This is a genomic window from Variovorax sp. PBL-E5 (assembly GCF_901827185.1).
In the GTDB taxonomy this organism is placed as follows: Bacteria; Pseudomonadota; Gammaproteobacteria; order Burkholderiales; family Burkholderiaceae_C; genus Variovorax.
Genome location: NZ_LR594671.1, coordinates 3,906,313 through 4,017,540, shown reverse-complemented (window position 1 = coordinate 4,017,540; position 111,228 = coordinate 3,906,313). Strand labels below are relative to the sequence as shown.

Sequence of the window (111,228 nt, the reverse complement as noted above, 5' to 3'; positions counted from 1 at the left end):
GCCTTTGACAGCGCCGCCAGCAGTTGCGTGCCGAGGCCCTGGCCCCGCGCGCCTTCGGCCAGGTAGATCGAGTCCTCGGCCGAGAATCGATAGGCCGGGCGTGGCTTGAACCAGTTGCAGTAGGCGAAGCCGAGCAGCTCGCCCTCGCTTTCGGCGACGAGGTACGGCAGGTTCTTCGACAGCACATCGGCGCGGCGGGCTGCCATGTCGGCCTCGGTGGGGGGCTCGGTCTCGAAGGTGCCCGTGCCGTGCAGCACATGGTGGGCATAGATGGTCGTGATGGCCGCGACGTCTTCGTCGCGGCTGGGGCGGATGGTGGTCATTCGGGGGCGCTTGGCGCTGCCAGGGTGGTTGAAAAAGTGGAGCGGGCTATAATCGTGGGCTTTTCAGCGTGTCGCTGGCCGGGTGGCCATGTCGCGTGTCTCGACGCTGGAAGAACACCGTGGGCGAACCTTCTCGGTTTGCTGCACCACCCGAAGGATAAATCATGGTCGTCATTCGACTCTCCCGCGGCGGCTCCAAAGGCCGTCCGTTCTTCAACATCGTTGTGTCGGACAAGCGTGTTCGCCGCGATGGCCGCTTCATCGAACGCCTGGGTTTCTACAACCCGACGGCCAAGGAAAACGAAGAAAGCATCCGCATCGCGCAGGATCGCCTGACCTACTGGAAGAGCGTCGGTGCGCAAGCCTCGCCGACCGTCCACCGTCTGATCAAGCAAGCCGCCGACGCGGCGCCCAAGGCGGCAGCCTAAGCCGCCGGCCCGGCGATGCTGCCCACCCTCGAAGCCGCCGAATTGCCGGCGGACGCGATCGAAGTGGCGCGCATCGCCGACGCCTGGGGCATCAAGGGCTGGTTCAAGGTCCTGCCCCACAGCGCCAGTCCCGAGGCGCTTTTTTCCTCCAAGCGCTGGTTTCTGCAGCCGCCGGGCGCCAAGACGGCCAGCGCATTCCGGCTCGCGATCCGCGAGGCCAAGGAACACTCCGATTGCATCGTCGCCTCGTCGGAAGACGTGGCGGACCGCAACGCGGCCGAAGCGCTGCGCGGCGCGCGGGTGTTCGTGCCGCGTTCGAGCTTTCCCACGGCAGCCGAGGACGAGTACTACTGGGTCGACCTCATCGGGCTTTCGGTCGTGAACCGCGAAGGCATCGTGCTTGGCACCGTGCGCGAACTGCTCGCCACCGGCCCGCAGACCACGCTGGTGCTGGCAGCCCAGGAGGACGGCAAGCCCGTCGAGCGCATGGTGCCCTTCGTCTCGGCCTTCGTCGACAAGGTCGATCTGTCCGGCCGGCTGATCACGGTCGACTGGCAGCCGGACTATTGAGCGGGCAGGGGCGGCGCCATGCGCTTCGACGTCATCACCCTGTTTCCCGAACTCTTCACGCCCTTTCTGGCGAGCGGTGTCACGCGCCGCGCCTTTGAATCGAAGCAGGTCGAGGTCGTGCTCTGGAATCCGCGCGACTTCGCCGAAGGCAACTACCGGCGCGTCGACGACCGGCCTTTCGGTGGTGGTCCCGGCATGGTGATGATGGCCGAGCCGCTGTCGGCCTGTCTCGATGCCGCGCTGGCAGCGCGTGCGGCCCCGGCGCCCGTGGTGCTGTTCTCGCCAATCGGCGAAAGCCTGCGCCACGAGGCTGTCGAGCGATGGTCGGCAAGCGAGGGCGCCGTTCTGGTCTGCGGCCGCTACGAGGGCATCGACCAGCGCTTCATCGACGCGCGCGTCACGCACCAGATCAGCCTGGGCGATTTCGTGCTGTCGGGCGGCGAGGTTGCTGCCATGGCGCTGCTGGACGCGGTCGCCCGGCTGCAGCCGGGCGTGCTCGGCGACGAAGCCAGTCATGTCCAGGACAGCTTCAATCCCGCGCTCGATGGCTTGCTGGATTGCCCCCATTACACCCGGCCGGAGCAATGGAACGGCGAGGGCGTGCCGGCGGTGCTGCTGTCCGGCCATCACGTGCAGATCGAGCGCTGGCGGCGTGACCAGCGGCTGGCAATCACCCGGCAAAAGCGACCCGATCTGATCGACGCGGCGCGCGCTGCGGGCCGGCTCAGCCAACTCGATGAGAAGGCACTCCGGAAAAAGCTATAATCTTTGGTTCCCCGATCCTCTGCCCGGCCGCGTCGACTCTTTCGAAGGCGCCTTTTGTGTAGCGCGAGCACGATCGAATCCAGGAAATCATGAACCTCATCCAGACCCTCGAGCAGGAAGAAATCGCCCGGCTCGGCAAGAAGATCCCCGATTTCATGCCCGGCGATACCGTCATCGTCAGCGTGAGCGTCGTCGAAGGCACCCGCAAGCGCGTGCAGGCCTACGAAGGCGTGGTGATCGCCAAGCGCAACCGCGGCCTCAACAGCGGCTTCACGGTGCGCAAGATCTCCAGCGGCGAAGGCGTGGAACGCACCTTCCAGACCTACAGCCCGCTGATCGCCGGCATCGAAGTCAAGCGCCGCGGCGATGTGCGCCGCGCCAAGCTGTACTACCTGCGCGAGCGCAGCGGCCGTTCGGCTCGCATCAAGGAAAAGCTGCCCGGCAAGTCGTCGGCAGCCTCGGCCGCTCAATAAGCAGTGCCTGCCTGCCTCGCAAAAAGCCGCCGTTCGAGGCGGCTTTTTGCATTGGCCCCGTGCCGCAGCGAGGCAAGCGTGATTTATGTTGTGGTGCTGCGTGTCGCGCCGGCGCCGTTTCTGCGTTTTACTTGACCCGTTTTCTTTCTTGACCGATCCATCGCCCGCCATGCGCGCTTCCTCCGTCGAAACCATCAACGCCATCCTGCCGTCGGCACTGAGATCGTTCGACCCGCGCCAGGCTCCGGTGATCGGCATCGATTCGGCGTTGCCGGCGGTTCCGCCCGCAAGGCTCACCGCACGTGCCCTGCGAGCGCGCTTTGCCACGCCTCCCGTCTGGGCGCCCGAACTGCGGCGTGAACCCCAACTGACGGACCGCATGCCGGCACAAGCCGCCGTGCTCGTGCCGATCGTGATGAGGGACGAGCCGACGATCCTGCTCACCGAGCGGACGACCCATTTGTCCACGCACTCGGGCCAGGTCGCTTTCCCTGGTGGACGGGTCGACCCCGAAGATGCCAATATCGCCGCCGCCGCGCTGCGTGAAGCGTGGGAGGAGGTCGGCCTCTCGGCTGACCACATCGAGGTGCTGGGCAGCCTGCCGACCTACACCACGGTGACCGCCTTCGTCGTGACGCCGGTAGTCGCCCTCGTGCGTCCGGATTTCGAGCTGACCCTCAATCCCCATGAAGTCGCCGACGCTTTCGAGGTGCCTTTCGCTTATCTGATGAATCCCGCGAACCATCGGCGCCATGTGCGGATCGATCCCGATCTCGGCTCGCGTGAATGGTTGTCCATGCCCTACCAGGATGGCACTCGTGAGCGCTTCGTCTGGGGCGCGACGGCCGGCATGCTGCGCAATCTCTACCGCTTTCTTTCGGCATAGATCCGTCCATGGGCGGCGCGCGGAGGGCTCACCCTAGAATCCACGGATGAGCTTCTTTGCGATCCTGTGCGCGTTGCTGATCGAGCAGGTGCGGCCGCTCGCGTACCACAACCCCGTCTACGGCGGCGTGCTCGCATGGACGCGCTGGACCAGCCGCAATTTCGACGCGGGCAAGCCGCACCATGGCTGGGTGGCCTGGTGCCTGGCGGTGCTCATGCCGACGCTGATCGTGCTCGGTGTGCACTGGTTGCTCGTTCTGACCCTGGGCCTGCCGTTCGCGGTGCTCTGGAGCATTGCGGTGCTGTACGTCACGCTCGGCTTCCGGCAGTTCAGCCATCACTTCACCGGTATTCGCGACGCGCTCGACGAGGGTGACGAGCCTCTCGCCCGCTCGTTGCTCGCGCACTGGCAGCATGTCGATGCGGCCGATCTGCCGCGCAGCGAAATCGTGCGGCATGTGATCGAGCATTCGGTCATCGCGGCGCACCGGCATGTGTTCGGCGTGCTCGCCTGGTTCTCGGTCCTGGCCGCGATCGGTCTCGGGCCGGCCGGCGCGGTGTTCTACCGCATGAGCGAATTCGTTTCTCGCTACTGGATCCACAAGAACGGTGCTTCGATGCAGCCCTCCAGCATCTGGGTCCAGCAGGCTGCAAGGCGCGCCTGGACCTTGATCGACTGGCTGCCCGCGCGCATCACGGCGCTCGGCTTCGCCGTCGTCGGCAGTTTCGAGGAGGCGATCGACTGTTGGCGCAACGATGCGCGGCGCTTTCCCAACGAGAACGATGGCGTGATCCTCGCCGCGACCTCGGGCGCGGTGAACGTGAGGCTCGGCGGCGGCACGCTGAGCGCGGCGCCGGTGCTCGCCGATCCGTTGTCGCGTGCGCAGGCCGGCGATTCCTTCGCCGGCGGCCGCGGCCCCGACAGCGGCAGCACGCCGGGACGCGAGCCCGAGCCGGCGCATCTGCGCAGCGTCGTCGGGCTGGTCTGGCGTTCGGTCGTGATGTGGATGGTGCTGCTCGCGCTGCTCACCCTGGCGCGATTGCTGGGGTGAGCGAAGCCGTGTCGGCCTCGCGTGGCGTCCCCGGTTTCTGGAGTCCGCGCATCGGCGCGCTGGAGCCTTATGTTCCCGGCGAGCAGCCGCGCATCGCGAAGCTCGTCAAGCTGAACACCAACGAGAACCCCTATCCGCCGTCGCCGCGCGTGATCGATGCCGTTCAGGCCGCGGCCGCCAACGGACTCGAGCGCTATCCCGATCCCGAATCGGTCGCGCTGCGCGAGGCGATTGCGGCGCGCTACGGTCTCGCGTCCGCGCAGGTGTTCGCCGGCAACGGCTCCGACGAAGTACTGGCCCATGCCTTCTTCGCCTTCTTCCAGCAGGCCGAGCCCTTGCTGATGCCTGACATCAGCTACAGCTTCTATCGCGTCTACGCGCAGCTCTACGGCATCGACTGCGAGCTGCAGCCGGTCGATCAGGGTCTGCGCATCGATGCCGATGCGCTGGCTGCGCGTGCTGCAGCCGGTTGCGCGGGCATCGTGCTGGCAAATCCCAATGCACCGACCGGCATCGGGATGCCGCTCGCGCGCATCGAAAAGCTGCTCGATGCGTGTCCCCGTCGCGTGGTGCTGGTGGACGAGGCCTATGTGGATTTCGGCGGAGAAAGCGCGATGCCATTGATCGCCCGGTATCCGAACCTGCTGATCGTTCAGACGCTGTCCAAATCGCGTTCGCTTGCAGGGCTGCGTGTCGGCTTCGCTTGCGGCCAGGCGCATCTGGTCGAAGGTCTTCAGCGCGTCAAGAACAGCTTCAATTCCTATCCGCTCGACCGTCTTGCGACCGCGGGCGCGATCGCGGCCTTCGAGGACGAAGCGTGGTTCATCAAGACGCGCGACGCGGTGATCGACACGCGGGAAGGATTGATCTTGCAGCTGGAAGACCTCGGCTTCGATGTGCTGCCTTCGCAAGCCAATTTCGTGTTCGTCCGGCATGCTGCGCACGATGCGGCCCGTCTCGCGGCCTCGCTGCGCGAACGCGCGGTGCTGGTCAGGCATTTCAACCAGCCGCGCATCGCGCAGTACCTGCGCATCAGCATCGGCACGCGCGACCAGTGCGCGGCGCTCGTCGATGCGCTCGGCGACATCCTCGGCGCGGCTCAGTAGCGCGTGCGGCTCAGTTCCGCGAACAGCTCGCCGTAGATCCGGTAGCGCGAGGCGCTGATCGTTCCGGAGCGACCGGGCGACTCCACCTGCGCGATCACGCCGCATCCCGGCTCGTGCAGGTGCGTGCAGTTGTAGAACTTGCAGCCCGACGCATGCTCGGCGATGTCGGGCATCAGGTGCGCGAGCTGCATCGCCTCGATGTGATGCAGGCCGAATTCCTGGAAGCCGGGCGAGTCGATCAGCGCGGTGGTGCGCGCAGCGTCCACCCAGTACCACGTCGTGCTGGTCGTGGTGTGCTTGCCCGAGTTGAGCGCTTGCGAGATCTCGCCGGTCAGCGCCAGCGCGCCGGGCACCAGCAGATTGATCAGCGTGCTCTTGCCCGCGCCGGAGGGGCCCAGCACGAGCGTGGTCCTGTCCGCGAGCAGCGTGGTCAGCGTGGCGAGGTCGGCTTCGCCTTGCGCAGTCAATGCCAGCGCAAGCACGTCGTACTTCATGCGGCGGTAGGGCGCCAACCTGGCCCAGGCCCGTTCGAAAGGCTTGACCAGGTCGCTCTTGTTGAGCGCGATGACCGGCACGATGCGTTCGGCTGCGGCGGCGATCAGTGCGCGTGCGAGCTGGGTTTCGGAGAACTCGGGCTCGGCTGCGATGAGGATCAGCACCTGGTCGAGATTGGCCGCGAAGGACTTGGTCCGGATCTCGTCCTGGCGATAGAACAGGTTCTTGCGCGGCCTGACCTGCTCGATGGTGCCTTCGTCCTCGCTGGCCTGCCAGAGCACGCGGTCGCCGACGACGGCCTGGCTCTTCTTGCCGCGTGGATGGCAGATCAGGCGATCGCCCTGCGGTGTTTCGACGAGGCAGTGGCGGCCATGGCTCGCGATGACCAGCCCTGCGCGCAATGCCGCAGCGCTTGCGGCGCCGCGCTGCTTAGCCAACGGCGGCTTCCATGCGCTCAGGCGGCCAGCAGGGCATCCGCCTGCGCCGCGCAATCGAAGTCGGTGGCGGAGATGCCGCCGACATCATGCGTGTTGAAGCGCACGACACAGCGGCTGTAGTGCACCGACAGGTCCGGATGGTGGTCCTGCCTGTGCGCGACCAGCGCCAGGGCATTCACGAAAGCGATGGTCTCGAAGTAGTTCGCGAAAGTGAAGGTCTTCTCGATCGCGACATCGGCGCCATCGCCGGTGAGCTTCCAGCCTTCGAGCCGGGCCAGGCCGGCCACGATCTCGGTGGCGCTCAGCGCGCGGCGGTGAGTCGTCTTCCAGTCCTTGGGCTTCAGCATGCTGCTCATGATGGGCCTTCCTTCAGTCAGGCCGCAGCCATGCGCGCCAGGCGCTCGGATGCAGGCGGATGCGAGTAGTAGAACTTGACGAACACCGGGTCGGGCGTCAGCGTCGAGGCGTTGTCCTGGTAGAGCTTGAGCAGCGCTGCGGAAAGGTCGGCGCCGCTGGTCTGCGCGATCGCGTAGGCGTCGGCCTCGAACTCGTGCTTGCGCGAGATGCGCACCGGCAGCGGAGCGACGAAGAAGCCGAACACCGGCACCGCGAGCATGAACAGCAGGATCGCCAGCGCATCGTTGGGTGCCGCCATGTTGGGCTGCACGCCGAGGCCGGCATAGAACCACGCGTGGCCCGAGAGCCAGCCCAGCAGCGCGAACCCGGCCAGGCTGAGCGCGAACATCGCAGCCATGCGCTTGACGACGTGACGGTGTTTGTAATGGCCCAGCTCGTGGGCCAACACGGCCTCGACCTCGTCGGCACTGAGCTGGCGCAGCAGCGTGTCGTAGAAGACCACGCGCTTGCTGGCGCCGAAGCCGGTGAAATAGGCATTGGCATGCGCGCTGCGCGTGCTGCCATCCATCACGAACAGGCCCTTGGCCGCGAAGCCGCAGCGCTGCATCAGCGCATTGACGCGCAGCTTGAGCGCGGCGTCGTCCAACGGCTTGAACTTGTTGAAGATCGGTGCGATGAAGCTCGGATAGATCAGCATCAGCAGCAGGTTGAACGCCATCCAGGCGCCCCACGCCCACAGCCACCACAGCCTGCCGGCGGCGCCCATGAGCCACAGGATGAGTGCCGCGATCGGCAGACCGATCAGCACGCCCAGCAGCAGACCCTTGGCCGCATCGGCGAGCCAGAGCCGCCAGGTCATCTTGTTGAAGCCGAAGCGCTCCTCGAGCCTGAAGGTTTGCCACAGCGTGAACGGCAGCTCGAGCAGTCCGCCGATCAGCGCGAAGGCCGCCAGCAGCACCAGCTGCTGCAGCATGCCGCCGCCGAGCCAGGCCAGCAACAGCTTGTTGAGCATGTCGAGGCCGCCCAGCAGGGTCCAGCCGAGCAGCACGGTCGCGCTCCATGCCATTTCGAGCAGGCCGAAGCGGGTCTTCGCCACCGTGTAGTCGGCGGCTTTCTGATGGGCTGCGAGCGTGATGGCCTGCGCGAAGGCAGCCGGCACGGCATCGCGATGGCGTGCCACATGGCGCACCTGCCGCGTGGCGAGCCAGAACTTGACGGCCAGCCCAGCGGTCAGCGCGAAGGCGAACGCGAGCGTCAGAACGAGGGAGGCGGAAAGAGAGCTGGACATGACCCGTGGAGTTTAGCCCGCGCGTTTCCCATTCGTGAGTGGGGCCATCGACGACAATCGCCCGATGCCCGAATCCCTGGACCCGACTGCGCCCGTGCCCGCCACCACGCTCAAGAAGAGCGATCAGAACCTCGTCTGGCTCGATTGCGAGATGAGTGGCCTCGATCCCGAAAAGGAACGCCTGCTCGAGATCGCCGTGGTCGTGACCGGCCCCGATCTCGAGCCGCGCATCGATGGCCCCGTGCTCGTCATCCATCAGAGCGACGAGGTCCTTGACGGCATGGATGCCTGGAACAAGGGCACGCACGGCCGCAGCGGGCTGATCGAGAAGGTCAAGGCCTCCGCACTGGACGAAGCGGTAGCGGAGAAGCAACTGATCGACTTCATCTCCCGCTACATCCCGAAGCACGGCTCACCGATGTGCGGCAACACCATCGGGCAGGACCGGCGCTTCCTGGTGAAATACATGCCGAAGCTGGAGGCGTACTTCCATTACCGCAATCTCGACGTCAGCACCTTGAAGGAACTTGCCAAGCGCTGGAAGCCGGCTGCCTATGCCGCGTTCAAGAAGCAGCAGGCCCACACCGCATTGGCGGACGTGCACGAGTCGATCGAGGAACTCGCGCACTACCGGCAGACCTTTCTGCGGCTGCAGGATTAGGTAAAAACCCGGGGCCGTGCGATAATCACGGGCTTCGCTGCAGCGCAATAGGTTGCGGCAGCGTTTCTTGCATCTCCCTATCTTGCACATCGCGCCCCTTTGATCGGGCCGCAGCAAAGACGAAAGTCCTTGCTGAACGTCGTTGGATGGTTGATGTTTTTCACCACCGACGGAGCGTCGCCCACGGCAACGCTCGCGCATGAGAATTTTTGAATGACCGACGCTTTTGAAGCGCAGGGCGACTTCGCGCCTGTGCAATCCGATGATTTCGCCGCCGAGCGCGAATCCTTTTCCACCAGTGAAGCCCCCGCTGTTTTCGATGCGGTCGATGCGGTCGAGCCGCCGAAGCTGCCCAATGGCTTCATCAAGCTGGGTCTGGCCCCCGAGCTGATCGCCGCGGTCGAAGACCTCGGCTTCACCCAGCCCACCACGGTGCAGGAACAGGTGATTCCTCGCGCCATGACGGCCAGCGGCAGCGCCGGCGGCGCCACGCGTTTCGTCGACCTGATGGTGTCGAGCCAGACCGGCAGCGGCAAGACGGCGGCTTTCCTGCTGCCCGTGCTGCACACGCTGCTGCAGCGCCAGGCCGAAGCCGAGGCCGCGGCCAAGGCCGAATTCCAGCGTCTTGCAGCCGAAGCCGCCGCACGCGGCGAAGCGCCGCCGAAGAAGCCCAAGCGCAAGGATCCGACCAACGCGCGCCACTTCAAGGCGGCCACACCCGGCGCCCTGATCCTTTGCCCCACGCGCGAACTCGCACAGCAAGTCGCGCACGATGCCATCGACCTGGTCAAGCACTGCCGTGGGCTGCGCATCGCCAGCGTGGTCGGCGGCATGCCTTACCAGTTGCAGATCGCCAAACTGCAGAACGCCGACCTCGTGGTCGCCACGCCGGGCCGCCTGCTCGACCTTCAGCGCTCGATGCAGATCAAGCTCGACCAGGTCAAGTTCCTGGTCGTCGACGAGGCCGACCGCATGCTCGACCTCGGCTTCTCGGACGACCTCGCCGAAGTCAACCAGCTCACCATCGAGCGCCAGCAGACCATGATGTTCAGCGCGACCTTCGCGCCCCGCATCCAGCAGCTGGCGCAGCGCGTGATGCGCGAGCCGCAGCGCGTGACCATCGACAGCCCGCAGGAAAAGCACGTCAACATCAAGCAGGTGCTGTTCTGGGCCGACAGCATGCAGCACAAGCGCAAGCTGCTCGACCACTGGCTGCGCGATACCACCCTCAACCAGGCCATCGTGTTCGCGAGCACGCAAGTCGAATGCGACGGTCTCGCCAACGATCTGCAGCAGGATGGCTTCAGCGCCGTGGCGCTGCACGGCGCGCTGAGCCAGGGCTTGCGCAATCGCCGGCTGATGGCGCTGCGCCAGGGCCAGGTCCAGATCCTCGTCGCCACCGACGTGGCCGCGCGCGGCATCGACGTGCCGACCATCACGCACGTCTTCAACTTCGGCCTGCCGATGAAGGCCGAGGACTACACCCACCGCATCGGCCGCACGGGTCGGGCCGGGCGCGACGGTCTGGCCGTGACCTTCGCCGAGTTCCGCGATCGCCGCAAGATCTTCGACATCGAGGCCTACAGCCGGCAGCAGTTCAAGGCCGAAGTCATTCCCGGCCTCGAGCCGCAGCAGCGCTCGCCGCAAGCGCGTCCGCAGGGCGACTTCGGCGGCCGAGGCCGCGACAGCCGCGACAACCATTCGCGTGACCGCAAGTTCGGCGGCGGTGGTGGTGGTCACCGCAGTGGCGGCGGCTATGCGGGCGCCAGCGGTTTCAATGACCGTGGTTCGCGTGGCCCCGCCGCACCGGCACCGCGCGGCTTCCAGGACCGGGGCCATGCAGGCTTCGGCGCGGGGCGCGACGAAGGTGGCTACGGCCGCAAGCCAGGCTTTGGCGACAGCGCGCCGCGCGGCCCAGGCGCGCATGGCGGCGGTGGCGGAGGCAAGGTCTTCGTGCCCCGCGACGCGCAGAAGCGTTCTTTCAAGCCTACGCGCTGATCCCGCGCAGCCCTTGTGGCTGCTGCGCCAATTCAAGAGCCCGTGCTTCTCCGAAGCGCGGGCTTTTTGCTTTTGGCGACTGGTGAAATTTAATAAGTATATTTATAATCACATCTCTTATGAAGAGAGACTTCACCCAGCGCTTCGGATTCCTGGTCAACGACGTCGCGAAGCTCTATGGCCAGCAGTTCGACCGGCTGGCGCGCAAGCGCATCGGTCTTTCGCGTGCGCAGTGCCGGGTGCTCGGCGCGCTGGCCATGCGAGGTGACGAGCAACCGCTTTCGCAAGTGGAGCTCGCGCAGCGCCTGGACCTGAGCGCGATGGCGGTCGGCGGTCTTTGCGATCGCCTGGAGGCCGCGGGCTGGCTGCGGCGCGAGCCGAGCAGCAGCGACCGCCGCGTCAATCGCGTTCATCTGGCGCCGAGTGCGGAAAAAGCGCTCGATGCCGCCCTCACGATCAGTGATTCGCTGCACGCCCGGGCGCTTGCTGCGTTCACGTCCGCCGAGCGCGCGCAACTGCTGGCGCTGCTGGGCAAGGCGCGCCAGGGGTTGATGGCACTGGATCTCGAGGACGCGGAGCAGGCTCGATGAGCGCCATTGCGCTGCGGGCCGGCTCCGCACCTGCGTCGCTGCAGCCCGGCACCGGCGTAGCGCATCGCGGGATGATCACCATCTCGATCATGTTGGCGACCATCATGCAGGCGCTCGACACCACGATCGCCAACGTGGCGCTGCCGCACATGCAAGGCAGCCTGCAGGCCTCGCAGGATCAGATCACCTGGGTGCTCACCTCGTACATCGTGGCCGCCGCCATCGCGCTGCCGCTGACGGGGTGGCTTTGCGGCCAATGGGGCCGGCGCAAGGTGTTCCTGATTTCGGTGATCGGCTTCACCGTCGCGTCGGCGCTGTGCGGGTTGGCGACTTCACTCCTGGGTATCGTCGCGGCGCGGCTGCTGCAAGGTATTTTCGGTGCGTCGCTGGTGCCGCTGTCGCAGGCAGTGCTGCTGGACATCAATCCGCGCGAGAAGGTCGGCCAGGCGATGGCGATCTGGGGCGCGGGCATCATGGTGGGGCCCATCCTCGGCCCGATGCTGGGCGGCTGGCTGACCGAGAATTTCGACTGGCGGTGGGTGTTCTTCATCAACCTGCCGGTCGGGCTGATCGCCCTGTGGGGCATCGGACGCTACCTGCCCGAAAGCCGGCCGAAGGGCGAGCGACTGGACATCTTCGGCTTCGTCACGCTGAGCCTGGCCATCGGGATGCTGCAGCTTTTCCTCGATCGGGGCGAGCAGCTCGACTGGTTCGATTCGTGGGAGATCAAGCTCGAAGCGGTCGCCGCGCTGATCGCCTTCGCTTTCTTCGTCATCCATACCTGGACGGTGGAGGGCGTCTCGTTCTTCGATCGCGATCTGCTCAAGGACCGCAACTTCGTGACCGGCCTGCTGTTCGCATTCATTGTCGGCATGATCCTGTACGCGACGATGGCATTGCTGCCGAATTTCCTGCAGGGGCTGATGGGCTATCCGGTGGTCTACACCGGCCTGGTGACGGCGCCGCGCGGCGTCGGCACCATGATCGCGATGATCGCCGTCGGGCGACTGGTGCAGCGCGTGGACGTGCGCGCGATCATGGCGATCGGCTTTGGTCTGACGGCATTCTCGCTCTGGCAGATGACGGGCATGACGCTGCAGATGGACAGCACGCTGATCATCACCTCGGGCTTCATTCAGGGTCTGGGCATCGGATTCACCTTCGTGCCGCTGTCGACCGCGACCTTCGCGACGCTGGCGCCTCGACTGCGCCACCAGGGCACGCCGGTCTTCAGCCTGCTGCGCAACATCGGCAGCAGCGTGGGCATCTCGATCGTGCAGGCCTTGTTGACCGAGGGTTCCAGCAGGGCGCATGCCGAAATCGCCGCCACGGTGGCGCCCGGCAACCAGGGCCTGATCAACCTGCCCGCGCTGCTGAATCCCGACACGATGCCGGGGCTCGCCGTGCTGAATGCCGAGGTCACTCGGCAAGGCGCGTTGATCGGCTATCTCGACGATTTCGCGATCATGATGATGATCACGCTCACGGCTATTCCGCTGCTGCTGCTGATTCGCAGCCCACGTCGCACCCGGGCCGATGCGGGCGAGCCGGTCGAGGTACCGCATTAGGATGAGGCTCTCCCCCAAGCGTCATGCGGCGCGCGTGGCCGCTGACCGAGCTAGCGTCTGTGCAGTGCCTGTTCGACCAGAGCGAGCCTTGCGAAGCTCTGCAACTCGTCGTCGGTCGGGCCAGGGCCTTCGTCGTCCAGCTGACGCCGGAACGTATCGACGATTCGTTGCTGGGCCATTTCACGCATGCGAGTCGCTGCGTGCGCCGCATCCGCGGATGCAGCGCTTGCTTCGAACGGCGTGTCCATGTCTTCTTCTCTGTTCATGTATTCGAAAGTGTCGCGAAGACCGAAATTCTGTCGGTCCGTCGTTCCTTCCGTGTAGGCGTACGCCGCGCTTTCAACGCAGTCGCCTTCGATACCAGCGTCCGTCGCATGCCGGCGGACGCCGATGTCAGGCCGATTCCGGCCCGAGTTCGGGCGCGTTGCCGACCATCATTCGACTCAGCAGCTGGGCCAGGATTTCGCGCTGCTCGGGCTCGAACATCCGCAGCAGATGCAATTCGGCGGCGGCGTGTCGGGGCATCGCGTCGTCGGCCATGCGCATGCCCTTGGCGGTCAGCTTGACGACGACACCACGTCCGTCTTTGGGATCCGTCGATCTGCGCACGAAGCCTTCGAGCTCCAGCCGCTTCAGCAGGTTCGACAGGCCGCCGGAGGTGAACAGCAAGGTCGCCTGAAGCCGCGACGGAGACAGGCGATAGGGCGGACCCGCGACGCGCAGCGTCGCCAGAACCGCATATTCCTGGTATTTCAGACCCAAGGGTTGCAGCACGGCATTGATCGTGCGCAGCACGACCTCTTCCAGGCGCAGCAGGCGCCCGACGACCGCCTTGCCGCTGCTGTCGAGATCGGGCCGCTCGTTGCGCCATTGCCGGATGCCACGGCCGACCAGGTCCTCCTGGATCTGCTGGCCGACCATCGTGACAGGCGCCGAGGCCGCGGCTGCGTGGCGCTTCGTTTTCGCTTGGCCTCGGGGTGCCCGGCCGCGCGCTGCGCCAGTCTCGTGCTTCATTTGCAGGGTCTCCATGGTGTTCGTCGCGGCATCGATGTCTCGGTCCGGCGCGTGGCCTGTGGTGCGCGAGGTCGTATCTTAAATGTCATCTATTTATCTTTCTCAAAAGATAAGAAATGCATCTTCGATACGCATGGTGCTAGCCCAGCGGAACCGTTGCTTCCTTGAGCACGCGCAGCACGAAGTGCGATTGGCTGTGCCGGATGCCGGGAATCTTGTAGAGCTTCTCGCGCAGCAGCCGTTCATAGTCGCGCGTGTCGCGCACGGCAATGCGGATGTAGTAGTCGTAGTCGCCGGAAACCAGATAGGCCTCCTGGATCTCGGGAATGGTCGCCAGCACGCGGCCGAATTCATAGAGCGTCTCGTCGTTGTGACTCTCGAGCGTGAGCTGCACGATGACCGAGTCGCGATAGCCGAGCTTGGCGGCGTCGAGGTCGACCGTGTAGCCCTTGATCACGCCCTGGGCCTCGAGTTTCTTGATGCGGTTCCAGCAACTCGTCGGCGACAGGCCCACTTCGGTGCCGATCTCCTGCAGGGTCTTGCGCGAGTCGCCCAGCAGCACACGCAGGATCGCGAGATCGAGCTTGTCGAACAGTTCTTCGTGGATATCTTGATTTTGGCGACTGATTTTCATGAAAACTCGCGATACAGACAAAAGAATGAAGCAAATTCTGCATCAATTTAGGAAGAATCGACGCATGCAAACCGTTACCCATTCGTTGTCTCGCCCCGTGTTGGATGCAGCCACTCTCGAAGCGCGTGCGCGCAACGGCGCCGAGGCGCTGCTGCATACGTTGATCGAATGCGGCGTCGACACGATCTTCGGCTACCCCGGCGGCGCTGCCCTGCCGCTCTATGACGCCTTGCACGGCGAGCCTCGGCTGCGCCACGTGCTTGTGCGTCATGAGCAGGCCGCCGTTCATGCGGCCGAAGGCTACGCGCGTACCACCGGGCGCGTGGGCGTGGTGCTCGTGACTTCGGGGCCCGGCGTCGGCAACACCATCACGGGGCTGCTCGATGCCATCAGCGACTCGGTGCCGCTGCTGTGCATCAGCGGACAGGTCGCCACTGCCGTGATCGGCACCAATGCGTTCCAGGAAAGCGATGCGCTCGGGATGTCTCGGCCGGTGACCAAGTGGAACCACCAGACACGGGTGGCCGACGACATTCCGGCCGTGGTGCGGCGCGCGCTGGACATCGCGGCGTCGGGACGGCCGGGACCGGTGCTGCTCGATGTACCGAAGGACGTCCAGCTCACGCCGCTGGGCCGCGGATCGACGTCGCCACCGGCGCGCTCCCTCCGTGAAGGCGCGGCGTCTCAGCCACCGCGCGGAAGTCTGCAACGCGCGGCGGATCTGCTGTCCACCGCGCGCCGGCCGATCGTGTATGGCGGAGGCGGTCTCATCAACGCCGGCCCCTCGGCTTGCGAGGCCTTCACGCGCCTTGTGCATCGTCTCGGCGCGCCGTGCACGCTGACGCTGATGGGCCTTGGCGCATTCCCGGCTTCCGATCCAGGTTTCGTCGGCATGCTGGGCATGCATGGCACGCTGGAGGCCAACCTGGCAATGCATGAAGCCGATCTCGTGGTTTGCGTCGGCGCGCGCTTCGATGACCGCGTGACGGGCAAGCTCGACGAGTTCTGTCCGCACGCACGCAAGATTCATATCGACATCGACCCCAGCAGCATCAACAAGGTGGTCCAGGTCGACGTGCCGATGGTGGGCGACTGCGGTGTGGTGCTCGATGCGTTGCTCGCGATGCCCGAACTCGGCGGTCTGGCGCCCGAGCGGCTGGCGCCCTGGTGGCAGCGCATCGAACATTGGCGTGCGCAGCGTTGCCTGGCTTTCGTGCCGAACGAGGAAGTCATCCTGCCGCAGCAATTGATGACGTCGCTGCAGCAAGCGATTTCAGGCCGTGATGCGATCGTCTCCACCGACGTCGGCCAGCACCAGATGTGGGCTGCGCAGTACATGCGCTTCGAGCGTCCGCGCCGCTGGCTCACTTCGGGCGGTGCAGGGACCATGGGCTACGGCCTGCCCGCAGCGATCGGCGCGCAGATCGCGCATCCGGACGCGCTGGTGGTGTGCGTGAGCGGCGATGCGTCGGTGCTGATGAACATCCAGGAGCTGTCGACCGCCATGCAGCATCGTGTGCCGGTCAAGCTGGTGCTCTCGAACAACGGCTACATGGGCATGGTGCGCCAGTGGCAGGAGCTGAACCATGGCAATCGTCTGAGTCACAGCTGGAATGAGGCGCTGCCCGATTTCGTCGCGCTGGCCAAGGCTTTCGGTTGGGGCGCACGCCGTGTGTCAGATCCGGCCGAGCTCGACGCTGCGCTGGCCGAATGTCTGGCCTACGAGGGCCCGTTCTTTCTCGACGTGCAGGTGGCCGCGCAGGAGAACTGCTTTCCGATGATGCCGTCGGGACAGGGACATCATCGTGTGATGCTGGGCAAGGACCGCTGGTACGAAGGCGATTGACGCGCCGCGGAACTGACCGCGTCCTCCTCTGCGCCGCGGATGCATAGCGCGCCCGAGATCTCCATTTCTTCCGTTGCATTGCCGCCGGCTGCGGCCGCGGCGAGGCGCCTGCGCATGGCTTGATGGAATACCTGCCCTTGTATTCGCCCGCGCAGCGTCGGCGCCACGAACTGCGTCCGGGCATCACCGGTTGGGCCCAGGTCCATGGCCGCAACGCCCTGGCGTGGAAGGACAGGTTCGAGCTCGACGTCTGGTACGTGGATCACCGTTCGATCGGGCTCGATCTCCGGATCCTGTGGCTCACCGTTCGAAAGGTGTGCGCGCGGGATGGCATCCATGCGGCTGGCGAGGCAACGATGACGAAATTCACGGGCGATCAGGCCTGAGGGGTGGGCGCTGTTTCCGCGTTGCCATCCGTCCTGGTGCGACACGGATCACCTCCATGCCAGCGCAGCGTAGAAATAGAGTTCCGCGTCCAATGCCCATTGGATGTGGATGGCCTGCCTGAACCCGTGCTGTTCTCCGGCGAAGAGCAGGTACAGCGCGGAGATGCCTCGCCGGCGCAGGGCCGCGACCATCTCCTCGGTCTGGCTGGGCGGCACGATCCTGTCTTCCGTGCCTTGAAAGAAGGCGACCGGCGCGCCGATCCTGCCGGCGTTGCGAACCGGCGAGCGGTCGATGTACGTCTGACGACCGGCGTCCGAATACGGTGCGATCAACCAATCCATGTACCTGGACTCGAACTTGTGCGTGTCGCGCGTCAGCGCCTCGGGGTCGCTCACGCCATAGTGGCTTGCGCCGGCGCGAAAAAGCCCTCGAAGCGCCGGGTCTGCATGCGTGAGGCAGCTCAGCGCGGTGAAGCCGCCGGCACTGCCGCCGGTGATCACCATGCGCGCCGCATCCACCAGCCCGTTCGCGGCGAGATACGACGCGGCCGCGCCGCAGTCCCGTGCATCGACGATGCCCCACATGCGATGAAGCCGGTCGCGGTAGGCGCGCCCGTAGCCCGTGCTGCCGCCATAGTCCACGTCGACGACGGCGATGCCGCGGCTGGTCCAGAACTGCGTGCGCAGGTCGAGGCTCCTGGAGGCGGACGAGGTGGGGCCGCCGTGGCACTTGACCAGCAAGGGCGGCAGCGATCCCGGCGGGCCGTGGCAGTCGGCGTTGGCCGGCGGATAGAACAGCGCGAAGGCGGTTTCGCCCGGCGATGTGGGGAACTCGATCAACCGGGGCGTCGAGATGTATTCGCGCAGGGTCGGGTCGTCGGCCATGGCCGCGGTGTTCCGGACGATCGCAGCATGCCCCGACGCCGCATCCAGAACGACGACCGCGCCCGCCACGGTGGGGCTGCCCGCCTTGAACGCGATCCGGCCGGCACTCGCCCTCACCGAGGAAAACTCCGTGAACGGCAGATCGAACGGCGTCAGCGCCCCGCCTTGCAGGTTCAGCAGTGCGAGCTTGCCGGTGCCGTCCTCGGTGTACGTGCACACCAGTTGGTCCGCCGACACGAACGCATACGTCGACATGCCGAAACCCCATTGAGCCCGGCCGAACTCCGCGGTCCTGGGACACAGGTTGACGGCGGCGCCGCTCGCTTCGCGCCGATAGATGTTCCACCAGCCCGAACGGTCCGAGACATAGTGGAGCAGGCCATCGGGCGACCACTCCGGCTGGAACACCGATTCGCCTGGGCCGCCCGCCACCATGACCGCATTCGTGACCGCCGCGCCGTCGAACTCGCCGACCCACAGTCGCGTGGCGGTCCATGGCATGTCGGGATGGTCCCAGGCCAGCCATGCAAGCAGCCGACCATCCGGGCTCAGCCGAGGGGAGGCATAGAAGTCGCTCCCTTGCACGAGCACCGATTCGCCGCCGGCCGGACCCAGGCCCAGCGCGACGAGGGTGTTGGCGGCCTCGGCGCCAGGCGTCCGATGGTCCTCGCGGATGCCGATCCAGAGATGGCGCGTGGCGTCGATCTGCCCATCGGCGTAGCGCAGCACGGCATCGTTCGACGCCGGCGCCAGGGTCAGTGGTGTCGGCACGCCCGAGCCGTCGAGCCGGTAAAGACGTTGATCGGCGAAGTTCGAAAAGTACGCCGCACCGGCCGCCAGCGCGACGGCCCCGCCGCCGTATTCGTGCACCCGCGTGCGGGCGGAAAAAGGCTGCGGCGTGACATCGACGCCCGCGCCGTCGTCACCCAGGCGAACCAGCACATGGCGGCCGGCCTCCAGCGGCCTGCCTTCGATCCAGTAGACGACGCCCTCGTGGAGGAGCACGTCGATCAGCGTGGTCTGGGCCGTCGCCACCCGCTCGGACGTGATGGGCGATGGCCAGGCGCCGAAAGGGACGGTGATCGAAAGGGGCATGGGTGAGAGCTCGCGGGGTAGGGATCGCCCGCCGATTGTCACTGTGGCGAGATGCCACGGTCGCCGCCGCGCCTGCTGTTCAACCTTGTAGCAGTCCAACGGGAAAACCCGCACGCCATGGCGCGACACATGCCCGCTATTGCCACAACGCGGTCGCCGGCAGCGGCTTCGGCGCGTGGCACGGACATTGCCCCTCTGCATGGTGATGGGCGTGCTCACAGGGGCGCGTCCGAACCGCGATATCCATCCACGAGGAGACACCATGCAATTGAAGCTCTTGACCGCTCTTATTTCCATCGCCCTGGCCGCGGCTGCGGCCGACGCACAGGTCACGGACAAGATGATCCAGTCCGAGGCCACGGCCAGCGGCAACATCCTGACCTGGGGCGTCAATACCCAGGGGCAGCGCTATTCGCCGCTGAAGCAGGTCAACACCGCCACGGTCGCCAGGCTGGCGCCGGTGTGGGCCTTCTCGTTCGGCGGCGAGAAGCAGCGCGGGCAGGAGTCGCAGCCCGTCATCAGCAACGGCAAGATGTTCGTCACCGCGTCGTACTCGCGCATCTTCGCGCTCGATGCCACCACCGGCAAGAAGCTGTGGAAGTACGAGCATCGTCTGCCCGAAGGCATCATGCCGTGCTGCGACGTGGTCAACCGCGGCGCGGCGCTGTACGACAACCTGGTGATCTTCGCCACGCTCGACGCCCAGCTCGTGGCGCTCGACCAGAACACCGGCGACGTGGTCTGGAAGGAAAAGATCGACGACTACGCGGCAGGCTACTCGGCCACGGCCGCGCCGATCATCGCCAACGGCGTGATGCTGACCGGCGTGTCCGGCGGCGAGTTCGGCGTGGTCGGCCGCGTCGAGGCACGCGACCCCAAGACGGGCAAGCTGCTGTGGACACGGCCCACGGTCGAAGGCCACATGGGCTACACCTACGACAAGGACGGCAACAAGAAGGAGAACGGCATCTCGGGCACCGCCAACAAGAGCTGGCCCGGCGATCTCTGGAAGACGGGCGGAGCGGCCACCTGGCTCGGCGGCACCTTCGATCCGAAGACCGGCCTGGCCTACTTCGGCACCGGCAATCCGGCGCCGTGGAACAGCCACCTGCGCCAGGGCGACAACCTCTATTCGTGCTCCACCGTGGCGATCGACGTGAAGACGGGCCAGATCAAGTGGCACTACCAGGGCACGCCCAACGACAGCTGGGACTTCGACGGCGTCAACGAGTTCGTCACCTTCGACATGGACGGCAAGCGCGTCGGCGGCAAGGCGGATCGCAACGGCTTCTTCTACGTGAACGATGCGACCACGGGCCAGCTGCTCAATGCGTTTCCCTTCGTCAAGAAAATCACCTGGGCCAGCGGCATCGACCTGAAGACCGGCCGCCCCAACTTCATCGCGGACAACCGGCCCGGCGATCCGACCGCCGGTGCCGACGGCAAGAAGGGCAGCGCCGTCTTCGCCGCGCCGGGCTTCCTCGGCGGCAAGAACCAGATGCCGATGGCCTACAGCCCCGACACCAAGATGTTCTACGTGCCCGCCAACGAATGGGGCATGGACATCTGGAACGAGCCGGTCGCCTACAAGAAGGGCGCGGCCTACCTGGGTGCCGGCTTCACGATCAAGCCGCTCAACGACGACTACATCGGCGCGCTGCGCGCGATCGATCCGAAGACCGGCAAGATCGCCTGGGAAGTGAAGAACGGCGCGCCGCTGTGGGGCGGTGTGCTGACCACCGGCGGCAACCTGGTGTTCTGGGGCACGCCCGAAGGCTACCTGAAGGCCGCCGACGCGAAGACGGGCAAGGTGGTGTGGGAGTTCCAGACCGGCTCCGGCGTCGTGGCGCCGCCCATCACCTGGCAGCAGGGCGGCGAGCAGTACGTGGGCGTGGTGTCGGGCTGGGGCGGCGCGGTGCCGCTGTGGGGCGGCGAGGTGGCCAAGAAGGTCAACCTCCTGGAGCAGGGCGGCATGGTGTGGGTCTTCAAGATCCCCTCCAGCGGCAATGCGCCGCGCACGGCCAAGGCCGCGGACGCCAAGGTCGCATCCAACTGAGCGGGGCAGGCGCCATGGAAAAGGGCAAGGAAGGCGTGGCCGTCGAGGCCACGAGGAGAGCGCTTGTCGGCCGGATGGTCGGCGGCATGTGCCTGCTGGCCGTGACGCCGGTCGGTGCCCTGGCCGCGCCGCCCCACGTCGAGGAGGCCGACGAAACGGCGGTGCAGCTGGGCTACAGGCACGACACCAGGAACGTCGATGCGAAGAAGTACCCCAGGCACGCGGCCACCCAGCGGTGCGTGAATTGCGCGATGTGGCAGGGCGCCGCCGCAGACCCGTGGGCCGGCTGCGCGATGTTCGGCCGCAAACACGTCGCCGCCGAAGGCTGGTGCACGGCATGGGCGCCGAAGCCAGCCTGAGGGCGGCGGGCAGACGCTGGGCAGCGGGCCGCCCGCGCCGTGCGGTGCCGGCGCCCGAGCCCTTGTGGTTCGAATGGCTCGCGCTGGCCGGCGCCTTCGCCTTCGCCACCTGGCTGCTGGGCGCGCGTGGCGTGTGGGCGCTGTTGCTGCGCTCCGATCCGACCGGCATCACGCTGGCCATCGTGATCGTGTTTGCCGCCGCGACCCTGTGGTGCGGCGCACGCGCGCGCGTGCTGCAGGCACAGCGCGTCGCGCTCGACGATGCGCGCGCACGCGGCGCGGCAGCCGCGTGCTGGGCCGCCGACTACTGGCGCGTGCTGTCGCATGACAAGACCGATGCCGACACCGCACTCGACCTGCTGATGGAGCGCACGCACGGCGCCCATGCCACGGCATGGTGGGTGAACGGCGCGCAGCTCAAGCTGGGCCTGCTCGGCAAGGTGATCGGCTTTTCGATCCTGGCGCTGGACATCGGCAACACGCGAAGCTTCGACCCGGCGCAATCGCAGGACCTGTTGCGCAGCCTCACGGCAGGCCTCGGCGTGGCGCTGCTCACCACGATGGTCGGGCTGGTCGGCAACATCCTGCTCGGCTTGCAGCTCACGCGGCTCGATCGCTATGCCGACCAGCTGGTCGCCGACATCCAGCGCATCGGACTGGCAGGGCAGGCCATCCCCGGAGCCTGACGTGCGCCGCCGTCACGTCCGTCGCGAAGCCGAGGTCGATCCCTTCTACGACATGCTCTTCAACATGCTGATCGCCTTCGTCTTCTGCTTCATCGTGGCGCTGCTGGCGATGAACCCGAAGGCGCTCAAGGCCGGGGACATTCCGTCGAAGGCCGAATACCTCATCACCGTCGACTGGCCCGATCGCAATCCGAACGACATCGACACCTGGGTGCAGGATCCGGCCGGCAACCTGGTGTGGTTCCGGCAGCGCGAGGCCGGCCTGATGTACCTCGACCGTGACGACCGCGGCGACGCGAACGCATCGACGCTGGTCGACGGCCAACGCATCGTCAGCCCGTTCCGCCAGGAAGTGGTGACGGTGCGCGGCATCGTCCCCGGCGAATTCACGGTCAACGTCCAGTACTACCAGTCGCGCGACGGGCAACCGGTGGAAGTGACGGTGTCGGTCACCAAGGTGAATCCGCGCGCCGAGATCGCGTTCCACGGCAAGCTCACGCTGGCGCGGGCCGGCGACGAGGCGACTGCGGCGCGCTTCACCATCCTGCCCGACGGCCGCATCGCCAACGTCAACACCTTGCCCAAGAAGCTGGTGCGGATGCGATGACCCTCGGCCTCGTCCTGAGCTTCGCCATCCTGGTCCTGCTGCTGGTGCTCGCCTTGCTGTGGTCGAGTTGGCCGGCCTGGCTCAAGGGGCTGCTGGTGGTCGGCGTGACCTGTCTTTATTTCTTCGCGGACGAGGTGGTGCACCGGATGTGGGGATGGCCCAGCCCCGACGCGATGCCCGAGCGCTTCGTGCTGCTCGCCGCCGTGATCGACGAGCCCGCCGGCCAGCGAGCCGGCGGGCTCTACATCTGGGTCAACGCCATCGAAGACGGCAAGCCGGCAGCGCAGCCGCGCGCCTTTCAACTGCCGTACGACAAGGACCTGCATTCGCTGCTCAACGACGGCATGAAGAAGATTCGCGAAGGCGTGACACAGATCGGCACCAGCGAGCCCAAGGCCGGCAAGAAAGGGCTCGCATGGTTGCGGCCGGGCCATGACGAGACGGTCATCAAGCTGCGCGACATGCCGGTGCCGCAACTGCCGGAGAAATGACATGGGTCTTCGCCGCGCCGCGTTGTGTGTCGCATGCCTCGCATCGATCGCAGGTTGTGAGCAGGCCGGCACCTCCGCTTCACTGTTTCCGCTCGACGCCGGCCACCGCTGGACCTATCGCGTCATCACCCAGGCCGAAGACGGCACGGCCGAGCGCGAGACCCTGGTCATGCGCACGCTCGGCGCCGAATCCGACCCCGCGATCGAAGGCGGATCGGCATGGCGCCGGCGCAGCGACAGCGGCGTGGACTACTGGCTGCGCTCGGATTCGACCGGCATCTACCGCGTGGCGAGCAAGAGCGATCTCGACCCGGCGCCGAAGCCCGACAAGCCGCTTCGCTTCGTGCTGCGCGCGCCCTTCGTCCGGGGCACGCAATGGCGGGCGAGCACCGTGCCGTACCTGCTCATGCGGCGCAACGAGTTCCCGCGCGAAGTCCGCTACACCCATCCGGACGTGCCGATGAACTTCCAGATCGAGGCCGAGGACGATGCGGTGGACGTGCCGGCCGGCCACTTCGACCGCTGCCTGCGCGTCAAGGGCACAGCCGCGTTGCGGCTCTACGCCGACCCGGTGCGCGGCTGGCGCGACATGCCCTTGAGCACCACCGAGTGGTATTGCGCGGGCGTGGGCCTGGTCCGGGTGGAGCGAACCGAGCCCGCGCAGCGGCTCGCCTATCTCACGGGCGGCACGCGCACGCTCGAGCTGGTGTCGTGGCAATGATCGCGTCGATGCATGCCGCGCATCGCGGCGCCGGCCCTTCGTGGCGAGTCGATCTGGCCCGGGTGCTGGTGCTCGCGGCGGCGACCTTCGCGCTGTCCAGCGTGTTCGAGCTGCACGAGCGGCTGGCCGTGGCCTTTGTCCGTCACGAGGCATGGCAGATCGACGAGCTGCCCACGGCGTTCGTCGCCTTGTCGCTCGGCCTGGTGTGGTATGCGTGGCGCCGGCGCCGGGAGACAGCACGATGGCTCGCCCGCAACCGCGAGCTGGCGCAGCAACTCATCGCCGTGCAGGAAAGCGAGCGCGTGGCCCTGGCGCGCGAGCTGCACGACGAGCTGGCCCAGCACTGCACCGCGATCCGCATCGAGGCCACCTACATCCAGCGCTCGCGTGCGCTGGACCAGATCGGCGAGGCGGCCCGGCGCGTTTCATCGTCCGCCGAACTGCTGCAGGACGGCGTGCGGCGTCTGCTGCACAAGCTGCGACCGGCCGAACTCGACGAACTCGGGCTCATTGCCGCACTCGAATCGCTCTGCACCGACTGGTCGATGCGCAGCGGCACCGCGTGCATCTTCCAGCATCGGGGCCCGCTGTGCGGTCTGGGCGAGGCCGTCGACACCGCGGTCTACCGCGTGACGCAGGAAGCGCTCGCCAATGTGATTCGCCATGCGGAGGCCACGCGCGTGCAGGTCGAGCTGGCATCGACGCCTGCGGGCCTTGCGCTGTGCATCGAGGACAACGGCCGCGGTGTCGCGCCTGCCGCCTCCACGCGCGGCTTCGGTCTGCGCGGCGCGGCGGAGCGGGCCGCGGCGCTGGGCGGCGCGTTCGACGCCTTCAGCGCGCCGGGATCGGGCATGTGCGTGCGGATGCAGCTGCCCGCTGCACACGCCTTGCCGCGCAAGGGCGCCGCATGATCCGCCTGCTGCTCGTCGACGACCACCCGGTGGTGCGGGCCGGCTACCGGCACTTGCTGGAGCAGGACGGCGACATGACCGTGGTCGCGCAAGCAGGGCATGCCGACGAAGCCTGCGCGCTGTTCGCCCGCCACGAGCCGGATCTCACCGTCACCGACCTGTCGATGCCGGGCAGCAGCGGACTCGAGCTGATCCGCCGCCTGCGCGAGCGCGTGGCGAACGCACGCACGCTGATCTTCAGCATGCACGACAGCGAGATGCTGGTGCGCCGCGCGCTCGAACTCGGGGCGCTGGGCTTCGTCTCGAAGAGCAGCGCGCCCGAGTGCCTGATCGATGCCGTGCACACGGTGCTGGAAGGCCGGCGCTACCTGAGCCCGGGCCTGCCGCAACGGCTGCTCGACGGTGCCGCCGAAGCGCCGGGCGTCCCGCCATGGCGCACCTGGCGATTCGCCACGGGCTCATCCCCTCCGAGGCGTGCTGAATCGACAGCGGGAAGTTTTCCCTGTCGCCGCGGCGCCGATCCTCTTACCTTGGGCGATGGGCGCACATGCGTCCATCCGAACGAATGACGATGCCCAAGGAGACAGACACCATGCACCGCCGCGCGCACTTTCCCGCTTTGTCGATCGCACCGCTGGCCGCGGCGAGCCTGCTTCTGTGCCATTGCATGGGCGCCGCGGCGCAGCAGGCCGCGGCCGGCGATCTGGCCACCATCAACGTCGTCGCGCCCGCGCCGCTGCCCGGCCTCGACGTGCCGCGCGATCAGGTTCCGTCCAACGTCCAGACGGCGACCGATGCAGACCTCGACCGCCTGCATTCGCTCGACCTGTCGAGCTACCTGACGCGCGCCCTGGGCGGCGTGACGGTCAACGAGACGCAGGGCAATCCGTTCCAGCCCGACATCAACTACCGCGGCTTCACCGCCTCGCCGCTGCTGGGAACGCCCCAGGGCCTGTCGGTGTTCATGGACGGCGTGCGGCTGAACCAGCCCTTCGGCGATGTGGTGAGCTGGGATCTCGTGCCGCGCTCGGCCATCTCGTCGATCGCGCTCATGCCGGGGAGCAATCCGCTGTTCGGCCTCAACACCCTGGGCGGTGCGCTGGCGATACAGACCAAGGACGGTCTTCATGACCCCGGGACTTCGGTGCAGGTGCTCGGCGGCTCCTACGGCCGTGTCGCAGCCGAGTTCGAGACCGGCGGCAGCAATGCGCAGAGCGGGATGAACTGGTTCGTCACGGGCAACCGCTTCCACGAGCAGGGATGGCGCGCCGCGTCGCCTTCCGACCTGAGCCAGCTCTTCGCCAAGATCGGCCACACCACGCGCGACGGCAGCATCTCGCTGACCGCGGCATTGGCCGACAACAAGCTCACCGGCAACGGCGCGCAGGAGCAGGGTGCGTTGCAGCGCGACTGGGCCAGCGTCCGCACGGTGCCCGATACCACGCGCAACAGGTCGCTCTTCCTGAACCTGGCGGCGATGCAGGCGCTGAGCGACACGGTGACGCTGTCGGGCAACGCCTACTACCGCAACATCAGGACGAGCACCTTCAACGGCGATGTCAACGACGACGCTTCCCGCGAGTCGGTCTATCAGCCCAGCGCGGCCGAGCGCGCCGCGCTGGCCGGCGCGGGTTTCGTCGGCTACCCGACCAGCGGCGCGAGTGCTGCCAACACACCCTTCCCGAAATGGCGCTGCATCGCCGATGCGCTGCTGAACACAGAGCCGAACGAGAAATGCAATGGCCTCATCAACCGCACCGAGACCCGGCAGAGCAACTACGGCCTGGCCGGCCAGCTCTCGGCGCAGCTGAGCACCGGCGGCCTTCAGCATCTCGTGGTCGTGGGCGCGGCCTACGACGCGAGCCGCGTGCGCTTCGGGCAGAGCACGCAGTTCGGCTACCTCAACCCCGATCGCACGATCACGCCGGTGTTCGGCCCCGGCGCATTCGCCGATGGCACGCAGGATTCCGAGAACGCCTTCGACGCGCGCGTTGCGCTGTCGAGCCGGTCGAGCACCCGCAGCGTCTATGCCAGCGACGCGATCGAATTGGACCCGCGGACGCACCTGACACTGTCGGGCCGCTACAACCGCGCGTCGGTGACCAACGTCGATGGCATCAACCCCGGCGGCGGACCGGGCTCGCTGGACGGCGCCTACACCTTCAGCCGCTTCAACCCGGCCGTCGGCTTGAGCTTCGCGCCGAGCACGGCGGTCACGCTGTATGCCGGCATCAACCAGGGCAGCCGCGCACCGACCGCGATCGAACTGGGTTGCGCCGATCCGGCCAGCCCGTGCAAGCTGCCCAACGCCTTCGCCGGCGATCCGCCGCTCAAGCAGGTCGTCACGACGACTTTCGAGGCCGGCATTCGCGGCGTCGCGAAGCCGGACCTGGCGTGGAACCTCGGCGTGTTCCGCTCCGACAATCGCAACGACCTGCTCTTCGTGGCCGATGACTCCAGCGGCTTCGGCTACTTCAAGAACTTCGGCAAGACGCGGCGCCAGGGCATCGAGATGGGCCTGCATGCCAGGCCGATCGGCGGCCTGACCGTGGGCGGCAACCTGACGCTGCTCGATGCCACCTACCGCAGTGCCGAGACCATCGGCGGCTCGGGCAACAGCAGCAACGACCAGGCGATGGCCGGCGCTCCCGGCACCGGCGGCAACATCCAGATCCGCCCCGGCGACCGCATCCCGATGCTGCCGCGGCAGGTCCTCAAGCTCTATGCGGACTATGAGCCCAACATGCAGTGGCGCATCGGCCTCGACATGACCGCGTCGAGCAGCTCTTCGCTGCGCGGCAACGAGAACGGCCAGCAGCAGCCCGATGGCGTCTACTACACCGGATCGGGACGCAGCGCGGGCTACGCGGTGTGGAATCTCGGCGTGGACTACAAGCCGCGGCCCGGGCTGAAGTTCTTCGTGCAGGTCACCAACCTGCTGGACCGCAAGTACACGACCGGCGGCCAGCTCGGCACCAACGGCTTCACGCCCCGCGGCGGCTACATCGCGCGCGCGCTGCCGCAGAACGCGAACGGCGACTATCCGGTGGCCAGCTCGAGCCTGCTGTCGCCCGGTGCGCCGCGCACCGTCTGGGTCGGCCTGCGCTACAGCTTCGGCGCCTGAAGGGCCGGCTCAGGCCCGGTCGAGCTGCAGGCCGGCCGTGGCTTCCCAGCGGCCGGCCTTGTCGACCCACAGCACGTCGACCTTCCACTGGTGCGCGAGTGCGCGCGCCCGCGAAGGCCCGGCCACGAAGAACACCTTGGTCAGCGCATCGGCCATGGCGCCGGTGTCGGCGGCGACCGTCACGGCCGACAGGTCCGGCGGCGAATAGCCGGTGTGCGGGTCGAAGATGTGGTGGTGGCGATGGTCGGCGCTGAAGGTGGTGAGGTTGTCGGCCGAAGTCGCCACGCAGCGTCCGTCCGTCAGCAGCCGCGCGATCAGCGCGGATTCCTCGTGCGGGTCGGCGATGCCGAGCGACCACGGCCGCGCCTCGCGGTCGTGCCCGAGCGGCGCGAATTCGCCCGCGTCCACCAATGCGTGGCGAATGCCATGGGATGCGAGCACCTGTCGCACGTGGTCGGCGGCGTAGCCCTGCGCGATGCCGTTGAGCGTGGCGCCCATGCCGGGCGCGTCGAAACGGATGGCCCGAGGCCCGACGTCGAGACTGCGCCAGTCGACCTTCGCGCGCGCAGCCTCCACGTCCTGCCGCGCGGGCAGGCGGCCTGCGCGCTGTGCCGCCTCGAAGGCCTCCCACAGCGGCTGCACGGTGACGTCGAACGCGCCGTCGCTGTCGCGCGAGACGGCGTGCGCGACGCGCAGGATGTCGCTCAGCTCCGCAGGCGGCGCGAGCAGCTTGCCCTCGCGGTTCAGGCGCGACAGCGCGCTCGCGGGATCGAACAGGCTCATCTGCGTTTCGATGCGGCGCAGCGCGGCCACGCCGGCGTCCAGCGCGCGGTCGAGGGTGTCTTGCGATTCGTGCCCGGCCTGCAGGCTCAGCGTGGTGCCGAAACCCAGCATGGCGCGCCGCCCCCAGCGCAGCGCGCTGACCGCCGGCGCGAGGCCCGACAGGCCCGCCATCGCGCCGAGGCCCAGCGTCGCGCGCAGCAGCCGGCGCCGTTTCATGCCGTGCCTCCGGCGGCCGCGGGCAGCGGGCGGATCGCGATCACGCGATCGCGCCGCCTCGCGATCAAGGGCGCGCAGCGTTCCGCGCTGTCGTGGATCGAAACGCAGTCCAGGCATTGGAAGCATTCCTCGTAGACGATCGCGCCGCCGGGCTTGATCGCCTGGTACTCGCAGCGATGGCGACAGGTCTGGCATGGCGTGCCGCATTCGCTGCGGCGTGGAATCCATTTCAGCAGCCGCACGCGCCCGAGCAGGCCGAGGCCCGCGCCGAGCGGGCACAGGTAGCGGCAGAAGCCCTTGTAGAGAAAGGCGTTCGCCAGCACCAGCCCCGCGGCCCATGCCACGTAAGGCCACGAGCGCACGAAGTTCAGCGTGATCGCGGTCTTGAAGGGCTCGACTTCCACCGCGCGGTCGGTCCAGGCCGGCGAGCCCGCGGCCAGCACGACGATGACGGCGAGCACGCCGTACTTGAGCAGCTTGAGCCGGACATCGAGGTCGCGGTGCAGCCTGATGCGCCGGATGCCGATTCGCCGCGTCAGCTGACCCGCCAGCTCCTGCATCGCGCCGAAGGGACACAGCCATCCGCAGAAGGTGCCGCGTCCCCACACCACCAGCGTCGCCGCGGCGAAGGCCCACAGTGCCACGGTCATCGGGTCGTAGAGGAAGAAGGCCAGGTCGCGCTTCGCCACGAGGGCCTGAATCGCCGCCGTGATGTTGACGATCGACAGTTGCCCTTGCGCGAACCAGCCGATGAAGACGAGCGTGAAGACCAGGTAGCCGGTGCGAAAGCGCGCCAGCCGCGACGGCGTGGCGACGATCCACTTCGGCCGCGCCAGCACCAGCGTCAGCAAGGCCAGCGCGGCCGCCAGCACCGCGAGCTCCCAGGCCCGCGCGCGCCAGATGCCGTGCCAGCCCTTGCTGTCGGTGTCGGGCCGCAGCACCTGGCCGGGTGGCAGCGTGTACGGCACCGCGAAGCTCCGGCTCACGTGCTCCGGGTAGACCATGCCCTTGTCGCGCGTCACGCGCAGTGCGAAGTCCAGCGCATGGGCCGGGTCGAGGCCCGCCGGGCCGATCACGCGGAAGACCTTGGCATCGGCACGCCGCAGCGCGGCCGGCAGCCGGAACGGATCGTCCAGGTCGAGATCGCGCAGTTCGATCGGCAGCTCGCCCTGCTTCAGCGTCAGACGGTCCGGCACCGCGCCGCGCACGAACTTGTCGCCGACGAAGGTGTACGGCCCGGTCGCGATCACGAGCAGCGCATGGTCGCCGTCGTCGATGCGGCCGAGCAGATGCTGCCAGCCGAAGTCCGACAGCAGGTTGCGGCCGACCACGGGCGCGTTCAGGTAGGCGACATACAGCTCGCAGAAGCTGTCGTCGGCGCTGCCTGCGACCGGCGCCTCGACGCCGCTGCCCGCAAAGGCCCGCTCGACGGTGCCGCGTGCAAGCCGCACGCGTTGCACGAGGCCGGCCTTCAGGAGCGCATCCCAATCCATCGGCGCGTAGGTGTCGCGCCGCACGCGTGCGACGAGCTCGGGATCGCGTCCCGCCGCAAAGCCGAGCTTGGCGCGCGCGACCCGCAGCGCGGCCGACAGCAGGCTCTGGTTGAGGATGCGAACCGACGCGGTGGCCTTGGCAACGCCGTCGATGTAGACGTTGGCGCTTGCGTGTTCCTCGCCGCGGTTGGCGTTGGAGCCGATATTGATGTTCTGCTGCAGCGAGAGGCCCTTGTACTGGTCGGCAAAGCGCAACAGCGGCACCTCGCCGAGCCCTTCGAGGAACACCGGCTCGTGGTGCGACAGCACATGCACGTCGAGGAAGGTGCCCTTGGGGTCCAGCGCGACGAGCAGATTGAGCGGCGTGCCCGAAAAGCCCGGGATCGGCGCGAAGTCGACCGACTCGAAGACATAGCCGATGAGTGCGGTCGCGGTCGCATCCTGCTTGAAGATCGGCCAGACCGGCAACTGCGTGTCCTTCTCGCCCACCATCAGCGGCGAGGGAAAGCGCGCCTGCAATGCGGTCCGCGTCATCACGCCTGCCTGTGCACCGCCTGCCAGGCCGAGTGCCATCGCGAGCAGCAAGCGCAGCAGCCACTGCATGGCCGTCACGCGCCTGCGGGCGCGAGGCCCAGCCGTTCCACCGTGCGCCGTTCGGCCGCATACACCTCGCGCATGCTGCGGCCGTAGTCGGCGCTGTCGAGGTAGGCGACCTCCTGGTCGTACTTCGCCAGTTCGGCGATGTGCGCGGGGTCGAACAGCGCAGCCTTGAAGGCATCGTGGAGCCGCCGCACGATTGGCGTCGGCACGCCGCGCGGACCGGCCAGGCCATAAGGGGACATCGCGACGATGTCGTAGCCCAGTTCGCGCATCGTCGGCACATCGGGCCAGCGTTTCGTTCGCGCCGCGCCGAAAGTCGCCAGCAGGCGCAGGCAGCCGGAGTCGACGAAGGGCGCGAAGCCATTGGAATTGACGCCGGCCATGACCTGCTCCGAGGAGACCGCGATCATCTGCTCGGCCGTGCCCTTGTACGGCACGTGGATGAAGTCCAGCCCGTGCCTGGCGAACAGCGTGTCGAGCACCACGTGCGGCGTGGTGCCGACGCCGTTGGTGGCGATGGTCAGCCGCCCCGGCTGCGCTGCCGCGAAGGCCAGCAGGTCGGCCACGCTGCGGAACGGGCTGCCCGTGGGCACGAGCAGGCCGAAGGTCACGCCGCTGACCTGCAGGATCGGCGTCGTGTCCCGGACCGGATCCCAGCTCAGCTTCTGCGTGTAGGGCGCGCGGAACACCGGCTGCGGCATCTGCGCCAGCGTGTAGCCGTCGGGTGCGGCCTGCTGCAGGATCGGCATGGCGAGCGTGCCGCCTGCGCCACCGCGGTTCTCGATCAGCACGCGCTGGCCCAGCCGACGGCCCGCGAGTTCGGCCAGCAGACGCAGCGTGAGATCGGTGCCGCCGCCGGCGGTCCAGGGCACCCACAGCATCAAGGGCCGTTGCGGGAACGGCTTGTCGTCGCCCGGCTGCGCGCGCACCCACGCGGCGCCCGCGGCAGCCGCCATCGCGGCCGCTGCGCGCAGCGCGCCGCGCCGCGTCGTCATGCGCTGCCCCGCTGCGTCAGGCCGCCGAAGCCGCGCTGCGGGTCGTAGCCCCAGCAGGCCAGCGTGAAGCACAGCGCCAGCGTGGTCAGCACCACCAGCGGCGCCATGCCGGGGTCCTTGCCATAGAGCGCGAAGCGGATCCACTCGACCGCATGGGTGAACGGATTGAACTGCGCCACGCGCCACACCCAGGTCGCGCCCGACTCCTCGAGCTTCCACAGCGGATAGAGGGCCGTGGACAGGAAGTACATCGGAAAGATCACGAAGTTCATCGTGCCGGCGAAGTTCTCGAGCTGCTTCACATACACCGACAGCAGCAGCCCGAGCGACGCCAGCATCAGCGCCGACGCGAGCGTCGCGGCCAGCGCATGCGCGACCGCCAGCGGCGCCATCGGCAGCGTGGTGCCGAGCAGTGCGGCGATCGCCACGAAGGCCAGCACCTGCACCAGGCTCAGCAGGGCGGTGGCGAGCATCTTCGACAGCAGCAGCCACCAGCGCGGCAGCGGCGCGGTCAGCAGCAGCCGCATCAGGCCCATCTCGCGGTCGTACACCATGGCGAGCGAGGACTGCATGCCGTTGAACAGCAGCACCATGCCGATCAGGCCCGGCGCGATGTAGATGTCGTAGGGAATGTAGGTGTCGTAGGGCTCGACGATCGCCACGCCGAACACATTGCGAAAGCCGGCCGCGAACACCGCCAGCCACAGCACCGGCCGTACCAGCGCCGAGACGAGCCGCGCCTTCTGCTGCCAGAACTTGACGAGCTCGCGCATGACGATGGCGCGCAGCGCCTGCATCGCATGCCCGATGCCGAGCCTGCGTGCGGCCGGCTTCATGGCGCGCCCTTGCACGGCGATTCGGCCGCGTCGGTGCCGAGCGTGTCGAGCGTGTTCTTCGGATGCATGACGCCGTCGACCGGTGCGATGCCGACCACTGCGACGCCATCCGTGAGCAGCATCGGCTGGCGAAGCTGGTGATCCCAGGCGCGAAAGCTCAGGCGCACGCCCTTGAAGCCGTCCAGCGCAAAGTCGGGTCGGCCGAGCGCAGCGCTCAGGTGCGCGGCCGTGGGTGCGGCGGGCTGCTCCAGCGCGGCCTGCAGCAGGGCCTTGGCCGCGATGTAGGCGGCCCAGTCGGTGCCCGTCATCGGGCGCCGCGCGGCGCGCGCGAAGCGGCGTTCGAGCTGGGGTGCGCCATAGCGCTCGAAGTGCGGCGCCCATGCCTCGGCCGCCATGCCGGCGTCGCCGACCACCGGGCGCGGCAGTGCGATGCGGTACGGCAGCGTGCGGGCGAACTCGCCGTCGCTGTCGACCACCCAGACCACGTCGTAGTCGCCGCCCGCCGCCGCGGCGCCGGTCAGCAGCAGCGGGTTGGCGAGGTCGCGCTCGCGCGGGTCGGCCGAGAGCCTGAAGGTCTTTGCCGCCACCTGCTTCAACCCGTAGCGCTTGATGGCGGACTGCGCCAGCGCAAGGCGATTCGCATCGTCCGGGCCCGGGCCGGACAGCAGCAGCACGCGCGCCCAGCGCCGCACGAGCAGGGCTTGCGCGAGCGCGTCCGCACGCATGCGGTCGCTCGGCAGCGTGTGGAACAGATGGGCCTTGCAGACCTGTTGCCGCGGTGCATCGGCGCTGTCGCCGGCGTTCATCAGCGGCATCGTGGCGGCCGCCGCGGCGCCGGCAATCCAGGCGGCCGGCAGGTCGAGCACCGCGCCCGATGCGCCGGCCTTCTCGAGCTGGCGCAGCTGCGCCGCCGCATCGTCCGCGTTGCGCGCGTCGCGCACATCGAGGCCGACGCGCAGCCCCGCCGCATCGAGTTCGAACCGGCTCTCCTTGACCGCCATGTCGACCGCATCGCGCAGCCGGCCGCCCGGCTGGCCGGGATAGGCGAGGGCCGCGCGTTGCGGCGCCAGCCGATCGTCGTCCGCGCGCTGCACGATGCCGAGCGTCAAGCTCGCGGCCGGGGCGGCAAGGCTCATCGCCGCCGCTGCCGCCGCGGTGGCCCGGCGGAGCAGGCGGGCATCAATCATCGATCACCACGGTGTGCGGCACGCGGCCCACGGCGATGGTCTTGAGCGGCTTCGCGGTCGCGGTGTCCACCACCGTCATGTCGTCCGAGAGGCCATTGACCACGAAGAGCCGCGAGCCGTCGCGGCTGACCGCCAGGCCCCAGGCGCGCTTGCCCACCAGCGCGAGCGCCGTGGTCTTGCGCGTCGCCACGTCGACGAAGGCCACGTGGTTGGCGCGGCCGAGTCCGACATACATCGTCCGGCCGTCGCGCGACAGCGCGATGCCGACGGGCGTGATGTCGTCCGCACGCATGCCCTTGACCTCGAAGGCCACGGTGGCCAGCACCTTCAGCTCGCGGGTCGAGATGACGCTGACGCTGCTGCCCAGTTCGTTGGTCACCCAGAGCTCGCTGCCGTCGGCCGAGAAGGCGAAGCGGCGCGGCCGCCGGCCGACCGGGATGTTCTTGACGACCTTCAGCGTGGCGGTGTCGATCACGTGGACCCTGTTCGCGACCTCGGAGCTCACGTACACCCGCTGGCCGTCGGGCGAGACCTTCACGCCTTCGGGCTCCTTGCCCACGGGGATGCTGCCGACCTGCTTCTTCGATGCGAGGTCGAACACGTTGAGCGCGCCGTCGTCCTCCGCCGAGACGAAGGCCGTTCGCCCGTCGGCCGACAGGTCGAACACTTCGGGGTCGTCGCCCAGCGGCACCTTGCCCAGAGACTTGCGCGTCGCCAGGTCGATGATGTCGGCACGCCCCGAATCGCTGCAGGCCACCATGAGCTGCGCGTCGCCGTGGAGGCGCTGCATGTGGCGCGGGCGCCGGCAGGTCGGGATGACGCCGACGACGGCCAGGGTCGCCAGATCGACCATCGTGATGGCATGGTCCTTCTCGCTCGACACGAAGGCCAGATGGCTGTCCCTGGCCATGGCGGGCGCTGCCAGCAGCGCGGCTGCTGTCAGCAGGAGGGGGAGGGTGATCCGGTTCATCGCGTGGCTTTCAGGAAGGCGGCTTCGAGCGTCGCGCCGCCCAGCGTCGCGGTGACGGTGGCGGGCGTGCCGTCGGCCAGCAGCCGCCCGCGGTGCAGCACCAGCACGCGGTCGGCGTTCTCGGCTTCGGAGACCAGGTGGGTCGCCCACAGCACCGTGACGCCGCGCCGGCGCACTTCGTCCTGCAGGCCGTCGATGAGGTCGCGGCGCGACTTCGGGTCGAGGCCCGCCGTGGCCTCGTCCATGAGCAGGAGGTCCGGGCGATGCAGCAGCGCGCGCACCAGCTCGACCTTGCGGCGGTTGCCGCCGGAGAGCTCGCGCACCTGGCGCTGCATGTCGGCGATCAGGCCGAAGCGCGCCGCCTCGAACGCGATGCGTTCGCGCGACGCGTGGAACGACAGCCCCTGCAGGTCGGCATGGAACTGCAGGTTGCGTGCAATGCTCAGGTCGAGGTCGAGCGACTGCTGCTGGAACACCACGCCGATGTGCGCGAGCGCGCGGCGCGCATCCGTGCGCATGGAAAGGCCCGCCACCTCGACATCGCCCTCGTCCGCCGCGAAGAGGCCCGTCAGCACCTGGAACAGCGTGGACTTGCCCGCCCCGTTGGGCCCCAGCAGCACCACGAAGCCGCCACGCGCGATCGTCACGCTGAGCGCATCCAGCGCGACCCGCGCGCCGTAGCGTTGCGTCAGGCCGGCGATCTTCAGCATGGGGTGCTGCTCGCGGCGCCGAGGGCGAGCGAGTTCTCGTCGCTGCGGTAGACCAGGCCCGCGTTGCGTCCCGCGCCGGGAACGAAGCGCAGCGGCTGCGCCGGCACGCCGTGCTGCGCGGCCTGCGCGCGATCGGCTTCGGCGCCGCGCAGGATGTCGTCGATGCGGCCGCGGTGCTCGCTCTTCGGGCACACCGGGTCGGTGGCCGCCGCATCGCCCGTCACCAGGAAGGCCTGGCAGCGACAGCCGCCGAAGTCGTGGTGGCGGTCCTCGCAAGTGCCGCAGGTCGCGTTCATCCAGGCCTGGCCGCGGTAGCGGTTGAACGCCTCGCTGCCGTGCCAGGCCTCGCTCACCGACATGTCGCGCAGGTTCGGCAGCGCGGGGCCGGGCAGCATGCGCGCGCTGTGGCACGGCATGGCGACGCCATCCGGCGCCACCACCATGAAGACCGCGCCCCAGCCTGCCATGCACGGCTTGGGCCTGGCGTCTGCGTAGTCGGGCGACACCCACAGCACCTTCATGCGGCTGGCGAGCCGCTCGCGGTGAGCCCGGACCACGGCCTCGGCCTGGCGCAACTCGTCCACCGTGGGCATCAGCGCCGCACGGTTGAGCCAGGCCCAGCCGTAGTACTGCGTGTTGGCGAGCTCGAGGTAGTCGGCGCCCATGCGCTCGGCCATGTCGATGATGCGGTCGACATGCTGCAGGTTGTGGCGGTGCATCACGCAGTTCAGCACCATGGGGTAGCCCTCGGCCTTGATGAGGGCAGCCGCCTTCGACTTGAGTTCGAAGGTCCGGGTGGAGCTGATGAAGTCGTTGAGCTCCCGCGTCGAGTCCTGGAACGAGAGCTGGATGTGGTCGAGGCCGGCCGCCTTCAAGGCCCTGGCACGTGCGCCCGTGAGTCCCACGCCCGAGGTGATGAGGTTGCTGTAGAAGCCGAGCTGGCGGGCGTGTGCGACGAGTTCCTCGAGGTCGTCGCGCACGAGCGGCTCGCCGCCCGAGAAGCCGAGCTGCACGGCGCCGAGTGCGCGCGCCTCGGCGAGCACGCGCTTCCAGTCGGCGGTCGCGAGCTCGCTGTCGTGCCGCGCATAGGCGACGGGGTTCGAGCAGAACACGCAGTGCAGCGGACATCGGTAGGTCAGCTCCGCCAGCAGCCAGAGGGGTGGGCGCCCGGCGCCCTGGGCATTCGGTGCCATGGCCTTGCCTATTGCAGCCAGCCGTGCTGCAGCGCCTGGCTCAGGAACACCATCACGTCGTCATGCAGCGAGGTCTGCGCGAACGCCCGCTCCAGCTCGGCGACGATGTCGTCCACCGTGCGCCGCCCGTCGCAGCGCCGCAGGATCTCCGCGGCCGGCGTGTTGAGCCGCACCATGCCTTCGGGGTACAGCAGCACCCAGCTGTCCTGCGCCGGCTCGAACTGCATCCGGAACAGGGCCGACATGCGCGGGCGGGCATCGGGCGCGATCATGGGCGTTGCGCCATCGGCATGTCGTCGGGAAAGCCGCGCTCGATCGCGTCGAGCATCGACCACAGGATGTCGAGCTTGAACTGCAGGATCGCGATCGCGCGCTCCTGCCTTGCCCGCGTGGTGCACCAGCGCCGCGCGACTTCGAGGCCGTGCTCGACGTCGCGCGTGGCCAGCGGTATGCGGCTGCGGAAGTAGGCCAGGCCCTCGGTGCCGATCCACGGGTAGAGCGTGGGCCAGGCCGCGAGCCGATCGGCGTGGATCTTCGGCGCGAACATCTCGGTGAGCGACGAGATGGCTGCTTCCTCCCAGGGGCGCTGGCGCGCGAAGTTGACGTAGGCATCGACGGCGAAGCGCACGCCGGGCTGCACATGGCGGTGCGACGAGAGGTCCTGCGGGTCCAGGCCCACGGCGGTGCCGAGGCGGCTCCAGGCCTCGATGCCGCCGGCGTCGTCGCCCGCGAACCCGTCGCGCCCGTCGTGGTCGAGGATGCGCAATATCCAGCGCCTGCGCTCCGCGCGGTCGCTGCAGTTCGACATGACGGCCGCGTCCTTCCGCGGGATGTTGACCTGGTAGTAGAAACGGTTGGCGACCCAGGCGCGAACCTGGAACGGCTGCAGCTCGCCGCGGTTCAGGCGCAGGTTGAACCGGTGGTGGATGTGGTAGCGCGACTCGCAGGCGCGCAGGCGCGCTTCGAACTCGTCGAAGGCCCACAGGCGCTGGAGCTCGTCCCGCGCCGATTCGCGCGATGGCGCGTGGCCGATGCTGTCGGCGATCACAGCGTGATCTCCATGCCGTCGTAGGCGACTTCGATGCCGTGGCCGTCGAGCACGCGGCGCTGCTCGCTCGCCTCGTCGAGGATCGGGTTGCTGTTGTTGATGTGGATCAGCACCTTGCGCCGCGCAGCCGTGGCCAGCATCACGTCGACCATGCCGATGCGCGTGGCGTTGCCGGTCTGCGGCAGGTGACCCATGTCGCTGGCGGTCTTCTGGCTGAGCCCGGCGTGTTGCATCTCGTTCTCGGCCCAGAAGGTGCCGTCGACCAGCAGGCAGTCGGCATCGCTCATCCATTGCAGTTCCTGCTCGCCGACTTCCGCGAGGCCCGGCGAATAGAACATGCGCCGGCCGTCGTCGAGGTCTTCGATCAGGAGCGCGATGTTGTCGCCGACCGTTTGTTCGCGGCGGTGCGGAGAGTAGGGCGGCGCCTTGCCCGGAATGGCCACGGCCGTGAAGCGCAAGGACGCAAAGCCGTCGATCGTGAAAGTGGCGCTGGTCTGCGTGCCGGCCACCGCCAGCATGTGCCAGTGCGTGCCGCAATAGTGCTCGAGCACGCTGAGCACCGGGAAGACCGTGGTCAGGTCTTCGAACACGCAGGGTGTGGCGTAGACATCGATGCACGGCCCTTCGCGCATGCCGAGCAGGCCGGTGACGTGGTCGATCTGCGCGTCCATCAGCACCACCGCCTTGATCGGCGTGTCGCGCAGGCCATGGCGCGGGTGCAGTTGCGCGTGGTTGCGGATCTGCTGGCCGATGTCGGGTGATGCATTGAGCAGCACCCATGACTCGCCATCGGCGGACACGGCGATCGAACTCTGCGTGCGGGCATGCGCGCTGAGTTCGCCCTGCCGCTGGCCGGCGCACAGCCTGCAGTTGCAATTCCATTGCGGAAAACCGCCGCCGGCGCCGGATCCGAGCACGAGTATTTTCATGGGGAAGGAATGGGGGACTGGCGTCAATGCGGCGAAGCGCCGCGCTGCCGCCAGGTTGCGGGAATTCAGCGATTCGAGATGTACATCGTGATCTCGAAGCCGAAGCGCATGTCTTCAAAAGCGGGTTGTGACCATTGCATGGAGTCTCCTTGAGGGCAGAACAGGTCCGGGCGGAATTGCCTTGGTGGACCCGTGCTGTTCCGCAAATCGCATGCCCGAGGCGATGCGCTCCGGAATGGGCGAAAGATTCGGGATTGCCCCTAGGCGAAGAGGCCTCCGGCGTGCGGATTCGGCGTCAGGGCAGCGCCGGCGCGGGGCGCCAGCGGACAGTGCTCCAGGACGGTACAGCGCCGTGCGACGCTGACACAGGGAATTCCCTTGGGGAGGAGGGCCTCAGTCGCCCTTGGTCCAGCGCAGCTTGCGGTAGATGGTGTTGCGGCTGATGCCCAGGCGTTTGGAGGCGACGGAGATGTTGCCGTTCGCGGCCGAGAGGGCGCTGCGGATCATGTCGATCTCGGCCTCGCCGAGGGTGCGCAGGGCCGCGGCTTCGGGCACGGCCGGCAGCGGTGCCGGCGTGTTCGATGCATCGATCGGGCGATCGGCGCCCGTCGCCGGATGCGCCAGGGGCGCATCGGCCACGGGCGGCGCGGTGCGCGCGGCCATCGCCGGCATGGCGGAGGGTGTCTCCATGGCGGGCCGCGCGCGCCGGACGTCCTCGAGGAAATCGTCGGACAGATGCTGCTCCGCGATCTGGCCTTCGCCCGCGGCCATCACGACGGCCGTGCGCAGCACGTTCGCCAGCTGGCGCACGTTGCCGGGCCATGCGTAGGCGTTGAAGAGCGCCATCACCGCGGCGCTGATCTCGGGCGTGCCATGCGGGCACTCGCTCAGCAGGATGCGCCGCGCCACCACGCCGAGGTCGCAGCGCTCGCGCAGCGCGGGCAGCCGCACCACGAGGCCGTTGAGGCGGTAGTACAGGTCTTCGCGGAAGGTTCCGGCCTCGATCATGTCGCGCAGGTTGCGGTGCGTGGCGCCGATGACCGCGATGTCCACCGGAATGGACTTGAGGCTGCCCAGCGGCGTCACGTTGCGCTCCTGCAGGGCGCGCAGCAGCCGCGCCTGCAGGGCCAGCGGCATGTCGCCGATCTCGTCGAGGAACAGCGTGCCGCCGTTGGCCTGCACGATGCGCCCCACCGAGCCCTTGCGGCGTGCGCCGGTGAAGGCGCCGTCCTCATAGCCGAAGAGTTCGGCTTCGATCAGCGACTCGGGGATGGATGCGCAGTTGACCGCCACGAAGGGCTGCTTGGCGCGGTTCGAATCCTGATGCACGGCGCGCGCAAGGAGCTCCTTGCCGGTGCCTGTCTCGCCGAGGATCAGCAGCGGAATGTCGCGGTTGATGACGCGCTGCACTTTCTGCACCATGGCCGCGATCTGCGGATCGCCCGTGTTGAGGTAGTGCAGACCCGAGAACAGCGTGCCCTGCGCGCACTGGGCCGCGCCGCCGGCGAGCGTGGCGACAGGCTGCCTGGCCGCGTCGGCGGCGGGGGACGCGTCGGTGACGGTCTGGGAGAAGAGCGGCTTCAGCACCATCGAACGCTGCGGCCCGTTGAAACGGGCGCTGACGTGGAACTGCCGCCCGCTGGCGAGGCTGACCGCCATGGGCGTGGGCAGCGGCGCGCGGAAATGGTCGAAGACGGCGGGCGCCGTGATGCCGAACAGGCTGGTGAGACTGTGCATCCGCAGGGCCGCGCTGCTCATGTCGAGCTGGTCGAGCGCGCTGCGGTTGGCGCCGAGAATCTTGCCGTCGACACCGACGACGATGATGCCTTCGAGCAGCGTGCCGATGAATTCCACGCGGCTGTGGAAGTGCAGCCGCAGGCGGTTGCCGTAGTCGTCCGACAGCCACTGGTTCTCGATCATGCGCGCCGACATGCGCACCAGGCCCATGGTGTGCTGGTGGTACGAGCGCTGGTCGCCGGTCACGTCGAGCACGCCGAGCATGTTGCCGCGCGGATCGAAGATCGGCGCCGCCGAGCAGGTGAGGAAGTTGTTGGCGTGGATGAAGTGTTCCCCGCCATGGACGACGGTGGGCGTTTCCTCGAACAGCGCCGTGCCGATGGCATTCGTGCCCTTCGAGTGCTCGGCCCAGTTGACCCCGGGCGACAGCGCGACCTTGTCCGCGCGCTGCAGGAACTTGTCGTCGCCGACCGAGTGCAGGATGGTGCCGGTGACGTCGGCCAGCACGATCATGCTTTCGGTGTCGACGATCTGCTCGAAGAGCATTTCCATGACCGGCGCCGCATGCGTGAAGAGACGCTGGTTGCGTTCGCGCGCCACCGCGAGGTCGCCGCGCATCAGGGGTTCGAAGTCCGGCCGTTCGACGCGGGTCAGGCCGAGCGCCGAACACCGTTGGTGCCATTGCTGGATCAACTCGGTTCGCTGCGGCTGCGGGAACGGAAGTGCCGCTGGCGTGGTCCAGGTGCGGCCGGTCGTGGCCAGGGCGCGCTGGTGGGATTCAACCATCTTTCTGTCTCCTCACTGCTTCTATCCGAGCAGGTTGTCTTGACGAAAACCCCTGTCACACCGCCTCGATGTGCTTCGTTCTGGTACACGGGGCGCCGGCCCTCGCCGTCCCATGCCGCCCTGACGCCCGCGAGGATGCCATACACATGGCCGCCGGCGCTTTGATTTGGCGCAGTACCGGGGCATGTTAGGCAATTTATGTTCCCGCTTGCAACAGCCTGGCGGTGGCACAGCGATTGCGAACCCGTCGATGTTTTTACTTCTACTTGACGGAGACCTTACATGACGAGTTTCGATCCGCGCGCCGCGCGAAAGGCCGGCATCCTGCTGGCGGCTGCGATATGCATGACAGGCGCCGGCGTCGCCTGGTCGCACGGCGACGTGACGCCGCAGGCTGTCGATACCTCCACGCTGCCCAAGCTCGGGACGGACTGGCGCGCCGAGAACCCGTTCCGAGGCAACGATGCGGCCATCAAGGTCGGAACCTCCGCTTACAACCAGAACTGCGCACGCTGCCACGGCATCGAGGCGATCTCCGGCGGCATCGCCCCCGATCTGCGCAAGCTCGACAACGATTGCGCGCCGCTCAAGGATGCGGCACGCAAGACGGCCTGCGTGAAGGAGATGGATGACTACTTCCTGACCACCGTGCGCCATGGCCGCACGCGCAACGGTGCCGTCTACATGCCGCCGTTCGAAGGCGTGATGAACCAGGAAGCCATCTGGTCGATCAAGGCCTACCTCGAAACGCGGCGCGACAAGCCGCTGTAGGGAGCGACGATGCGCACCCCACATTCATCGCGCCGCGATTGCCTGCGCTGGCTCGGCGCCGTCGGCGCGGCGGGCCTGGCCGGCATGCCGCTGGCTTCGGACGCCGCGCCGCTGGACCGCATCCGCGAGCGCGGGACGCTGACCGTGGCCGTCTACCAGGACATGCCGCCCTTTCACGTGGAGGGCAAGGGCATCGATGTCGACCTGGCGCAGGCGCTGGCGGATTCGCTGGGCGTCAAGCTCTCGCTGCTGCCCTTCCTGGCCGACGAGAACATGGGCGACGACCTGCGCAACATGGTCTGGCGCGGCCACTACCTCGGCTACGGGCCGGCCGACGTGCTGCTGCACGTGCCGGTCGACCGGCCGCTGATGGACGAGACGCCGCAGGCCAACATCTTCGCGCCCTACTACCGCGAGCGCGTCGTGCTGGCGCGGCAGCTCGATCGCCTGCCGCAGGTGGACACGCTCTCGGCATTGGGCGATGCGAAGGTGGCGGTGTCGGGGCAGACGCTGGCGGGCTGGCTGATGATCGGCGCCGACGGCGGTGCCTACCGCAACCAGCTCAACACGCAATGGAAGGACGGCGCCGCAGCGGCGCGCGCCCTGCAGCGTGGCGAGGTGGCCGCCGCCGCGGGCCTTGCCTCGGAAATGGAATCGGTGCTGCGCGGCGACGCCCGCTTCGCCATCGGCCCGCTGCCGTCGCCGCGCGCCCGGCGCAACGGCTGGGCGGTGGGCATGGCCGTGAAGAAAGACGCCACCGATCTGGCCCGGGCGCTGCAGGCCGGCATCAACGAGCTGGCGACCAGCGGGCGGCTGCGCAGGATGTTCGAAAGCGCCAACGTCTCCTGGCAGGCGCCCTGAGGCCCGAGGCCCGGATGACCGCGGGGCCGGCTACGGCCGGCCCTGTGCTTCCAGCACTTGCCACTCCGCATCCTCGTAAAGCCGCGAGCGGGTCAGGAAGCGCAGGCCCGTCGGACGTTCGAGCGAGAACATGCCGCCGTTGCCCGGCACCGCATCGATGATCAGGTGCGTGTGCTCCCAGTACTCGAACTGCGAGCGGCTCATGTAGAAGGGTGTGTCCGCGATCTCGCCGAGGCAGACGTCGGCGTCGCCCGTGATGAACTCGCCCAGGCCGAAGCACATCGGCGCGCTGCCGTCGCAGCAGCCGCCGGACTGGTGGAACATCAAGGGGCCATGCTCGGCACGCAGGCGCTCGATGAGCGCCTGCGCGGCCGGCGTCACGGACACGCGACGGACCACCGCGGCCGGCGCCGCGTCGGTGTTTCGCGTGTCGGGCATCGCTGCCTCGCTCAGAAGAAGCCCAGCTTGTTCGGGCTGTAGCTCACCAGCAGGTTCTTGGTCTGCTGGTAGTGGTCGAGCATCATCTTGTGGTTCTCGCGACCGATGCCCGATTGCTTGTAGCCGCCGAAGGCTGCGTGGGCCGGGTACTGGTGGTAGCAGTTGGTCCACACGCGGCCGGCCTGGATGCCGCGGCCCATGCGGAACGCGCGTGCGCCGTCGCGGCTCCAGACGCCGGCGCCCAGACCGTAGAGCGTGTCGTTGGCGATCTCGAGCGCTTCCTCCTCGGTCTTGAATGTCGTCACCGAGAGCACGGGGCCGAAGATCTCTTCCTGGAAGATGCGCATCTTGTTGTGACCCTTGAACACGGTCGGCTTGATGTAGTAGCCGGCGGCCAGTTCGCCGCTCTTCATGTTGCGTTCGCCGCCGGTCAGGCACTGCGCGCCTTCCTGCTTGCCGAGGTCGATGTACGACAGGATCTTCTCCATCTGTTCCTGCGAAGCCTGCGCGCCGAGCATGGTGGCCGTGTCGAGAGGGTGGCCTTGGGTGATGGCTTCGACGCGCCGAAGCGCGCGTTCCATGAAGCGGTCGTAGATGGACTCCTGGATCAGCGCGCGGCTCGGGCAGGTGCACACCTCGCCCTGGTTCAGCGCGAACATCGCGAAGCCTTCGAGTGCCTTGTCGAAGAAGGCATCGTCGGCCGACAGCACGTCCTCGAAGAAGATGTTGGGCGACTTGCCGCCCAGCTCCAGCGTGACGGGGATCAGGTTCTGGCTGGCGTACTGCGAGATCAGGCGGCCGGTGGTGGTCTCGCCGGTGAAGGCGATCTTGGCGATGCGGCTGCTGGAGGCGAGCGGCTTGCCCGCTTCGAGGCCGAAGCCATTCACCACGTTGAGCACGCCGGGAGGCAACAGGTCGCCGATGATTTCGATCAACACCAGGATGGACGCAGGCGTCTGCTCCGCCGGCTTGAGCACCACGCAGTTGCCGGCGGCCAGCGCCGGCGCAAGCTTCCACACCGCCATGAGGATCGGGAAGTTCCACGGAATGATCTGGCCCACCACGCCGAGCGGCTCATGGAAGTGATAGGCATAGGTCTCGTGGTCGATCTCGCTGATGCCGCCTTCCTGCGCACGAACGCACGACGCGAAGTAGCGGAAGTGGTCGATGGCCAGCGGCATGTCGGCGGCCATGGTTTCGCGCAGCGGCTTGCCGTTGTCGAGCGTCTCGGCCACGGCCAGCGTCTGCAGGTTCTGCTCCATGCGGTCGGCGATCTTCAGCAGGATGTTGGCGCGCTCGGTGGTCGACGTACGGCCCCATGCGGCCTTGGCCTTGTGCGCGGCATCGAGTGCGGCTTCGATGTCCTTCGCGTTCGAGCGCGGAATGCTCGTGAAGGCCTGGCCCGTGACCGGTGTCAGGTTGTCGAAGTACTGGCCGTCGATCGGCGCCACCCACTGGCCGCCGATGTAGTTGCCGTATTGCTTCTTGAAGGGGTTCGCAATACCGAGATTGCGCATTTCTGCCATGTCCATGAATCATCTCCGTTGAAGTTGAGGAAGAACGCATGGACTTCTTCGCAATCCTCGGACCAGCGGACGCCATCGCGTGCCAGGCAAGGCAAGTCCTTGTCGGCAAAGGATTTGTCGATGGGAGCGCACAAGCGCGACGTGCCAGTGATGCGCGGTGCGCTGTGTCGGAGCGGGACAGATGCTGCAGGATGGATCAGCGCGCCGCCGCGATGGCATGCCGCGGGCATCACGGCGTCATGGCATCGATCTTGCGCCCTTCCGGCGATTCAAAGGACTGAAAGAGGAGCAATGAACCCATGAACACGAATGCATCCAAGAACATCGAATCCATTCTGGTGGAGACCCGTGTGTTTGCACCGGACGCGCGCGCCACGAAGGGCGCGCGCATCGCCGGCATGGCCGCCTACGAGGCCCTGTGCAAGGAAGCCGCCGACGACTTCGAAGGCTTCTGGGCGCGCCTGGCGCGCGACAACGTCGCGTGGACCAAGCCCTTCACCAAGACCCTCGACGAATCCAGGGCCCCGTTCTACCGATGGTTCGACGACGGCGAACTCAACGCCAGCGCCAACTGCCTGGACAAGCACATCGGCACCCCGGTGGAGAACCGCACCGCCATCATCTTCGAAGCCGACGACGGCGCCGTCACCCGCTTCACCTACAAGGAACTGCTCGCGCGCGTCTCGCAGTTCGCCAACGCACTCAAGGCCCAGGGCATCAAAAAGGGCGACCGCGTCGTCATCTACATGCCCATGACCGTCGAAGGCGTCATCGCCATGCAAGCCTGCGCGCGCATCGGCGCCACCCACAGCGTCGTCTTCGGCGGCTTCTCCGCCAAGGCCCTGCAAGAGCGCATCATCGACGCCGGCGCCGTGGCCGTCATCACCGCCAACTACCAGCTGCGCGGCGGCAAGGAACTGCCCCTCAAGGCGGTGGTCGACGACGGCATCGCGCTGGGCGGCTGCGAGTCGATCAAGTCGGTGCTCGTCTACCAGCGCACCCAGACGCCGTGCCACATGGTCGCCGGCCGCGACCAGACCTTCGACCAGGCGCTGCAGGGCCAGAGCACCGAATGCGCCCCCGTGCCCGTCGGTGCCGAGCACCCCCTCTTCATCCTCTACACCTCCGGCTCCACCGGCAAGCCCAAGGGCGTGCAGCATTCCACCGGCGGCTACCTCCTGTGGGCCAAGCTCACCATGGACTGGACCTTCGACATCCGTGCCGAGGACGTGTTCTGGTGCACCGCCGACATCGGCTGGGTCACCGGCCACACCTACGTCGCCTACGGCCCGCTGGCCGCCGGCGCCACGCAGCTCATGTTCGAAGGCATCCCCACCTTCCCGCATGCCGGGCGCTTCTGGCAGATGATCGAGAAACACAAAGTCTCCGTCTTCTACACCGCGCCCACGGCCATCCGCTCGCTCATCAAGGCCGCCGAATCCGACGAGAAAGTCCATCCGAAGAACTGGGACCTGTCCAGCCTGCGCATCCTCGGCTCCGTGGGCGAGCCCATCAACCCCGAAGCCTGGATGTGGTACCACCGGAACGTCGGGCGCGAGCAATGCCCCATCGTCGACACCTTCTGGCAGACCGAGACCGGCGGCCACGTCATCACGCCGCTGCCCGGCGCCACGCCGCTGGTGCCCGGCTCCTGCACGCTGCCGCTGCCCGGCATCATGGCCGCGATCGTCGACGAGACCGGCCGCGACATCCCCAACGGCGCCGGCGGCATGCTGGTCATCAAGCGGCCCTGGCCGGCGATGATCCGCACCATCTGGAACGACCCGGAGCGCTTCAGGAAGAGCTACTTCCCCGAAGAGATGGGCGGCACCATTTACCTGGCAGGCGACGGCGCGGTGCGCAGCGCCGACCGCGGCTACTTCCGCATCACCGGGCGCATCGACGACGTGCTGAACGTCTCGGGCCATCGTCTGGGCACGATGGAGATCGAATCGGCGCTGGTGTCCAAGACCGACCTGGTGGCCGAGGCCGCGGTGGTGGGGCGCCCGGACGACGTGACGGGCGAGGCGGTGTGCGCGTTCGTGGTGTTGAAGCGCGGACGGCCAGATGGCGAGGAGGCCCGGCAGATCGCGGCCGACCTGCGCGCCTGGGTGGCCAAGGAGATCGGCCCGATCGCCAAGCCCCGCGACATCCGCTTCGGCGAGAACCTGCCCAAGACGCGCAGCGGCAAGATCATGCGCCGGCTGCTGCGCAGCATCGCCAAGGGCGAGGCCATCACGCAGGACACTTCGACGCTGGAGAATCCGGCCATCCTCGAGCAACTGGCCGAAGGCCACTGACATCGCGCGTGGAAAGAAAAAAGCACCTGGCGATTTCTCGCCGGGTGCTTGATTCACTTTTGGATTTGGTGGTGGGCCCTGAGTGACTCGAACACTCGACCTACGGATTAAGAGTCCGCTGCTCTACCAACTGAGCTAAGAGCCCCTGATCGACATTGCTGTCATTCAGGCAATCCCACGATTATAGCCATACTCGGCCACCTGACATTCAGGTCCGCATCGAAAATGCAGGCATCTTCAAGCGGCCCGGCTGCCGGCCCCGGCACTTCTGCGCTGAGTCCAGCGTTACCATGCCTGCCGGAACAAGGAGCCTTCGATGATCGAAACCAACGTCCCGCCGCAGGTGGTGATCACCGGCGCTGCCGGCGCACTGGGCCGCGCCGTGGTCCAGCATTTTCTCGATCAGGGCGCCCGCGTGGCCTTGATCGACCATCGCATGGAACATCTGGTCAATGCGTTTCCGGGCCTCGACAACTCGCAGCACCTGCTGATCGAGGCCGACGTGACCGCGGTGCCGGCCATGGCCGATGCGGCGCAGCGGATTCTCACCGCCTTCCGGCACGTGGACGCGCTGATCCACATCGCCGGCGGCTTCGAGATGGGCGAGCCGGTGCATGCCCTGAGCCGCGCCGCCTGGGACCGGATGATGAACCTGAACGCATGGTCCTTCGTCGCGGTCACGCAGGCGCTGGTGCCGTCGATGATCGAGCGCAAGGCCGGGAGCGTGGTCGCCGTCACCGCCAAGACCGCAGCGCGCGGCATTGCCTCGATGGCCGCCTACATCGCATCGAAGAGCGCGTTGCAGCGCCTGGTGGAAGCCTCGGCGGCCGAACTGGCGCCACACGGTATCCACGTCAACAGCATCGCGCCCAGCGTGCTCGACACGCCGGCCAACCGCCAGGCCATGCCCGATGCCAACCCGGATGGCTGGGTCTCGACGGTGGTGGCCGCGCGCACCATCGGTTTTCTGGCTTCGGCGAGCGCGGCTGCGCTGCACGGCCAGCATCTTGCGCTCGATGCCTGAGCAGGGCTAGCTAGAGGAATCGGCCGATCAGGGCGCGCAACCTGCTCAAGGGGGAAGCGCCGAAGGCGGCTTCCTGTCGCTGACGGGCCTCGCGCGCCTGCGTGAGCGTGCGGGCGAGGGCATCGAGGGCCTGCGGGCTGCGGTGCCAGACGCACTGGACCACGAAATGCCCACCGTCCCGGGCGCCGAGTTTCGGCGAGATCCTGATCTGCTCCCCGCCCATGCTGCGAAGCAGGCTCGCACGCACGCTGGCGAGCGCCAGGCCATCGCGCAGACCTTCGACGCGATGGCCCAGCGTATAGCCGATCGTCCGCACGCCCGGGAAGCGGTCGACGACGAATGCGGTGATTTCCACCACCACCAGCCTTCGAAGCATTCTCTGCTGCGGAATCGGCGACGACACGAAACCGCCGAGATGCAGGGTGCCGCCGTCCTTGCTCAGGATCACCGTCGTCACGGTGCCGAGGTGTCTGGCACCGTCGTAGACGGACAGGGGCTGCCCCAACTCGTACGGTGAGGAGTCGGGCCCCGCAATGCGTAGATTCCTGGAACTCATGAATGGAGAAGCGCGCCGGCGATGAGGTGTCCCGATGCGCTGCGCGCAGCGGTGAGGTCGATCACGCAAGCCTGCAAGCCAGGGCCGAAACCCCCGCTGCAGACCGCATGACATCTGGATGAATGGTGGAGAGGATGAGGATCGAACTCACGACCTCCGCATTGCGAACGCGGCGCTCTCCCAGCTGAGCTACCCCCCCACGCGACGCGTATTTTAACCAGAACCCGCGACCCGGCGCATGCCCCTGCGCTGCACGCGCGTTCGCGCTGCCTACATCAGCAGATGCTCGCCCGCGTTGTCGCCTCCGAGCGTGACGTAGTTGACCTTGCGGATGTCCATGAGCTTCCTGCCGCCCGCATAGCTGATGGAGCTCTGGATGTCCTGTTCCATCTCGACCAGCGTATCGGCGAGCTTGCCCTTGATCGGTTCGAGGATGCGCTTGCCCTCGACGTGCTTGTACTCGCCCTTGTTGAAGTCGCTGGCCGAGCCGTAGTATTCCTTGAAGAGCACGCCGTCGACCTCCACCGTCTTGCCCGGCGATTCCTCGTGGCCGGCGAACAGCGAGCCGATCATCACCATCGACGCACCGAAGCGCACGCTCTTGGCGATGTCGCCATGGTCGCGGATGCCGCCGTCGGCAATGATCGGCTTGGTCGCCACGCGCGCGCACCACTTGAGCGCCGACAGTTGCCAGCCGCCGGTGCCGAAGCCGGTCTTGAGCTTGGTGATGCAGACCTTGCCCGGGCCGATGCCGACCTTGGTCGCGTCCGCACCCCAGTTCTCGAGGTCGATCACCGCCTCGGGCGTGCCGACGTTGCCCGCGATCACGAAGGACTTCGGCAGCTTTTCCTTGAGGCAGGCGATCATGTTCTTCACGCTGTCGGCATGGCCGTGCGCGATGTCGATCGTGATGTACTCGGGCACCAGGCCGGCCGCCACCAGGCGGTCGACCGTGTCGTAGTCCGGCTGCTTGACGCCGAGCGAGATCGAGGCGAACACGCCCTTGGCCTGCATGTCCCGCACGAACTTCAGGTTGTCGAGGTCGAAGCGGTGCATCACGTAGAAGTAGCCGTTCTTCGCCAGCCAGGTGCAGATGGTCTCGTCGACCACCGTCTTCATGTTGGCCGGCACCACCGGGATGCGGAAGCTGCGGCCGCCGAGCGTGACGCTGGCGTCGCACTCCGAGCGGCTTTCCACGCGGCATTTGCGCGGCAGCAAAAGAATGTTGTCGTAGTCGAAAATCTGCATCACCAAGCTCCTTTGACAGTGGATTGAGCGCTTGGTCCGGCCGGTTTCCGAGGCGTTTTCGAAAAAGGAAACGCCCACGAAAAACCGGGCGCAAGAAACTTGGGCCCGGTGACTGATTTTACGCGGTGCGGCCGCCGAACGCATGCGACCGGTTCATATGACCGCCATACGCCATGCTTTCTACAATCGACGGATGCTCACCGACCTCGCGGCACCCGCAGATTCGCCGCTGCTCCACAACCTCAACCCGGAGCAGCGTGCCGCCGTCACGCTGCCGGCCGGCAATGCGCTGATCCTCGCCGGCGCCGGCTCGGGCAAGACGCGGGTGCTGACCACCCGCATCGCCTGGCTGCTGCAGACCGGCCAGGTATCGCCGGGCGGCATCCTCGCCGTCACCTTCACCAACAAGGCCGCCAAGGAAATGATGACGCGGCTGACGGCGATGCTGCCCGTCAATGTGCGCGGCATGTGGATCGGCACTTTTCACGGCCTGTGCAACCGCTTCCTGCGTGCCCACTGGAAGCTCGCCGACCTGCCGTCCACCTTCCAGATCCTCGACACGCAGGACCAGCTGTCGGCCATCAAGCGGCTCATGAAGCAGTTCAACGTCGACGACGAGCGCTTCCCTGCCAAGCAGACCCAGTGGTTCATCGCCGGCGCCAAGGAAGATGGCCTGCGTCCGCGCGACGTCGAAATCCGCAGCGAGGACGACCGCAAGAAGGTCGAGCTCTACCAGTTGTACGAAGAGCAGTGCCAGCGCGAGGGCGTGGTCGACTTCGGCGAACTGATGCTGCGCAGCTACGAGCTGCTGCGTGACAACGACCCGGTGCGCGAGCACTACCAGCGGCGCTTCCGCCACATCCTGATCGACGAATTCCAGGACACCAACCGGCTGCAGTACGCGTGGATCAAGATGCTGTCCGGCGCCACCGTCGACGGCCGCTTCGTGCCGGGCGACAGCAGCGTGATCGCGGTCGGCGACGACGACCAGAGCATCTATGCCTTCCGCGGCGCGCGGGTGGGCAACATGGCCGACTTCGTGCGCGAGTTCGAGGTCAGCCACCAGATCAAGCTGGAGCAGAACTACCGCAGCTTCAGCAACATCCTCGACTCGGCCAACGAGCTGATCAGCCACAACAAGAAGCGCCTGGGCAAGAACCTGCGCACCGACCAGGGCCCCGGCGAGCCGGTGCGCGTCTACGAGTCGACCAGCGATTTCGCCGAGGCGCAATGGATGGTCGAGGAGATGCGCCAGCTCGCGCGCGACGGCATCGCGCGCAAGGAAATGGCGGTGCTCTACCGCAGCAATGCCCAGAGCCGCGTGATCGAAACCGCGCTCTTCAACGCCGCCGTGCCGTACCGCGTGTATGGCGGCCTGCGCTTCTTCGAACGCGCCGAGATCAAGCATGCGCTGGCCTACCTGCGCCTGCTCGAGAACAAGGACGACGACACCAGCTTCCTGCGCATCGTCAACTTCCCGCCGCGCGGCATCGGCGCCCGCACCATCGAGCAGCTGCAGGATGCGGCACGGGCGGCAGGCCGCTCGCTGCACGATGCGGTGAGCGTGGTCGGCGGCAAGGCCGGCACCAATCTCTCGGCCTTCGTCGCCAAGATCGACGTGCTGCGCGAACAGACCGTCGGCATGTCCCTGCGCGAGATCATCGAACTGGTGCTCGACCACAGTGGCCTCGTCGAGCACTACAAGGCCGACCGCGAAGGCGCCGACCGCATCGAGAACCTGGATGAACTCGTCAACGCGGCCGAGAGCTTCGTCACGCAGGAAGGCTTCGGGCGCGATGCCGTCGCGCTGCCGGTCGACGAGCTGCGCCAGTCTCCGGCCAGCCAGGGCATCGATCCGAATCTTCCGCTCAGCGACGAGCCGCTCGCGCCCGACGCCGAAACCGGCGAGACCATGAGCCCGCTGGCCGCGTTCCTCACGCATGCCGCGCTCGAATCGGGCGACAACCAGGCGCAGGCCGGGCAGGACGCGGTGCAGCTGATGACCGTGCACGCGGCCAAGGGGCTCGAATTCGATTGCGTGTTCATCACCGGCATGGAAGAGGGCCTGTTTCCGCACGAGAACTCGATGAGCGACTACGAAAGCCTCGAGGAAGAGCGCCGCCTGATGTACGTCGCCATCACCCGTGCGCGCCAGCGCCTGTACCTGAGCCACTCTCAGACGCGGATGCTGCATGGCCAGACCCGCTACAACGTGAAGAGCCGCTTCTTCGATGAACTGCCCGAAGGCGCGCTCAAGTGGCTGACGCCGAAGAACCAGGGCTTCACGCCGTCGGCCTTCGGCTATGGCGGCGGCTATGCCACCACGCGCCCGGGGGGCGGCGGCTTCGGCAAGGACACCTTCGCGAACCCGCCCGTGCCGCCGCAAAAGACGGCACCTGCGCATGGCCTGCGCTCGGGCATGCAGGTGTTCCACAACAAGTTCGGCGAGGGCACGGTGCTCGCGCTCGAAGGCAGCGGCGACGACGCGCGCGCCCAGGTCAACTTTCCGCGCCACGGGGTCAAGTGGCTGGCCTTGTCGGTCGCGAAGCTGACACCGGTCTAGAGGCGGAACCGTCTCCCGACGGGCTGACGGAAAAGCCCGTCGATGCCGCTGTCGCAGCGGCATCGATTCGCCTGCGATCCACGGGCCACACAACTCCCTGAACGTCCGAGATGCGTCCTCGGCGCGCGTTCGTGCGCGGTCCTCGGCTCACGCCGCGCGGCCGTGCCGATTGACGGTTTTGCAGGCCGGGTGCTAAAGTGAATCAACTTTGCAACTCGGTCTCAGCCCGTGGGACAGAAGATGAGCTCTCTCGAATCCGCTGTATCGATCCTCGGTTGTTTTTCTTCCGACACGCCCGAGTTGGCGGTGACGGAAGTCGCCGCGAAACTCGCAATGCCGAAGAGCACCGTGTCGCGGCTGATGCTGGCGATGGCCGAGCAGCGGCTGGTGGAGCAGGACGAGGCGACGCGCCGCTATCGCGTAGGCCTCCTGCCCTTCCGACTCGGCCAGCTCTATTACGCGCACGTCAAGGTGGTGGAGCTGGTGGAGGCCGAGATCGAGGTGCTGATCAACGAGACCGGCTTCACAGGCTATGTCGGCGTTCTCAACGGCGCGGACATCGTCATTCTTCGCAAGCGACATGGGCGATACCCTGTCCAGATGATTCTGGACGCAGGATCGCGGATGGCCGCCGCGACCACCGCTTTCGGCAAGGCCTTGCTTGCGCGCCTGCCGAACGAGGAGCTCGGAAAGATCCTGCCGCCTGCGCTCGTCGAAGGAAAGAGCGGCGCGCGCAGACCGGTCGCCAGGCTCCTGACCGAACTCGATACGGTGCGGGCGCAGCACTGGGCCATCGGCGACACGGCCTTTGCCGGCATGTGCGCCATCGGCGCCGCCGTCGGCAGTTCCGACGATCAGCAGGCCATCGGCTTCTCGCTGTCATTCCCCGACATCGCCGTCAATGCGGCGGGACGCAAGGCGATCGCCGATCGCGTGGTCGATGCGGCCCGCAGGGTGGCTGTCATCACGGCCGATCCGTTCTGGGCGCAACGCCCGGCGCAAGCGCCATCGCCGGCATCGAAGGGATCGACGCCACGCGCCCGGACGGCCAAGCATCGACCCACATGATTTCACTCCAGGAGAACACCATGGCAAGCTTGTCGGATCGTGAGTTCGATCGTCGTCGGTTTCTTTCCGGCGCTCTGAGTGCGGGAGTCGCTTCGGCACTGCTGGGCGGCCTTCCCGGCCGGGTGTCGGCGGCCCAGGCCACCGAGCTCCGGCTCCTGTTCCCCGGCGGCTCGTGGAAGGACTGGTTCGACCAGACCTTCGTGACGCCCTTCGCGCAAAAGCACTCCATCAAGCCGATCTGGAAGACCGGACTCGGCTACGAACCGCTCATCATCGCGCAGCGGGCGCGCCCGCAATGGGACATGGGGCAGCTCGACCAGAGCACGTCGACGCAGCAAGGTGCGTTGAGCTCGGTCGTCGAGTGGAAAGAGGAGCGCATTCCCAACATGAAGAAGGTGCATCCCGCCTTCCGCTATCCCTATCTCGCCGGCCTGGTCCATACGCCCTACGGTATCGCCGTGAACACCAAGCGGATCAAGAAGCCGATCACCTCGTGGTTCGATCTGTGGGATCCGGAGTTCGCCGGCAAGGTCGGGTTTCCCGATTGGGTCTGGACGGGCGAGCAGGTGTTCCATGCGATCAACCTGCTGTCGGGCGGCGACCCGGAAAAGATCGATCCAGGCATCGAGAAGCTGAAGGCGCTCTACAAGACGAACAAGGCGCAGACCATCAACAACGTCGAGCACACCAAGCAATTGCTGGTGTCCGAGGAGATCTGGATCTGCCCGTATTTCGGCGCACGCACCGAGCAGGCCAAGGCGGCCGGCGCGCCGGTCGAATTCGTGATCCCCAAGGAAGGCGGCATGTCCTGGACCTACAACACCGCGATCATCGCCAACCGTCCCAAGGAAAGCATCGAGCTGGCCGAAGCATTCGCCAACGATACCCTGGACGCGGAAAAGCAGATCGCGTTCGCCCGCCTGTGCGGCTACCCGCCGACCAACATGGACGCGATGAAGAACCTGCCGCCGGACCTGAAGAAGCTCGAATTCAGCAGTGCGGATCTGGAAGGCATCGGCAAGCTGGCCCGGCGCTTCGACTACATGGCGCAGTTCGCCTACCGCGACCGCAACCGCGAGCGCTGGAACAAGGAGGTACTGGGTGCCTGATGCGAAAGCGGGTACCGCAGCACCGCAGTCCCTTCTGGTGCTGCAAGGCATCAGCAAGCGATACGGCGCCACGACCGCGGTGGGGCCGATCGACCTCGATGTCCGCCGCGGCGAGTTCCTGACCCTGCTCGGCCCTTCGGGCTGCGGCAAGACCACCACGCTGCAAATCATTGCGGGGCTGGTCGGCGCCACGGCCGGACAGGTGCGACTCGACGGCCGCGAAATGACAGGCGTCGCGACGTCGAAGCGGGACATGGGCGTCGTGTTCCAGAACTACGCGCTGTTTCCCCACAAGACCGTCTTCGACAACGTGGGCTTCGGCCTGCGCATGCGCAAGATGCCGCGCGAACAGATCCGCGAGCGCGTGCGCCGGATGCTCGAGACCGTCGGCTTGCCCGGGGTCGAGGCGCGCATGCCTGAACAGTTGTCCGGCGGGCAGCGGCAGCGCGTGGCCCTCGCGCGCGCGCTGGTGATCGAGCCGAAGGTGCTGTTGCTCGATGAGCCCCTGTCCAACCTGGATGCGATGCTGCGCAAACGCATGCGGCACGAGATTCGGGACCTGCAGCAGCGCCTGCGCATCACCACGATCTTCGTCACCCATGACCAGGACGAAGCCTTCGAGATGTCGGACCGCGTCGCCTTGCTCAACAAGGGGCGCGTCGAGCAGATCGGGTCTCCCGAGGATCTCTACGACTCGCCGGCCACGCGCTTCGTCGCCGAGTTCATCGGTGACGCGAACCTGGTCGAGGGTCAGGTGGTGGCGGCGCAGGCATCGGGCGAGGTTCGCATCCGCGTAGCCGGCGATACGGACCTGCCGGCCAGGGCCGTACCGGGCAGCCTGCGGGTCGGCGATGCCGCGTACCTGATGCTGCGTCCCGAACGCATCGAATTGATGACCGAGGCGCCGGCGTCGGGCGAGGCGCTCCCCGCCCGGCTGGTGAAGCGCGTCTTCTCCGGCGAACAGCTGAGCCTGGAACTGGAGACGGCAAGCGGCGTCCGCCTGGTCTGCACGAAGCCGAGCCTGCCGCGCTTCCGGCAACTCGCGGCGGGCGACGCCGTCTGGCTTTTCCCCACCGAATGCCGCGCGTTGAAGGTGGACGCCACATGAATCAGAGCGGCGGCCGCTTCGGCGTGGTGCTCGCCGTGCCCCTCACGGTGCTGTACCTGGTCTTCCTCGTCCTGCCGCTTGGATTCTTCCTGGCGATGGGTGTCTTCAGGTACGACGCCTTCGCCCTGTACATCCCGCATCCGACCGCAGAGAACTTTCTGCGCCTGATCGCGGATCCGTACTACCGGGCCATCATCGTCCTCACGCTGAAGCTCGCGGCGCTGACGACGCTGTGCAGCCTTCTGCTCGGCTATCCGATGGCCTACTTCCTGTCGCGCACCCAATCGGCCTGGCGCGGCGTGCTGATGTTCCTGGTCGTCGCGCCGCTGACCACCGGCGTGATCGTTCGCACCTACGGCTGGATCGTGCTGTTCGGCGCGGAGGGCCTGATCAACCGTGTGCTCCTGTGGACCGGCCTCGTCCACCAGCCGCTGCAGATCCTGAACACGCAGACCGCCGTCGTCGTGGCCCTCGTCCACATCCTGCTGCCTTACATGATCTTTCCGCTCTTCTCGTCGCTCACCGCGCAGGACCCCAGCCTGCGGCGGGCGGCCAGCACGCTGGGCGCGGGCACTGCGCGGATCTTCTTCGAGGTGACGCTGCCGCTCAGCAAGCCCGGCATCCTCATGGGCTCGGTGCTGGTCTTCACGCTCAGCGCAGGCTCGGTCGTCACGCCCACGCTGCTCGGCGGCAAGAACGTCCAGATGATGGGGCAGTCGATCTACGAGCTGGTGCTGCACACGCTGAACTGGCCGCTCGGATCGGCGATGGCGTCGATCCTGGTCCTGCTTCAGTTCGTCATCATCTTCCTGTATTTCCGCAGCGATCGACGGGCGGCGCTCCATGGCTGACAAGACTTCCGAGGCCGGGGGCGTGGGCCGCGTGCTGCTGCTGGCGGCCGTGCTGCTGATCTACATCTTCCTGCTCGGGCCGATCCTGATCATCGTCCTGACCTCGTTCACGGCGACCAGTTCGACCGCCTTCCCGCCCAGCGGCTTCTCGCTGCGCTGGTACGGCGAGTTCTTCCGCGCCGACAACTTCGTCGACGCCTTCCTGTTCAGCATCAAGCTGGCCAGCCTGTCGGCGCCGATCGCGACGCTGATCGGATTCCTGAGCGCCTATTCGATCATCCGCTTCGCGGGCAAGCGGCGCGAGCTGGCGCAGTCGCTGGCGCTGCTGCCGGCCATGGTGCCGCAGATTCTCATCAGCATGTCCTTGCTGCTCGCGCTGAATTTCGTGCCGCTGCCGAGCTTCCTCGCGCTTCTTGCGGGACACGTGCTGCTGTGCCTTCCCTTCGCCATCGCTGGCGTCTCGGCCAGCCTCGACGGCGTCGACGCGCAGCTCGAGACGGCGGCGCTGACGCTCGGCGCATCGCGCCTGCGGGCGCTCTGGGAGATCGTGCTGCCACTGACCGCGCCCGGCATCGTCTCGGCGCTGATCTTCTCGTTCATCATTTCTTTCGGCGACGCCTACATCGCCCTGTTTCTCACCGGCCCGGGCATGACGACCCTGCCGATCGAGATCTTTTCCCAGATCCAGTGGGAAAGCACGCCGGTGATCGCGGCCATCACCACCTTGCAGATCCTGCTCATCCTGGTTCTCGGCCTCGTCGTCGAGCGCCTCGTCGGGATGCGCCGAATCATGCGCATTTGAAGGAGCACCAACTGATGAAGAAGAGCCTGAAGAAAATGGAGATCGGGACTGCCGTCTCCGTCGCGCCCGGCCGGGTCGACGGCATGCTGCAGGTTGGCAGTCTGCCGGACGGTTCGCCGATGGAGATTCCCGTGATCATCGTGCGCGGCGCCGAAGACGGCCCCGTCGTGTGGATGCACGGATGCGTCCACGGCAACGAGTATTGCGGCGCGTTCAGCATCCACGCCCTGACGCGCGAGCTCACGCTGCAGCGCGGCACGGTGGTCGCGCTGCCGGTCCTGAACATCACCGGCTTCCAGCGGCAGCAGCGCATGAGCCCGTTCGACGGCTACAACGGCGGCGACCTCAACCGCTGCTTTCCCGGCAAGCCCGGCGGAACGCTGACCGAACAGATGGCGTTCCATATTTATCAGCATCTGCGCGAGCACGCGACGCATTTCGTCGACGTCCATACCGCTTTCACGGCCGACACGCGTTGGGCCCTTTTCGCGCCGCCCTCCGGCGACAAGGCAGACGTCGCGCACGGCATGGCGCGTGCCTTCGGCTTCGAGAACACGTTGCCCACGCCGCTGGACACCCTGGGCGGATCGGCCCTGATCGAGGCGGCGAAGGAAGGCATTCCCGGGCTGATCATCGAAGCCGGCGGCATCGGCTCGGCGTTCAGCCCCGAGACTGTGGCCGATTGCGCCGAGCGCTTTCGCAACGTGCTGCGCCATCTCGACATGCTCCCGGGCGAGACCACCGAATATGGCGGGCTGACCCTGTTCTCCAATTTCGCGTGGGTGAATGCGACGCGCGGCGGCCTTTTCCGCCCGGCCGTGAAATGCGGAAACCGGATCGCCGAGGGCGATCTGGTCGGCCGCTACTACGACGTGTTCGGCGATCTGGTGGAGGAGGCGAAGAGTCCTTTCTCCGGCATCGTCCTGGCGATCGGCGGCGGTCCGGTCATGCCCAACGGCGAGATCCTGGTCCATGTCGGCCTCGATCCTCAGCCCGCTCGATAAGGAGAATTCACGATGGACACCATTGAAATCGGCACGGCAGTCTCGAAGGGCCCGGGCGTTGCAAAAGGACGCCTGAAGATCGGCGAGTTGCCCGATGGGCAACCCATCCTCATTCCCGTCGTGGTGGTGCGCGGCGCCTCGGACGGGCCAGCCCTGTGGCTGCACGGCTGCGTGCACGGCAACGAATACTGCGGCGCGTTCGTGCTGCACGAATTGATCCGCTCCCTGTCGCCGGACACGCTCAAGGGGACGGTCGTCGCGCTGCCGATCCTCAACATGACGGCGTTCCAGAAGAACCAGCGCATGAGTCCGTTCGAGGGCTACAACGGCGGCGACCTCAACCGCTGCTTCCCGGGCAGCGCGACCGGCACGCTCACGCAGCAGATGGCGCACGCGATCTACAGCGAACTGCGCAAGCACGCCGACTACCTGATCGACATGCACACCGCGCTGACCGAGGACGTGCGCTGGGCCCTGTACGCCGACATCCCGGGCGAGATCGGCAAGAAGGGGGAGGGCATCGCGCGCGCCTTCGGCTTCCGCAGCACGCTGCCCGCGCCGCCGGACATCCTCGCGGGCTCGTCGATGATGAGCGCGGCCAAGGACGGCATTCCCTCCTTCATCATCGAGGCCGGCGGCAAGGGACCGGCCTTCACCGACGAGACCGTGCGCGACACCGCCGAGCGGCTGCGCAATGTCATGCGGCACCTGTCGATGCTGGACGGCGTGGTGACCGACTACGGAAAGCAATGGCACTTCTCGAATTTCGCCTGGGTGCATTCCACGCAAGGCGGCATGTTCCAGCGCCAGGTCCGTTGCGGGGACCGGGTCGAGAAGGGGACCGTGATCGGCAACTATTTCGACCTGCACGGCCACCCCGCGGGCGACGCGCATGCGCCCCATCCGGGCATCGTGCTGGCGATCCACCCCGGACCCGTGATGTCGACCGGCGAGACTCTGATCCACATCGGCCTTGATCCGCAGGAGGTCTAGCAGATGACGATCACCCCAACCATCGCCATCGTGGATGGCCAGATCGTCGACGGCACCGGCGGCGCGGCGATCCCCGATGGCCTCGTGCTGATCGAGAACGGCAAGATCACCCATGCCGGCAAGAAGAGCGCAAAGGCCATCCCGCGCGGCGCGCAGGTCATCGACGCCGCGGGGGCCTCGGTCCTTCCGGGGCTGATGGACGTTCACGTCCACATCTCCCTCAACGGTCCCAGCAACATCCAGCGCGAACTCATGTCGCGGCCCGTGGGGCAGGTCGCGTTCGAGATCGCCAGGAACCTGCGCGAGACGATCGCGGCCGGCACGACCACGATCCGCACCGTCAGCGACATGGCGCACCTGGACATCGCCGCGCGCGATTCGATCAACAAGGGCGTGATGCCCGGGCCCCGCATGCATCCCTGCGGCAAGGGGCTGACCACGACGGGAGGTCATGGCGATCTGCTGCCCTGCTGGATTTGCCAGAGCCACGGCGACGTCTCCGAGATGGTGGATGGCGTCGACGCGGTTCGCACGGCCGTTCGCCGGCAGGTGAAGGCCGGCGCCAGCTGGATCAAGCTGTTCCAGACCGGCGGCGTGATCGACCCCCATGGCCGCATCGACGCCGAGGAGTTCTCCCCGAGCGAGTTCGATGCCGCGTTCGAGACCGCCAAGCTGGCCGGCGTGCCCGTGGCCGTCCACGCGCACAACAAGGTCGCGATCCTGCACAGCATCCGAAGCGGCTGCCGCTCGATCGAGCACGGCATGCACTTCGACGAGGAGTGTGCCGAGGTTGCGCGCGAGCACGGCGCCTTCCTGGTTCCGACGCTGACGGTGATGGACCGCATCCTGACGCTCGGCGCCGAGAACGGTGTGCCCCAATCGACCATCGACAACGTGCGCGAGCGCACGAGCAAGCACCGCGAGTACGTGAAGTACGCCTTCGACATCGGCGCCAACATCGCCAGCGGAACCGACGCGGGCTCGATGCTCACGCCGCACGGCTCCGCCGGGCGCGAAGTGGTGCAACTCGTGAAGTGCGGCCTGACGCCCGAGCAGGCGATCTTCGTGGCGACGAAGAACACGGCGCGCCTGCTCAAGGTGGACGACAGGCTGGGCACGCTGCAGGCGGGCATGCTTGCCGACGTCATCGTGGTGGAAGGCGATGTCCTGAAGCAGCCCGAGAAGCTCGAAGCCGCCGAGAACATGCGCCATGTGCTGATCGGCGGGCGGCCCGTGGCCGCCGGCGGACATGCGCTGGCGAGTTGAAGCACGCACCGCAGGCCCTTACGGAGATTGATCGATGACCCATGCCGACGACGTTTCATCCATTTTCCAGGCCCTGGGCATCGGGGCCGACACGCAGAGCCGGGCGCCCGGCGTGCTCGAAGTCCGCACGCCGATCGATGGCAGCGTGCTCGCACGCATCGAAGCGACGAGCCCGGCGGCGCTGGATGCCGCCCTCGACCGCGCGCACCAGCGCTTCCTGGCATGGCGCGAGGTGCCGGCTCCCAAGCGCGGCGAACTGGTGCGCGCCTTCGGCGCCGCCGTGCGCCGCCGCAGGGCCGAGCTCGGCCGGCTGATCACGCTGGAAACCGGCAAGATCCTGCAGGAGGGCCTGGGCGAAGTCCAGGAAGTGATCGACATCTGCGAGTTCGCCGTCGGCCTGTCGCGGCAGCTCTACGGCCTGACCATCGCCAGCGAACGGCCTGAGCACAAGCTGCTCGAGACTTGGCAGCCGCTCGGACTGGTCGGCATCATTTCGGCCTTCAATTTTCCGATGGCGGTGTTCTCGTGGAATGCGGCCATCGCCCTCGTCTGCGGCAACACGCTGGCGTGGAAGCCGTCCGAGAAGACCCCGCTCAGCGCCGTCGCGCTGAACAGCCTGATGCAACAGGCCGCCGTCGAGGCGGGACTGGATCCGGCGGGCCTGAGCGAGCTCTTGATCGGCGAGCGTTCCGTCGGCGAGGCGCTGGTCGCCCATCCGAAGGTGCGGCTGGTGAGCGCGACCGGCTCCACGGCCATGGGCAGGAAGGTGGCCGTCGAATGCGCCTCCCGGTTCAAGCGCTCGCTGCTCGAACTGGGCGGCAACAACGCGGCCGTCGTCGGCCCCTCGGCCGATCTCGAACTGGTCGTGCGTGGTGTGGCCTTTGCCGCCGCCGGTACGGCCGGTCAGCGCTGCACCAGTCTGCGCCGGCTGATCGTGCACCGATCGATCTACGCGGCGCTGGTGGATCGCCTGGTCGCGGTCTTCGCGCGCCTGCCGGTGGGCGATCCGCTCGAAGACGGCACGCTGGTTGGCCCCCTGATCGACGAACGCGCCTTCGCCGCCATGCAGGGCGCGCTGGCCGATGCCCGGGCACTCGGCGCCAAGGTGCACTTCGGAGAGCCGGAGGCCGGCGCGGGCGCAGGCCACTATGTACGGCCGGCGATCGTGGAATTCGCGCAGCAGACGGGTCCGATGCTGCACGAGACTTTCGCGCCCATTCTCTACGTCGTGCCCTATGACGCCTTCGACGACGCCATCGCCATGAACAACGCCGTGGCCCACGGCCTGTCCTCGGCCGTCTTCACGCGCGACCTCGGGGAGGCCGAGCGCTTCACCTCAGCGGGTGGATCGGATTGCGGCATCGCCAACGTCAACATCGGCACCAGCGGCGCGGAGATCGGAGGCGCCTTCGGCGGCGAGAAAGAAACCGGTGGCGGCCGGGAGTCGGGGTCGGACGCCTGGCGCGCCTACATGCGCCGGGCCACGAACACCATCAACTACGGCAGCTCGCTGCCGCTGGCGCAGGGCGTCAAATTCGACCTCGGGTAGGCACGATGGCGGGCCGGGGTTGCCGTCCTAGTCGGCGTTGAAGCTGTCGCGGAAGGTGAACCAGGTGCTCGCGAAGAACATCGCCGCCATCACCAGCGCCCCGCCGATCATCACCGCGCCGCCCGCCGCCGACGCGCCTTCGCCGATGCCCATCGCGCCGAAGGCGACCAGCAGGCTGGCGATCAGGCTCAGCACGATGCCTGCGCCAATGAACACGCCGGTCCAGATGAGGCCGTAGACGGTGAGCGCACCGAAATTCCGGAAACACGCGACGAAGCTGAAGAACAGGCTCTTGGCCGGCGGCACGTGGTGCCAGTGCACCAGCGCCGGCGCATGCCAGAAGGCGAGCGACAGCGGCAGGTAGAGCGCCATCGCGGTCCACAGCGCAACCTGGAACTCCGTGCTTTCGGCGAGTTCGCGCGTGAGCGGCCCGCCCAGCAGGTAGACCTTGGCGAACTGGCCGCCGTCGGCCAGCGCCGAGATCGCCATCACGCCGAGAAACAGGACGGCGTAGAGCACGCCCAGCACCAGCATCGGCCGCATGTCGGCGCGCACCGCGTTCAGCGCCGCCATGAAGACCGCGCCCGCGGGCGGCTTCTCAGGCGCCGCCGCCTGCGCGGTGGCCGCCATGAGGCCGAGCGTCATGGTCGGCAGCAGCATCAGCGCGACGGCCGCGCCAATCAGCGGCACCTGCGATGCGATCGACACCAGCGCCATGAAGAAGAAGAACAGCGAGATGAAGGCGAGCGGCTGCACGGCGAAAGCCCTGAGCCCGGTGCGGACCCACAGCGCGCCGGTGCGCGCGGGGACGAGGTTGAGTTTCATCGCTTGGGTTCAGGCAGCGAGCGCCTCGGCGGCGGCCGCCAGCTCGAAAGGCCGGCGCGCGCGCTCGCGCAGCACGCGCTCGAAATGGGTCGGATCATGGGGCTTGAGCATGCTCGCCTCGCGCGGCAAGTGGAAGTCCCACAGGCGCGAGATCCAGAAGCGCAGCGCCGCCGCGCGCAGCATCGCGGGCAGCAGGGCGCGCTCGGCACCGGTCAGCGGCCGCACGGTGCCGTAGGCGGCCAGCAGCGCATCGGCGCGCGCAGCTTCGTGGCGGCCGCTCGGCAGGTCGATCGCCCAGTCGTTCAGGCACACGGCGAGGTCGAACAACCAGCTGTCGGTGCCGGCGAAGTAGAAGTCGAACACGCCGGTCAGCCGCGGCAATGTGCCGTCGGGGGCAGCGTCGAACACCACGTTGTCGCGGAACAGGTCGGCATGCACCGGCCCGCGCGGAAGGGCCGCGCAGGCGGACGATTCGGCGATGTGGTTCTGGTAGGCGAGTTCGCTGCGCAGCAGCGCGGCTTGCGGCGGATCCAGGTGGGGCAGCACCACGGGCGCCGTGTCGTTCCACCACGGCAGGCCGCGCAGGTTGGGCTGGATGCGCGGGAAGTCGCGTGCCGCCAGGTGCATGCGCGCCAGCAGCCGGCCCAGTTCGGCGCAATGGGCCGCGGTGGGTGCGAGTTCGCTGTGGCCCTGGAGCCGCTGGACGACCGCGGCCGGCTTGCCGGCCACCGAGAGCAGCAACTCGCACGGCGCATTGGCGGGGATCGACAGCGCATGGCCCGTGGGCGGCGCAATGGCCGGATCGGCCACCGGCTCGGGCACCGGCAGGCCGCGCGCCGCGAGATGCTTCATCAGGCACAGGTAGTAGGGCAGCTGCTCGGCCCCGAGGCGCTCGAACAGCGTCAGGACGAACTCGCCCGACGCTGTGGTCGCGAAGTAGTTGGTGTTCTCGATCCCGCCCTCGATGCCGCGCAGCGCGGCGAGCGCACCCAGGCCGAGGCGCTGCACCAGCGCGTCGGCCTCGTCGAACCCGACTTCCGTGAAGACCGCCACCGCCCGCGCTCAGAACTTGAGCACGTTCCAGACCCGCGGACCGTTGCCGTTGGTGCCGGTGTCCGATTCGCTCTGTCCGGGCCGGTAGCCGCCTTCGTTCGGCAGCACCTGGTAGGAGGGCACGTTGGCCTTCGGCTTCACGGTGATGCGCTGGGTCTGGCCGCCGTAGCGCACCTCGTCGACCGACGCCCCGCTGTCCTCGACGTGGATGTGTTCGATCTTCTGGTTCTGGCGGCCGGGTGCCGCGTCCTGGCCTTGGACCGCATCGGGCGGCGGTGGCGCCGGCTGAGGCGCGCTCTGGGCATGGACGACGGCGAAGGGTGCGACGCAGGCCAGAACCAGCGAGGCGAGCCGGAGCCGGCGAACGAGCAGGAATTTGGAGGAGGACATGCAGGGATTGTAGGTGGCGCTTCTCCCGCCGGGTGTCAGCGGGCGGCGATCGTCCGCGTGATGAAGGCGCCCGTGTGCGGCACGGCAAAATGCGCCGATGACCGACAAGAAAACGCTGCTGCTCGTGGACGGCTCGAGCTACCTCTACCGCGCCTTCCACGCCATGCCCGATCTGCGCGCCGTGCCGGGCGATGCCAGCAGCCCGGCCACCGGCGCCATCCGCGGCATGATCAACATGATGCAGGCCCTGCGCCGCGAGGTGCGCGCCGACTATGCGGCCTGCATCTTCGACGCGCCGGGCAAGACCTTTCGCGACGACTGGTACCCGCAGTACAAGGCCAACCGCTCGCCGATGCCGGACGACCTGCGCACCCAGGTCGACCCTATCCACAAAGTGGTCGGGCTGCTCGGCTGGCCCGTGCTGTGCGTGCCCGACATCGAGGCCGACGACGTGATCGGCACGCTGGCGCGCACCGCCGCCGCGCAGGGCATCGAGGTGATCGTCTCCAGCGGCGACAAGGACCTGAGCCAGCTGGTCGACGAGCACGTCACCATCATCGACACCATGAACGGCAAGAAGCGCGACGTGGCCGGCGTGACGGCCGAGTTCGGCGTGCCGCCGAACCTGATGATCGACTACCAGACGCTGGTCGGCGACACGGTGGACAACGTGCCCGGCGTCGAGAAGGTCGGCCCCAAGACGGCCGCCAAGTGGCTGCTCGAATTCGGCTCGCTCGATGCGCTGATCGCGCGCGCCGCCGAGGTGAAGGGGCAGGCCGGCGAGAACCTGCGCCAGGCGATCGACCGCCTGCCGCTCAGCAGGAAGCTGGTGACCATCCGCACCGACTGCGACCTCGACGGCCATGTGAGCGGACTGCCCGCCCTCGATGCGATCGCCATCGGCCCGCAGCAGATCGATGCGCTCAAGGCTTTCTATGAGGAATACGGCTTCAAGAGCCTGGTCAAGACGCTCGAGGCGCACGCGGTGTCGCCCGAGCTGATCGAGGAGAACAAGCGCAGGAAGGGCCCCGAGGCCGGCGCCGGCCTGTTCGACGAGCCGGGCTTCGAGGCGGCCGCCAAGGCCACCAACCTCGCCTACGACACCGTCATGACCTGGGAGGCCTTCGACGCCTGGCTGGCGAAGATCCAGACCGCCGAGCTGGTCGCGCTCGACACCGAAACCACCTCGCTCGACGAGATGCGTGCCGAGATCGTGGGCCTGAGCTTCAGCGTGACGCCGGGCGAGGCGGCCTACATTCCGCTCGCGCACAACTACCCCGATGCGCCGGCCCAGCTGCCGCTCGACGAAGTGCTCGCGAAGCTCAAGCCCTGGCTGGAGGACGGCACGCGCAAGAAGCTCGGCCAGCACATCAAGTACGACCGCCACGTGTTCGCCAACCATGGCATCGAGGTGCAGGGCTATGCGCACGACACCATGCTGCAGAGCTACGTGCTGGAGGTCCACAAGCCGCATGGCCTGGCCAGCCTGGCCGAGCGGCACCTGGGCCGCAGCGGGATCGACTACGAAGACCTCTGCGGCAAGGGCGTGCACCAGATCTCCTTCAGCCAGGTCGCGATCGACAAGGCGTCCGAATACTCGTGCGAGGACTCCGACCAGACGCTGGACGTGCATCGCGTGCTCTGGCCGCGCCTCGAGGCCGACGAGAAGCTGCGCTTCATCTACCAGCTCGAGATGGATTCGAGCGAAGCGCTCTACCGCATCGAGCGCAACGGCGTGCTGATCGATGCGCCGACGCTGGCCGCGCAGAGCAACGAGCTCGGCAAGCGCATCATGGCGCTGGAGGACGAGGCCTACGCGCTCGCCGGCCAGCCCTTCAACCTCGGCTCGCCCAAGCAGATCGGCGAGGTGTTCTTCACCAAGCTCGGCCTGCCGGTGGTCAAGAAGACGCCGAGCGGCGCGCCCAGCACCGACGAGGAGGTGCTGGAGAAACTCGCCGAGGACTTCCCGCTGCCGGCCAAGATCCTGGAGCATCGCGGCCTGTCCAAGCTCAAGGGCACGTACACCGACAAGCTCGGCCAGCTCGCCAATCCGCGTTCGGGCCGCGTGCACACGCACTATGCGCAGGCGGTCGCGGTGACGGGGCGGCTGTCCAGCAACGACCCGAACCTGCAGAACATCCCGATCCGCACCGCCGAAGGCCGCCGCGTGCGCGAGGCTTTCGTGGCACCCGCGGGCCGCGTGATCGCGAGCTCCGACTACTCGCAGATCGAGCTGCGCATCATGGCCCACATCAGCGGCGACGAATCGCTGCTGCGCGCCTTCACCGAAGGCATCGACGTGCACCGCGCGACGGCCGCCGAGGTGTTCGGCGCCGCGGTGGATCAGGTGTCGAGCGAGCAGCGCCGCTACGCCAAGGTGATCAACTTCGGGCTGATCTACGGCATGAGCAGCTTCGGCCTCGCGCGCAACCTCGGCATCGGGACCAAGGCCGCGGCCTCCTACATCGACCGCTACTTCGCGCGCTATCCGGGCGTCAAGGCCTACATGGACGAGACCAAGCTGCTGGCCAAGCAGCAGGGCTATGTCGAGACCGTGTTCGGCCGCCGCCTCTACCTGCCCGAGATCAACTCGCCCAACGGCCCGCGCCGCGGCGGCGCCGAGCGCGCGGCCATCAACGCGCCGATGCAGGGCACCGCGGCCGACCTGATCAAGCTCAGCATGGTCAAGGTGCAGCAGGTGCTCGACGCCGAGCGGCGCGGCACGAAGATGATCATGCAGGTGCACGACGAACTGGTGTTCGAGGTGCCGGACGAAGAGGTCGAATGGGTACGCACCGAGATCCCGCGGATCATGGCCGGTGTCGCAGACCTGAAGGTGCCGTTGCTGGCGGAGATCGGCTTCGGTCCCAACTGGGACAAGGCGCACTAGCCGGCCGGCCGCCTCCGCCATGCGCCTGCGCCACATCGAGGTCTTCAACGCGATCATGCTCACCGGCAGCGTGAGCGCGGCGGCGAGGCTCATCAACATCACGCAGCCGGCGGTCAGCCGCACGCTGCAGCATGCCGAGATCCAGCTCGGCTTCTCGCTGTTCCAGCGCGCCAAGGGGCGGCTCACGCCGACCACCGAGGCGCTGGCGCTCTATCCGCACATCGAGAAGCTGTTCGCGCAGCTCGACGAAGTGCAGCGGCTGGCCGCCAACCTGCGCACCGGCAGCGACGCGGGCGAGCTGCGCATCCTCACCGTGCTGGCGCTCAGCTACGAGGTGTTGCCGCGCGCGCTCAAGGCCTTTCGCGAGAAGCATCCCGCGGTCGCCGTGGTGGTCGAGTCGCTGCATTCGCCGCAGATCATGTCGGCGCTGCTGCTGCAGGAGGCCGACGTCGGCTTCGCCTTCAGCCCCGCCGTGCATCCCTCGCTCACGCAGGAGGATCTGGCGGACAGCCGCATGGTGTGCATCGCGCCCAAGGGCATGCTGCCGCGCGCGCTGGTGCGCGCCGGTTCGGTGGCGCTGCACGACCTGGTCGATCTGCCGGTGGTGGGCCTGGACAGCCGCGACCCGGTCGGCACCAGCCTGAGCCAGGCCTGCCGCCAGGCCGAGGTCGGCTTCCGGCAGGCGGTGGTCACGGTGCAGACCTACCATGCGGCGCTCGCGATGGCGCACCATGGCCTCGGCATCGCGCTGGTCGACGGCTGCACTGCGAGTTCGGCGGACCGCAGCAAGGTCGACGTGCTGAGGCTGGCGCCCGGCATCCCGGTGCCGATCCGCGCGCTGCGCTTCGCCGGCCGGCCCGATTCGGTCGCGGTGCGCAGCATCACCCGCTGCATGCGCGAGGCGATCGAGGGCATGCGATAGCCGATCGATCTCGCGATGTCTCAGGCGCTCAGTGCCTGCACCACCCGCAATGCAGACCCGAAGGCCAGCGTGAACCCCAGCGCGCCGTGGCCGGTGTTGAACAGCATGTTGGACGGCGCGCCGTCGAGGCGCCCGACGATCGGCACGCCGGTCGGCGTGGCCGGGCGCATGCCCGTCCATGGATGCAGCGCATCGAAGCGGCCGGCCTGCGGAAACACCGCGCGCGTCGCGGCGGCGAGCGTCTCGATGCGCGTGGCCGGAATGCTCGCATCGTGGCCGACCAGCTCGGCCATGCCGGCCACGCGCAGCCGTGATCCGATGCGCGCGAACACCACCTTGCGGGCGCTGTCGGTCACGCTCACCCGCGGTGCCGCGCCGGGCGCCGGATCGACGTCGACCGTGATGCTGTAGCCCTTGAGCGGATAGACCGGCAGGTAGGCGCCGAGCTGCCGCCCGAGCCGGTGCGAGGCCGTGCCCAGCGCCATCACGAAGGCATCGGCCTCGATGTCGCCTGCGCTGCTGCGCACCGCCGCCACGCGGCCGTCGCGCAGGTCGAAGCCGTCGACCTCGGTGTCGAGCATGAAGCGCACGCCGCGCGCGCGCAGCGCGCGGACGAGCTCGGTGCAGACCTTGAGGCAGTCCGCGGCGCACTCGCTCGGCGTGTGGACGGCGCCTGCGATCTGCGTGCGGTAGGCCGCCAGTGCAGGCTCGATGGCGATGCATTCGTCGGCGCTGACCAGCCGCTGCTCGCTGCCCATGCTGCGCTGCAGTTCGAGCTGCCGGCGCGCGCCTTCGAGCGAGGCTGCGCTCGGGTAGAGCACCAGCTTGCCGGTGGCGGAGAAGTCGCAGTCGGGCGCGATGTCGACCCGCATGGCCTCGAAGGCGCTGCGGCTCTGCGCGGCCAGCGCGAGCAGGCGGGCGGTGGTCTCGCGCGAGGTGCGCGCATTGCAGGCCGCCATGAAGGCCAGGCCCCAGCGCCACTGCAGCGGATCGAGCTGCGGGCGCAGCTTGAGCGGCGAAGAGGGCGACAGCAGCAGCTTGGGCAGCTGCTTCCAGATCGACGGATCGGCCAGCGGCTGCACGTACGAATAGCTCAGCTGCGCGCCATTGCCGCCGCTCGCACCGGCGCCCGGCGCGGCGCGGTCGATGACGCTCACCTCAAGGCCCTGGCGGTTCAGCTCCCAGGCGGTGGCCAGGCCCACGATGCCCGCGCCGAGCACACAGACGTGCATGAGATTGCGCTCCTGTCGATGTTGTTGGAGGATGCGCCGACTCTAGGCGGCTGCGCGCCGCGCGGGAAATGCCGAAACCACGGCGGGCCATAGCCAAAGCGCATGCCCTGCGGGTATCTACCGACGTGCCCATGAGTTTTGATCATGACCCGCCCTGCAAAAGGAATTGTGGGCCGCGCGCGAATCGTTCCTACACTCGGCCACGTTCATTCCCAACGAAAGGGCTCGCATGAAATTCTCCGCCTTGATGGCCGCCGTCCTGCTCACCGCCGTCGCAACGGGCGCCCAGGCCGCCGACACGCTCGCCAAGATCGCCGCCTCCGGCAAGATCACGCTGGCCTACCGTGAATCTTCGGTGCCCTTCAGCTACCTCGACGGGCCGAACAAGCCGATCGGCTTTGCGGTCGAACTCTCCAACGCGGTGGTCGATGCGGTCAGGAAGAAGCTCAACAAGCCCAACCTCGAAGTCGCGCTGATGCCGGTCACCTCGCAGAACCGGATCCCGCTGATCACCAACGGCACCATCGACCTGGAGTGCGGCTCCACCACCAACAACACCGCGCGCGGCAAGGACGTGGCTTTTGCGGTGAACCACTTCTACACGGGCACGCGCCTCCTGGTGAAGAAGTCGTCCCACATCAAGGACTACGCCGACCTCAAGGGCAAAACCATCGTCAGCACCACCGGCACCACCAACGTGCTGGTCATGCGCAAGTACAACGAGGAGAAGAAGCTGGGCATGGACATCGTGCTGGCCAAGGACCACGACGACTCGTTCCTGCTGGTGCAGAGCGACCGTGCGGCCGCCTTCGCGATGGACGACATCCTGCTGTTCGGCCTGATCGCCAACAGCAAGGACCCTGGCGACTACGAAGTGGTCGGCGAGCCGCTGCAGGTCGAACCCTATGCCTGCATGCTGCCCAAGGACGATCCGGCCTTCAAGAAGCTGGTGGACGATACCTTCATCGGTCTCATGAAGAGCGGCGAGTTCGAGAAGATGTACACCAAGTGGTTTATGTCGCCGATCCCGCCGAAGAACACATCGCTCAATCTGCCGATGAGCCCACAACTGAAGGAAAACTTGAAGGCCTTCAGCGACAAACCCGCTACATGAGCTCGCCCCCAGGCTGCGCGCACTTCGTGTCGCTTCGCCTTCCCCCTGCCGGGGGCGATACCGGTGGACCGGCGGAGCCGGATCCGCGGCATTTCTGGTAGGGGGCACAACGCAATCGTGGGAACGGGAGTGGGTGTGACACAGGTGGTCGGCATTCTGGGCGGCATGGGGCCGGCTGCGGGCGCGGACTTCGTGCGGCTGTTCGTGGAGGCCTGTGCGCGCCACCTGCGCGATCGGGGCGAGGCGGTGCGGGACCAGTCCTTTCCCGAGCACTGGCTCGCGCAGGTGCCGGTGCCGGACCGCAGCGGCGCGCTCGAATCGGCCGAGACGCTGGGCGCGCATCAGCCGCTGGAGCCGATGCTGCAGGCGCTGGGCCGGCTGGCGGCGCTGGGCAGCAAGGCGGTGGCGATCGCGTGCAACACGGCGCATGCATGGCACGCCACGCTGCAGGAACGCTTTCCGCAGATCGAGGTGCTGCACGTCGCGCGCGAGGTGTCGTCGCACCTGGCCGCGCAAGGCGTGCGCGAGGTCGCGCTGATGGCGACCGAAGGCACCTACCGCGTGGGCCTCTACGAACAGGCCCTGGCCGGCGCGGGGCTGGCCTGCCATCTGCCGCTGGCCGATGAGCGGCAGACCTTGATGCGCGGCATCTATGACGGCGTCAAGACAGGCGATATGCGCCTCGCGCAAGCCTGCTTCGCCGAGGTCGCGCTGCGCCTGGCGGAGCGCCACGGGCCGGCGGCGATCGTCATGGGCTGCACCGAGATTCCGCTCGGGCTCCAGGGCGTGCCGGCGGTGTCGGGATTGCGGTTGATCGATCCGGCCGTGGTGCTCGCATCGGCGCTCGCGGCCCGGGCCTACGCAAGATCCTCTTGACACGGTTGATAAGATGAAAGCCGCTGGGCCTGGTCCAAGGCCAGCGGGTGGCCTGGCGCCGCAAGCCGCTTTCCATCGAAAGCCGTCCGAAGGGCGGCTTTGTTTTTTGTCATGTCATCCGAGCCGTCATGAATCTGTTAGCCATCCTCGTCGCCACCCTGTTCGCCGGCATCGGCAGTGTCTGGATCGCGGCGCTGCTGCTGCGCGCCGGCGTGCGCGGCGAGGGCGCCGGCGGCGTGAACCCGCAGCATCTGCTGAGCCTGGCGGCCGGCGCCCTGCTGGCGACCGCGTTCATGCACCTGCTGCCCGAGGCCTTCGAAAGCGGCATCGAGCCGGGCCTGCTCTTCGGCGTGCTGCTGTTCGGGCTGGTGTTCTTCTTCCTGCTCGACAAGGCCGAGCTCTGGCACCACGGGCATGAGCACCATCATGGCGAGGCGCCCGACGCCCATGCGGGCCATGACCATGACCACGAACACGGTCATTCGCATGCGCATGCGGCACCGCGCAAGAGCGGCGGCTGGGCGGTGCTGACGGGCGACAGCGTGCACTGCTTCGGCGACGGCATCCTGATCGCCTCGGCCTTCATCGCCGACCTGCGCCTGGGGCTGGTGGCGGCGCTGGCCGTGCTGGCGCACGAGGTGCCGCATCACATCGGCGATCTGGTGGTGCTGCGCCAGAGCTCGCCCAACCCGCGCGCCGCGCTGATCAAGGTGTCGCTCGCCGGCACCATGACGGCGCTGGGTGGCGTGGTCGGCTGGTGGCTGGTCGACCGGCTCCACGGCCTGCTGCCGTATTTCCTGGTGCTGGCCGGCAGCAGCTTCGTCTATGTCGCGCTGGCCGACCTCATCCCGCAGCTGCAAAAACGCCTGCCTGCGCGCCAGACCGCACTGCAGATCGTCTGGCTCGTGGCCGGCATCGTGCTCGTGACGGTGGTGAGCCGGCTCTCGCACGAGGGCGAGGACGGGCACGAACACGGGCATGGCGCGCCGGCTTCGACGCAGGCGGACGGCAAGGCCAGGCATTGATTGGACACACGGGGCACTTTCTGACACGCTTGTTGCCCGGCGGCTGAAGCACCGTTCGGGGAACGGGCCCACACTGGGGCCAGACCAGAGATGCAGCAAAGGAGCTCGAAATGATCCGCGTCGATCCCACCCTTCGTACCGGCGAACCGCCGGACGACGAATCCGATGACGCCCTGCTCGGCGACGGCTTCGATTCACCCGATGCCGACGAGGCCGAAGTCGAGGCCGAAGCCGAGACCACGGACGAGCTCTCCGAGGAAACCGGCATCGACCTCACCGACGCGAGCGACCTCGACGCCGACCACGTGCCGGCCGACGAGGACCACGACCGCGTGATGCAGGCGCCCGACTGAGTGCCCGCGCCGCGCCCGGCGTGCGCGCCTTCAGGCTTCGAGCGTGAACCCGACCTTGATCGTCACCTGCCAGTGCGCGATCTTGCCTTCGACCACATGCCCGCGGGTCTCAGTCACCTCGAACCACTGGATGTTGCGCACCGATTCGCTGGCCTTCGCGATGGCGCGCTGGACCGCGTCGTCGCTGCTGGTGGGCGAAGAGCCGGTGAGCTCGATCAGCTTGTAGACATGGGTGGACATGGCGCGCTCCTTGGAATGAAACCCGGTCCGCGCCATCATAGGCACATGCCCGTGTCATGGCGCATCTCGTGAACCCGTCCCCGACTCCCCCCACATCCTCGCCCGACGCTTCGGTGCCGCCGCTGTCGGCGCGCTGCTGCATCGCCGGTGGCGGCCCGGCGGGCATGATGCTCGGCCTCCTGCTCGCGCGCGCCGGCGTCGAGGTGATCGTGCTCGAGAAGCACGGCGATTTCCTGCGCGATTTCCGCGGCGACACGGTGCATCCGTCGACGCTCGATGTGATGGCCGACCTCGGCCTGCTCGATGCCTTCCTCGCGCGGCCGCACGACGAGGCGCGCCAGCTCTACGCGACGGTGTCGGGCCAGCGCGTGCGGCTGGCCGACTTCACGCGGCTGTCCACCGCCTGCCGCTTCATCGCGCTGATGCCGCAATGGGACTTCCTCGATTTCCTTCAGGACGAGGCCAGGCGCTGCCCGGGCTTCCATTTGCGGATGAACGCCGAGGCGACCAGCCTGAGCGAGCGCGACGGCCGCGTCACCGGCGTCCAGGTGCGCACGCCGCAAGGCCTGCAGCACATCGCGGCCGATCTGGTGGTGGCGGCCGACGGGCGGCATTCGGCGATGCGCGCCGCGGCCGGCTTGAAGGTGCGCGACATCGGCGCGCCGATCGACGTGCTGTGGATGCGTCTGCCGCGGGCACCCGGCGATCCGGCCGATTCGGGCGGCTTCATCGACGCCGGTCACTTCATGGCGACCATCGGCCGCGATACCTACTGGCAATGCGCCTACGTCATCGCCAAGGGCGGCATCGCGGCGATCCAGGCGCGCGGGCTCGAGGCCTTTCGCGCCGATGTGGCGGCGGCCGCACCCTTCCTGGCCGATCGCGTCGACCGTATCGCGAGCTGGGACGACGTCAAGCTGCTCAGCGTCACGGTCGATCGCCTCGAGCAATGGTGGAAGCCGGGGCTGCTGTGCATCGGCGACGCGGCGCATGCGATGTCGCCGGTGGGCGGCGTCGGCATCAACCTCGCGGTGCAGGATGCGGTGGCCACGGCCAACCTGCTGCGCGACGCACTGGCGGATCCGGGCGTCGGCGCCGAGGCCATCACCCCGCTGCTCGCGCGCGTGCAGGCGCGGCGGCTGCTGCCCACGCGCGTCACGCAATGGGTGCAGGTCGCCATCCAGGATCGGCTGCTCACGCCGGTGCTGCAGAGCGGCGCGCGCGCACAGCCCTTCGGCGTGCCGTGGCCGCTGCGGCTGATGCAGCGATTTCCGATCCTGCAGGGCGTGCCCGCGTATGCCGTGGGTGTGGGCGTGCGGCCCGAACGCGTGGCGCCGCCGCGCCGCTGAGCGCGAGGCTTTCTTTTCTACTTCGCGCCGCCGGTGTACCTGGTGACGCTCTTGGCGCTGATGTCGTAGCCGCTCACGCCCATCATCGAATCGTTGCGCTGGGTCTGCAGCCGGCCGGTGACCCAGACAGTGTCCATGGCGCGGAACTTCGCGCCCTGCGCGCGCACGTGCAGGATCTGGTTGGCGGGCGGCGGCGGCGTGTGGATGCAGGCGCCGAAGTAGGGCACCAGCAGGAACTCGGTGACCTCGCCCTTGTCCTCTTCGAGCGGCACGACGAAGCCCGGGATCCTGATGTCGACGCCGTTCATCGCCGGGTTGGTCGGCGCGTTGTTCGAGGCTTCCTGCAGTTTCATGAGCAGGTCGTTGGCGCGCGGGTCGCTGTCGTCGAGCTGGCTCAGGTCCATGCCCTTCAACGCCTTCATCGGATCCCAGTCCTTGGGCACCAGCTCTTCCCACGCGATGAGCCGCGGCTCGCCCGGCGCGGCCTTGGCGGCGGCTGCCTTGCCGCCGATCGGGTTGGCGGGCGAGGTGGCCTGCGGCGCGGGATCGGCCGCGAAGGCGCTGGCAGCGAAGACGGCGGCAGCGAATGCAGCAAGAGGCAGACGCAATGTCATGGTTCAGATTCTCGGTGAGAGGCCGTCGGACAACGAAAGCCGATACGCGCGTATCCCGGGCAACAGGCTGGCCAGGAAGCCGGCCACGAGCAGGCTCGCCACCAGCAGCCCTTCGTTCAGTGTAGGCGCCGACAGCGTGAGCGCGAGTCCGAATTGCGATTGCAGCCACGGCGAGAGCAGGGCAATGCCGAGCACGGCAAAGACGATGCCGATCGCCACGCCCAGCCCCGTGACCAGCGCGCCTTCGAGCGCCAGCAGCGCCAGCACGTGCCGCAGGCTGGCGCCGACGGCACGCAGCACGGCCAGCTCGCGCCGGCGTTCGTCGAGGCCCGCCAGCACCACCGACACCAGCCCGGCCAGGCTGACCAGCGCGACCAGCGCCGACATCAGCAGCAGCGCGTTCTCGCCGATGCCGACCACGCTCCACAGCTCGTCGAGCGCAACGCCGGGCAGGATCGCCATCAGCGGCTCGGCGGCATAGGTCGAGACCCAGCGCTGCACCGCGAACACGGCCGCGCGGTTCTTCAGGCCGACCAGCGCCGCGGTCACGTTCTTCGGTGTGAGGTCGAATTTGCGTACCTGGTCGGCCGGTATCTTCACGCCCGGCATCGGCGCGCCGCCCACCCATTCGAGATGGATCGCTTCCATCGCCGCCAGGCCGATGTGCACCGTGCGGTCGACCGGTGTGCCGGTGCGCGCCAGCACGCCGACCACCGTGAAGGGCTTGTCGGCATGCTCGGCCACGTTGAGCTCGCCGCTGCCGTGCGAGAGGATGATCTTCTGGCCGACGTGGTAGCCCAGCTTGTCCGCGACCTCGGCGCCGATGACCGCATCGAACAGATCGCTGAAGGGCCTGCCCTCGCGCATGCGCAGCGGCTGGCGGTTGCCGTAGCGGAAATGCTCGAAGTAGTCGGGCGTGGTCGCCAGCACCGCGAAGCCGCGGTGCGAATCGCCGAGCGAGAGCGGCACGACCCAGGCCACGCCCGGATGCGCGGCCAGCGCCTGCACGCTCTTCCACTGCACGTTGTTGGTGGCCGCGCCGATGCGGAACACCGAGTACAGCAGCAGCTGCGTCGAGCCGGTGCGCGCGCCCACGATCAGGTCGGTGCCGGAGACGGAGGACGAGAAGTTCTCGCGCAGCTCGGTGCGGATGCGCTCGACGCCCAGGAGCAGGAAGGTCGACAGCGCGATCGAGAGCACCGTGAGCGCGAGCGTGAAGCGGCGGTTCCAGGCGCTGCGCCACGCGATGCCCAGCAGGGCCCTCATGGAAGCGCCCCCTGCGTCGCGCGATTGATCTGCGGCAGCAGCACGTGGCGCCCGAAGCGCGCCGCGATGCGCTGGTCGTGGCTCACGAACACCAGCGCGCTGCGGTTCGCCTCGCAGGCCGCGAGCAGCACGTCGAGGAAGGCTTCGCGCCGGTCCTCGTCCAGCGCCGAAGTGGGCTCGTCGGCGATCACCACTTCGGGATGGCCGATCAGTGCGCGCGCCGCGGCCACGCGCTGCTGCTGGCCGACCGACAGCCGCATGGCCTGGCGCGGCCAGAGGCTCCGGTCCAGGCCCATGCGCTCGAGCAGCAGCTCGGCCTGCGTGCGCGCCGGGCCGGCGGTCGAGGCCTGCGCCATGCGCCGCGCCGAGAAGCGGCAGGGCAGCATCACGTTGTCGAGCACGCTGAGGTAGGGCAGCAGGTTGAACTGCTGGAAGATGTAGCCCACATGTGCGACGCGGCAGCGGTCGCGCGCGGAACCCGAGAGCTCGGCCCAGTCGTGGCCCAGCAGCGTGATGCGCCCCGCGTCCGCCACCAGCACGCCGGCCAAGAGCGACAGCAGCGTGCTCTTGCCGCAGCCGCTCGGCCCGTGCAGGAACACGGCCTCGCCGGCGCTCACCTCGAGGCGTTCGATGTCGATGCAGGGCGCGCCGGCACCCGGCCAGCCGAAGCGCAGCGATTCGGCGACGAGCAGCGGCGTCACGAAGAGATCACTTGCTCCAGGTCAGGCGTGTGGTCGGCCGCTTGAGCGTGCGCTTGAACTGGCCCTGCGGCGCGGCGATCTGGACGTCGATCTGCCGGATGCCCTTGAAGGCATCGAGCAGCGCGATGTCGATGAACTTGGTCGCCTGCGCATTGGTGCAGTTGAAGGCGAAGGTGCCGTCGAGGTCGGCATGGCCTTCGGCGGCGTCGGCGTCCGCCTTGCCCAGGCCGAGCGCCGCGGAGCGCAGCGTCACCGGGCCGAGCTTGCAGTTGGCGCTGGGGTCGATCCTGAACAGCTGGTCGGCCGCGCGCAGCTGGGCGACGGCGTCGTCTGCGGTTTTCTTTTCGGCATCGGTCTTCGGTGCGTGCTCGAAGCCGATGAAGTTGTCGAGCGGCGAATCCATCTCGATGACCACGGTCGGGCCGTCGATCGCGACATCGAGCCTGAGCTGGCCGTGCACGTGCGCATGCTGTGCCTGCTGCGCGATGGCCGCGATCGGCAGCGCGAGCAGCGCAGGCAGTGCGAAGGTGGAAAGCAGCCGTGCAGGATTCATGCGTTTGCGCCTTGCCGGGTCGGCAGCCCCGGCGTGTTGCTCCATTCGCTCCAGCTGCCGGCATAGAGCGCGGTCGACCCGAGGCCCGCGATCTGCATTGCGAGCAGGTTGGGCAGCGCGCTCACGCCGCTGCCGCAATGGTGGACGACCGTGGCCGGATCCCGGCCCGCCAGCAAGGTCTCGAACTCGGCGCGCAACTGGGCGGCCGGCTTGAATTTGCCGTCGGGGCCGAGGTTCTCGGTGAAGGGCCGGTTCAGGGCCCCGGGGATGTGACCTGCGATCGGGTCCAGAGGTTCCACCTCGCCGCGATAGCGCGCAGCGGCACGCGCATCGATCAGCGTCTGGTCAGACTGGTCGAGCCGCGCGAGCACGCGCTGCGTGTCGGCGAGCACCACCAAGGGCGCAGCGGCCACGAAGTTGGATTGGAAGCGCGCGGGCTCGTCGCCGCCGGCGACCGCGCCGCCCGCGGCCTGCCAGGCCTGCAGTCCGCCGTCGAGCACGGCCACGGCCTCGTGGCCCATCCACTTGAGCATCCACCAGAGGCGGCCGCAGTAGTTGGCGCCGTTGCGGTCGTACACCACGGCCTGCATGCCGTTGGCGAAGCCGATCGACGACAGCCAGGCCGCGAACTTCTCGCGGCTCGGCAGCGGATGGCGGCCGCCCGATGCGGGCAGGCCCTCGTCCTGCGCCACCACCACCTCGCCGTGCGCGCCCGGCATGCCGTGCTTCGCGCTGAGGTCGGTGTCGAGGTCGGCGTAGAGCGCGCCGGGAATGTGTGCCGCGCGGTAGTTCTGCGCGCCGGCCTCGGGCTTCATCAGCTCGAAGCTGCAGTCGAACACCATCAGCGGCGCTGCGCTGCGCTGCAGGGCCGTCAGTTGCTCGGCGGTGATCAGGGTCGTGTACATGCGAAATCCTTCAATGCTCTTCGGCCGGCGCCTTCGGCAGCGATCGCTGGCGCAGCACGGTGGCCGCGATGCCGCTGAAGACGATCAGCACCATGCCGGCCCAGCCCATCGCGTCGATGCGGTCGCCGAACAGCAGCACGCTGTACATCGCGCCGAAGACGATGCCCGAATACTGCAGGTTGGCGACCAGCAGCGTCCCGCTCTCGGTCTTGGCGCTTGCATAGGCGCGCGTCATGCACAGCTGGCCCACCGCCGCCAGCACGCCCACGGGCGCGAGCCACAGGGCATGCATCCAGGTCCATTCGGCCCACGGCGTGGCTTCGCCGAGCAGCGTGGCCAGGCCGCCGGCGATCGCCGAGCCCACCGCGAAATAGAACACGGTTCGCTCCTCGGGTTCACCGAGCCGCGAGAGTGCCACCACCTGCATGTAGGCAAAGGCCGCCGTGAGGCCCGACATCAGCCCGACCAGGCCCGCGAAGCCCTGGCTGTCGTTGACGTTGGGCTTGAGCATCAGCACCACGCCGACGAAGCCCGCGAGCACGGTGAGGATCAGCGGCCCCTGCAGCGGCGGCCGCGGCAGGCTGCCGTCGCGCCCGGGCACCGGCATCCAGGCCAGCAGCGTGCCGCCGATCAGGAAGGCGGCGATCCAGACGCTGCTCATGTAGTTGAGCGTCATCGCGGTGGCCAGCGGCATGTGGGCGATAGAGTAGAACCACGCGCCCATCGACACCACGCCGATCAGGCTGCGCCAGCCGTGCATCAGCGGGTAGCGCGTGCCCAGCGAGACGCCGCGGCTGCGCGCCAGCGCCCACAGGAAAAGGATGCCGATCAGGCCACGGTACAACACCAGTTCGGCACTGGAGAACCAGGCCGAGGCGATCTTGACGCACACGCCCATGGTCGCGAAGACCAGTGCGCCCAGCACCATCCAGAGTGCCTGCATTGCCTCAGGGGCTCTTCATCTCGCGGCGGTACCATTCGTGGAACTGCTGCATGCCATCTTCCATCGGGCTCTGGTAGGGGCCGCTCTCGTCGTCGCCGCGCTGCATCAGCGCGCGGCGGCCGGCGTCCATGCGCTCGGCGATCTCGTCGTCCTCGGCGCAGGTCTCCATGTAGGCGGCCTGCTGGGCTTCGATGAATTCGCGCTCGAAGGCGACGATTTCCTCGGGGTAGAAGAACTCGACCATGTTGAGCGTCTTCTGCGGGCCGACCGGATGCAGCGTCGAGACGGTGAGCACGTGCGGATACCACTCGACCATCACATGCGGGTAGTAGGTGAGCCAGATCGCACCGTACTTGGGCGGCTTGCCCTCGCGGTACTTCAGCAATTGCTCCTGCCAGCGCTGATAGATCGGGCTGCCGGCGCGGCCGAGCCGGTTGGCAACGCCGACCGTCTGCACCGAGAAATGCCGGTTGAATTCCCAGCGCAGGTCGTCGCAGGTGACGAAGCTGCCGAGCCCGGGATGGAAGGGGCCGACGTGGTAGTCCTCGAGGTAGACCTCGATGAAGGTCTTCCAGTTGTAGTTGCACTCGTGCAGCACGACCCGGTCGAGCGCGTAGCCTTCGAAGTCGAGGTCGGCGCGCGGGCCCAGGCTGGCGAGGTCGGCCGCGACGTCGCGGCCCTGTCCGCGGGCGTTCTTCTCGAACAACAGGCCGTTCCACTCGGTCAGCGGGTAGTTGTGCAGGTTGAGGCAGGGATCCTGCTCGAAGTGCGGCGCGCCGATCAGCGTGCCGGTGCTGCGCGGATCGGCCGCGGCATAGGTCCAGCGGTGCAGCGGGCAGACGATGTTGCCGCCGCCCTGCGCATCGAGGCTGCCGCGGTCCTGCAGGATCAGCGCCTGGCGATGGCGGCACACGTTGGAGATCAGCTCCACGCCCTTGGGCGTGTGTACCAGCGCGCGGCCCTGCTGCTCCTGCGGCAGGGTGTGGAAATTGCCCGGCTCGGGCACCGCCAGCCGGTGGCCGACATAGCGCGGGCCCGCGGCGAAAAGCGTTTGCAGCTCGCGGGCGTAGAGCGCCTCGTCGAAATACGCGGAAACCGGAAGTTGGCTCGAGGCCTGCTGCAGTTGAAGACTTAAATCAGACATGGGTGACCTGACCAAGCTCCCCACAGGGAGAGAAGGAAAAACGGAAGGCTGCCGTCGAAAGGTGCTGAACGGCCCGAGGAATTGCGCCGGTGCGACCGGCCAGGGAAGACCAGGATTGTAGCCGTCCTAAAATGCCCTGTTTCATCCCCGATCCCCGAATGCCCAAGGTGCCTTCCTCCTCCCCGCCGGGCCAACCCCCTGCACCCGATACGGGCCCGCTGCCCCCCACCTACGAAGCCGGACTGCAGGAGCTCGAACGCCTGGTGGCCGAGCTCGAGTCGGGCCAGCTGCCGCTCGACCAGCTGCTCGGCAGCTACCAGCGCGGCGCCGTGTTGCTGGCCTTCTGCCGCGACCGGCTGCAGGCGGTCGAGGAACAGATCAAGGTGCTCGACGCCGGCAGTCTCAAGGCCTGGACGGCGGAATGAGCGGCGCGCCATTGCTGCATTGGGACGCTGCGCGGCTCGCCGCGTGGAGCGAACCGCATCTGGCCACGGTGGAGGCCGCGCTGTCGGCCTGGGTCGGCGTCGATGCGCCGCTCGAACTCGGCAACCCGATGCGCTATGCGGTGCTCGACGGCGGCAAGCGGCTGCGTCCGCTGCTGGTGTTCGCGGCCAGCGAAGCCGTCGGCGGCAACGCAGAAGCTGCGCTGCGCGCTGCCTGCGCGGCCGAACTGATCCATGCCTATTCGCTGGTGCACGACGATCTGCCGTGCATGGACAACGACGTGCTGCGCCGCGGCAAGCCCACGGTGCACGTGAAGTTCGGCGAGGCCGATGCGCTGCTCGCGGGCGATGCGCTGCAGGCGCTGGCCTTCGAGCTGCTCACGCCCGAGGGCGACGCCGTGGCGCCGGCCGTGCAGGCGCGCCTGTGCGGCCTGCTGGCACGCGCGGCCGGCGGGCAAGGCATGGCCGGCGGCCAGGCGATCGATCTGGCCAGCGTCGGGCTCGCGCTCGACGAGGCCCAGCTGCGCGAGATGCACCGCCTCAAGACCGGCGCGCTGCTGCAGGGCAGCGTCGAGATGGGCGCGGCCTGCGGCGGCCCGATCGCGGCCGGAGCGCTGGCGGCGCTGCGCGACTACGGCGCGGCCATCGGCCTCGCGTTCCAGGTGGTCGACGACATCCTCGACGTCACGGCCGATTCGCAGACGCTCGGCAAGACCGCCGGCAAGGACGCCGCGAGCGACAAGCCCACCTACGTGTCCCTGCTCGGCATCGACGGTGCGCGTGCGCAGGCCAGGGAACTGCTGGCCGATGCACTGGCCGCGCTGGATCGCAGCACACTGGCCGACACCGGCGCGCTGCGCGCGCTGGCCCACATGGTCGTCGAGCGCGACCGATAACAACAACAAGACGTTTTCCATGGCCCCGCTGCTTCCCACGATCCACGATCCCTCCGTCCTGCGGCAGTTCGACCGCGCCCAGCTCAAGCAGCTGGCCGACGAGGTGCGCACCTGCGTGCTCGACAACGTGTCGCGCACCGGCGGCCACCTGAGCTCGAACCTCGGCACGGTCGAGCTCACGGTCGCGCTGCACCACGTGTTCAACACGCCGCACGACCGCCTGGTGTGGGACGTGGGCCACCAGACCTATCCGCACAAGATCCTCACCGGCCGCCGCGAGCGCATGCCGACCTTGCGCCAGCTCGGCGGCATCTCGGGCTTCCCGCAGCGCAGCGAGAGCGAGTACGACACCTTCGGCACCGCCCATTCGTCGACCAGCATTTCGGCCGCGCTCGGCATGGCGATGGCGTCCAAGCAGAAGGGCGAGGACCGGCACGCGGTCGCGATCATCGGCGACGGCGCGCTCACCGCCGGCATGGCCTTCGAGGCGCTCAACAACGCGGGTGTCTGCGACTGCAAGCTGCTGGTCATCCTCAACGACAACGACATGTCGATCAGCCCGCCGGTCGGCGCGCTCAACCGCTACCTCGCGCAACTGATGAGCGGCAACTTCTATGCCGCCGCCAAGAACGTCGGCAAGAGCGTGCTGCGCGCCGCGCCGCCGCTGTTCGAGCTGGCCAAGCGCCTCGAGCAGCATGCCAAGGGCATGGTGGTGCCGGCCACGCTGTTCGAGCAGTTCGGCTTCAACTATGTCGGCCCGATCGACGGCCACGATCTCGATTCGCTGGTGCCCACGCTCGAGAACCTCAAGCACCTGCACGGTCCGCAGTTCCTGCACGTGGTCACCAGGAAGGGCCAGGGCTACAAGCTGGCGGAGGCCGACCCGGTGGCCTATCACGGGCCGTCCAAGTTCGATCCGGCCGTCGGCCTGGTGAAGCCCGCGACCGCGCCCAAGCAGACCTTCACCCAGGTCTTCGGCAGCTGGCTGTGCGACATGGCCGCGCAGGACGGCCGGCTGGTCGGCATCACGCCGGCGATGCGCGAAGGCTCGGGGCTGGTCGAGTTCGAGAAGCGCTTTCCGGGCCGCTACTACGACGTCGGCATTGCCGAGCAGCATTCGGTCACCTTCGCGGCGGGCCTCGCGTGCGAGGGGCTCAAGCCCGTGGTCGCGATCTACTCGACCTTCCTGCAGCGCGCCTACGACCAGCTGATCCACGACGTCGCGATCCAGAACCTGCCGGTGGTGTTCGCGCTCGATCGCGCCGGTCTGGTGGGCGCCGACGGCGCCACGCATGCGGGCGCCTACGACATCGCCTTCCTGCGCTGCATCCCCAACATGAGCGTCGCCTGCCCGGCCGACGAGGCCGAGTGCCGGCGGCTGCTCACCACGGCTTACGAGCAGAACCATCCGGTCGCGGTGCGCTATCCGCGCGGCGCGGGCGCGGGCGTCACGCCGGCGCTCACGCTCGAGGGCCTGTCCTTCGGCAAGGGCGAGGTCCGGCGTGAGGGGAAGCGCATCGCCATCCTCGCCTTCGGCACGCTGCTGTATCCGGCGCTCAAGGCGGCCGAGGCGCTCGACGCCACGGTGGTCAACATGCGCTGGGCCAAGCCGCTCGACGTCGAGTTGCTGCTGAAGGTCGCGGCCACGCACGATGCGCTGGTCACGGTCGAGGAGGGCGCCATCATGGGCGGCGCCGGCAGCGCCGTGCTGGAGGCGCTGCAGGCCGCGCGCATCGACAGGCCCGTGCTGCAGCTCGGCCTGCCCGACCGCTTCATCGAGCATGGCGATCCGGCCAGGCTGCTGGCCGGCATCGGCCTCGATGCGGCGGGTATCGAGCAGTCGATCCGCAGCCGGTTCGTCCAGGCGGCCTGAGATTCCGATTCCGCGCGGCCGCGTTGCGGCGTGCGGGCCGGCGCCGGGCCGTGGCGCGCCCACCGCGGCGCGCGCAACAACGCGTGACGCCCGGTTATTTTGTGTCACAGCGTGAGGTATTTCGGCGCGGCGTGTCCTCCCGCCTTGCCGATCGGGCGTTCAGCAGATTGCCCCTTCGCCTCGTGTCCGAATACCCCATCGATCCTCTCCCGCTCCGTAGCCTGCCGAAGCTTCGGCCGGGCCCCTGGTGGCCGCGCCTGAAACCGTGGCTGATGGCGGCGCTCGGCGTCGTTCTCGCCATCGCGATCGGCGTTGCGCTGCACCGGCTGCTGCATGAGGTTCGCTACGACGATGTGATGGCCGCGGTGCAGGCCACGCCGGGCTCGAACATCGCGCTCGCGATCGCGGCCACTGCCGCGAGCTACTTCGCGTTGAGCGGCTATGACGCCTCGTCGCTGAGTTATGCCCGCGCCAAGGTCGCGCGCTCCACGGTGCTGCTGACTTCCTTTGTCGCCTACGCCCTGTCCAACACCATCGGCCTCGGTCCGCTGACCGGCGGCGCGGTGCGCACGCGCATGTATGCGGCCGCCGGGCTGGAGCCGCACCAGATCGCGCAGGTCATCGTCTTCAACGCCGCCGCCTTCGGCCTGGGCATCGCGGCCTTCGGTGCGCTCGGGCTGCTGTGGGGCGCGCACGAAGTGGCGCCGCTGCTGCACGTGCGGCCGCTGGCGCTGCGCGCGCTGGGCGCGGCGCTGCTGATCGCGCTGGCCGCCTTCCTCTGGCTGTGCGCGCGGCGGCGCGCGCTGCATCTGGGCGCGCAGCGCACGCTGCGGCTGCCGCAGGCGGGCCTGGCCTTGCGGCAGCTGGTGATCTCGGCCGTCGAGCTGGCAGCCTCGGCCGCGGCGCTCTGGTTCCTGCTGCCCGCCGACCGGATCGCGCTGCCCACCTTCGTGATCTTCTATGCGATCGCCATCACGGCCGGCATCGCCAGCCATGTGCCCGGCGGTGTCGGCGTGTTCGAGGCGGTGATGCTGCTGGCCGGCGGCACGCACGTGCCGACCGGGGCGATGCTCGGCGCGCTGGTGCTCAACCGCGGCATCTACTACGTGCTGCCGCTGGTGGTGGCCAGCGCGCTGATCGTGGTCTACGAACTGCGCTCGGGCGTGGCGGCACCGATCGGCCGCGCGGCGGTGCGCCTGAGCCCGCGGCTGATGGCCGCGCTGACGCTGGTGGCGGGCGGATGGCTGCTGGTCTCGGGCGTCACGCCGCTGACGGAGGATGCGAAGGAAATCCTCGCCGCACTGAACGTGCCGCTGCCGCTCATCGAGGCCTCGCATTTTCTCGGCAGCGTCGCCGGGCTCGGCCTGGTGCTGGTGGCGCGCGGCCTGCTGCACCGGCTCGATGCCGCGTGGTGGGCGGCGCTCGGGCTCTCGATCGTCGCCCTGGTGCTGGCACTCCCCAAGGGCTTCGCGCTGCACGAGGCCGCGCTGCTGTCGGCGATCGCGGTGCTGCTCTTGATCTCGCGCCGCCAGTTCGACCGGCCCTCGACCCTGTTCTCGCAGCGGCTGGAACCCGAATGGCTGCTGGCGCTGGCGGGCGTCGTCGCGGCCTGCATCTGGGTGCTGTTCTTCGCCTACCAGGAAGTGGGCTACACCAACCGGTTGTGGTGGGAGTTCGAACTCGACGCGCAGGCGCCGCGCTCGCTGCGCGCGCTGCTGGGCGTCGTGCTGGCGGGCCTGGCCTTCGGGCTGTGGCAATTGCTGCGGCCGCCGGCGGGCGCGGTGGCGCTGCCTTCGGACGAGGAGATCGAACGCGCCGCCGCCATCGTGCGCGCCGGGCCCGCGTCCGAAGGCTGGTATGCGCTGACCGGCGACAAGCACCTGCTGTTCTCGCCGTCGGGCCGCAGCGTCCTGATGTTCGGCAAGCACGGGCGCTCGTGGATCGGCCTGTTCGGGCCCTTCGGCGATCCGCGCGAGTGGTCCGACCTGGTGTGGCGCTTCGTCGAACTCGCCAGCGCGCACGGCGGCCGGCCGGCCTTCTACCAGGTGCGTCCGGCCGCGCTGCCGCTGTACCTGGACTGCGGCCTGCATGCCTTCAAGCTGGGCGAGTACGCGCACATCGAATTGCGGGGCTTCAGCCTGAAGGGCGCCAGGCGCGCCAACCTGCGCTCGGGCATGAACCGGGGCGAGCGCGAAGGCCTCGGCTTCGAGGTGCTGCCGCCCGCGGCGGTGGGCGCGCTGCTGCCCGAGTTGCGCGCGGTCTCCGATGCCTGGCTCGAGCGCCAGAAGACGCGCGAGAAGGGCTTCTCGGTCGGCAGCTTCAACGCGCGCTATCTGGCGCAGCTTCCGGTCGCGGTGGTGCGCCGCGAGGGCCGGATCATCGCCTTCGCCAACCTGCTGGTCACCGCGGCCACGCAGGAGGCGAGCGTGGACCTGATGCGCTTCGTGCCCGATGCGCCGCCGGGCACGATGGATTTCCTGTTCGCGAAAGTGGTGCTGCACCTGCAGGCCGAGGGCTACCAACGCTTCGGCCTCGGCATGTCGCCGATGGCGGGCATGACCACGCGCCGGCATGCGCCGCGCTGGCAGCGCGTGGGCCGGCTGCTGTTCGACTACGGCGAGCGCTTCTACGGCTTTCGCGGGCTGCACAGCTTCAAGGACAAGTTCGAGCCGGTATGGGAAGCGCGCTATCTCGCCGTCCCCGGCGGCGTGACGCCGCTGTTCGTGCTGCTCGACCTGGCGGCGCTGATCGGCGGCGGCATCAAGGGCGTGGTCTCGAAATGAGCCGACGCATCCTGCGTGCATGCCGCGTGGCGCTGGCCGTCGCGTGGGTGATGTGCGCGACCTTCGCAGCGAGTTCCGCGCAGGCGCAGGCCGTGCCGCACACGGTCTCGCACGGGCAGTTCGAGAACGTGCTGGTGTTCCCGCCGGCCGGCACGGTGCAGCAGTTCGTGCTGCTGCTGTCGGGGCAGGCCGCGCCGAGCGGCGACGATCGTCAGCTGGCGCAGGCGATGGCGGCCAAGGGCGCGATGGTGGCGGTGGTGGCGCTGCCGCCGTTCTATCGCCGCATCGCGGCAGCCAGCGCCGCATGCGTCTATGCGGCCGGCGCGATCGAGAACCTCGCGCGCTACGTGCAGGCCTTCGAGAAGCTGCCGACCTACATCGCGCCGATGCTGGTGGGCACCGGCGATGGCGGATCCTTCGCCTATGCGCTGCTCGCGCAGGCGCCGGCCGACACCTTCACCGCGGCGCTGTCGCTCGGCTTTTGCCCGCGCCTGTCGCTCGGGATGCCGCTGTGCACCGGCAACGCGCTGCAGTGGCGCAAGGCGGGCGGGGGCAGCGTCGATCTGCAGCCGGCCGCGAAGCTCGCGGCGCCGTGGACGGTGCTCGAAGCCGGCAGCGACCGCGCGTGTGCGGCCGACGCGAAAGCTTTCGTCGAGCACGTGCCGCAAGCGAAGTGGATGCCGCAGGATGCGGCCGTGCCAGCACCCCATCCATCGGCGGCTTTCGAGGCCGCCTACGACACGCTGGCCTCGCACCGCGCCGCGCTCGACGTACCGCCCTCGCAGCTCGCCGATCTGCCGATCGTCGAGGTGCCCGCGAGCGGCGCGGGCGCGCGCTTCGCGGTGCTGGTGTCCGGCGACGGCGGCTGGGCCAGCATCGACAAGCACATCGCCGCGGCGCTGGCGAAGGCGGGCATCCCGGTGGCCGGCATCGACTCGCTGCGCTACTTCTGGACCGCCCGCACGCCGGAAGGCACGGCCGTCGACCTGGACCGCGTGATCCGCTACTACGCGGCGCGATGGCAGCGCAGCGAGGTGATCCTGATCGGCTATTCGCAGGGCGCGGACGTGCTGCCCTTCGCCTACAACCGGCTGCCGCCGCGCACGCGCGCCAGCGTGCGCCTGACCGCATTGCTCGGGCCGGGGCGAAAGGCCTCGTTCGAATTCCATGTCGCCAACTGGATCGGCGCGCGCGGCGATCGGCCGATCGCGCCCGAGGTCCGCACCATGCCGCCCGCCGGCACGCTGTGCGTCTACGGCGCCGACGAGCACGAGGATGCGCTGTGCCCGCAGCTCGCACCCGGCGAAGCCCGCGTGCTGGCGCTGCCGGGCGGGCATCACCTGGGCGGCGACTACGAGGCGCTGGCGGCGCGCATTCTCGAGGCGGTGCCGCGCTAGCGGCCGCCGCGCTCAGCCGCCGAGATAGGCGTCCTGCACCTTCGGATTGCCCAGCAACTCGTGCCCGCTGCCGGTCAGCACGATGCGGTCGGTCTCGATCACGTAGGCGCGGCGATATGGCGCAGCACACCTGCAACTTCCAAAAGCTCTCCGTATAGGGGTTTTCCTGATTACCTCGGGCCGGCAGAGTGGCACATTTGTCCTATTAATCTTATTCTTCCTATTTGACTTACCATGAATGAGAGCAGGACTTTTGACTTCGTCGTGGTTGGAGCGGGCTCGGCCGGGGGCACTTTGGCAGCTCGCCTCAGCGAATCCGGACGGCACCGCGTCCTGCTGCTCGAGGCAGGGGACGACAGCTTTTCGTGGTGGCTCAGGATTCCGGCGGGCGTGGCCAAGATTCTGGTGGGCGACGAACACTTGTGGAGGCTTCAAGCGGAGCCAGACCCAGGGGTGCTCAACAGGAGATTCTTCTTCCCGCGCGGCAAGCGGTTGGGCGGCACATCGGCCGTCAATGGCATGTTCTGGGTTCGAGGTGATCCGTGTGAATACGATCACTGGCGCAACATGGGGAACGCCGGATGGGGCTACGAGGATCTGCTCCCTCTGTTCAAACGCATGGAGACGTATTCAGGCGCGCCGTCGGAAGGCTCGACGCGCGGGACGTCCGGGCCTCTGCATATCTCTGAATACGGTCCTCGAGACGCGCTGACGGATGCATTTCTGAAGGCCTGCGCTCAGGCGGGAATCCCTGAGAACGAAGACTACAACGACGGGAAATACGCGGGTGCCTGTCTCATGCAGCTGTCGACCAAGGCGGGCCTGCGCTGGGCGGTTCGAGAGGCCTATCTCAAACCCGCGATGGCGCGACCCAACCTGGAGATCGCGCTCAATGCGCATGCGCGCAGAGTCCTGGTCGGCAATGGCCGTGCGGAAGGCGTCGAATATCTTCAGGATGGCGAGCTCCATCGTGCCCTGGCTTTCCGCGAAGTCGTCGTCTGCGCGGGTGCAGCGCATTCACCCCAGTTGCTGGAAGTATCCGGAATCGGCGACGAGAAGCGCATTGCATCACTTGGAGTCCCGCTCGTCAGGAATCTTCCAGCCGTAGGGGAGAACCTTCGCGATCACCTTCACGCGCGCCTGATGCTGAGGGCAAAGAATGTGAAGACGCTGAACATGATCATGCGCAGCGACTTCGAGAAGGCGCGAATGGGAGGGCTCTACGCGCTCACACGGAATGGGCTCATGTCCACACCGGGCGCCACCGCGCACGCCTTTGTTTCCGATCGAGCGGATGCCATACAGCCCAGCATCAAGCTGCAGTTGCATCACCTTTCGAGCCCCAACGAACGAGACCCGAAGCGCGTGGTGCTTGACGAGTTTCCCGGCTTCTCGATCGGGATCGTGCAGTTGCAGCCTCGATCGCTCGGTTCGGTGCACGCGTCTTCGCCCGACATTGCACTGCCGCCGATCATCACAACGCGACATCTGTCCGAACGCGACGACCTCGATACCTACATCCAGGGATTTCGGATCGCACGCAAGGTTGCGCAGCAGCCGGCGTTCGCAAATTACGTCGAAGAGGAGATTCGACCCGGAAACAAGGTCGAGTCCGACGAAGACATCGAGGACTACCTCAGGGCATCGATCTTTTCCTCCTACCACCCGACGGGCACGTGCCGCATGGGAAGCGACGAGGCCATCAGTGTGGTGGACGCCAGGCTGAGGGTGCATGGCATCGGAGGTTTGCGCGTTGCGGATGCCTCCATCATGCCGACGATCCCGTCTTCGAACACGAATGCGCCCGCCATCGTGATCGGAGAGAAGGCCGCACAGATGGTCCTTGAAGACGCCGTTCGTGCATAGCGTCTTTCGAATCAAACGAACTGGAAAACGAACCATGCCACATCTGGTCATCGAGTACTCCGTGCCGTTGAATCCGCCGAACGCGCAACGCCTCTGCCGGGCGACGGCCGAGTCCCTTCGCGCACACGTGAAGGCCAACGGCAGCCCTGAATACCCGCCCAGCGGGACCTTCGTGCGTGCCTATAGAGCAGAGGCAACCCAGCATGCCGAAGACAGAAACGACGCGCACTTCGTTCACGCGATCCTGAAGATCGGTCCTGGTCGAGATGATCCGACAAAGGAAAGGACCGGGAAGGCGCTGCTGCAAGCCCTGCAAGCCTTCTTCGAGCAAGGCACGGCAGCCAGCGTCCCGACGATATCCGTCGAACTGCTCGAATTTCCACAAACCCTGTGGCGCGCTTGACCAGGAATCCGCGCACGTGTCCCCAAGAGGGCGATGAGCACGGCGTCCTTGAAGCTGACGAAGCACGTCGTCGACATCAACTCAACGAAATGAAAAGGTAATCCCCATGCCTCGTATGACTCCTAGCGAAGCCTTCGTCGAAACACTGGTGGCCGAGGGCGTGCAGCACGTCACCGGATTGGTGGGTTCGGCATTCCAGGATGCACTGGACTTGTTTCCGCACGCCGGCATTCGATTCGTTCCGGTCCATCACGAACTGACCGCGGCGCACATGGCAGATGGCTATGCGCGGGCAACAGGACGGACGGCCGTGTGCATCGGGCAGAACGGGCCTGGCTGCACCAACATGTTGACGGCCATCGCTGTGGCCTATCAAGCGCATTCGCCTGTGGTGGTGGTCACTCCGTCTGCCATGAACTCCCTGTCTGGCCTGGATGGGCTGCAGGAGATCGACCAGATGGACATCTTTCGGGCTGTCACCAAGTTCCAGGCAAGGGTTCCGTCCCCGTCCCGGATGGCTGAGACGATGCGAGCTGCTTTCCGCCATGCGACTGCGAGGCTGGGGCCTGCCCAGGTCGATATTCCTCGCGACTTCTTCTATGGGGATACCGATCAGGTGATTCTCAAGCCGGAGCAGTACAGATCTTCGGCCACGATTCGCGCAGACGAGGCATCCATCGGTCGCGCTGCAGATCTGCTTGCCAAGGCCAAAAAACCGATGATCCTGGCGGGCTATGGATGCGTGGTCTCGGAGGCGTACGACGCGACGGCCGCGCTCGCAGAGTTCCTCGATTGCCCGGTTGCCAACACCTACTGGCACAACGATTCATTCCCGACGGATCATCCTCTGGCCGTCGGCGCCCTCGGATTCAACGGCTCGAAAGTGGCGATGCAGATGCTCGCCGAAGCGGATGTCGTGTTGATGCTTGGATCGCGAATCAATGACTTCGGCTACGCACCGCAGTATGGGATGCGCTACTACCCTCACCAGGCAAAGATCATCCAGGTGGACATCGATTCAGCGCAGATCGGGCGTTCCAAGCCAGTGGATGTCTCGGTGGTTGGTGATGCCAGACTCACCGCAACCGCCATCCTTGAGCACCTGCAGCGCCAGGGGGAAGGTTCCCGCCGCGGTGATACGCGCAGCACGGTTGGGGCGCTGAAGGTGCAATGGCGCGCGGAGCTGGACGTGATGTGTCGCCCGGCGTCCGAGTACATCAACCCGTACGCGGCAACTCGCGCCATATGCGAGGCTCTCCCGGAGAACGCATTTGTCACGACCGACATCGGCTTCTCCCCCTGCATTCCCAATGCATTCCTTCGCTTCACAAAGCCGCGCAGATATATAGCGCCAGGCAACTTCGCGAACGTCGGGTTCGGCTTCCCGGCGGCACTGGGCGTCAAGCTCGCCCATCCCGAAGATCCGGTGGTCGCATTCGTGGGAGATGGCGGCTGGGGCTTCGCACTCCAGGAGGTCATGACCGCGCTCGAGGAAAATCTCCCCGTCGTGGTCATCCTGATGAACAACGGTGTCCTCGGCGCGGAAAAGGCCAATCAAGCCACCTTCCTCGAGTCCCGGTTCGTGGGAGTCGATGTCGGCGCCGGATTCAACTACGCCGAGATCGCCAGGGCGATGGGGGCCGACGCGCAGCGGATCACTGACATCGAGCAGCTCGTGCCGGCATTCAAGAAAGCCGTCGAATCCAGCCAGATATGCGTTCTCGAGGTGATGACGGACCCGGAAATACTCAACAAGCCGTTCAGGGGCGAGGCACTGTCCAAGGCCGTTCGCCATCTCGACAAGTACAAGCATCTCGCATCGCCTGCCTGAGAAGTCCTTGGACGATTCATTGGAGTGCTATCCCATGCTCACGAAATCAAGCAGTGAATGGAGTTCCGCCATGTCAGGCGTTGAGACGTCCGACGGTCGGGCCGGCGTTGTACCGGCGATACGCATCCGGGGTTACGACCACACCTATCCCTCCGAGAAGGATGGACAACTGCGGCTCGTCGAAGCCCTGCGAGGCATCGACCTGAGCATCGGTTCGGGCGAGTTTGTCTCCTTCCTGGGCCCGAGTGGTTGCGGCAAGACGACGCTGCTCAACGTGCTGGGTGGGCTAGAAGCACCCCAAAGCGACGATATCCGAATCCTCGGCGAACCGCCCAGAGCGGGGAGGACGGATATCGCCTACATGTTCGCAAGACCCGCGTTGTTTCCATGGTTGACCGTGCTGCAGAACGTGCTGCTCGGCATGGAGGTGCGCCAGCTCAACGAGCAAGAACGCCTTCCGCGAGCACAGAGATTCATCCAATCGGTAGGGCTTGGTGGCTTCGAGGACGCCTATCCAGGGCAGTTGTCCCAAGGCATGCGGCAGAGGGCTGCCCTGGCCAGAACATTCTCCCTCAACAGTCCGATTCTGCTGATGGACGAGCCATTCGGCGCGCTGGACGCCCAAACCAAATTGACATTGCAGGAGCTGTTGATGGAATTGTTCGAGGAAGGCGGAAAGAAGACGGTGGTTTTCGTCACCCACGATCTGGGTGAAGCCATTGCACTCTCGGATCGCGTCGTCGTTTTTTCCGATCGACCGGGAAGGATCATCAAGGACTACAAGGTGCCGCTGTCTCATCCTCGCGTCGTCGAAGAGCTCCAGGGACAAGCGAGCTACCACGAAGTCTATGCAGAGCTATGGCAGACGCTCGCGCAAGCGAAGAGAAACACGCAAGGAGGGCATTGATATGGCATCGCATCATCTTGCCGATCTGGCGCGTGAGCGGAGCAAGGCCAAACGACGTCGCTCCACCGCCATATGGTTGATCCGCTTCGGGGCTCTTGCAGGCACCCTCGTGCTATGGCAAGCAGTTGCCGATCTGAAGATCGTCGACTCCGCACTCCTTTCTCGGCCCACGGACGTCGCGGACTACATGGTGCAGAACTTCGGAACCATTTTGGCCAAGAATGCCAGCGTTACCCTGCTGTCTGCGCTTGCAGGCTTCGTGCTCGGCAGTCTGGCAGCGACCATCGTCGGATTTCTGCTCGTGCGTTCACCGCTGCTCGAAACCGCGCTGGACCCTTTTCTGACGCTGCTCAATGCCTTTCCCCGAATTGCACTGGCGCCCTTGTTTGTTGCGTGGCTTGGTATTGGCGCGGTATCGAACATCGTGACCGCAATCACCGTGATCTTCTTTATCGTCCTGATCAACGTGATCGCAGGTGCCAAGAGCGTGGATCGAGACCTTGGCCTGTTGATGACTTCGCTGGGTGCTTCATCGGCTGTGAGGTTTCGCCGCCTCGTGCTTCCTTGGGCGGTGCCAAGCATCTTCGCCGGCCTCAAGCTCGCACTGATCTACGCGATGCTGGCGGTGATCGTCTCCGAAATGATGGCCGGATCCAAGGGGTTGGGTGGGCAGGTTTCCTATCTGAGCAACACCTTCCACATGGACGGCGTCTTCGCGGTCCTGATCTTCGTCGCCATTCTCACAACGCTTCTAACGACGGCGATGAACTGGCTCGAACGCAGGCTTCTCAGGTGGCAGGCGGCGTGAAGCTTCGACAACACATTGAAAATACAAGGAGACATTCATGAACTATTCTTTTGACCGGTTGCGGACCAGTCTGGTGGCGATTTTCCTGGCTGGACTGTCTTTGTCCTGCTTTTCTCAGAGCAATTCGCTGAAGGTTCAATACTATCCGGGCGTCGCTTTCAGCGTCACGTTCTACGTCGCCATGGCAGAGGGGCTTTTCAAGAAGCACGGCGTCGATGTAGAAACCGTCGGTGTGACGAGCGGGCCGGCGGCGCTCGCCGCTTTGAGTGGTGGCAGTGTCGAGATCGCGGCTGTCAATCCCGATCTGCTGGTCGCGGCTCGCCAAAGAGGCTTGGACTTCAAGGGAATCTGCGCAGCCTCGGGACCTTACTTCGAACTGGTCGGTGCAAGCGGCTTCGCCCGCAAGCCCTATCCGGAAGTCATGCAGCAGATATCGGGCAAGAACATCGGAGTCAATGCACTTGGCTCTGGCGGGCAGTTCTTCATGGAGGCGATGCTCGAGGGAGCGGGAATGTCCAAGGAGAGCGTGACCTACATTCCCGTCGGCCCGGTCGCAGCAGTTGAAGCGATGCAGAACAAGCGTGTCGACTTCTACATGTCGTTCGAGCCGATGACGACCTTCCTGACCCAGAGTGGCAACGGGAAGCTGCTGTGGAGTCTTGCCGATGCCGAGGGGCCCACAGCCCTCACCAAGTTGCGTGTCGGCATCGTCTGGATCGCGCAAGGAGGGGCGCTCGAGAAAGAGCCGGCGAAGTACCTGGCCTTCAACCGAGCCCTGGAGGAAGCCAAGGCCTTCGTCAGTGATCCGGTCAATGCGGACAAGGTCGCAGGTGATGTCCTCAAGCTCGCAGGCGTCAACACCAAGGGGCTGGCCGGGGGCGATGAAACGATGCGCGAAGTCATCAAGAAGAAGCTATTGCGCGTCAATGCGATCACTAGGTTTGACACCAACGAGGTCGACCAGTGGCTGACCTATATGGCGCAGTACCAGAACAGCATGCTCAAACCGTCGAGTGCATCGGCGGCGAGCGGTCAGGCGCTTTCGCAAAAGACTGTCTGGGCGAGCGGCTGCAAGTGAAGTTGACAAGAGACTTTTCTATCCACGAGGTTCACCATGCATCACCATAGTTCGGAGTTTTTATCCCGGAAGTACCTGGTGCTCACCGAACGGCTCGGCATTCGCTATCCCATCCTTTGCGCCACCGCAGGCGGGCCGTTCACCATCGATCTTGCGGTTGCAGTGGCGGAGGCCGGTGGCCTGGGTGGCTTGGGGGTGACACGTTGGCCCGACGAACTAGCGAAAGACAGAGTACGGATGATCGGTGCGAGAACGAGCAAGCCATTTGCCGTGGGGATCATTCTGGCGATTCTGCCGTCCGCTTCCAGGAAGCTGGCCCTGGTGCTGGAGGCGGGCGCGCCTGTTGTCCAGTTCTCGTGGGGAACGCCGACGCCGGAGCAAGTGGCTCTTGTGCGATCGTTCGGTGCGAAGCTGTCGATGCAGGTGACCAACCTGGGAGGGGCGAGGCAGGCTTTGGACGTGGGTGTCGACTACATCGTTTGCCAAGGGCAGGAGGCCGGCGGCCATGTGCAGGCGCAATCGAGTTGGCTGGACACGCTTGCGCCCATCCTGGAGATTGCTGGCGATACGCCGGTTGTCGTCGCCGGTGGACTCGGAGATGGCAAGGCCTTGAGAAAGGTTCTGTTGAACGGGGCCTCGGGGGGCATCTTTGGTACGCGCTTCGTGGCCACGCGGGAGTCCTGTGCAATTCCCGAATGGAAGGAGCAGCTGACGACAGCCATCGCGGCGGATACTGCGTTGACCGTGTGTTTCGACGAGGGATGGCCGCAGTCGTTGCACCGCGTGTTGCGCAACGAGACGCTGAACCAATGGGAGGCTTCTGGCTCGATGCCCAAGGGACGGCGACCGGGAGAAGGAGAGGTCGTTGCGAATGACGGCACCAATGATATCCTTCGCTACGAGGCGACTTCTCCCATCGTCGGGATGTCGGGAGATCCTGCCGAGACTTCGATGTGGGCCGGGATCGGCGTGGACGCGATCCACGACATCCCTCCTGCTGGAGAACTGGTGCGGCGTATCTGGGCGGAATGCGTAGGAGACAGTTGTAGTTCGCTCGCACCGAGTTGAATGACCCTACAGTTGAATTTCTTGATGACATCCCACCGGCCTCTCTACCAGACGCTTGCTTCAGTTCTTGAGCGCGAAATTCAGGAGGGCAAATGGAAGCCCGGCGATCGCCTTCCCACTGAAGTGGAGTTGATGGAACTTCACGGCATGGGCAGAGTGACGGTGCGTCATGCACTCGATCTCCTGCGTGGCAAGAACATGATCGAGCGCTTTCCGCAGCGAGGTTCGGTGGTACTGGATCCCAGTCTGGTTGTAGGGATGCGCAGCCTGGACACCATCAGCGATGTCGTCAGGCTCGGGATGGAAACAGAGACGGAAGCCGTCAGTTGGGGGCTGGTCGATGCACCCGAGTCAGCGGCCGTGTTCTTTGGCAAGGGACAGGACAAGGTCTACAGATTGCATGGAACTCGGCAGAAGCTCGGTGTCACGGTCTATGCAGTGACGAGCTATATCCGGGAAGAACTAGGTGCACGCATTTCAGAAGTCGACCTTTCCAGTCACACGCCCCTCGAGTTGATACGCAATCTGAACGTGCCCGTCGTGCGCGGTGACGAGGAGATCTGGGCAGAGAGCGCTGATGCGCAGATCGCCGATGAGCTTCATATCCCGGCTGGATCGACTGTGATCATTGAACAGCGTCGCCTGTATGGTCGCGGTTCACTGCCTATTGTTTTGGCCACCACATGGTGGCGGACTGATCAGTATCGAAGGATCTCCAAGATAACTCACTAGACATGATGGTCGCTCGATAGGCGAAGGAAGGCTCGTCTCCGGTATCGTGGATTGCGCACTCTGAGAGTGTGCCGAGCCACATGCGGCGGGTTTCCCCAGCCGCAATCCGTATGGAGACGAGCCATGGACGAGAGTATCAAGTTCTTCGTGGGTTTGGATGCGCACAAGGACAGCATTGCTGCTGCCGTTTGTGAAGCTGGGCGAGAGCCGAGCCGGTTCGTGGGCACGCTCGGGCCTGACGTGCAGGGGGTGCTCAAGACGCTGCGCAAGTACGGTCCGGCGCGGCAGGTGAGCGTGGTCTACGAGGCCGGGCCCACCGGCTACGGGCTGCATCGAGAGCTGACTCGGCGCGGCTATCGCTGCGAGATCATCGCGCCGTCCTTGATACCGCGGCGAGCAGGCGAACGCATCAAGACCGACCGGCGCGATTGGGCCCGGCTGGCCGAGCTTTCCCGGGCGGGCGAGCTCAAGGCCATCTGGGTGCCCGACCAGACGCACGAGGCGCTGCGCAATCTCTGGCGTGCGCGCGAAGACGCCGTGAACATGCGCCTGAGGGCGCGCCAGCTCATGGGCTACCTCGGACTCGTGCCCTCGGAGCATTCCAGCGGCACAGCGTGCGCCGTGGCTCGATCACCAAGACCGGCAATGCACACGCGCGGCGCCTGTTGACCGAGGCGGCGTGGAACTACCGTTTCCCGGCGCGCATCAGCAACGAGTTGCGCGACCGCAGCAAGGCGTTGCCGCCCGGCATTCGCACTCACGCATGGAAGGCGCAGGTGCGCTTGTGTTCGCGATTCGCGCAACTGTCGAGCCGAGGCGTGCAGGCCAACAAGGTCTGCGTGGCGGTGGCACGGGAGTTGGCGGGGTTCGTCTGGGCGATCGCCCAGCAGGCAACGCCCAGCCCTGCGGCACGATCACGATAGGAAGAACCCTCACCGACACTATCCACAGAACCCTTCGGGGGCAACCTGCGCCACTAGAGCGAGGCAGCTTCCATGACGGATCGATGCACGGTGGTAACCAACCCACGGATATCAGTCTGATCCATCGTCGCAGCAGCAGACTTGTGTCGCATCACCCCGTGCCACTGGCCCAACAACTCAATCCGTGCCCCTTGACACGGAGCGAACATATCAGTGTCGTGAGTTAGTCCCGCAAACAGCTCAGAACATCTGGAAGCTGCTGTTCGGCGTGCGATAAAGGAGGCACCGCCTTAGCCGCCCAGATACGCGTCCTGCACCTTCGGGTCACCGAGCAGCTCATGCCCGCTGCCGGTGAGCACGATGCGACCGGTTTCGATCACGTAGGCGCGGTCGGCGATCTTGAGGGCCTGCCGCACGTTCTGCTCGACCAGGAAGATCGTGAGGCCGGCCTTGTTGATCTCGCGCAGCGTGCGAAAGATGTCCTGCACGATGATCGGCGCCAGCCCCATCGAGGGTTCGTCGAGCAGCAGCACGCGCGGCTTGGCCATCAGGGCGCGGCCGATCGCGAGCATCTGCTGTTCGCCGCCCGAGAGATTGCCGGCGAGGCCGTCCGAGCGCTCCTTGAGCCGCGGGAACAACGTGTAGACATGCTCGAGCGCATCGGCGCGCTGAGCGCGGCCGTCGCGGCGCGTGTAGGCACCGAGTTCGAGGTTCTCGCGCACCGTCAGCGTGGTCAGCGTGGCGCGGCCTTCGGCCACCTGCACCATGCCGGCGCCGACGATCTTGTGCGGCGACAGCGTCGTGAGGTCACGCCCGTCGAGCACGACGCGGCCCGCCGCCTTCTTCACCAGCCCCGACAGCGCGAGCAGCGTGGTCGACTTGCCCGCGCCATTGGCGCCGACCAGCGTGGTGATGCGGCCTTCGTTCAGTTCGAAGTCGATGCCCTTGACGGCCTCGATGTGGCCATAGGCGACCTTGAGGCCTTCGACTTTGAGCAATGGGGTGTTCATGATGCCGCCCCTTCGCTGGTCGCTTCGTCTTCTTCGCGGCCGAGGTAGGCCTCGATCACCTGCGGGTCGTTGCGGATCTCGTCGGGCCCGCCGCGCGCGATGATCCGGCCGAAATTCAGCACCGCGATGTGCTCGCACAGGCCCATCACGAAGCGCATGTCGTGCTCGATCATGAAGATGGTGTAACCGCGGCCCGCGATGTTGCGGATCTCGTGCATCAGGTCGGTCTTCTCGGTGCTGTTCATGCCGGCCACCGGCTCGTCGAGCAGGAGCAGCTTCGGCTCGGTCGCCAGGGCGCGCGCGAGTTCGAGCTTGCGCTGGTCGCCATAGGAGAGGTTGTCGGCCACGTCCTCGCTCTTGTGGTCGAGCTTGACCCACGACAGCAGCTCGCGCGCCCGGTCGCGCGCGCGGCGCTCCTCGCTGCGGAACAGGCCGGAGGAGGCGAGCAGGCCGAAGGCGCCGTAGCGCAGCTGCGCGTGCATGCCGACCATCACGTTCTCCAGCAGCGACATCTCCTTGAAGATGCGGATGTTCTGGAAGGTGCGCGCGATGCCGCCGCGCGTGATCTGGTGCGGCTTCATGCCCGCGAGGTCGCGGCCTTCGAAGCGGATCGTGCCGCCGGTCACCGGCAGCAGCCCGGTCGTGAGGTTGAACACCGTCGTCTTGCCGGCGCCGTTCGGGCCGATGAGCCCGAACACGCCGCCCTGCGGCACGTCGAGGTGGACTTCCTGCAGCACCTTGAGGCCGCCGAAATGGCGCGAGACGCCGTCGAGCGAAAGCAGGGGCGTAGTCATGCGTGCACTCCCGCCTTGCGCCCGAACCAGTGCCGGAATCGCGCCGGGTCCCAGATGCCCTTCGGCAGGAAGAGCACGATCAGCACCAGGATCACGCCGTTCACCACCAGCCGGAAATCGCCGAAGCCGCGCAGCGCCTCGGGCAGGATCGTGAGGATCATGCCGCCGAGCACCGGGCCCGTGAGGCCGTTGATGCCGCCGAGCACGGTCATCGTGAGGATGTCGACGCCGCGGTCGAAGCCGAACTCGTTCGGCCCGATGAAGAAGGTCAGGTGCGCGTTGAGCGCGCCGGCCAGGCCGGCGATGGCCGCGCCCAGCACGAAGGCCAGCATCTTGTGCGCGCCGACATCGATGCCCATCAGGCCGGCGGCGGTCTCGTCTTCCTTGATCGACTCGAAGGCGCGGCCGATCTTCGAGCGGCGCAGGCGCCACAGCGCCAGCAGCACCAGCACCACTGCGAGCGCGACGTGCCACCATTGCGTCGATGGCGGGATGCCGTTCAGGCCGAGCGCACCGCCGGTGAGCGATTCGGCATTCAGGATCACGATGCGCACCACCTCGCCGAAGGCCAGCGTCGCCATCGCGAGGTAGACGCCCGACAGCCGCAGCGTCGGCTTGCCGATCACGAAGGCGGTGAATGCCGGTGCCGCCATGCCGGCCGCGATCGCGACCGGAAAGGGCACGCCATAGCTCATGGTGAGGATCGCCGAGGTGTAGGCGCCGATGCCCATGAAGGCGGCGTTGGCGACGGTCAGCATGCCGCAGGCGAGCGTGAGCCAGATCGACAGCGCCAGCAGCGCGTTCGTGCCCAGCGTGAGCACCAGGTTGCTGTAGACCTGCCAGAAGTTGTTGAGGGCGTCCATCAGACTTTCCGTTCTTGCAGCGTGCCGAACAGGCCCTTGGGGCGCACGAGCAGGACAAGGAACAACAGGCCGAACGCCACCGCGTCGCGCATCGTCGACCCGATGTAGGCCACCGACAGCACTTCTGCGAAGCCGAGGAACAGGCCGCCCAGCATCGCGCCGCGGATGTCGCCCATGCCGCCGAGGATGATCACCGCGATGCCCTTGTGCAGCATCGGCTGGCCCATCAGCGGGAACACGGCGTTGGAATAAAGGCCGATCAGCACGCCCGCCAGGCCGCCGAGCGCGGCGGCCGCGAAGGAGGTCAGATAGAACAGGCCCTCGACGTTGATGCCCAGCAGGTAGGCCGCTTTCGGCGACTCGGCGATCGCGCGCAAGGCACGCCCGAGCTGGGTGCGCTTGAGCGACACCATCAGCACCGCCATCAGCGCAAAGGACAGGATGATGATGCCGAGTTCGAGCGCCGTCAGGTGGATGCCCGCGATGCCCAGCGAATCGCCCGAGATCACGCCGGCCGGAAAGCGGATGTTCTGCGCGCCGAACAGGCCCTGCATGCCGTTGCCGAGGATGATCGCGACGCCGATGGTGGCGATCATCGGGATCAGGTGCGGCGCATTGCGTGCGCGCAGCGGCTTGAGCACCAGGAAGTCGATCAGGAGCCCGAGCAGCCCGCAGAAGACGAACGCGAACAGCAGGCCCGCCCAGAGCGGAAGCGCGAAGCGCGCCATGATCTCGACCGCCGCATAGGCGCCGACCATGAACACCGCGCCATGCGAGAGGTTGATGACGCCAAGCACGCCGAAGATGAGCGTGAAGCCCAGCGCGAAGAGCGCATACACGCATCCGAGCGAAAGGGCATTGACCAACTGCTGTTCAAGCATGGTGATAGCCTTCAAAAAATAAGAGCATGCGTGTACGTGAGGTGCCGCGGATCTGGCTCAGCCAGTCCGCAGGCACCGCCCCCGGCAGGGGGAAGGCGTAGGCGACACGAAGTGCGCCGCAGCCTGGGGGCGAGCTTATTTCTCGATGACGAAGTCAGCACCCTTCGTGACGCTCACGATGGGCAGCTGCTGCGCGTCGTAGCCGGCCGGCTTGCCGGCCTTGTCGGTGGCGCGGCGGAACTGGAACGCGCCGGTGGCACCCGTGTACTTCACCGCCGGCAGCGCATCGCGCACCGCCGCGCGGTCGGCCGTCAGGTTGCCGGACAGCTTCACGCCCTTCAGCGCCTGCGCCGCGATGTACATCGCGTCGTAGGCCTGGGCGGCGAACTGGTCGGGCGCCGTCTTGTACTTCTCGTTGTAGGCCTTGATGAACTTGCTGTTCTCGGGCGTCGCATTGCTGGCCGACCACGGGCTGCCGACATAGAGGTTGTCGGAGTTGCCCTTGGCCAGGTCGAACACCTTGGACGAGTTCATGCCGTTGCCGCCGATGAAGGGCACGTTGAGGCCGAGCTGGCGCGCCTGCACCATGATCGGCGCGCCTTCGGCGAGCAGGGCCGACAGCACGATCGCATCGGCGCCGCTGGCCTTGATCTTGGTCAGCTGGGCCTTGAAGTCGACGTCGCCCTTGGCGAAGGTCTCGGTGGTGGTGACCGGGATCTTCAGGTCTTCGAGGGCCTTCTTGAAGTTGTCGTAGCCGCTCTTGGTGAACACGTCGTCGTTGCCGTAGAGCACCGCGACCTTCTTGATGCCGGCCTTCTTGACCGCGACCTTGATGGTCTCGGGCAGCACGTCGGCCTCGGTCACCGAATTGCGGAACACGTAGTCGCCGATCGAGGTGATGCCGTCGGCCGTGTTCGAGGTGCCGAAGGCCACCGTCTTGGCGGCCTGCGCGATCGGGTCGGCGGCCTGCGCCGAGTTCGACAGCGTCGGGCCGAACACCATCAGCGCCTGGTCCTGGAAGATCAGTTTCTTGAAGACGTTGATCGCTTCTTCCTTCTTGCCCTGTTCGTCGGCGACGACGAGCTCGATCTTGTTGCCGTTGATGCCGCCCGCGGCATTGATTTCGCCAACGGCGAGTTCGAAGCCGTTGCGGATCGCAACGCCGTACTGGGCTGCGCCGCCGGACAGGGCCTCGGCCACACCGATCTTCAGATCGGCGGCCTGGGCGGCTGTGCAGAGAGCGCCGAAGGCGGCGAGCGCGAGCAGCGAGGTCTTGAACGGGAGTTGTCTCATTGGGTGATCTTTCGAGGGTCGTTGGAACGGGGGGGCTATTTTATAAGCCGGTGGTGCCACTTTAGGTTTCGTTGGCCGGCAGCTCCGTTTTGCCTTCGCTTGCCAGGGGTGGAAGGCCAAGGAAAATTCGGGTCATCAGGGAAAATGCGCATGCGGAGTCGCGGTAGAGGTGAGAAGGCTTTCACCAAGCGGGTGCGCGGGGATGGACCGTGTCGGCAGGGGACAGGAGCACTTTCGCGCGCGAGGCGGCTCTGGCCGCCGCAGACGAAAGTGCCGGCGGCATCGTAGGTTCCGACGCTCAGGGCGTTGGTGGTACGGAGCGCCGACTCATCGCACGGCGCATCGAGATGGCGAATGCGATGAAGAGCGCCACGACGGGCGTCGGGATGGGGATCGATGCGACCCGACTTACTCTTCGGACTCGTGCCGTATGCCGCGTTCGTCAATCCGGCAACACCATTTCGCCGACCTGGCCCAATTCAGTTTGCTCTTGTTTTTCTCGACCACACCATCGGCAAGCAAGTTGTCGGGCTGGCCGTCCAAACCCGTGTCGTCCTCATAGATATGAACAGAGAGCCCTTCACTCAACAAGACGGTTGCTCCGGACGAATTGGCTCGAGTGTCAGTCTTCGAGAGCAGTACCAAGTTGGGCTCCAGCATCTCGTTGAAGCCCACAAGAATGCGTGGTGATTTCACGTTTTGCTCGCTTCATCTATGCGGTGGTGCGGCCGAACCATTGCGGATGTCTCACTCCGGCCGCTTCCAGGCGGGATGCATGGACGTACAGGCGTGTCGGGTGAGGTTCATCGCCAGAGTGCCAAATGGGGTCATGCTTTTCCTCTCATCAGTAGCGCTTCCAATAGCTTGGTGGAGGGCGATCATCCGGATCGTTTGAGTACACTTCGAGATACGCAGCTTTCGGTACTGCACCATCCTTCGGAACCTTGCAGTCAACGTACCAAGCACGTGCGATGAGACCCAACTTGAGATTGTCAATGCGATCGTCCCCGCCAAAGGCCGTGTAATACACGCCTGACGGAGGAAGCCCAATGCGCTGGCGCCCATTCCTTGTTTGGAGGTCGATCTGCGCGTTGCTCACGGTAATCACCTTGCCGACCACGTTTGGATTGCTGGTGCCGGGTCTATAGGTATCCGGCCAGGGGAGCGTGCACGCGGCTTCGCTTGCGTTTGACATATTCCAGCAGAGCACCAAGAGTACGAGACTCCGTGTGATGGTTGTCCAAGAAACATTCATGCTCACCACCTTGAATACGGAAGCGATTGACCGGGATTGGCCTTTTCCAGGCTTCAGACTTCGAACACAAGGTATCCACGTCGGCATTTTGAGCACGCGTGCAACCAAGCGTAGGCACCCACCCTTGCTGTGGATCAAGTGCGTGATTGCCTAGACTTGACCCACCACCGTGAATCCAGCGCGAACGCCCGTCGGTCGTGCGCCACTTGGCGGTACCAAACTCCTTTGAGTTGGGATACTCACAGTGCGCCGACGGCACGACCGTCCATGGCGGAGAAGAGGGCATCGAGTTCGCTCGCATGGCCCAGGCGCGCATGCATTCTGGCCAACTCGCCGACGGCGCGATCGGCCAGCGCTTTGGCGTGCGGCTGCATCGCGCCAGTGCGGCTTCGAGTGCTGCGTTCTCGGACTGCGAGCTCGGGCCCATCGCGACCAGCGGTTCTTCGAGGCCCGGGACGATCCTGATGGGCGCGGGGCCGGCGCGCGACGCGATCGCCACCAGGAGCAGCGCGCCGAATCCGGCGCAGCGGCGCAAGACAGAGTGAAAGTGAGTGATGAGGTCCGGCGCGCTGCGCAGCCGCGCCATGGCCGAAGCCGATGCGCTGGTCATGATCCCGTCCCTTGCCCCTTGGGGGCTGTCGTTATTGCGGGCGGATCATAGCGACGCGTTTCAAAAGATCAAGCGCTGTCGGGCGCGGCCGAAGGGCTCGCTGGCCGCGCTTCCTACAATCGCCCGTCCTTGTCGTTTGTCCTTGTCTGGAGCCGAGTCTGATGCAGCGTCGTTCCCTGATCCAACGTGGCGCACTCGCGGGCCTCGTGGCCGCGGGCATCGCGCCCGCGGTGCACGCGCAGGCCGCCACGCGCTGGCGCCTCGCATCGGGCTTTGCGAGGCCGCTGGATCTTCTCTATGGCGGCGCCGAGACCTTCGCCCGCAAGGTCGGCGAGATGACCGGTGGCCGCTTCCAGATCGAGGTGCATGCCGCGGGCGAGCTGATGCCCGCGCACGCCGTGCTCGACGGCGTGCAGCAAGGTGCGATCGAAGCCTGCCACACCGCCGGCGCCAGCTTCGCTGCCAAGGACGAGGTGTTCGCCATCGGCTCGGCGCTGCCCTTCGGCATGAATGCGCGCGAGCTCTCGGCCTGGATGACCGAGGGCAACGGACTGAAGCTCACGCGCGAGTTCTACGGCCGCCTCGATGCGCTGAACTTTTCCTGCGGCAACACCGGGGCGCCGGCGGGCGCCTGGTTTCGGCGCGAGATCCGCAGCCCGCATGATTTCAAGGGGCTGAAGTTCTGCTTCGGCGGTCTGGCGCCGCGCGTGCTCGAACGGCTCGGCGGCGTGCCGCAGAAGCTGGCCGACAGCGAGGTCGTTGCCGCACTGGCCAAGGGCGCGATCGGCGCGGCCGAGGGCCACTCGCCCTACGACGACCAGAAGCTCGGCTTGCAGAAAGCGGCATCGCACTACGCCTACCCCGGCTGGTGGTCGGCCGGCCTGCAGCTCGAGCTGCTGGTCAATCGAAAGGCCTTCGATGCGCTCAGCGCCGAATACAAGGCCATCGTCGAAGTGGCCTGTGCATTCACGCAGCTCGACATGCAGGCGCGCTACGCTGCGCGCAACCCGGTGGCCTTGCAGCAGTTGATGCGCGGCGGCATCGTGGCGCAGGCTTTTCCGAAGCCGGTGCTCGAGGCCGCGTTCAGGGCGACCCTGGACCTGGACCGCGAGCTGAGCGCCAGGAATGCCGGCTGGAAGAAGATCCACGACGACTACCGCGCCTTCCAGAAGGAAGCGCTGATCGGCGCCCGCTACGCCGAGGCGCCCTTCGACGCCTTCCTGCAGTCGATGAAGTGGTGAGGCGCGAAGGGGCGTCGGGTTTCCATGGTCGCGCCGGCGGCGCGCGTCGCCATAATGCGCGATGCCCTCGAACCCTTCGTCCGGGGCGCCGTTCACCATGGCCGGCCTGCCTCATTCCATCGACTCGCCCGACATGCGGCGCGCGGGCCGTGAACTGCTCTCGCTGGCATTGATCGACGCGCGCAATCACACCTTGCATCTGCTGTCGCTCTACGAGCAACTGCTGGGCTCGCCCGCGCTGCCCGTGCCGCGGGTCGAAGGCATCGATCCGCCGCTCTGGCTGGCGGGTCATATCGGCTGGTTCGCGGAGTGGTGGATCGCGCGCAACACGCAGCGCGCCTTCGGTGCCGCATGCCCCGTGCGCCCGACGCGGCTGGCCGCGATCGAACCGCAGGCCGACCTGTGGTGGAACCCGGCGCAGCTGGCCGCGCAGGACCGCTGGTCGCCCGAACTGCCGGACCTCCAGCAGGCCAGGGCCTACCTGCTCGACACGCTCGAAAGCACGCTCGAACTGCTGGAGCACGCGGTCGAGACCGATGCCGGCCTCTACTTCTATCGCCTCGCGCTGTTCCACGAGGATTTGCGCGGCGAGCAGCTGGTCGTGATGGCGCAGACGCTCGGCATCTCGCTGGGTGTCGAGCTGCCGCCGGCCGCGGTGTCGCACGAGCCGGTGCTGGTGCCTTCGATCTCGTGGGAGCTCGGGCTGCCCGACGAGGGCTTTACCTTCGCCCAGGAACGCGGCACGTACACGGTCGAGGTGCCCGAGTTCGAGATCGACGCGCAGCCGGTGACCTGGAGCCAGTACGTCGAGTTCGTCGACGACGGCGGCTACGACCGCCCCGAACTCTGGCATCCCGAAGGCCGCGCCTGGCTCGAGTGCCAGGCCGAAGGGCGCCGCGGGCCGCGCCATGTCGAGCAGATCGGCGCCGCGCGCCACGGCACGGGCGGATCGGTGCTGCAGCGCCAGTTCGGCAAGACGGTGCGCGCCGCCGGCAACCGCAGCGCGGTGCATGTGAGCTGGTGGGAGTCCGATGCCTGGGCGCGCTGGGCCGGGCGCCGCCTTGCCACCGAGGTCGAGTGGGAGATCGCGGCCCACACCGCCGCGCGGCGCGGCTTTCGTTGGGCCGACGTGCACGAGTGGACCGCCGGCACGCTCAAGCCCTGGCCCGGGCATGTGGCCGATCCGTGGAGCGTGGACACCGAGTTCGATCCGCAGCCGGCCTTCGGCCGCGCGCGCGTGCTGCGCGGCGCGTCCTTCGCCACGCGCGCGCGCCTGCGCTCGCCCAAGCGCCGCGGCTTCGCGGCGCCCGAGCGCGACGACGGCTTCTTCGGGTTCCGGACCTGCGCGCTTTGAGCGTCGCCACGCGTGCCATCATCGCGAATCGCCTGCAGGCCCTGCAGGCGCCCACATCCATGGAAAGGACGCTGCCGGATGGCTCGCGTGCGTGACACGGCCGGCTACGACGGCCAGCGAGAGATGATTCTTGCCAATGCGGCGCAATTGTTCGCGCAGCGCGGCTATGCAGGCACGTCGATGAACGAGGTGGCGGCGGCCTGCGGCGTGTCGAAGGCGACGCTCTATCACTACGTGCGCGACAAGCACGACCTGGCCGTGCGCATCGCCGAAGACCATGTGCTGCGGCTGGAGGCGATCGTGACCGAGATCCTGCGCGAGCATGCCGAGCCCGAAGCCCGGCTGCGCGAACTCATCCGCCGCTTCGTCGCCGAATCCGCGATCGCGCAGAACGCGCAGCGCGTGCTGACCGAGGACGTGCGCTTTCTGCGCGAGGAAGACCGGGCGCGCATCATCGGTGTCGAGCGGCGCGTGGTCGCCGCCTTCGCGCGCACCATCGCCGAGGTGCGCGGCGAAGCGCCCGACAGCCTGCTGGGCAAGCCGATGGCGATGCTGCTGTTCGGCATGATCAACTGGATGTTCACCTGGCTCAAGCCGGACGGCGAACTCGACGGCGACGCGATCGGCCGGATCGTCTCGCAGTTGTACTTCGGCGGCGTGCGCGCCGTGGTGCGGCCGGGGTCGGCATCGCTACACTCCCGGGGCACGAAATGAGCGCGATGAACAGGACTTCACCATGAGTCGGCAGCCCCTGCGGATTCAGATCGGCAACCGCTGGACCTTCTTCACCTATGCCCGCACCGATTGCCGGCTGCTGGGCACCGTGCAGGACGGCATGCAGATCGGCGCGCTCGCTCAGCTCGATGATGGCTCCTATGCGCAGGTCAACGGCGACGTGATCCGGCCGCTCAACACCAGCCGCGTCATGCAGGTGCTGAGCCGCACGCCCGGTGCGCCAGCCTCCGCAGCGCCGGCCGCCGCCAGGCCGGCAACCCCCGCGACCGTTCCGACCGTGATCATCAAGAAGCGGCGCATCGTTCGTCCTTCGACCGAAAGCACCGGCGCCTGAGCACGCCGGCGCAGGATGTGAATGCCGCCGCCCTTGCCACCGCAAACCAGCGCCCTCTATAATCTACCGGACGGTCGGTCAATCATTTCAACCCAGAGAGGAACGCGATGAACGAAGCCCTGGTGCGCGTCACCGACAACGGCCCCGTGCGCACGCTGCAGCTGAACCGGCCGGAAGCGCTCAACAGCTTCACCTCCCAATTGCATGCCGAGCTCATGGCCGCGCTGAACGCCGCGGCGGACGACGACGGCGTGCGCTGCGTGGTGCTCGGCGGCGCAGGCCGCGCCTTCTGCGCGGGTCAGGATCTGGCGGATCCGATGGTGGCGCCCGACACCACGCCCGGTGCCCGGCCCAAGGATCTCGGCCATGTGATCGAAGCGCTCTATGCGCCGCTGGTGCTGCGCCTGCGTTCCATGCCGGTGCCGGTGATCGCGGCCGTGCACGGCGTCGCCGCGGGCGCGGGCGCCAATCTCGCGCTGTGCTGCGACCTCGTTGTGGCCGGCCGCTCGGCGAGCTTCATCCAGGCCTTCGCGAAGATCGGACTGGTGCCCGACACCGGCGGCACCTGGCTGTTGCCGCGCCTCGTCGGATCGGCGCGCGCGCTCGGGCTCGCGATGCTCGGCGACAAGCTGCCGGCCGAAGAGGCCGCGCAGATGGGCCTGATCTGGAAATGCGTCGACGATGCCGAGCTGGCCTCGACGGTCGATGCGCTGGCCGCGCGGCTGGCCGCGATGCCGTCGCGCGCACTGGCCGCCACGCGCCAGGCGCTGGCCGATGCACAGCGGCTCGACCTGCCGGCCGCGCTGGCCAACGAGGCCGGCCTGCAGCGCCAGCTGGGCGCCGCGCACGACTACCAGGAGGGCGTGGACGCCTTCCGCGCCAAGCGCGCCCCCCGCTTCTCGGACCGCTGAAAGGATTCGTCGAATGGTTGAACGCACACCGCAGCAGACGGCCGACTTCGTGCGCGAAGGCATGTATGCCAACGACCGCGCCACGCAGACGCTGGGCATGCAGATCATCGAGGTCGCGCCGGGCCGCGCGGAGATCCGCATGAAGGTCCGCGAGGACATGCTCAACGGCCACCAGACCTGCCACGGCGGCTTCATCGCCGCACTGGCCGATTCGACCTTCGCCTTCGCCTGCAATTCGTACAACGAACTCACCGTGGCTTCCGGTTTCGGCATCGACTTCGTCGCCCCGGCGCGCGAGGGCGACCTGCTGACGGCGCGCTGCGCCGAAGTCGCGAAGGCAGGGCGAACCGGTATTTACGACACCGAGGTGATCAATCAGCATGGCGATCGCGTGGCGGTGTTTCGCGGCCGTTCCTACAGCATCAAGGGCAAGCCGGCCGTGCCGGCCTGAGCGCCGCGACCGTCCGGTTCAAGGAGACCTTCATGCCCGTCCAACGCCCGATGCCCGGCGACCTCGAAGCGATCGAGTCGGCCAGCCGCGACGAGATCACCGCGCTGCAGGTGCAGCGCCTGCGCGCCACGCTGCAGCGCGCCTACGACCACGTGCCGCACTACCGGCAGGCCTTCGATGCGCGCGGCGTGCATCCCGGGGACCTGCGGCAGATAAGTGATCTCGCGAAGTTTCCGTTCACCGTCAAGAAGGACCTGCGCGACAACTATCCCTTCGGCATGTTCGCCGTGCCGCGCGAGCAGGTGGCGCGCATCCACGCCTCGTCCGGCACCACCGGCAAGCCGACCGTCGTCGGCTACACGAAGAACGACATCGCGACCTGGGCCCAGTTGGTGGCGCGCTCGATCCGCGCCGCCGGCGGACGGCCCGGCGACATCGTGCACGTGGCCTACGGCTACGGCCTCTTCACCGGCGGACTGGGCGCGCACTACGGCGCCGAACTCGCCGGCTGCACCGTGATTCCGATGTCGGGCGGCCAGACCGAGAAGCAGGTGCAGCTGATCAACGATTTCAAGCCCGACATCATCATGGTCACGCCCAGCTACATGCAGGTGATCATCGAGCAGCTGGTGCGCCAGGGCATCGATCCGCGCAGCACCTCGCTCAAGGTCGGCATCTTCGGCGCCGAGCCGTGGACCGAGGCGATGCGCCGCGAGATCGAAGGCAAGGCCGGCATGGACGCGGTCGACATCTACGGCCTGTCCGAGGTGATGGGCCCGGGCGTGGCCAGCGAATGCATCGAGAGCAAGGACGGCCCGGTGGTCTGGGAAGACCATTTCTATCCCGAGATCATCGACCCCGAGAGCGGCGAGGTGCTGCCCGACGGCGAGGAGGGCGAACTCGTCTTCACCTCGCTCACCAAGGAAGCGCTGCCGATCATCCGCTACCGCACGCGCGACCTCACGCGCCTTCTGCCGCCCACCTCGCGCAGCTTCCGCCGCATGGGCAAGATCGTCGGGCGCAGCGACGACATGCTGATCATCCGCGGCGTCAACGTGTTCCCGACGCAGATCGAGGAGATCGTGCTCGCGCACGGCAAGCTCTCGGGCCAGTACCTGATCAAGGTCGGCCGCGAAGGCCATCTCGACAGCGTCGAAGTGCATTGCGAGCTGCAGGCCGCCGCCGGCGATCCCGGCGAGGCCGAGCGCCGGCAGATCGCGCAGTGGGTGCAGCAGCGCGTGAAGACGCTGGTCGGCATCAGCACCACGGTGCTCGTGCAGAAGCCCGATTCGCTCGAACGCACGCTCACCGGCAAGGCACGCCGCGTGATCGACGAACGCAGCCGCTGAGCTGCCACGAAAGGACCGCCATGTACACGCAAGCGATGGACACCATGGGCAAGGACAAGGCCGACGGCCCCAAGGCCGTGCGTTCCGCCGAGGAGATGCAGCTCGAGCAGCGCTTCGACGAGCGCATCGATGCCGGCAGCTTCATCGAGGCCAAGGACTGGATGCCCGATCACTACCGCAAGACGCTGGTGCGGCAGATCAGCCAGCATGCGCATTCCGAGATCGTCGGCATGCTGCCCGAAGGCAACTGGATCAGCCGCGCGCCGACCTTGAAGCGCAAGGCGATCCTCTTGGCCAAGGTGCAGGACGAGGGCGGCCACGGCCTCTACCTTTACGCCGCCGCCGAGACGCTGGGCACCAGCCGCGACCAGTTGCTCGACGCACTGCACACGGGCAAGGCCAAGTACAGCTCG

At 67.2% G+C, this 111,228-nt stretch carries 108 protein-coding genes, 2 tRNA genes and 2 pseudogenes (2 of these 112 cut by a window edge); 66 read left to right on the top strand and 46 right to left on the bottom strand.

From position 1 onward, the window contains the following. A protein-coding gene (locus WDLP6_RS19585; protein ID WP_162593695.1) for a GNAT family N-acetyltransferase crosses the window boundary here: on the bottom strand, window positions 1-323 show its 5' portion. The gene continues 199 nt to the left of window position 1, outside the view; only the first 323 of its 522 coding nucleotides appear in the window; its start codon is at window positions 321-323; its stop codon lies beyond the left edge, outside the window. 164 nt (window positions 324-487) lie between these two features. On the opposite strand from WDLP6_RS19585, the gene rpsP reads away from it, so the two are divergent. The 7 genes from rpsP to hisC all read left to right on the top strand — a co-directional run bounded on the left by rpsP (window position 488) and on the right by hisC (window position 5,602). Then, on the top strand, window positions 488-751 hold the full coding sequence (rpsP, locus tag WDLP6_RS19580; RefSeq protein ID WP_162568803.1) for a 30S ribosomal protein S16: 264 nt from the start codon (window positions 488-490) through the stop codon (window positions 749-751). A gap of 15 nt (window positions 752-766) precedes the next feature. Beyond that, complete coding sequence (gene rimM, locus WDLP6_RS19575; RefSeq protein ID WP_162593694.1) at window positions 767-1,321, top strand: ribosome maturation factor RimM; 555 nt, start codon at window positions 767-769, stop codon at window positions 1,319-1,321. A gap of 18 nt (window positions 1,322-1,339) precedes the next feature. Further along, window positions 1,340-2,086 carry a tRNA (guanosine(37)-N1)-methyltransferase TrmD gene (gene trmD / locus WDLP6_RS19570; RefSeq protein ID WP_162593693.1) on the top strand — a complete coding sequence of 249 codons (747 nt, stop codon included), beginning with the start codon at window positions 1,340-1,342 and terminating at the stop codon, window positions 2,084-2,086. An 89-nt stretch (window positions 2,087-2,175) separates the two neighbouring features. After that, window positions 2,176-2,559, top strand: coding sequence for a 50S ribosomal protein L19 (gene rplS / locus WDLP6_RS19565; protein ID WP_162568800.1), 384 nt, complete (start codon window positions 2,176-2,178; stop codon window positions 2,557-2,559). Between the two features lie 169 nt (window positions 2,560-2,728). Beyond that, on the top strand, window positions 2,729-3,445 hold the full coding sequence (locus WDLP6_RS19560) for a CoA pyrophosphatase (RefSeq protein WP_162593692.1): 717 nt from the start codon (window positions 2,729-2,731) through the stop codon (window positions 3,443-3,445). 46 nt (window positions 3,446-3,491) lie between these two features. Beyond that, a complete protein-coding gene (locus WDLP6_RS19555; protein ID WP_162568798.1) occupies window positions 3,492-4,496 on the top strand; it encodes a CobD/CbiB family protein in 1,005 nt (334 codons plus the stop codon). After that, window positions 4,493-5,602: a histidinol-phosphate transaminase gene (gene hisC / locus WDLP6_RS19550; protein ID WP_232077134.1), complete on the top strand. Its 1,110-nt coding sequence runs from the start codon at window positions 4,493-4,495 to the stop codon at window positions 5,600-5,602. The genes WDLP6_RS19555 and hisC overlap by 4 nt, the downstream gene beginning before the upstream one ends. Here hisC and rsgA read toward each other — a convergent pair. Genes rsgA through WDLP6_RS19535 form a run of 3 tightly spaced genes read right to left on the bottom strand, consistent with a single transcriptional unit; the run spans window position 5,596 to window position 8,179 of the window. Beyond that, window positions 5,596-6,534 carry a ribosome small subunit-dependent GTPase A gene (gene rsgA / locus WDLP6_RS19545; RefSeq protein ID WP_162593691.1) on the bottom strand — a complete coding sequence of 313 codons (939 nt, stop codon included), beginning with the start codon at window positions 6,532-6,534 and terminating at the stop codon, window positions 5,596-5,598. The genes hisC and rsgA overlap by 7 nt on opposite strands. A gap of 17 nt (window positions 6,535-6,551) precedes the next feature. Further along, the gene (locus tag WDLP6_RS19540; RefSeq protein ID WP_162593690.1) at window positions 6,552-6,890 is read right to left on the bottom strand and encodes a 4a-hydroxytetrahydrobiopterin dehydratase; all 339 of its coding nucleotides are present in this window, start codon (window positions 6,888-6,890) and stop codon (window positions 6,552-6,554) included. A gap of 17 nt (window positions 6,891-6,907) precedes the next feature. Beyond that, window positions 6,908-8,179, bottom strand: coding sequence for a M48 family metallopeptidase (locus tag WDLP6_RS19535; RefSeq protein WP_162593689.1), 1,272 nt, complete (start codon window positions 8,177-8,179; stop codon window positions 6,908-6,910). 64 nt (window positions 8,180-8,243) lie between these two features. Between WDLP6_RS19535 and orn the strand changes: the two genes are divergently transcribed. From orn to WDLP6_RS19515, 4 genes are all read left to right on the top strand, one after another. Beyond that, window positions 8,244-8,840 carry an oligoribonuclease gene (gene orn / locus WDLP6_RS19530; RefSeq protein WP_162593688.1) on the top strand — a complete coding sequence of 199 codons (597 nt, stop codon included), beginning with the start codon at window positions 8,244-8,246 and terminating at the stop codon, window positions 8,838-8,840. A 213-nt stretch (window positions 8,841-9,053) separates the two neighbouring features. Then, window positions 9,054-10,838 carry a DEAD/DEAH box helicase gene (locus WDLP6_RS19525; RefSeq protein ID WP_162593687.1) on the top strand — a complete coding sequence of 595 codons (1,785 nt, stop codon included), beginning with the start codon at window positions 9,054-9,056 and terminating at the stop codon, window positions 10,836-10,838. A gap of 119 nt (window positions 10,839-10,957) precedes the next feature. Next, window positions 10,958-11,428 carry a MarR family winged helix-turn-helix transcriptional regulator gene (locus tag WDLP6_RS19520; protein ID WP_162593686.1) on the top strand — a complete coding sequence of 157 codons (471 nt, stop codon included), beginning with the start codon at window positions 10,958-10,960 and terminating at the stop codon, window positions 11,426-11,428. Further along, a complete protein-coding gene (locus WDLP6_RS19515; protein WP_162593685.1) occupies window positions 11,425-12,996 on the top strand; it encodes a DHA2 family efflux MFS transporter permease subunit in 1,572 nt (523 codons plus the stop codon). Before WDLP6_RS19520 ends, WDLP6_RS19515 begins: the two co-directional genes overlap by 4 nt. A 50-nt stretch (window positions 12,997-13,046) precedes the next feature. Here WDLP6_RS19515 and WDLP6_RS19510 read toward each other — a convergent pair whose 3' ends face one another. The 3 genes from WDLP6_RS19510 to WDLP6_RS19500 form a co-directional block, all read right to left on the bottom strand. Then, window positions 13,047-13,244, bottom strand: coding sequence for a hypothetical protein (locus WDLP6_RS19510; RefSeq protein ID WP_162593684.1), 198 nt, complete (start codon window positions 13,242-13,244; stop codon window positions 13,047-13,049). Between the two features lie 145 nt (window positions 13,245-13,389). After that, window positions 13,390-14,010 carry a MarR family winged helix-turn-helix transcriptional regulator gene (locus tag WDLP6_RS19505; protein ID WP_197910177.1) on the bottom strand — a complete coding sequence of 207 codons (621 nt, stop codon included), beginning with the start codon at window positions 14,008-14,010 and terminating at the stop codon, window positions 13,390-13,392. 139 nt (window positions 14,011-14,149) lie between these two features. Further along, a complete protein-coding gene (locus tag WDLP6_RS19500; RefSeq protein ID WP_162568790.1) occupies window positions 14,150-14,644 on the bottom strand; it encodes an Lrp/AsnC family transcriptional regulator in 495 nt (164 codons plus the stop codon). Window positions 14,645-14,708: 64 nt separating this feature from the next. Here WDLP6_RS19500 and ilvB point away from each other — a divergent pair, with 64 nt between their 5' ends. Together ilvB and WDLP6_RS19490 are read left to right on the top strand one after the other, a co-directional pair. Then, window positions 14,709-16,490 (top strand): biosynthetic-type acetolactate synthase large subunit, encoded by a 1,782-nt coding sequence (ilvB, locus tag WDLP6_RS19495; protein ID WP_162593683.1) that lies wholly within the window; start codon window positions 14,709-14,711, stop codon window positions 16,488-16,490. 119 nt (window positions 16,491-16,609) lie between these two features. Continuing rightward, window positions 16,610-16,876: pseudogene (locus WDLP6_RS19490) on the top strand (sugar transferase); the annotation flags it as partial. 48 nt (window positions 16,877-16,924) lie between these two features. Here WDLP6_RS19490 and WDLP6_RS19485 read toward each other — a convergent pair. Then, on the bottom strand, window positions 16,925-18,856 hold the full coding sequence (locus WDLP6_RS19485; protein WP_162593681.1) for a dipeptidyl-peptidase 5: 1,932 nt from the start codon (window positions 18,854-18,856) through the stop codon (window positions 16,925-16,927). A 262-nt stretch (window positions 18,857-19,118) separates the two neighbouring features. Between WDLP6_RS19485 and WDLP6_RS19480 the strand changes: the two genes are divergently transcribed. From WDLP6_RS19480 to WDLP6_RS19440, 9 genes are read left to right on the top strand one after another with little or no spacing between them, the layout of a single operon-like run. Further along, window positions 19,119-20,912 carry a PQQ-dependent methanol/ethanol family dehydrogenase gene (locus tag WDLP6_RS19480; RefSeq protein ID WP_162593680.1) on the top strand — a complete coding sequence of 598 codons (1,794 nt, stop codon included), beginning with the start codon at window positions 19,119-19,121 and terminating at the stop codon, window positions 20,910-20,912. Between the two features lie 14 nt (window positions 20,913-20,926). Then, a complete protein-coding gene (locus WDLP6_RS19475; RefSeq protein WP_162593679.1) occupies window positions 20,927-21,271 on the top strand; it encodes a high-potential iron-sulfur protein in 345 nt (114 codons plus the stop codon). Next, window positions 21,250-21,957: a MotA/TolQ/ExbB proton channel family protein gene (locus WDLP6_RS19470; protein ID WP_232077133.1), complete on the top strand. Its 708-nt coding sequence runs from the start codon at window positions 21,250-21,252 to the stop codon at window positions 21,955-21,957. The genes WDLP6_RS19475 and WDLP6_RS19470 overlap by 22 nt, the downstream gene beginning before the upstream one ends. 1 nt (window position 21,958) lies before the next feature. Further along, window positions 21,959-22,564 carry a hypothetical protein gene (locus WDLP6_RS19465; RefSeq protein WP_232077131.1) on the top strand — a complete coding sequence of 202 codons (606 nt, stop codon included), beginning with the start codon at window positions 21,959-21,961 and terminating at the stop codon, window positions 22,562-22,564. Beyond that, complete coding sequence (locus WDLP6_RS19460) at window positions 22,561-23,055, top strand: hypothetical protein (RefSeq protein WP_162568783.1); 495 nt, start codon at window positions 22,561-22,563, stop codon at window positions 23,053-23,055. Before WDLP6_RS19465 ends, WDLP6_RS19460 begins: the two co-directional genes overlap by 4 nt. Before the next feature lies 1 nt (window position 23,056). Further along, on the top strand, window positions 23,057-23,776 hold the full coding sequence (locus WDLP6_RS19455; protein ID WP_232077130.1) for a hypothetical protein: 720 nt from the start codon (window positions 23,057-23,059) through the stop codon (window positions 23,774-23,776). Further along, window positions 23,773-24,687, top strand: a complete 915-nt coding sequence (locus tag WDLP6_RS19450; RefSeq protein WP_232077497.1) for an ATP-binding protein — start codon at window positions 23,773-23,775, stop codon at window positions 24,685-24,687. The genes WDLP6_RS19455 and WDLP6_RS19450 overlap by 4 nt, the downstream gene beginning before the upstream one ends. Further along, entirely contained in the window at window positions 24,684-25,256 is a 573-nt protein-coding gene (locus WDLP6_RS19445) for a response regulator (protein ID WP_162593677.1), read from the top strand. Before WDLP6_RS19450 ends, WDLP6_RS19445 begins: the two co-directional genes overlap by 4 nt. A 2-nt stretch (window positions 25,257-25,258) precedes the next feature. After that, the gene (locus WDLP6_RS19440) at window positions 25,259-27,811 is read left to right on the top strand and encodes a TonB-dependent receptor (RefSeq protein WP_232077128.1); all 2,553 of its coding nucleotides are present in this window, start codon (window positions 25,259-25,261) and stop codon (window positions 27,809-27,811) included. Between the two features lie 9 nt (window positions 27,812-27,820). Here the strand turns inward: WDLP6_RS19440 and WDLP6_RS19435 are convergent, their stop codons facing one another. From WDLP6_RS19435 to WDLP6_RS19375, 13 genes are all read right to left on the bottom strand, one after another. Beyond that, on the bottom strand, window positions 27,821-28,810 hold the full coding sequence (locus WDLP6_RS19435) for an FAD:protein FMN transferase (RefSeq protein ID WP_162593676.1): 990 nt from the start codon (window positions 28,808-28,810) through the stop codon (window positions 27,821-27,823). After that, on the bottom strand, window positions 28,807-30,906 hold the full coding sequence (locus WDLP6_RS19430; protein WP_162593675.1) for a 4Fe-4S binding protein: 2,100 nt from the start codon (window positions 30,904-30,906) through the stop codon (window positions 28,807-28,809). The genes WDLP6_RS19435 and WDLP6_RS19430 overlap by 4 nt, the downstream gene beginning before the upstream one ends. A 5-nt stretch (window positions 30,907-30,911) precedes the next feature. After that, window positions 30,912-31,898 (bottom strand): tripartite tricarboxylate transporter substrate binding protein, encoded by a 987-nt coding sequence (locus WDLP6_RS19425; protein WP_162593674.1) that lies wholly within the window; start codon window positions 31,896-31,898, stop codon window positions 30,912-30,914. Continuing rightward, window positions 31,895-32,734, bottom strand: coding sequence for an ABC transporter permease (locus WDLP6_RS19420; protein WP_162593673.1), 840 nt, complete (start codon window positions 32,732-32,734; stop codon window positions 31,895-31,897). Before WDLP6_RS19420 ends, WDLP6_RS19425 begins: the two co-directional genes overlap by 4 nt. Further along, entirely contained in the window at window positions 32,731-33,870 is a 1,140-nt protein-coding gene (locus tag WDLP6_RS19415; protein ID WP_232077126.1) for a branched-chain amino acid ABC transporter substrate-binding protein, read from the bottom strand. The genes WDLP6_RS19420 and WDLP6_RS19415 overlap by 4 nt, the downstream gene beginning before the upstream one ends. A gap of 43 nt (window positions 33,871-33,913) precedes the next feature. Further along, the gene (locus WDLP6_RS19410; RefSeq protein WP_162593671.1) at window positions 33,914-34,891 is read right to left on the bottom strand and encodes a PQQ-dependent catabolism-associated beta-propeller protein; all 978 of its coding nucleotides are present in this window, start codon (window positions 34,889-34,891) and stop codon (window positions 33,914-33,916) included. Beyond that, window positions 34,888-35,601: an ATP-binding cassette domain-containing protein gene (locus WDLP6_RS19405; protein ID WP_162593670.1), complete on the bottom strand. Its 714-nt coding sequence runs from the start codon at window positions 35,599-35,601 to the stop codon at window positions 34,888-34,890. The genes WDLP6_RS19410 and WDLP6_RS19405 overlap by 4 nt, the downstream gene beginning before the upstream one ends. Further along, window positions 35,595-36,794: a pyrroloquinoline quinone biosynthesis protein PqqE gene (gene pqqE / locus WDLP6_RS19400; protein WP_162593669.1), complete on the bottom strand. Its 1,200-nt coding sequence runs from the start codon at window positions 36,792-36,794 to the stop codon at window positions 35,595-35,597. Before pqqE ends, WDLP6_RS19405 begins: the two co-directional genes overlap by 7 nt. A gap of 8 nt (window positions 36,795-36,802) precedes the next feature. Continuing rightward, on the bottom strand, window positions 36,803-37,066 hold the full coding sequence (gene pqqD, locus WDLP6_RS19395; protein WP_162593668.1) for a pyrroloquinoline quinone biosynthesis peptide chaperone PqqD: 264 nt from the start codon (window positions 37,064-37,066) through the stop codon (window positions 36,803-36,805). Then, on the bottom strand, window positions 37,063-37,827 hold the full coding sequence (gene pqqC, locus WDLP6_RS19390; protein WP_162595161.1) for a pyrroloquinoline-quinone synthase PqqC: 765 nt from the start codon (window positions 37,825-37,827) through the stop codon (window positions 37,063-37,065). Before pqqC ends, pqqD begins: the two co-directional genes overlap by 4 nt. A gap of 11 nt (window positions 37,828-37,838) precedes the next feature. After that, on the bottom strand, window positions 37,839-38,771 hold the full coding sequence (gene pqqB, locus WDLP6_RS19385; RefSeq protein ID WP_162593667.1) for a pyrroloquinoline quinone biosynthesis protein PqqB: 933 nt from the start codon (window positions 38,769-38,771) through the stop codon (window positions 37,839-37,841). Window positions 38,772-38,836: 65 nt separating this feature from the next. Continuing rightward, window positions 38,837-38,911: a pyrroloquinoline quinone precursor peptide PqqA gene (gene pqqA, locus WDLP6_RS35510; RefSeq protein WP_139191749.1), complete on the bottom strand. Its 75-nt coding sequence runs from the start codon at window positions 38,909-38,911 to the stop codon at window positions 38,837-38,839. A gap of 253 nt (window positions 38,912-39,164) precedes the next feature. Further along, window positions 39,165-41,294 carry a sigma-54-dependent Fis family transcriptional regulator gene (locus WDLP6_RS19375; protein WP_162593666.1) on the bottom strand — a complete coding sequence of 710 codons (2,130 nt, stop codon included), beginning with the start codon at window positions 41,292-41,294 and terminating at the stop codon, window positions 39,165-39,167. Window positions 41,295-41,576: 282 nt separating this feature from the next. Here WDLP6_RS19375 and pedF point away from each other — a divergent pair, with 282 nt between their 5' ends. Both pedF and WDLP6_RS19365 read left to right on the top strand, forming a co-directional pair. Next, window positions 41,577-42,065: a cytochrome c-550 PedF gene (pedF, locus tag WDLP6_RS19370; protein WP_162593665.1), complete on the top strand. Its 489-nt coding sequence runs from the start codon at window positions 41,577-41,579 to the stop codon at window positions 42,063-42,065. A 9-nt stretch (window positions 42,066-42,074) separates the two neighbouring features. Next, window positions 42,075-42,926, top strand: a complete 852-nt coding sequence (locus WDLP6_RS19365; RefSeq protein ID WP_162593664.1) for a substrate-binding periplasmic protein — start codon at window positions 42,075-42,077, stop codon at window positions 42,924-42,926. Between the two features lie 30 nt (window positions 42,927-42,956). On the opposite strand, the gene WDLP6_RS19360 is transcribed toward WDLP6_RS19365, so the two are convergent. Further along, complete coding sequence (locus tag WDLP6_RS19360) at window positions 42,957-43,364, bottom strand: DUF779 domain-containing protein (RefSeq protein WP_162593663.1); 408 nt, start codon at window positions 43,362-43,364, stop codon at window positions 42,957-42,959. Between the two features lie 11 nt (window positions 43,365-43,375). Next, complete coding sequence (gene adh, locus WDLP6_RS19355) at window positions 43,376-44,896, bottom strand: aldehyde dehydrogenase (RefSeq protein WP_162593662.1); 1,521 nt, start codon at window positions 44,894-44,896, stop codon at window positions 43,376-43,378. Between the two features lie 293 nt (window positions 44,897-45,189). Between adh and acs the strand changes: the two genes are divergently transcribed. Next, window positions 45,190-47,190: an acetate--CoA ligase gene (gene acs / locus WDLP6_RS19350; protein ID WP_162593661.1), complete on the top strand. Its 2,001-nt coding sequence runs from the start codon at window positions 45,190-45,192 to the stop codon at window positions 47,188-47,190. 69 nt (window positions 47,191-47,259) lie between these two features. On the opposite strand, the gene WDLP6_RS19345 is transcribed toward acs, so the two are convergent. After that, window positions 47,260-47,335 (bottom strand) — tRNA-Lys (locus WDLP6_RS19345). Window positions 47,336-47,506: 171 nt separating this feature from the next. Here WDLP6_RS19345 and WDLP6_RS19340 point away from each other — a divergent pair. Beyond that, window positions 47,507-48,214 (top strand): SDR family NAD(P)-dependent oxidoreductase, encoded by a 708-nt coding sequence (locus WDLP6_RS19340; RefSeq protein WP_162593660.1) that lies wholly within the window; start codon window positions 47,507-47,509, stop codon window positions 48,212-48,214. Between the two features lie 10 nt (window positions 48,215-48,224). Here the strand turns inward: WDLP6_RS19340 and WDLP6_RS19335 are convergent, their stop codons facing one another. The 3 genes from WDLP6_RS19335 to WDLP6_RS19325 all read right to left on the bottom strand — a co-directional run bounded on the left by WDLP6_RS19335 (window position 48,225) and on the right by WDLP6_RS19325 (window position 50,018). After that, entirely contained in the window at window positions 48,225-48,671 is a 447-nt protein-coding gene (locus WDLP6_RS19335; RefSeq protein ID WP_162593659.1) for a hypothetical protein, read from the bottom strand. A 222-nt stretch (window positions 48,672-48,893) separates the two neighbouring features. Beyond that, window positions 48,894-48,969 (bottom strand) — tRNA-Ala (locus WDLP6_RS19330). A 71-nt stretch (window positions 48,970-49,040) separates the two neighbouring features. Beyond that, window positions 49,041-50,018 (bottom strand): GMP reductase, encoded by a 978-nt coding sequence (locus WDLP6_RS19325; RefSeq protein ID WP_162593658.1) that lies wholly within the window; start codon window positions 50,016-50,018, stop codon window positions 49,041-49,043. Between the two features lie 193 nt (window positions 50,019-50,211). Between WDLP6_RS19325 and WDLP6_RS19320 the strand changes: the two genes are divergently transcribed. The 10 genes from WDLP6_RS19320 (at window position 50,212) to amaB (ending at window position 62,331) form a co-directional block, all read left to right on the top strand. After that, window positions 50,212-52,581 carry a UvrD-helicase domain-containing protein gene (locus WDLP6_RS19320; protein ID WP_162593657.1) on the top strand — a complete coding sequence of 790 codons (2,370 nt, stop codon included), beginning with the start codon at window positions 50,212-50,214 and terminating at the stop codon, window positions 52,579-52,581. A gap of 240 nt (window positions 52,582-52,821) precedes the next feature. Continuing rightward, on the top strand, window positions 52,822-53,649 hold the full coding sequence (locus tag WDLP6_RS19315) for an IclR family transcriptional regulator (RefSeq protein WP_162593656.1): 828 nt from the start codon (window positions 52,822-52,824) through the stop codon (window positions 53,647-53,649). Window positions 53,650-53,669: 20 nt separating this feature from the next. Then, on the top strand, window positions 53,670-54,758 hold the full coding sequence (locus WDLP6_RS19310; RefSeq protein ID WP_162593655.1) for an ABC transporter substrate-binding protein: 1,089 nt from the start codon (window positions 53,670-53,672) through the stop codon (window positions 54,756-54,758). Continuing rightward, window positions 54,751-55,866 carry an ABC transporter ATP-binding protein gene (locus WDLP6_RS19305; protein ID WP_162593654.1) on the top strand — a complete coding sequence of 372 codons (1,116 nt, stop codon included), beginning with the start codon at window positions 54,751-54,753 and terminating at the stop codon, window positions 55,864-55,866. The genes WDLP6_RS19310 and WDLP6_RS19305 overlap by 8 nt, the downstream gene beginning before the upstream one ends. Beyond that, window positions 55,863-56,717 carry an ABC transporter permease gene (locus WDLP6_RS19300; RefSeq protein ID WP_162593653.1) on the top strand — a complete coding sequence of 285 codons (855 nt, stop codon included), beginning with the start codon at window positions 55,863-55,865 and terminating at the stop codon, window positions 56,715-56,717. Before WDLP6_RS19305 ends, WDLP6_RS19300 begins: the two co-directional genes overlap by 4 nt. Further along, window positions 56,710-57,519 (top strand): ABC transporter permease, encoded by an 810-nt coding sequence (locus WDLP6_RS19295; protein ID WP_162593652.1) that lies wholly within the window; start codon window positions 56,710-56,712, stop codon window positions 57,517-57,519. The genes WDLP6_RS19300 and WDLP6_RS19295 overlap by 8 nt, the downstream gene beginning before the upstream one ends. Then, window positions 57,405-58,523: a succinylglutamate desuccinylase/aspartoacylase family protein gene (locus WDLP6_RS19290; protein ID WP_197910175.1), complete on the top strand. Its 1,119-nt coding sequence runs from the start codon at window positions 57,405-57,407 to the stop codon at window positions 58,521-58,523. Before WDLP6_RS19295 ends, WDLP6_RS19290 begins: the two co-directional genes overlap by 115 nt. 12 nt (window positions 58,524-58,535) lie before the next feature. Next, window positions 58,536-59,516: a succinylglutamate desuccinylase/aspartoacylase family protein gene (locus tag WDLP6_RS19285; protein ID WP_162593651.1), complete on the top strand. Its 981-nt coding sequence runs from the start codon at window positions 58,536-58,538 to the stop codon at window positions 59,514-59,516. 3 nt (window positions 59,517-59,519) lie between these two features. Beyond that, window positions 59,520-60,782 (top strand): metal-dependent hydrolase family protein, encoded by a 1,263-nt coding sequence (locus WDLP6_RS19280; protein ID WP_162568770.1) that lies wholly within the window; start codon window positions 59,520-59,522, stop codon window positions 60,780-60,782. A 34-nt stretch (window positions 60,783-60,816) separates the two neighbouring features. Continuing rightward, a complete protein-coding gene (amaB, locus tag WDLP6_RS19275; RefSeq protein ID WP_162593650.1) occupies window positions 60,817-62,331 on the top strand; it encodes an L-piperidine-6-carboxylate dehydrogenase in 1,515 nt (504 codons plus the stop codon). 27 nt (window positions 62,332-62,358) lie between these two features. On the opposite strand, the gene WDLP6_RS19270 is transcribed toward amaB, so the two are convergent. From WDLP6_RS19270 to WDLP6_RS19260, 3 genes are read right to left on the bottom strand one after another with little or no spacing between them, the layout of a single operon-like run. Continuing rightward, on the bottom strand, window positions 62,359-63,156 hold the full coding sequence (locus WDLP6_RS19270; protein WP_162593649.1) for a BPSS1780 family membrane protein: 798 nt from the start codon (window positions 63,154-63,156) through the stop codon (window positions 62,359-62,361). Window positions 63,157-63,165: 9 nt separating this feature from the next. Continuing rightward, window positions 63,166-64,209: a homoserine kinase gene (locus WDLP6_RS19265; protein WP_162593648.1), complete on the bottom strand. Its 1,044-nt coding sequence runs from the start codon at window positions 64,207-64,209 to the stop codon at window positions 63,166-63,168. Between the two features lie 9 nt (window positions 64,210-64,218). After that, the gene (locus WDLP6_RS19260) at window positions 64,219-64,599 is read right to left on the bottom strand and encodes a hypothetical protein (protein WP_162593647.1); all 381 of its coding nucleotides are present in this window, start codon (window positions 64,597-64,599) and stop codon (window positions 64,219-64,221) included. A 97-nt stretch (window positions 64,600-64,696) separates the two neighbouring features. Between WDLP6_RS19260 and polA the strand changes: the two genes are divergently transcribed. Together polA and WDLP6_RS19250 are read left to right on the top strand one after the other, a co-directional pair. After that, the gene (polA, locus tag WDLP6_RS19255; RefSeq protein ID WP_162593646.1) at window positions 64,697-67,489 is read left to right on the top strand and encodes a DNA polymerase I; all 2,793 of its coding nucleotides are present in this window, start codon (window positions 64,697-64,699) and stop codon (window positions 67,487-67,489) included. 19 nt (window positions 67,490-67,508) lie between these two features. Next, on the top strand, window positions 67,509-68,411 hold the full coding sequence (locus WDLP6_RS19250) for a LysR family transcriptional regulator (RefSeq protein ID WP_162568764.1): 903 nt from the start codon (window positions 67,509-67,511) through the stop codon (window positions 68,409-68,411). Between the two features lie 20 nt (window positions 68,412-68,431). Here the strand turns inward: WDLP6_RS19250 and WDLP6_RS19245 are convergent, their stop codons facing one another. Continuing rightward, entirely contained in the window at window positions 68,432-69,643 is a 1,212-nt protein-coding gene (locus tag WDLP6_RS19245; RefSeq protein WP_162593645.1) for a D-amino acid dehydrogenase, read from the bottom strand. A gap of 229 nt (window positions 69,644-69,872) precedes the next feature. On the opposite strand from WDLP6_RS19245, the gene WDLP6_RS19240 reads away from it, so the two are divergent. The 4 genes from WDLP6_RS19240 to WDLP6_RS19225 all read left to right on the top strand — a co-directional run bounded on the left by WDLP6_RS19240 (window position 69,873) and on the right by WDLP6_RS19225 (window position 73,011). Beyond that, window positions 69,873-70,757, top strand: a complete 885-nt coding sequence (locus WDLP6_RS19240; protein ID WP_162593644.1) for a transporter substrate-binding domain-containing protein — start codon at window positions 69,873-69,875, stop codon at window positions 70,755-70,757. A gap of 129 nt (window positions 70,758-70,886) precedes the next feature. Then, window positions 70,887-71,633 (top strand): aspartate/glutamate racemase family protein, encoded by a 747-nt coding sequence (locus WDLP6_RS19235; protein WP_162593643.1) that lies wholly within the window; start codon window positions 70,887-70,889, stop codon window positions 71,631-71,633. Between the two features lie 128 nt (window positions 71,634-71,761). Then, on the top strand, window positions 71,762-72,658 hold the full coding sequence (locus tag WDLP6_RS19230) for a ZIP family metal transporter (protein WP_162593642.1): 897 nt from the start codon (window positions 71,762-71,764) through the stop codon (window positions 72,656-72,658). Window positions 72,659-72,768: 110 nt separating this feature from the next. Beyond that, entirely contained in the window at window positions 72,769-73,011 is a 243-nt protein-coding gene (locus WDLP6_RS19225) for a hypothetical protein (protein ID WP_162568759.1), read from the top strand. Between the two features lie 30 nt (window positions 73,012-73,041). Here WDLP6_RS19225 and WDLP6_RS19220 read toward each other — a convergent pair whose 3' ends face one another. Continuing rightward, complete coding sequence (locus WDLP6_RS19220; RefSeq protein ID WP_162568758.1) at window positions 73,042-73,251, bottom strand: dodecin; 210 nt, start codon at window positions 73,249-73,251, stop codon at window positions 73,042-73,044. A 68-nt stretch (window positions 73,252-73,319) separates the two neighbouring features. Between WDLP6_RS19220 and WDLP6_RS19215 the strand changes: the two genes are divergently transcribed. Continuing rightward, window positions 73,320-74,600, top strand: coding sequence for an FAD-dependent oxidoreductase (locus WDLP6_RS19215; protein WP_269475579.1), 1,281 nt, complete (start codon window positions 73,320-73,322; stop codon window positions 74,598-74,600). Window positions 74,601-74,617: 17 nt separating this feature from the next. Here WDLP6_RS19215 and WDLP6_RS19210 read toward each other — a convergent pair whose 3' ends face one another. Genes WDLP6_RS19210 through WDLP6_RS19180 form a run of 7 tightly spaced genes read right to left on the bottom strand, consistent with a single transcriptional unit; the run spans window position 74,618 to window position 80,726 of the window. Beyond that, the gene (locus WDLP6_RS19210) at window positions 74,618-75,214 is read right to left on the bottom strand and encodes a DUF3299 domain-containing protein (RefSeq protein WP_162593640.1); all 597 of its coding nucleotides are present in this window, start codon (window positions 75,212-75,214) and stop codon (window positions 74,618-74,620) included. A gap of 3 nt (window positions 75,215-75,217) precedes the next feature. Next, complete coding sequence (locus tag WDLP6_RS19205) at window positions 75,218-76,480, bottom strand: ABC transporter permease (RefSeq protein WP_162593639.1); 1,263 nt, start codon at window positions 76,478-76,480, stop codon at window positions 75,218-75,220. Then, complete coding sequence (locus tag WDLP6_RS19200) at window positions 76,477-77,181, bottom strand: ABC transporter ATP-binding protein (RefSeq protein ID WP_162593638.1); 705 nt, start codon at window positions 77,179-77,181, stop codon at window positions 76,477-76,479. Before WDLP6_RS19200 ends, WDLP6_RS19205 begins: the two co-directional genes overlap by 4 nt. Before the next feature lie 7 nt (window positions 77,182-77,188). Then, on the bottom strand, window positions 77,189-77,734 hold the full coding sequence (locus WDLP6_RS19195) for a DUF2796 domain-containing protein (RefSeq protein ID WP_162593637.1): 546 nt from the start codon (window positions 77,732-77,734) through the stop codon (window positions 77,189-77,191). Beyond that, window positions 77,731-78,639, bottom strand: a complete 909-nt coding sequence (locus WDLP6_RS19190) for a sulfurtransferase (RefSeq protein WP_162593636.1) — start codon at window positions 78,637-78,639, stop codon at window positions 77,731-77,733. Before WDLP6_RS19190 ends, WDLP6_RS19195 begins: the two co-directional genes overlap by 4 nt. A gap of 10 nt (window positions 78,640-78,649) precedes the next feature. Next, entirely contained in the window at window positions 78,650-79,582 is a 933-nt protein-coding gene (locus tag WDLP6_RS19185) for a DMT family transporter (protein WP_174259885.1), read from the bottom strand. A gap of 4 nt (window positions 79,583-79,586) precedes the next feature. Further along, complete coding sequence (locus tag WDLP6_RS19180; RefSeq protein ID WP_162593635.1) at window positions 79,587-80,726, bottom strand: aromatic ring-hydroxylating oxygenase subunit alpha; 1,140 nt, start codon at window positions 80,724-80,726, stop codon at window positions 79,587-79,589. A gap of 158 nt (window positions 80,727-80,884) precedes the next feature. Between WDLP6_RS19180 and xseB the strand changes: the two genes are divergently transcribed. From xseB to WDLP6_RS19105, 14 genes and pseudogenes are all read left to right on the top strand, one after another. Further along, on the top strand, window positions 80,885-81,151 hold the full coding sequence (gene xseB / locus WDLP6_RS19175; RefSeq protein WP_162568750.1) for an exodeoxyribonuclease VII small subunit: 267 nt from the start codon (window positions 80,885-80,887) through the stop codon (window positions 81,149-81,151). Continuing rightward, entirely contained in the window at window positions 81,148-82,065 is a 918-nt protein-coding gene (locus tag WDLP6_RS19170; protein WP_162568749.1) for a polyprenyl synthetase family protein, read from the top strand. The genes xseB and WDLP6_RS19170 overlap by 4 nt, the downstream gene beginning before the upstream one ends. 19 nt (window positions 82,066-82,084) lie before the next feature. After that, a complete protein-coding gene (dxs, locus tag WDLP6_RS19165; RefSeq protein ID WP_162593634.1) occupies window positions 82,085-83,938 on the top strand; it encodes a 1-deoxy-D-xylulose-5-phosphate synthase in 1,854 nt (617 codons plus the stop codon). A gap of 182 nt (window positions 83,939-84,120) precedes the next feature. Continuing rightward, complete coding sequence (gene mprF / locus WDLP6_RS19160) at window positions 84,121-86,721, top strand: bifunctional lysylphosphatidylglycerol flippase/synthetase MprF (RefSeq protein WP_232077124.1); 2,601 nt, start codon at window positions 84,121-84,123, stop codon at window positions 86,719-86,721. Next, a complete protein-coding gene (locus tag WDLP6_RS19155) occupies window positions 86,718-88,118 on the top strand; it encodes a virulence factor family protein (protein WP_162593633.1) in 1,401 nt (466 codons plus the stop codon). The genes mprF and WDLP6_RS19155 overlap by 4 nt, the downstream gene beginning before the upstream one ends. Before the next feature lie 234 nt (window positions 88,119-88,352). Continuing rightward, the gene (locus WDLP6_RS19145) at window positions 88,353-89,984 is read left to right on the top strand and encodes a GMC family oxidoreductase (RefSeq protein ID WP_162593632.1); all 1,632 of its coding nucleotides are present in this window, start codon (window positions 88,353-88,355) and stop codon (window positions 89,982-89,984) included. 34 nt (window positions 89,985-90,018) lie between these two features. After that, window positions 90,019-90,387: a 5-carboxymethyl-2-hydroxymuconate isomerase gene (locus WDLP6_RS19140; protein WP_162593631.1), complete on the top strand. Its 369-nt coding sequence runs from the start codon at window positions 90,019-90,021 to the stop codon at window positions 90,385-90,387. 106 nt (window positions 90,388-90,493) lie between these two features. Continuing rightward, a complete protein-coding gene (locus WDLP6_RS19135; protein WP_197910174.1) occupies window positions 90,494-92,218 on the top strand; it encodes a sulfoacetaldehyde acetyltransferase in 1,725 nt (574 codons plus the stop codon). A 7-nt stretch (window positions 92,219-92,225) separates the two neighbouring features. Beyond that, window positions 92,226-93,125, top strand: a complete 900-nt coding sequence (locus WDLP6_RS19130; RefSeq protein ID WP_232077122.1) for an ABC transporter ATP-binding protein — start codon at window positions 92,226-92,228, stop codon at window positions 93,123-93,125. Between the two features lies 1 nt (window position 93,126). After that, on the top strand, window positions 93,127-93,933 hold the full coding sequence (locus tag WDLP6_RS19125; RefSeq protein WP_162593630.1) for an ABC transporter permease: 807 nt from the start codon (window positions 93,127-93,129) through the stop codon (window positions 93,931-93,933). Window positions 93,934-93,970: 37 nt separating this feature from the next. Continuing rightward, window positions 93,971-95,011, top strand: a complete 1,041-nt coding sequence (locus tag WDLP6_RS19120; protein ID WP_162593629.1) for an ABC transporter substrate-binding protein — start codon at window positions 93,971-93,973, stop codon at window positions 95,009-95,011. A 36-nt stretch (window positions 95,012-95,047) separates the two neighbouring features. Then, window positions 95,048-96,079 (top strand): NAD(P)H-dependent flavin oxidoreductase, encoded by a 1,032-nt coding sequence (locus WDLP6_RS19115; protein WP_162593628.1) that lies wholly within the window; start codon window positions 95,048-95,050, stop codon window positions 96,077-96,079. Further along, window positions 96,080-96,811, top strand: coding sequence for a GntR family transcriptional regulator (locus tag WDLP6_RS19110; protein ID WP_162593627.1), 732 nt, complete (start codon window positions 96,080-96,082; stop codon window positions 96,809-96,811). A gap of 123 nt (window positions 96,812-96,934) precedes the next feature. Beyond that, window positions 96,935-97,734: pseudogene (locus tag WDLP6_RS19105) on the top strand (transposase). A 290-nt stretch (window positions 97,735-98,024) separates the two neighbouring features. Here the strand turns inward: WDLP6_RS19105 and WDLP6_RS19100 are convergent. The 7 genes from WDLP6_RS19100 to WDLP6_RS19070 all read right to left on the bottom strand — a co-directional run bounded on the left by WDLP6_RS19100 (window position 98,025) and on the right by WDLP6_RS19070 (window position 103,830). Beyond that, complete coding sequence (locus WDLP6_RS19100) at window positions 98,025-98,744, bottom strand: ABC transporter ATP-binding protein (RefSeq protein WP_162593626.1); 720 nt, start codon at window positions 98,742-98,744, stop codon at window positions 98,025-98,027. Beyond that, window positions 98,741-99,538: an ABC transporter ATP-binding protein gene (locus tag WDLP6_RS19095; RefSeq protein WP_443083418.1), complete on the bottom strand. Its 798-nt coding sequence runs from the start codon at window positions 99,536-99,538 to the stop codon at window positions 98,741-98,743. Before WDLP6_RS19095 ends, WDLP6_RS19100 begins: the two co-directional genes overlap by 4 nt. Next, on the bottom strand, window positions 99,535-100,401 hold the full coding sequence (locus WDLP6_RS19090) for a branched-chain amino acid ABC transporter permease (RefSeq protein WP_162593625.1): 867 nt from the start codon (window positions 100,399-100,401) through the stop codon (window positions 99,535-99,537). The genes WDLP6_RS19095 and WDLP6_RS19090 overlap by 4 nt, the downstream gene beginning before the upstream one ends. Continuing rightward, on the bottom strand, window positions 100,401-101,282 hold the full coding sequence (locus tag WDLP6_RS19085) for a branched-chain amino acid ABC transporter permease (RefSeq protein WP_162568744.1): 882 nt from the start codon (window positions 101,280-101,282) through the stop codon (window positions 100,401-100,403). The genes WDLP6_RS19090 and WDLP6_RS19085 overlap by 1 nt, the downstream gene beginning before the upstream one ends. A 135-nt stretch (window positions 101,283-101,417) precedes the next feature. Continuing rightward, window positions 101,418-102,575 (bottom strand): ABC transporter substrate-binding protein, encoded by a 1,158-nt coding sequence (locus WDLP6_RS19080; RefSeq protein WP_162593624.1) that lies wholly within the window; start codon window positions 102,573-102,575, stop codon window positions 101,418-101,420. Window positions 102,576-102,983: 408 nt separating this feature from the next. Beyond that, entirely contained in the window at window positions 102,984-103,271 is a 288-nt protein-coding gene (locus WDLP6_RS19075; protein WP_162590691.1) for a hypothetical protein, read from the bottom strand. Between the two features lie 148 nt (window positions 103,272-103,419). Beyond that, window positions 103,420-103,830: a hypothetical protein gene (locus tag WDLP6_RS19070; RefSeq protein WP_162593623.1), complete on the bottom strand. Its 411-nt coding sequence runs from the start codon at window positions 103,828-103,830 to the stop codon at window positions 103,420-103,422. A 230-nt stretch (window positions 103,831-104,060) separates the two neighbouring features. On the opposite strand from WDLP6_RS19070, the gene WDLP6_RS19065 reads away from it, so the two are divergent. From WDLP6_RS19065 to paaA, 9 genes are all read left to right on the top strand, one after another. Then, window positions 104,061-104,375, top strand: coding sequence for a hypothetical protein (locus tag WDLP6_RS19065; RefSeq protein ID WP_162593622.1), 315 nt, complete (start codon window positions 104,061-104,063; stop codon window positions 104,373-104,375). Window positions 104,376-104,601: 226 nt separating this feature from the next. Next, window positions 104,602-105,681, top strand: coding sequence for a TRAP transporter substrate-binding protein (locus tag WDLP6_RS19060; protein ID WP_162593621.1), 1,080 nt, complete (start codon window positions 104,602-104,604; stop codon window positions 105,679-105,681). A gap of 97 nt (window positions 105,682-105,778) precedes the next feature. Further along, the gene (locus WDLP6_RS19055; RefSeq protein WP_162593620.1) at window positions 105,779-107,035 is read left to right on the top strand and encodes an SUMF1/EgtB/PvdO family nonheme iron enzyme; all 1,257 of its coding nucleotides are present in this window, start codon (window positions 105,779-105,781) and stop codon (window positions 107,033-107,035) included. A 78-nt stretch (window positions 107,036-107,113) separates the two neighbouring features. Continuing rightward, window positions 107,114-107,749, top strand: a complete 636-nt coding sequence (locus tag WDLP6_RS19050) for a TetR/AcrR family transcriptional regulator (protein WP_162593619.1) — start codon at window positions 107,114-107,116, stop codon at window positions 107,747-107,749. 22 nt (window positions 107,750-107,771) lie between these two features. Beyond that, window positions 107,772-108,104 (top strand): hypothetical protein, encoded by a 333-nt coding sequence (locus WDLP6_RS19045; protein WP_162593618.1) that lies wholly within the window; start codon window positions 107,772-107,774, stop codon window positions 108,102-108,104. Window positions 108,105-108,211: 107 nt separating this feature from the next. Beyond that, complete coding sequence (locus WDLP6_RS19040; RefSeq protein WP_162568736.1) at window positions 108,212-109,015, top strand: enoyl-CoA hydratase-related protein; 804 nt, start codon at window positions 108,212-108,214, stop codon at window positions 109,013-109,015. Window positions 109,016-109,028: 13 nt separating this feature from the next. Further along, the gene (paaI, locus tag WDLP6_RS19035; RefSeq protein ID WP_162568735.1) at window positions 109,029-109,466 is read left to right on the top strand and encodes a hydroxyphenylacetyl-CoA thioesterase PaaI; all 438 of its coding nucleotides are present in this window, start codon (window positions 109,029-109,031) and stop codon (window positions 109,464-109,466) included. Window positions 109,467-109,498: 32 nt separating this feature from the next. Continuing rightward, window positions 109,499-110,815, top strand: a complete 1,317-nt coding sequence (gene paaK / locus WDLP6_RS19030; RefSeq protein ID WP_162593617.1) for a phenylacetate--CoA ligase PaaK — start codon at window positions 109,499-109,501, stop codon at window positions 110,813-110,815. Between the two features lie 20 nt (window positions 110,816-110,835). Beyond that, a protein-coding gene (gene paaA / locus WDLP6_RS19025) for a 1,2-phenylacetyl-CoA epoxidase subunit PaaA (RefSeq protein ID WP_162593616.1) crosses the window boundary here: on the top strand, window positions 110,836-111,228 show its start. Its footprint extends 615 nt past the window's final position; only the first 393 of its 1,008 coding nucleotides appear in the window; the start codon lies at window positions 110,836-110,838; its stop codon lies off the right edge, out of view.

Coding starts and splice junctions, on each gene's coding strand:
- rpsP (WP_162568803.1), top strand. CDS start 488: ATGGTCGTCATTCGACTCTCCCGCGGCGGCTCCAAAGGCCGTCCGTTC.
- rimM (WP_162593694.1), top strand. CDS start 767: ATGCTGCCCACCCTCGAAGCCGCCGAATTGCCGGCGGACGCGATCGAA.
- trmD (WP_162593693.1), top strand. CDS start 1,340: ATGCGCTTCGACGTCATCACCCTGTTTCCCGAACTCTTCACGCCCTTT.
- rplS (WP_162568800.1), top strand. CDS start 2,176: ATGAACCTCATCCAGACCCTCGAGCAGGAAGAAATCGCCCGGCTCGGC.
- WDLP6_RS19560 (WP_162593692.1), top strand. CDS start 2,729: ATGCGCGCTTCCTCCGTCGAAACCATCAACGCCATCCTGCCGTCGGCA.
- WDLP6_RS19555 (WP_162568798.1), top strand. CDS start 3,492: ATGAGCTTCTTTGCGATCCTGTGCGCGTTGCTGATCGAGCAGGTGCGG.
- WDLP6_RS19540 (WP_162593690.1), bottom strand. CDS start 6,890: ATGAGCAGCATGCTGAAGCCCAAGGACTGGAAGACGACTCACCGCCGC.
- WDLP6_RS19535 (WP_162593689.1), bottom strand. CDS start 8,179: ATGTCCAGCTCTCTTTCCGCCTCCCTCGTTCTGACGCTCGCGTTCGCC.
- orn (WP_162593688.1), top strand. CDS start 8,244: ATGCCCGAATCCCTGGACCCGACTGCGCCCGTGCCCGCCACCACGCTC.
- WDLP6_RS19525 (WP_162593687.1), top strand. CDS start 9,054: ATGACCGACGCTTTTGAAGCGCAGGGCGACTTCGCGCCTGTGCAATCC.
- WDLP6_RS19520 (WP_162593686.1), top strand. CDS start 10,958: ATGAAGAGAGACTTCACCCAGCGCTTCGGATTCCTGGTCAACGACGTC.
- WDLP6_RS19515 (WP_162593685.1), top strand. CDS start 11,425: ATGAGCGCCATTGCGCTGCGGGCCGGCTCCGCACCTGCGTCGCTGCAG.
- WDLP6_RS19510 (WP_162593684.1), bottom strand. CDS start 13,244: ATGGACACGCCGTTCGAAGCAAGCGCTGCATCCGCGGATGCGGCGCAC.
- WDLP6_RS19505 (WP_197910177.1), bottom strand. CDS start 14,010: ATGAAGCACGAGACTGGCGCAGCGCGCGGCCGGGCACCCCGAGGCCAA.
- WDLP6_RS19500 (WP_162568790.1), bottom strand. CDS start 14,644: ATGAAAATCAGTCGCCAAAATCAAGATATCCACGAAGAACTGTTCGAC.
- ilvB (WP_162593683.1), top strand. CDS start 14,709: ATGCAAACCGTTACCCATTCGTTGTCTCGCCCCGTGTTGGATGCAGCC.
- WDLP6_RS19485 (WP_162593681.1), bottom strand. CDS start 18,856: ATGCCCCTTTCGATCACCGTCCCTTTCGGCGCCTGGCCATCGCCCATC.
- WDLP6_RS19480 (WP_162593680.1), top strand. CDS start 19,119: ATGCAATTGAAGCTCTTGACCGCTCTTATTTCCATCGCCCTGGCCGCG.
- WDLP6_RS19475 (WP_162593679.1), top strand. CDS start 20,927: ATGGAAAAGGGCAAGGAAGGCGTGGCCGTCGAGGCCACGAGGAGAGCG.
- WDLP6_RS19470 (WP_232077133.1), top strand. CDS start 21,250: ATGGGCGCCGAAGCCAGCCTGAGGGCGGCGGGCAGACGCTGGGCAGCG.
- WDLP6_RS19460 (WP_162568783.1), top strand. CDS start 22,561: ATGACCCTCGGCCTCGTCCTGAGCTTCGCCATCCTGGTCCTGCTGCTG.
- WDLP6_RS19455 (WP_232077130.1), top strand. CDS start 23,057: ATGGGTCTTCGCCGCGCCGCGTTGTGTGTCGCATGCCTCGCATCGATC.
- WDLP6_RS19450 (WP_232077497.1), top strand. CDS start 23,773: ATGATCGCGTCGATGCATGCCGCGCATCGCGGCGCCGGCCCTTCGTGG.
- WDLP6_RS19445 (WP_162593677.1), top strand. CDS start 24,684: ATGATCCGCCTGCTGCTCGTCGACGACCACCCGGTGGTGCGGGCCGGC.
- WDLP6_RS19440 (WP_232077128.1), top strand. CDS start 25,259: ATGCCCAAGGAGACAGACACCATGCACCGCCGCGCGCACTTTCCCGCT.
- WDLP6_RS19435 (WP_162593676.1), bottom strand. CDS start 28,810: ATGAAACGGCGCCGGCTGCTGCGCGCGACGCTGGGCCTCGGCGCGATG.
- WDLP6_RS19430 (WP_162593675.1), bottom strand. CDS start 30,906: ATGCAGTGGCTGCTGCGCTTGCTGCTCGCGATGGCACTCGGCCTGGCA.
- WDLP6_RS19425 (WP_162593674.1), bottom strand. CDS start 31,898: ATGACGACGCGGCGCGGCGCGCTGCGCGCAGCGGCCGCGATGGCGGCT.
- WDLP6_RS19420 (WP_162593673.1), bottom strand. CDS start 32,734: ATGAAGCCGGCCGCACGCAGGCTCGGCATCGGGCATGCGATGCAGGCG.
- WDLP6_RS19415 (WP_232077126.1), bottom strand. CDS start 33,870: ATGAGCCTTGCCGCCCCGGCCGCGAGCTTGACGCTCGGCATCGTGCAG.
- WDLP6_RS19410 (WP_162593671.1), bottom strand. CDS start 34,891: ATGAACCGGATCACCCTCCCCCTCCTGCTGACAGCAGCCGCGCTGCTG.
- WDLP6_RS19405 (WP_162593670.1), bottom strand. CDS start 35,601: ATGCTGAAGATCGCCGGCCTGACGCAACGCTACGGCGCGCGGGTCGCG.
- pqqE (WP_162593669.1), bottom strand. CDS start 36,794: ATGGCACCGAATGCCCAGGGCGCCGGGCGCCCACCCCTCTGGCTGCTG.
- pqqD (WP_162593668.1), bottom strand. CDS start 37,066: ATGATCGCGCCCGATGCCCGCCCGCGCATGTCGGCCCTGTTCCGGATG.
- pqqB (WP_162593667.1), bottom strand. CDS start 38,771: ATGAAAATACTCGTGCTCGGATCCGGCGCCGGCGGCGGTTTTCCGCAA.
- WDLP6_RS19375 (WP_162593666.1), bottom strand. CDS start 41,294: ATGGTTGAATCCCACCAGCGCGCCCTGGCCACGACCGGCCGCACCTGG.
- pedF (WP_162593665.1), top strand. CDS start 41,577: ATGACGAGTTTCGATCCGCGCGCCGCGCGAAAGGCCGGCATCCTGCTG.
- WDLP6_RS19365 (WP_162593664.1), top strand. CDS start 42,075: ATGCGCACCCCACATTCATCGCGCCGCGATTGCCTGCGCTGGCTCGGC.
- WDLP6_RS19360 (WP_162593663.1), bottom strand. CDS start 43,364: ATGCCCGACACGCGAAACACCGACGCGGCGCCGGCCGCGGTGGTCCGT.
- adh (WP_162593662.1), bottom strand. CDS start 44,896: ATGGACATGGCAGAAATGCGCAATCTCGGTATTGCGAACCCCTTCAAG.
- acs (WP_162593661.1), top strand. CDS start 45,190: ATGAACACGAATGCATCCAAGAACATCGAATCCATTCTGGTGGAGACC.
- WDLP6_RS19340 (WP_162593660.1), top strand. CDS start 47,507: ATGATCGAAACCAACGTCCCGCCGCAGGTGGTGATCACCGGCGCTGCC.
- WDLP6_RS19325 (WP_162593658.1), bottom strand. CDS start 50,018: ATGCAGATTTTCGACTACGACAACATTCTTTTGCTGCCGCGCAAATGC.
- WDLP6_RS19320 (WP_162593657.1), top strand. CDS start 50,212: ATGCTCACCGACCTCGCGGCACCCGCAGATTCGCCGCTGCTCCACAAC.
- WDLP6_RS19315 (WP_162593656.1), top strand. CDS start 52,822: ATGAGCTCTCTCGAATCCGCTGTATCGATCCTCGGTTGTTTTTCTTCC.
- WDLP6_RS19310 (WP_162593655.1), top strand. CDS start 53,670: ATGGCAAGCTTGTCGGATCGTGAGTTCGATCGTCGTCGGTTTCTTTCC.
- WDLP6_RS19300 (WP_162593653.1), top strand. CDS start 55,863: ATGAATCAGAGCGGCGGCCGCTTCGGCGTGGTGCTCGCCGTGCCCCTC.
- WDLP6_RS19295 (WP_162593652.1), top strand. CDS start 56,710: ATGGCTGACAAGACTTCCGAGGCCGGGGGCGTGGGCCGCGTGCTGCTG.
- WDLP6_RS19285 (WP_162593651.1), top strand. CDS start 58,536: ATGGACACCATTGAAATCGGCACGGCAGTCTCGAAGGGCCCGGGCGTT.
- WDLP6_RS19280 (WP_162568770.1), top strand. CDS start 59,520: ATGACGATCACCCCAACCATCGCCATCGTGGATGGCCAGATCGTCGAC.
- amaB (WP_162593650.1), top strand. CDS start 60,817: ATGACCCATGCCGACGACGTTTCATCCATTTTCCAGGCCCTGGGCATC.
- WDLP6_RS19270 (WP_162593649.1), bottom strand. CDS start 63,156: ATGAAACTCAACCTCGTCCCCGCGCGCACCGGCGCGCTGTGGGTCCGC.
- WDLP6_RS19260 (WP_162593647.1), bottom strand. CDS start 64,599: ATGTCCTCCTCCAAATTCCTGCTCGTTCGCCGGCTCCGGCTCGCCTCG.
- polA (WP_162593646.1), top strand. CDS start 64,697: ATGACCGACAAGAAAACGCTGCTGCTCGTGGACGGCTCGAGCTACCTC.
- WDLP6_RS19250 (WP_162568764.1), top strand. CDS start 67,509: ATGCGCCTGCGCCACATCGAGGTCTTCAACGCGATCATGCTCACCGGC.
- WDLP6_RS19245 (WP_162593645.1), bottom strand. CDS start 69,643: ATGCACGTCTGTGTGCTCGGCGCGGGCATCGTGGGCCTGGCCACCGCC.
- WDLP6_RS19240 (WP_162593644.1), top strand. CDS start 69,873: ATGAAATTCTCCGCCTTGATGGCCGCCGTCCTGCTCACCGCCGTCGCA.
- WDLP6_RS19230 (WP_162593642.1), top strand. CDS start 71,762: ATGAATCTGTTAGCCATCCTCGTCGCCACCCTGTTCGCCGGCATCGGC.
- WDLP6_RS19225 (WP_162568759.1), top strand. CDS start 72,769: ATGATCCGCGTCGATCCCACCCTTCGTACCGGCGAACCGCCGGACGAC.
- WDLP6_RS19220 (WP_162568758.1), bottom strand. CDS start 73,251: ATGTCCACCCATGTCTACAAGCTGATCGAGCTCACCGGCTCTTCGCCC.
- WDLP6_RS19210 (WP_162593640.1), bottom strand. CDS start 75,214: ATGACATTGCGTCTGCCTCTTGCTGCATTCGCTGCCGCCGTCTTCGCT.
- WDLP6_RS19205 (WP_162593639.1), bottom strand. CDS start 76,480: ATGAGGGCCCTGCTGGGCATCGCGTGGCGCAGCGCCTGGAACCGCCGC.
- WDLP6_RS19195 (WP_162593637.1), bottom strand. CDS start 77,734: ATGAATCCTGCACGGCTGCTTTCCACCTTCGCACTGCCTGCGCTGCTC.
- WDLP6_RS19190 (WP_162593636.1), bottom strand. CDS start 78,639: ATGTACACGACCCTGATCACCGCCGAGCAACTGACGGCCCTGCAGCGC.
- WDLP6_RS19185 (WP_174259885.1), bottom strand. CDS start 79,582: ATGCAGGCACTCTGGATGGTGCTGGGCGCACTGGTCTTCGCGACCATG.
- WDLP6_RS19180 (WP_162593635.1), bottom strand. CDS start 80,726: ATGTCTGATTTAAGTCTTCAACTGCAGCAGGCCTCGAGCCAACTTCCG.
- xseB (WP_162568750.1), top strand. CDS start 80,885: ATGCCCAAGGTGCCTTCCTCCTCCCCGCCGGGCCAACCCCCTGCACCC.
- WDLP6_RS19170 (WP_162568749.1), top strand. CDS start 81,148: ATGAGCGGCGCGCCATTGCTGCATTGGGACGCTGCGCGGCTCGCCGCG.
- dxs (WP_162593634.1), top strand. CDS start 82,085: ATGGCCCCGCTGCTTCCCACGATCCACGATCCCTCCGTCCTGCGGCAG.
- WDLP6_RS19155 (WP_162593633.1), top strand. CDS start 86,718: ATGAGCCGACGCATCCTGCGTGCATGCCGCGTGGCGCTGGCCGTCGCG.
- WDLP6_RS19145 (WP_162593632.1), top strand. CDS start 88,353: ATGAATGAGAGCAGGACTTTTGACTTCGTCGTGGTTGGAGCGGGCTCG.
- WDLP6_RS19140 (WP_162593631.1), top strand. CDS start 90,019: ATGCCACATCTGGTCATCGAGTACTCCGTGCCGTTGAATCCGCCGAAC.
- WDLP6_RS19135 (WP_197910174.1), top strand. CDS start 90,494: ATGCCTCGTATGACTCCTAGCGAAGCCTTCGTCGAAACACTGGTGGCC.
- WDLP6_RS19125 (WP_162593630.1), top strand. CDS start 93,127: ATGGCATCGCATCATCTTGCCGATCTGGCGCGTGAGCGGAGCAAGGCC.
- WDLP6_RS19120 (WP_162593629.1), top strand. CDS start 93,971: ATGAACTATTCTTTTGACCGGTTGCGGACCAGTCTGGTGGCGATTTTC.
- WDLP6_RS19115 (WP_162593628.1), top strand. CDS start 95,048: ATGCATCACCATAGTTCGGAGTTTTTATCCCGGAAGTACCTGGTGCTC.
- WDLP6_RS19110 (WP_162593627.1), top strand. CDS start 96,080: ATGACCCTACAGTTGAATTTCTTGATGACATCCCACCGGCCTCTCTAC.
- WDLP6_RS19100 (WP_162593626.1), bottom strand. CDS start 98,744: ATGAACACCCCATTGCTCAAAGTCGAAGGCCTCAAGGTCGCCTATGGC.
- WDLP6_RS19095 (WP_443083418.1), bottom strand. CDS start 99,538: ATGACTACGCCCCTGCTTTCGCTCGACGGCGTCTCGCGCCATTTCGGC.
- WDLP6_RS19090 (WP_162593625.1), bottom strand. CDS start 100,401: ATGGACGCCCTCAACAACTTCTGGCAGGTCTACAGCAACCTGGTGCTC.
- WDLP6_RS19085 (WP_162568744.1), bottom strand. CDS start 101,282: ATGCTTGAACAGCAGTTGGTCAATGCCCTTTCGCTCGGATGCGTGTAT.
- WDLP6_RS19080 (WP_162593624.1), bottom strand. CDS start 102,575: ATGAGACAACTCCCGTTCAAGACCTCGCTGCTCGCGCTCGCCGCCTTC.
- WDLP6_RS19070 (WP_162593623.1), bottom strand. CDS start 103,830: ATGAATGTTTCTTGGACAACCATCACACGGAGTCTCGTACTCTTGGTG.
- WDLP6_RS19060 (WP_162593621.1), top strand. CDS start 104,602: ATGCAGCGTCGTTCCCTGATCCAACGTGGCGCACTCGCGGGCCTCGTG.
- WDLP6_RS19055 (WP_162593620.1), top strand. CDS start 105,779: ATGGCCGGCCTGCCTCATTCCATCGACTCGCCCGACATGCGGCGCGCG.
- WDLP6_RS19050 (WP_162593619.1), top strand. CDS start 107,114: ATGGCTCGCGTGCGTGACACGGCCGGCTACGACGGCCAGCGAGAGATG.
- WDLP6_RS19045 (WP_162593618.1), top strand. CDS start 107,772: ATGAGTCGGCAGCCCCTGCGGATTCAGATCGGCAACCGCTGGACCTTC.
- WDLP6_RS19040 (WP_162568736.1), top strand. CDS start 108,212: ATGAACGAAGCCCTGGTGCGCGTCACCGACAACGGCCCCGTGCGCACG.
- paaI (WP_162568735.1), top strand. CDS start 109,029: ATGGTTGAACGCACACCGCAGCAGACGGCCGACTTCGTGCGCGAAGGC.
- paaK (WP_162593617.1), top strand. CDS start 109,499: ATGCCCGTCCAACGCCCGATGCCCGGCGACCTCGAAGCGATCGAGTCG.